This is a genomic window from Chryseobacterium sp. GVT01B (assembly GCF_019970045.1).
Lineage (GTDB): Bacteria > Bacteroidota > Bacteroidia > Flavobacteriales > Weeksellaceae > Chryseobacterium.
Window position 1 is genome coordinate 346,028 of record NZ_JAHXYI010000004.1, and the last position, 115,343, is coordinate 461,370.

The window sequence follows — 115,343 nt, forward strand, 5'->3', positions numbered from 1 at the left end:
GAAGCTGAGTTTTTTGGGTATTGTATTCCATAGTATGCAAATATATGGATTAAAAGAAAAATTGTTTCGAGAATCTGAAAAATTTATGATTTTTTAATGAAATTTTTAAATGATTTTCTTCTTGATTTATTGTTGAAAATTAAAATATTTCCCATTCAATTGAATTTGTTTTCAATAAAATTGTATCTTGTTTAATAGATTGATAATTAATTATTACGATGAAAAAAACATATTTTTTCCTTTCCCTATTGGCTTTAGCATTAGTCAGCTCTTGCCAGAACAGAGATGAATTGATTAATGAAACTTCCAGACAGGAAGAAGTTCATAACAAAACGGTGAATGTCACTCATCATGACGGACGTCCTTTCAGCACCGGAAAGGATTTCGGATCTACAAACGGTAAATTTGTATCCGGGCCGGGTGGAGGAGTTCTGATGCAAGGTTTTTACTGGGATGTTCCTGAAGGGGGCAACTGGTGGAATACTGTTAAAGATAAATTAACCGCATGGTCTGATGCCGGAATTGGTGCCGTATGGCTCCCTCCGGCTTCAAAAGCACAGAACGGAGCTTACTCTATGGGATATGATCCTACGGATTATTATGATTTTGGAAATTTTAATCAGAATGGAAGTGTGGAAACCCGTTTCGGATCAAGAACAGAGCTTGAAGCATTGATTACAAAAGCGCACGCAGAAAGTATGCAGGTGTACGCAGATATAGTGATCAATCATAACAGTGGTGGACAATCCGAAGCGAATCCTTTCACCGGAACCAATACCTGGACTGATTTCTCAGGCGTTGCTTCCGGAAAATTTCAAAGAAACTACAATGATTTTTATAAAAATGCCTACGGAAATAATGACGAAGGGGCTTTTGGTGGATTTCCCGATCTCTCTCATGCGAACCCCCATGTGCAAGACTGGCTTTGGGGAAGAGATGATTCTGTCGCAAAATATTATAAAAATGTGATGAAATTTGACGGCTGGAGATTTGATTACGTTAAAGGGTTCGGCCCTTGGGTAGTCAATACCTGGAATTCTAAAGTAGGTGGATTCTCCGTTGGTGAATTGTGGGATTCCAACGTAAATACTCTGGAATGGTGGGCCAATAATGCAAACAGTTCAGTATTTGATTTTGCGGCTTATTATAAAATGGACGAAGCTTTTGACAACGGAAATTTAAACGTTCTGAATGATGATATGATGTGGAAAAGAAATCCATACAAAGCAGTCACTTTTGTGGCCAATCATGACACAGATATCATTTACAATAAAATGCCGGCCTATGCCTACATCTTGACCCACGAAGGATATCCAACCATTTTTTACAGAGATTATGAAGAATGGCTGAATAAGGAAAGGCTAAACAATCTGATCTGGATTCATAACAATAAAGCTACCGGAACAACCTCTATCCTGTATACCGATAATGATGAATATATCGCAAGAAGAAACGGATACAATGGAAATCCCGGGCTGGTTGTATATATCAATACATCATCAAGCTGGCAGGAAAGATGGATAGAAACCAACTGGAGCAGCCAGCAGATTAAAGATTTTACCGGAAATTCAACTTGGTACCCGACTACTCAAGGTGATAAATGGGTGAAAATCCAGTGTCCGCCGAATTCTTATTCTGTATGGTCGCTTAATTTGTAAGTAATAATTGATAATTGATAATTGATTAAGCTGGTAAAAGACTGTTCTTCAGTTTAACCTCCATTAAACATTAAATAAAAACAACTATACGTCTTATTTGTCATTCCGTAGGAATCTCTACAATGCATTATTTATAGTACATATTGTAGGAAACTCTTACGGAATGATATTTTATAATAATTAGAAAGAAATTTTCTATAAGATAAAATTACACCTGAATAAACTTTTTCTTCTGGTGCTGATCCGGTAAATAACATTTTTGATTAGCCAGTTTCATCCTGTTTCTGGAAATGATATCATATACCTTATCACTCAAAAATGCCGGCAGAATTTTTCCTACAAAAGAAAGTTTATACACTCCTCCCAGTAAGTTGGCGATTTCCAGTACTGCCCGTGATTTAATCTGATAATATTGTCCCGGTTTCCATAGGTACATTGTATTGAAGACATTTGTTTCCAGACCTCTTTCGGATAAAAACTGCTGTCCGAATTCAGATTGAAGAGAAGCAAACATGAATTTGTCTTTCTTATCCCGCTCCAAAATCCACTGCACCCAGAAATTACAGACTCCGCAATCTCCGTCAAAAAACACAATATGTTTATTTTCCCAGTTTTCCACGACTTTATTTATTAAACATGATCCTTCTTTCTGTATCTTCTTTAACCTTTTTGAAGTATTGGCTAAGCTCTGCACGCTGTTCATCCGATAGTTTGGCGTTCTGATGTCCCAAATAATAAGACTCAAGCGGCATTTCTTTTTTCTCAACCATCTCTATACATTCCTCCAGTTTATGAAGTTGCCTTTTAGGCTCATATACTGCAAAGGTAGAAAAATTAAGATGTTTCCTGCCTTCGTTAATATGATTTTTTACCCACCATGAAGCCGGTGAAATATTGGTATACCATGGATATGCTGTTTCATTGGAATGACAGTCGTAGCATGAGGTTCTTATAGTACTGGCAATTTTTTCCGGAGTGTTTTTAATCTTCAGAAAATCCATGCCAGGAGTAGGAGGTGGATTTGTTTTGTCAATCGGAAAAAACTGAATGATAATAAAAGCAACAAGCAGAACAACGATTATTTTTTTCATAGAGATAGTATTCATGTTTGGTAAAGATAAAGGTAGTTAATTTATTTTTAGTGATATAAAGTTGGAAGATGCTATTATACTTCCTTCCCCAAGCTTCTTTCTTCCTTTTTTTATAAATACTTACGTTGAGTAATTCTAAATTGAACGCTATACTGCTGTTTTTAATTAAGTTAATCTGAAAAATGATTAACTTAATACCACAATTTTGCCTTAGTTCTGATGCTGTCAGAAATACATGTTTATAGTTTTTAACTATCATTGAAATAAAAATTAATAGATTGTATTTATCAGTCAAACGTTGTAGGTTTGTCATGTTCTTACAACAAAAAATTGAAACTGTATTAATCAACATAAAAAATAAAATAAACGACAATGGAAAAAGATTTGAATGACATCAGCAAATGCCCGTTTCATAACGGAACAATGAAAAAGAGTGTAGCAGGTGGCGGAACCCAGAATTCTGATTGGTGGCCGGATCAGCTTAGAGTAGATCTACTTCGCCAGCATTCTTCCCTTTCTGATCCTATGGATAAGGATTTTGACTATGCCAAAGCATTTGAAAGCCTGGATCTTGAGGCGGTTAAAAAAGATCTTCATGCATTAATGACAGATTCCCAGGATTGGTGGCCGGCAGATTTTGGTCATTATGGTCCTTTATTTATTCGTATGGCATGGCACAGTGCCGGAACTTATAGAGTAGGAGATGGTAGAGGTGGAGCAGGAGCTGGACAACAACGTTTTGCACCGTTAAACAGCTGGCCGGATAATGTAAGTCTTGATAAAGCCAGAAGATTACTATGGCCAATCAAGCAGAAATATGGCAGAAATATCTCATGGGCAGACCTTTTAATTCTTACCGGAAACATTGCTCTTGAATCTATGGGCTTCAAAACATTTGGATTTGCCGGAGGACGTGCAGACGTTTGGGAACCGGATTCCGATGTATATTGGGGATCAGAAAAAACATGGCTGGGAGGTGACTTACGTTATGCTCATGGTTCAGAAGGAGTAGTAGAAGGACAATCAGCAGTTCTTCCTACCGATGATAATGCAGACGGAGATATTCATTCAAGAAATCTTGAAAATCCATTGGCAGCCGTACAAATGGGACTTATTTATGTAAACCCTGAAGGTCCGGACGGAAATCCAGATCCTATTGCTGCCGCTAAAGATATCCGCGATACTTTCGGCCGTATGGCGATGAATGATGAAGAAACGGTTGCTTTGATTGCCGGAGGACATACTTTCGGTAAAACTCACGGAGCGGGCCCTGCAGATCATGTAGGAAAAGAGCCTGAAGGGGCAGGAATTGAACAACAGGGATTAGGATGGTCGAGCAGCTATAAATCCGGAAGCGGTAGAGATGCTATTTCCAGTGGTCTGGAAGTGACCTGGACAGAAACTCCGACTCAATGGAGTAATTACTTCTTTAAAAATCTTTTTGAAAATGAATGGGAATTAACAAAAAGCCCTGCCGGAGCTCACCAATGGATAGCAAAGGATGGAGCAGATATTATTCCTGATGCATTTGATGCTGACAAAAAGCATAAGCCAACAATGCTTACAACAGACCTTTCATTGAGACTGGATCCTGTTTATGAAAAAATTTCAAGACATTTTTACGAAAATCCTGATGCCTTTGCCGATGCTTTTTCAAGAGCATGGTTTAAACTGACACACAGAGATATGGGACCACGTGCCCGTTATCTGGGACCGGATGTTCCACAGGAAGAATTAATTTGGCAGGATCCTATTCCGGAAGTGAATCATGAATTAGTAGATGGAAATGATGTGGAGGCATTAAAATCAAAAGTTTTAAATTCTGGATTAAGTAATTCTGAGCTTATATCTACTGCCTGGGCATCAGCATCTACTTTCAGAGGAAGTGATAAACGTGGTGGTGCCAATGGAGCGAGAATCAGACTGGAACCTCAAAGAAGCTGGGAAGTAAATAATCCTTCTCAATTGAATAAAGTATTAAACGTGCTGGAAGGAATTCAAAAAGAATTCAACGATTCTCAAAACGGAGGTAAAAAAATATCATTGGCTGACCTGATTGTTTTGGCAGGTAATGCCGCAGTAGAGGTTGCTGCAAGAAATGTCGGACAGGATGTAAAAGTTCCTTTTGCTCCAGGAAGAATGGATGCTTCTCAGGAACAGACTGATGTAGAATCTATGGGATATCTTGAGCCTGTTGCCGATGGATTCCGTAATTACCTGAAAAGAAGATTTACGGTGTCTACAGAATCTTTATTAATTGATAAAGCTCAGCTATTAACGCTTACAGCTCCTGAGTTAACAGTATTAGTAGGTGGAATGCGTGCTTTGGATACGAACTTTGACGGTTCAAAACATGGCGTATTCACCAGCCGTCCGGGAGTTCTTACCAATGATTTCTTCGTAAATCTTTTAGATATGGGAACGCAATGGAAAGCTATGTCAGATGACAAACAACTTTATATGGGAAGTGACCGTTCAACTGGTCAGCCAAAATGGACCGCTACCCGTGCCGATCTTGTTTTCGGTTCCAATTCTGAATTGAGAGCAATCGCTGAGGTATACGGAAGTGCTGATGCACAAGGTAAGTTTGTAAAAGACTTTGTGGCAGCATGGACGAAAGTGATGAATCTGGATAGGTTTGATCTGGTTTAATCTTTTTAATCATATAACAAACAGGCTGTCTTGAAAAGGCAGCCTGTTGTTTTTATATTTATCGTTGACTTTGAAGGTTAGCGAAAGATTTATTTATTTTATTGATCTCTTTTTAATTTAATAATTTCATCTACTAATAGTGGAATTACATTTCTTGCCATAGCAATGAAATCCTGATCCTTAGACTTTATTGAAATGAATTCGATATCATAATCCCTGTTTTCTTCTTCTCCGGTCATTATAAAACCGGATCCGGAATTAAGATCTCTTCCTTCAATATATGATGTCCATGGAGATGGAGTAGCCTTATTACATATTTCCATGATGTTTTTTAATTCTAATTCTGTCATTTTACTTAGTTTTAGCCGGATTCTTTATAGGATTAAATAATTTTTTCGACCTGTTCTGTCGTTATTCCTGAACCAAATTACAATTTAAAGATTTGTCATGAAGATATAAAAACAAAAACCATCCTTAAAAAAGGATGGTTTGTAGACCCACAGGGATTCGAACCCCGACTGACGGTACCAAAAACCGGAGTGCTACCGTTACACTATAGGTCTGTTTCGATGATGCGAAATTATAGAATTTATTTTAAATATGAAAATCAAAATTAAAGATTAATTAACATAATAAGAGTGTAAAACGCTTTACTTGTTGATATCCAAATAATTATTTTTAATAAAAATTTTAAAAAATCTGTTCCTACCCATAAGCAGCAGGTTGGTGAATATTCCCTGCTCAATTTGAAGAGTCGGGTTTATGCTAATTTATCCACTGAATAATAACTTCCAGCCTTCTTCTTCCAGCTTCCATCCTGAAGCATTCTGTTAAATAATAAAACCTTATCTTTGCAAAAAATTGGGCTCCAAAAGTTGGAGTAACCCATTAATAACATATCCTGAGCATAAGCAGAAGGATTATTAAACATTTTTTATGTCAAATATTGTCGCAATCGTTGGACGTCCCAACGTAGGAAAATCCACGCTTTTTAATCGTTTATTAGAAAGAAGAGAAGCTATTGTAGATTCTACAGCTGGTGTTACCAGAGACCGTCACTACGGAAAATCAGACTGGAACGGGGTAGATTTTACTGTAATTGATACCGGAGGTTATGATGTAGGTACAGATGATATCTTTGAAGAAGAAATCCGTAAGCAGGTACAATTAGCTGTAGAAGAGGCTACTTCTATTATCTTTATGATGAACGTGGAAGAAGGACTTACTGATACAGACTACGAAATTTACAGTTTACTAAGAAGATCCAATAAACCAATTTATATCGTTATCAATAAAGTAGATTCTGCCAAAGAAGAACTTCCGGCAACAGAATTCTACCAGCTGGGAATTGATAAATATTACACTCTTTCTTCTGCTACCGGCTCAGGAACAGGAGAAATCTTAGATGATATTGTTAGAGACTTCCCAACAACAGAATATAAAGATCCTTTTGAAGGATTACCTAAAATCACTATTGCAGGCCGTCCAAACGTAGGGAAATCTACAATGACCAATGCTTTATTGGATGTTGAAAGAAATATCGTAACGGATATTGCAGGGACTACAAGAGACAGTATCCAGACTTTATATAACAAATTCGGACATGAGTTTGTATTGGTTGATACAGCGGGGATGAGAAGAAAATCCAAGGTAAATGAAGACCTTGAATTCTACTCTGTAATGAGATCTATCCGTTCTATCGAGTATTCTGACGTAGTGATCATTATGGTGGATGCTACACAGGGATGGGAATCTCAGGATATGAACATCTTCGGATTGGCTCAGAAAAACAGAAAAGGAATTGTAATCCTTGTTAATAAATGGGATTTGATCGAAGACAAGCAGACCAATACAATGCGTGATTTCGAAAAATCAATCAAAGATAAAATCGGTCAGTTCCAGGATATTCCAATCCTATTTGTTTCAGCTTTAACAAAGCAGAGAATCTTAAAAGCTGTAGAAGTGGCAATGCAGGTTTATGAAGACCGTAAGAAGAAGATTAAAACTTCAAAACTGAATGAAGTAATGCTTCCAATCTTCGAAAATACTCCGCCACCGGCATTGAAAGGAAAATATATCAAGATCAAATATTGTGTGCAGCTTCCAACGCCGTCACCACAGTTTGTATTCTTCTGTAACCTTCCACAGTACGTGAAGGAACCTTATAAAAGATTTACTGAAAACCAGCTGAGAAAAGAATTCGGGTTTACCGGAGTTCCGATTGAAGTATATTTCAGACAAAAATAATAGGAACAATTGTTCATAGAAAATCCGGTAAGTTGACTTGCCGGATTTTTAGTTTAAAATCAAAAATACCACGTAATTATCTCTAAAACCAGATTTTTTATCATTGAATAATTATAGTATATAGCATAGGTTTATTTCTATTCATATGCTTTATTTCTCCCCAGGTCCAATCTTTCAATTCGTTTTTTAGTTGTAATTTTGCAGGAATAATTATCTGAAATTAAAAATAAAATTTTCATGCTTACTATTTTATCGCAACACTTTTCTCTTGTCAATGAATGGATTAACGAACTTAGAAACGTTAATATCCAGCATGATCGAATGAGATTCAGAAGAAATATGGAAAGAATTGGAGAGATTGCCGCTTTTGAAATCAGTAAAGGTCTGGAGTACAGAGAAGTTGAAATTCAAACTCCTTTAGATACAATTAAAAGCAGGGAAATTGCTGTACAGCCGGTTATTACAACTATTTTAAGAGCAGGAGTTCCATTGTTTGAAGGAATTCTGAACTATCTCGATAGAGCAGACTGTGGTTTTGTAGCAGCCTATAGAAAACACGATGCCAACGATTATTTCTCAATCAAACAGGATTATCTGACTTGCCCAAGCATTGAAGGCAGGCCTTTGATTGTCGCAGACCCGATGCTGGCAACAGGAGCTTCTTTAATTGAAGCGATCAAAGATTTATTAACCAATGGAAATCCAACCCAGCTCCATATTGTAGCAGCAATTGCTTCAAGACAGGGAGTGGAAACCATTCAGAATGCCTATCCTGAAGCTCATATCTGGGTAGGAGCTATAGATGAAGAGTTAACATCAAAAGGGTATATTACTCCTGGTTTAGGAGATGCCGGAGATCTTAGCTACGGAGAAAAACTTCAAAGATAATTTAAGAAAGATTCCAGAAATCTTTTATTAAGTTCAACAATAGACTTGGTCGTACTTTATCCAGTGGATGTTTTGTATCCGGAAGTACGGCCAGTTTTGCATTCGGGAGACTTCTGTAAACTCTTGAACTCTCTTCGATTGTTACCATATTGTCTTTATCTCCTACCATGATCTGAATAGGAATGTTAATCATCGCAAGATTATTTTCCAAAGGAGGATTTTTACCCAAATCAATCATCAAATCTGCAATAGCAGGTAGAAGCAGCTTCCATTTTAATCCGTGTTGTGACTCTAAAAGTTGGGCATACTGTGGAATTTTCTCAAGAATGATATCAGGATTAAGCATTTTACTTTCTTTCAAAGCCTGCTCTTCAGTCCAGTCAAACTTTGTTCCCAGTGTGATAACAGAATTTACATGTTCAGGACTTTTCATTGCGTAACAAAGCGCTGTGTAACCTCCCATACTGTGCCCGAAAATAAATATATCTGTCAAGTTATTTACTTCGCAATATTCTGATAGTTCCTGAGTGTATTTTTCAATACTAATCCCCTCAGATGGAAGTTCAAGGTTTCCATGTCCTGAAAACAGAGGAGTGTGTACCGTAAAATATTGAGATAAAGTATTCAGATAAGGCGTAAAAATATCGCTGTGACCTAAAGCTCCGTGTAATAAAAGCAGATGTGGCATAGTTGTTTAGTTTCCGGAAAATTAGGAAAAAGAATTGAATGATGAAAATAGATTCGGTAAGTGTGTGCGAGGGTTTGAGAGTTCTAGAGTTTGAGAATATTTTTAAAAATAATTCGCGCTGAAAATCCCTAAACCTCGAATCTCGGCTCTCGTACCCCGCAATCTCTTTCAAACATCCATCGCCATTACCAATACACTCACTTTATTATTTCCGGCATTTAAAATCTCCCATGCAACCGATGAAACGGTATTTCCTGTGGTAAAAACATCATCAATCAGAAGAATGTGCTTTCCTGAAACCGGTTGTGTAATAGAGAATGTATTGAAGGCTTCCAATCTGTGTTTCTTATCTTTTAAAGCCTGTGCTTTTGAATAATGATTTCTTTTGATTAATTGATGGTCAAAAGGGATGTCATAAAATGCTGCTAAAGTTTCTGTGAATAAATGAAGCTGGTTATATCCGCGCTCTTTGAGTTTCTTTGGATGAAGCGGTACACTTGCCAAAAGATCAGGTTTCTCGTTTTTGAAGTCCAGGCGTTCTGTTGTCCAGTTGGCAATGATTTTTCCTGCTTTTTCCCGGCTTTTGTATTTTAATTCATGGATAATCTGCCGGCTTAAGCTTTCCTCTTCAAATTGAAGTAAAGCAAAGGTGTTTTCAACAGGGAAAAACAAACTGCATTTTTCCTTGATCGGATTATTTTCAAAATAAGAATAGTGGGTAAAATAAATCTGGCTGAAACAAAGATCACATACCAAAAGTTCAGGATCAATGATTCTGTTACAGTGGATGCAGCGGTTGGGAAATAATATATCTAATATCATAGTGTGTTTTTACTAAGATATAAAAAATTGTCAATTTCACTTCGAAAGTTAGTTGTTTTCGTATCGTAGACTAAAAATATCAACCCGAATCACGCACCACGAGTCACGCACCCCGCAAAAACATTGACTATTCACCCTTTAATGCTCAAACCTCTTCCTTATCTTCTCCACAGCGTTTTTCATGCTTAGATTAAAATGTTCTTTTTCCAATCTTACCGGTGGTGCTTGTCTCACTTCACAATCTGCAATACTGCAGGATTCACAGGTAACTCCAACATTGATGGTTTTCAGAGAAGGAGATTTTATAAAACTTATCTTTTTGATCGTTTGGGAATTCAATAAAATACCCAGGCAATAACTTCTGTTGCTTCCATCAGAAAAAGGATTCTTTTGTGAAGTGGAAATGACAAGATAACTTATTCCCTGATCTTTATAATGAGAAATTTGAGCATCCGTAAGAGTTTCATTTTCTTTTAAATGGTCAAGATTTTTTACAGCAATCCACCTTCTGCAATAATGTTCATTAGTTGCATTGGCATGAGGAGCCTGCTGATGGTTCAGATGAAGTTCTTTTAAAATCTGAATCTTATCCGAATTTTTCTTTTTTACCAGACACAGATAAAATAAATCTTTAATTCCCATTTCTGCCGAAAGAATATTAGTCAGTCGGTAGTAGAATGTTTCAGGAGAACGGGTAAAACTGTTGATAAGATTCTCGAAATTTTTAGATTCCCAAATATTATTTTGGAAAAATTCCGATGTTTTCTCAATGACCGGCTCTTTTGAAATTAATAAAGCACCTGCAAAATAAGATGCATAAAAATTGTTCAGAATTTCCTCAAAACTTCCAAAGTCAAGCCATGAATACGTATTCGGACGTATTTTTAGTTCCAGAACATTGAATCCGATTTCTTTGGCGAGGATAAATGTTTTCTGATCCTTTTCTAGTTTTTGGTTCAGCAGTAATAGTTTTTTCTCCGGAATAAAAAGCGAACGGAGGTTATCCAGGGTTCCATATTTTTCAAAATCTTCAGATTGAATCGTGTAGCTAAACTTTTCTGTAAGAATTTTTTCAAGAACTTCAGATTTTAAATTTTTTCCGGGTTTTATCTGATTTTCCTGAGTAAACAGAATTACTTTTTCTTCAATTTCCGGAAAATAATTGTCATAAAGTTCCTGGAATGACCTTAATACAGCAAAATAAAATCTTTCCTTACCAAGATTATAATTCTGGGAAATTTCGATCAGTGCGTTGATGAAAGCCGTCACCTTTTTGGGAGCATCACTGATAATGCTGATAAGATTGTTTTTGTTGATCCCGAACAGCTCCAATGGTACTTCTTTGAAAAAATCTGATTGCAGAATTTCATTGAAAGGAGCCAGACTCTTATCGAGTTTGGTAGAAACCAGATCATCAAAAGTACAGCTCAGCGCTTCGGAAAGCTGGATGATTTTATCGTGTTTTGGATATTTTTTTCCGTTTTCAATTTCGTTAAGGTAAGATTTTGATAATCCTGTCTTTACGGCAAGATCCTGCAGAGACCAGTTTTTCTTTTGTCTCTGCTGTTTCAGTTTTAGCCCGAAAACTGTTTTGATAAAGTCGCTTTCTGAATTCATTACTCAAATATAAATAATTAGATGCGATTATTCGCATAATAAATTTTAAATAAAATTAGCGAACGTTCGCTGTTTGTGAAAATTTTTATTTATGTTTGTAATATCAAATCACAAAATCAATATGTTATGGAAACCAAGACTCAATTAGAAATAAAAGCACAGAAGCAGTTTGAAGCAGTTTTTACTCCGGATTTGGCAGATTTTCTGATTGCACTTCATCAGAACTTCAATCATAAAAGGCTTGAACTTTTAAAAGAAAGAAAAAATACACAGCAGAATTTTGATCAGGGTAATCTTCCTGAATTTTTAAAAGAAACAGAAGAAATCCGGAATGGAAATTGGGTATGTGCCTCTTTGCCTGAAGATTTGCTGGACAGAAGAGTAGAAATTACTGGACCTGTAGACCGCAAGATGATTATCAATGCTTTGAATTCCGGGGCTTCTACCTTTATGGCAGATTTTGAAGACAGCAGCTCGCCGGTATGGGAAAACTGCATTCAGGGGCAGATTAATCTTTCTGATGCTATTAACCGTAGTATTGATTTTGTAAACGAAGCAGGAAAAGCTTATACTCTTAACGGAAAAACCGCAGTTTTGCTGGTTCGTCCGCGTGGGCTTCATCTTCCGGAGAAACATATTGAAATCAATGGTGAAAAAGCTTCCGGCTCGCTGATTGATTTTGGAATGTATTTTTTCAGAAATGCAAAATCGCTTTTAGAAAAGGGAAGTGGCTCTTACTTCTACCTTCCGAAACTGGAACATTATAAAGAAGCCCGCTGGTGGAATGAAGTTTTTGTCTTTGCCCAAAATTATCTGGGAATTCAGCAGGGAACAATTAAAGCTACAGTTTTGATAGAAACCATTACTGCTTCATTTCAGATTGACGAAATTTTATTTGAATTAAAAGAACACAGTGCAGGACTGAATTGTGGAAGATGGGATTATATTTTTTCCTATATCAAAAAATTCAGAAACCTTCCGGAGTTTATCGTACCGGACAGAGATCAGGTGACCATGACTTCCCCTTTTATGAGCGCCTACTCCAAAAGAGTTATTGAAATATGTCACAAAAGAAATGTACATGCTATCGGCGGAATGACAGCCCAAATTCCGGTAAAGGACAATGATGAAGCCAATAACCTTGCTTTTGAAAAAGTAAGAAATGATAAGGAAAGAGAGGTGAAAAACGGTCACGACGGAACCTGGGTGGCACATCCTGCATTAGTTTCGGTGGCAAAAGAAATTTTTGACCAGTATATGCCTTCCAAAAATCAAATCGATAAAAAATTTGAATATCATATAACAGAAAGTGATTTATTGGAAATTCCTAAAGGCGATATTACCGAAAAAGGAGTCAGAAAAAATATCAACGTGGGAATTCTTTACCTTGAAAGCTGGCTGATGGGAACTGGTGCTGCGGCTATTTATAACCTGATGGAAGATGCCGCAACTGCAGAGATTTCAAGAACACAGATCTGGCAATGGCTGAAAAACGAAGCCGTGTTAAGTGATGACAGAACGCTTACCCGCCACATGATTTTACAGTGGGAAAGTGAAGAAATGGACAATATTGAAAACTATGTAGGAGAAATCCGTTTTAAAAATGGAAAATTCAATCTTGCGAAAGAACTTTTCAATGAGCTGATCTTCTCTGAAAATTTTGAAGAATTTTTAACGCTTAAAGCATATCCTTTTATTTAGGAAAAATGTTGGTTGCTGGTTTATAGTTGCTGGTTAAAAAACAGATCATGAATTAACAATAGAACCAGCAACTAGCAACAAAATTACTTTTAAATCTAATCAAACAAAATCCAAATATTATGAAAACAAGACAAGAACAAATCCAGGCTATAGAACAAGACTGGCTGACAAATCCACGTTGGAATGGTGTAAAAAGGCCTTATACGGCGGAAGAAGTTTTGAAACTTCGTGGTTCTTATACCATAGAATATACCATCGCGACAGAAATGTCCAAAAAATTCTGGAATAAATTAAATACTCAGGATTATGTGGCAGGACTTGGAGCGCTTACAGGTAATCAGGCAGTACAGGAAGTAGATGCAGGACTGGAAGCTATTTATCTTTCAGGCTGGCAGGTGGCTGCAGATGCTAATTTATCAGGAGAAATGTATCCCGATCAATCGCTGTATCCGGCCAATTCAGTTCCTTCTGTGGTAAAGAAAATTAATAATGCGTTACTGAGAGCAGATCAGGTACAATCTGTGAGTGGAACAGGAGATAAAGAATATCTGGTACCTATCATTGCAGATGCAGAAGCGGGTTTTGGAGGTAATCTGAATGCCTTTGAACTGATGAAGCAAATGATAGAAGCTGGTGCAGCCGGTGTGCACTTTGAAGATCAGCTTTCTTCTGCAAAAAAATGCGGTCACCTGGGCGGAAAAGTATTGGTGCCAACCCAGGAGGCAGTCAACAAACTGATTGCAGCACGTCTGGCAGCCGATGTACTGGGAGTTCCGAGTCTTATTATTGCAAGAACAGACGCAGATGCAGCAGATTTACTGACTTCTGATATTGATGACAGAGATAAAAAATTTGTAACAGGAGAAAGAACTTCCGAAGGATTTTATGTGGTAAGAAACGGAGTAGAGCAGGGCATCGACAGAGGTTTGTCTTATGCACCCTACGCAGATCTGATCTGGATGGAAACCTCGAACCCTGATCTGGAGCAGGCAAGAAGATTTGCGGAAGGAATTCATGCTAAATTCCCCGGGAAGATGCTGGCTTATAACTGTTCACCTTCATTCAATTGGGCGGCAAGACTTAGCGTAGAGGAAATGTCTACTTTTCGTGAAGAGCTGGCAAAAATGGGGTATAAGTTCCAGTTTATTACATTGGCAGGATTCCATGCTTTAAATACAGCAATGTTTGAATTGGCATTAGCCTATAAAGAAAGAGGAATGGCTGGATACTCAGAACTGCAGGAACGTGAATTTGCTTTGCAGCAGAAAGGATTCAGAGCGGTGAAGCATCAGTCTTTTGTAGGGACAGGGTATTTTGATGAAGTACAGAATGTTGTTACCAACGGTTCTTCAGCTACCGTAGCGATGAAAGATTCTACGGAAACAGCACAATTCCATTAGTCATTTTTTCCATATTTTTTGATGTTAAACCTTCCTTTTTGGGGAGGTTTTTCTTTATTTAAAGCTTTAAGTCTGTTTTATTTCTTTCAGTTTTTCAAATAATAAAGGTCATATGATAAGTAATTGAAATTTGAATTATATTTGGGGACGAAAAATATTATTAAAAAAATGAATTTAATTAAAGTACTTTTTATTACATTAGGATTAACCCTTACTGCAGGTGTTGCAAATGCTCAACAGAAAATAGGAAGTGTAAACACAGAAGAAATTTTTGCAAGCTTATCTGAAGTAAAAACTATAGGAACTACGATTGATAATCTAACTAAAACAAAACAGACTGAAATTGAAAAGCTGATCAATGATTATCAGACTAAGCTGAAAGCAGCACAGGATAAAGAAAAAACTTTAAGTGAGGCTAACAAAGAAGCGGTAACTAAAGAACTGATTGCAGCGCAAACAGAATTACAAGGTTTAGGTAAAAAAATAGAAGAAACAAGAGCGCAGGCTGCTAAAGATATTTCTGCCAAGCAAAATGAAATGCTTACTCCACTGCAAAAGAAAGTAAGAGAAGCTATTTTTGCTGTAGCTAAAGAAAAAAATCTGAGCTATGTATTTGATACAGCAGCACAGGAATCCAATAACCTGCTTTATACAGACGGTAGTGAAGATATTACTGCTACTGTAAAAACCAAATTAGGTGCTACAGCAACTGCTGCCAAGCCTGCCGGAAAAACTAAATAAGAATATCAATATATTGAATATAGGAACGGAATCAGAGAATATCTGATTCCGTTTTTCTATTTTCTAAAGTAAAGTTTTTGTTCTGCAGGACTAAGGAAGTTTTGTTTTAAAATGATAAATTTGAGTAAACTTTCATGAGCATGAATTTAATGTACGAAAAACAGATAAAGGTAACGGAAGAGCATATTGATCAGAACAATCATGTAAATAATGTACAATACGTGCACTGGGTGGAAGAAGTGGCAGCAGAACACTGGGACCTTTTAAAACAGAAAACAGAATATGCAAACGATGCCTGGATGCTTCTTGATCATCATATCCGGTACAAAAAGCAAGTCTATTTGAATGACACCATCACGGTAAGAACCTATCCCATGTCACCTGAAGGAGCCAAACAGCCCAGAAAAGTAGAATTTTACTGCAATGACGAGCTTGTAGTAGACTCAAGCACCCTTTGGATCCTGTTTGATCCGGAAACCAAGAAGATCAAACGTCTGGGCAGTGACTGGCTCGAGAAATTTTTCTAATAAAGGAAGAAATAGGCTGATTTTAATTTATTAACATGGAGTTTGAGTGTAAAAAATAATTTTTCTCTCCATGTAATACCATAAAGCCCACAATTGTTTTAATAGAGAAACGAAAAACAGACATTCCCATGAAACTATCTATTTTAACAATACTTTTTTTAAGTTTTTTCTTTACCGGTCATAGTCAGACAGCTGACCAGGCAAAAGCAATTGACAGCTATATAAAAAAGGTCATTCAAATCAATGAGATACCTGGAATGGCCGTAGGAATCGTTAAGGATAATAAAATTACTTTCCAGAAATACTATGGAACGGAAACTTTAGAGAGTGATAAAAAAGTAGATGCCAATTCCATGTTCAGGATCTATTCTACTACAAAACTAATGTCAAATGTCGGGCTCTTTCAGCTTGTAGAACAAGGAAAAGTATCTTTAGAAGATAAAATTTCAAAATATATTGACAATGTACCGGCAGAGTGGCGAAGTATTCAGGTAAAAAACCTTGTATCCCATTCCTCAGGATTACCAGACTGGATTCGTTTCAGCGATATTCCGGTGGATGCTTCCAATGCTGAAGTGATTGATCGTTTGTCAAAAGAAAAAATGGACTTTGGAACAGGAAGTGATTACAGATACAATCAGACCAACTACATGCTGGTCATGATGATCATTGAAAGAGTTACCGGAGAAAAATTTGAAGACTATATCGTGAACAATCAGTTTTCAGATTCCAGAAACCAGGTTGTGTTTTCATCTAATTCTATTGAAAAAATCCCTAACAGAATCGTAAAGTATATTTATAACAAGGACACCCATCAATATGATAAATCTACATTTGTGGAAGGGAGAAGAGCGCATTCTGCCAATGGTCTGGCCATTGCATTGCCTGCTTTTTTACAGTGGAGCATTCATTTGAGCAAGAATGATTTTCTAAAACCTGCCACACAAGAGCTGATGTGGAAACCTTTTGAATATAAAGATAAAAATATCATCTTTACTCATGGTTGGGATATGGGAACTTTTAATAATATAAAGTCTTATCACTTTTCCGGTGGAAATGTAAGTGCCTACAGAATTTTTCCGGATAAAAATATGGCTGTTGTGCTGATGTACAACGGATATAAAGAATCTGCTGTGATGTATCAGATGCTCAATCAGATTGCCGGGATTATGGATAAACGCTTGCTGAATCCTTACACGTTGTCAGAAGAATATACAAAATCTGAACCTCTTGTTCACCCTGATCTTAAAAAAGAAATCTATGGATATCGCATAGAAAAAGACAATCTTGTTTTCTCTTACCAATTTCCTGAAAAGCAAAGCGTAGAATTTATAAAAAATATTTCAGTTACCGGTTCATTTAATGACTGGAATCCTGATGATAAAACCTACTATATGAATCTGAAAAAGAACAATACCTTTGAGCTGGTTTTGCCAAAATCTCAGTTTGAAAAAGGAAAAACCTATCAGTTCAAATTTGTAATGAATAAAAACGGCTGGCTTTCTGTACCTTACAATGCAATCAATGTAGATGGAACTCCGGATAATAATTTGACCTTTAAAATAGATTAAAAAAGATATTTAAATATTGTTGTAATAGAAACAGTCTTTTCTGTGTTAAGCGGTTTTATCATATCTTTGCAGTATGATACGTATTACAAAAATTTTTACATTTGAAACAGCTCACGTGCTTTACAACTACGATGGGAAGTGTAAAAATATGCATGGACATTCCTATAAGCTGTTTGTAACAGTGAAAGGAAAACCGATCAATGATATTGAAAATCCTAAAAATGGAATGGTGGTAGATTTCGGAGATATCAAAAGTATCGTAAATTCCGAAATTGTAGATGTATGGGACCATGCGGTTCTTGTAAATGCTCTGTCTCCACACAAAGAGCTTGGGGATGACCTGGAACAGAAAGGGCATAAAGTAATCTATTGCAGTTTCCAGCCAACCTGTGAAAACATGTTGTATGCTATTGCTGCTAAAATCAAATCAAAACTTCCTGATGGAATTTCTTTAGCCTATCTTAAACTTCATGAGACAGAAAACTCTTATGGAGAATGGTTTGCAGAAGATAATCAATAATTTACCCCAAAACTCAGAAGGTGTTAAAAACAACAATTAATTTAGAACCTGGAAAAAAAGTATATTTCGCTTCAGATCAGCATTTTGGAGCTCCAACTCCAAGTGAGAGTAAAGTGCGTGAAGAAAAATTTATACGCTGGATGAATGAGATCAAAGAAGATGCTCAGGTTTTGTTTTTAATGGGTGATCTTTTTGACTTTTGGCATGAATGGAAACATGTAGTTCCCAAAGGATATATCAGAGTGCTCGGAAAAATTGCAGAACTTAAAGACAGAGGAATTCATATCTATTTCTTTGTCGGAAACCATGATCTGTGGATGAAAGATTATCTGGAAGAGGAAATTGGCTGTACTGTGTTTTATCAGAAACAATATTTTGAAATGGGAGGAAAGCAGTTTTTGCTTGCCCATGGAGACGGACTGGGACCTGGTGATAAAGGATATAAAAGAATGAAAAAATTATTCACAAATCCGGTAGCACAATGGTTCTTCAAATGGCTGCATCCCGATATTGCAATGAAAGTTGCATTATACCTTTCCCAAAAAAATAAAATGATTTCCGGAGAAGAAGACAAAGCATTCCTGGGAGAAGATAAAGAGTTTCTGATTATTTATTCCAAAGAAAAGCTGAAATCTGAGAAGATAGACTATTTCATCTATGGACACAGACACCTGCCAATGGTGCTTGATTTGGGACAGAATTCAAAATATATCAACCTCGGAGACTGGATTTCCTATTTTACCTACGGGGTTTTTGAAAAAGATTTTGAATTGAAAACTTTTGAAAAATAAAGCAAAAAAAATTACCCCTAAAAAGAGGTAACTTTCGAACGGGCCGAAACCCACTCTTGTTTTTAATCCATATTCCATTTAAGTATGTGCAAGAAGCTTACCAAAATAGGTTTTGTAGATTAAAAAATTATTAAATATCAATATTTTATCTTTATAATTACTTTATCCTGAGGTGATAAGATGCTCAAAGGTTATGGAATTAAAAAATATATTCAATATACAAACTGAACAGGATTTCCTGAATGCATCATTGAAAACGTTCCGTTATCAATATGAAAATGTTGAAATATACAGGAAATTCGTCGACTTTCTGAATGTTAATCCTGATGAGGTGGATGGCTTGGTGAAGATTCCGTTTTTGCCGATCGAAATGTTTAAAAATCACAAGATTCTGGATAAAAATATGACAACTGATCTGTTTTTTCAAAGCTCAGGAACAACGCAGATGAATCTGTCAAAGCATTTCATTGCAGATCCTGAACTTTATGAAGAAAGTATTTATAAAAGTTTTGAACAGTTTATCGGGAAGCCGGAGGATTTTATCTTTTTGGGGCTGCTTCCAAGTTATCTGGAAAAACAGAATTCATCGTTGATCTATATGGTAGATTATCTGATGAAAAAATCTGCCAAACCGGAAAACGGGTATTTCCTTTATAACCATTCTGAACTTTTTGAGCTATTGAACAACCTGCAGGGCAAAAAAGTAATTCTTTTCGGAGTTTCCTTTGCTCTTCTTGATTTTCTTGATTACTGTCATGCTGAGCAAAGCGAAGAATCCCTAAATTTTCCTGAAAATTTAATAGTGATTGAAACCGGAGGAATGAAAGGACGAAAAGAAGAAATGACCAAGGATGAATTGTTGAAAATCTTACAGGAAGGTCTTAAAACAAACAAAATATATTCAGAATATTCCATGACAGAGCTTCTTTCGCAGGCTTATTCCCTTGGAAATAATGAATATGAATGTCCCAACTGGATGAAAATTATGGTTCGGAATGCAGAAGATCCTCTGGCTTACGAAAAAGAAGGACGAACCGGAGCTATTAATATCATTGATCTTGCCAATACCCATTCCTGCTCGTTTATAGCAACGCAGGATTTAGGTAAAATTGTAGGCAATAAATTTCAGGTATTGGGAAGAATAGACCACTCTGATATCAGAGGATGCAGCCTCTTAGTAAGTTAGAAAGCTTAATTTGAAAGATGAATTGTAAATAGGCAATTCGCTTCGCTTGTCAATTTCTTCTAATCGTAATAAACAAAGAAAAGATAACCCGCAACTTTTGCTGAGTGAAACGCCTTTGCGAACATTTAACAGCAGTAAATAGATACTTTGTGAACATTGCGTTTATAATATTGACTATTAGGAGAGCGCATTATCATTAATACTTTTTACATTGTACATTTTACAGTTATAACCAATGATCAAAATAGAAGAACTCATACACGCCTACATCCATTCCCATTGTGATTTTGAAAAAGAAATTGTACTGACCAATTATTTTCAGGCCGATTGGGAAGCAGATATTCTGATTATTGATTCAGAAGGGGGAAGTCATGAAATTGAGATCAAGTTTTCGAAAAGTGATTTTAAAAATGATTTCAAAAAATCATATCTCAATAAAGATACCGGAGAAAAATTTCTGAAACATGATAAAATTTCCTGTGGTGATTATATCTGTAATTCTTTTAGCTTTTTGCTCCCGATGGGAATGGTAGATGCTGCTCTTATCCCTGAACACTGCGGAATCATTGAGTTTTACCATAATGCAGATACCTGGGAAACCGAATTTTATCTGATCCGGCCGCCTAAAAAACTTCATGAAGATTCCTACTGGAAACTGAATGATAAAGACTTTTTTATCAGAAAAATGGCTTTAAATCTTCTCCAGCGCAAAATGGAAATTAAAGGAAAACACGAAGAACTTATTTTCAAGAACCCTTTTGATATCAAAAAACTGAAATAATGCTAAAAGATTTCTGGTAAGCTTATCAGTATGATTTAAACGTAAAGTTTAGTTTACTCTTTTTAATATTTTAAGGAAGCAAAGAAGAAATCAATGAAATTGATTCTGATTAAGCTAAGGCTATCATATCGCTCAATCAACGACGCAGTTGTTATCACTTTGCTCCCTTTAAATAAAAACATTTTCATATAAAAACTTTGCGTTTACAAAAAATTCAAGAACAATTTATTCAAATCAGAAAAATAAAAAAATCCTGCCGCCTGACAGGATTTTATCATTGAATTTTATTTAAAAAAATTAATCTGCAATTTCTGCAGTGTCTCTCTGAAGTAAGAACTTGTAGATCAACCCACCTACAACTCCTCCCAAAATAGGTGCTACCCAGAACAGCCAAAGCTGCGACATAGCAATTCCTCCCATGAAGACAGCCTGTGAAAGTGATCTTGCAGGGTTTACAGAAGTATTCGTAATAGGAATAGAAATCAGGTGAATCAAAGTAAGCGCAAGACCGATAGCAAGCCCGGCAAATTTACCGTTGGCCCATTTATCTGTAGCTCCCATGATCACAATAAGGAAAAAGGCAGTTAATAAAAACTCAGCCAGGAACGCGGCTCCCATGCTGAAAGCTTTTCCGTTATAAACGGCCTCTCCGTAAAAGTTCGTGGCAAAATCTCCGGGCTTTGAGAATTCTACCGCTCCTGCACCGTTTAGAATTGTATACAGACATCCTGCTGCTACAATAGCTCCCAGACACTGGGCCACGATGTAAGGAATAAGATCTTTGGCAGGAAATCTTCCTCCTGCTAAAAGTCCAAAAGAAACTGCCGGATTAAAGTGTCCTCCTGAAATGTGTCCTACAGCGTAAGCCATCGTAAGAACAGTAAGACCAAAGGCCAAAGCAACTCCTAAAAGTCCGATGCCAATGTCGGGAACGCCGGCTGCGAAAACAGCGCTTCCACACCCTCCGAAAACAAGCCAAAATGTGCCGAAAAATTCAGCGAAAAGTTTTTTTATCATGTTGTTTATTATTTATGTATCTCAAATGTAAAATTTAAATCTTAAAGTAAAAAGTTAAAACTGAAAAAAAAATTCAAAAAAGAGTGAACAAAAATTACAAAATCTGTAATTTGGTGTAAAGTTTGTTTGGGATTTATTTATAGAGTATTATAGTAGGTTTTGAAAGATATAACATAAATGTTTTATTTTTCATTTGTAATTTAAAAGGAGGTGAATGAGAAAGTTTTTCTGTGTGGTCTTTGTACCCTTTATTTATAGTTTACATTATTCGCAGGCAGCAAAAAAAGCTTTTCCCTGCTATGATCTTACTACTGTATTGAAGGTTGAACCTACACCGCTTTACAAACCTCATCTTGATGCTTCAAAGAGTTTTGGAATACAGCTTCTGAAAGATTCCAAAACAGTACAGAAGTATATTAACAAAGGTAAATTCCACAAAATAAAAAAATCAGGGAAAGGATATCAGGTTCAGAGACTGGATTACAGCAGGGCTTATATGGTATCCAAGGCTAAAACCACCCTTGAGAAAATAGCTTCCAAGTTCAGTAAAGATACAAAAGGAGGTACTTTTACCGTTTCATCCATTACCCGTACTCTTGAAGACCAATGTAGGTTGAGAAGAGTGAATTCTAACGCCTCGCTAGGGATCAGTTCTCACAATTATGGCAACTCTTTTGACATTTCTTATGTAAGATTCAACAACGTTCTGAAGTACAATCCGAAAATGGAAATAGCACTGGAGAAAGTTTTAAAGCACTATCAGAATGCCGGTAGAATATATTACATTAAAGAAAGACAACAGAGCTGTTATCATATTACTGTGAAAAATTATTAATTAAAATCTTACTTGCATAGCATGTTTAGTTTATATATTTTTATAGGACTAAAAACTATGCTTATGTCAACATTAAACATTGTAGACTACATGCTGCCTGTAGAAGAATGCAGAGCAGCATCAAACGAATGGAAAGCGTATTTCTCTGACTTTTCCAAAATTCAAAAGCTGATTCCTACCAACTATGTTTTTAATATTTCCAGTGAGCACCTTGAGTGGATGAAGGGCTTTAAGGATTATAAAGACTTTTGTGCAGCAGTAGGAGTTTATAGAGATCGTATGATCCTTATTTTTTATCCTATGAATAATGAAGGGGTAAAAATAGACGTTAAAGAATATCCGTACAGTTTCCTTACAGAGCTTGATAAAGACTTGAGACTCCAGGAAGTTCAGGAATATACTGTTATTAGAAACGCCGTTCTTTCTAAAAATCTTGAGAGTACAGAGAAGAATGCTAATATGGGATTCCCGGTTTCCAATGCACCAATTCTTGAGCAGGATATAGCTGTATCAGCTATTGAACGTTGGAGAACCGAAGGTATGGAGTGGTTTTATAAAGAATGCAGAGAAAATGAAGGCATTGGGATTTTCAGAAAATTCTATGTTCCTACCGCAGACCTTTGCCTTGAGGATGATGGTTTACTAGGTATTACCTGTTCTTTTGGCCTTAGATACAATGATATCTATGGAAAAATGTTGGTAACTCTTATTTTTATTTCTTCCAGAGCAAATCTTAGAAATTCGGAACTGGGAGCAGAGACTATTTCCAATACTTATGACTGGGCAAAACCATGTCCTCCTATCTGCCGTATTCCGGATGTAGATGTAGGAAGTGGATTTTAAAAACGATAAACTGAGGAATGGCTGGACTTTATAAAGCAATTTTATTCCTGAATTATGCACTGCTTCTATCTGTTATACTGCTGGGAGCAGTAAAATACCGCATATTAAACCAAAAAGAAAAGCAGTATTTTTATTGTATTGCTTTTCTTTTTTTTATTGAACTGCTGAATCTGGCGCTGCCCTATATCTTCAGACTCAATGATACATCATTTCTTTATCCCTTTTATATTGCAGGCGAGTTTTTTTTGCTGACAGGTTTATTTATCAGAAAACTGGATTGGCCAAAATATGCTCTGGGGCTTACAGGCGTGCTGGCGGGAGGTTTTATGATTTCAAAATATGGGTTTGATTATCCGTCCAATGCAGATATTGCAAAAGTGGTTTCCAATATTGTTATCATATGCCTTTCCGGGTTTACATTGATCCGTGAGATTAAAAATACATCTGTACAGAATCAGAATCGTTTTATTCTGGTAGATGCCAGTATTTTTTTCTACTATTCTGTTTCTGTATTTATTTTTATCATCCAGCACCAGATTGCAGAACTGTCAGAAAACGATTATTATATTATTCTCAGTGCCAATAATATTCTTTCGAGTATTTTGTACTGTTCATTTTTATATACTTTTATCAGATTAAAGAAGTAACTTTAAATATCAATCTGCTGATCCTTATAATTGTTACCATAACAGTTATAGTATCTTTTATTCTGCTAGCCTACAGAGCTTTTATAACCAGAATTATCAAAGAGAAAAACGTACAGCACGAAGCTGAAGTTCTTCATCAGAAAAAATTAGTACTGGAAAATATCAAAGCTCAGGAAGAAGAAAGGAAGAGAATTGCAGTGATGATTCATGATGATATCGGAAACCGCCTCAATATTCTTTCTTTATGGTTGAATAATCTCGATACCCAGGGTGATGAGCTGATTAAAAAAAATATCTACGGCCAGATGTCTTCCCTGATTGATGCTGCCAGAAGTATTTCCCATTCATTGTACCCTGTAAATCTTGAATCGGTAGGGTTGGTGTTATATGTTGAAGAATTAATAGCCAACCTTTCCCATAAAATTAATATTTCCCTGCAGGTGATGCCGGGATATGAAAAGAAAGATCTTTTCGCAGAAGTACAGCTGTACCGGATTATCCAGGAGTTTACTACCAATGTAATCAAGCATTCTGAGGCAGAAGATCTTTGGATCTATATTAAAGATTATCCTGAAAATACGGCTGTTATTATTTCTGATAACGGACAGGGTTTTGAATATGAAGAAGTAAAAAAAGGAATGGGAATAAAAAACATAGAATCCCGTATCAAATCTATGAACGCAACACACAAATGGAAAAAAACTTTTTCGAATAAAGGAAGTCGTTTAATCATAAAAATTCCAAAATATCATGAGTTCCCAAATCAAACTAGCACTGATTGATGATGAACAGCTGATCCTCGAAGGGGTAAAAATGTTGCTGTCCAATGAAAAAAATATATCGGTATGCCTTACCGCAGATAACGGCCCCGATTTTATAGATGACCTCGGAAAACTTTCAAAAAATGAATTTCCTGATATTGCCCTTGTAGATGTTCAGATGAAACCGATGAACGGTTTTGAACTTGTAGAAATTCTGAAAGAAAAATATCCTGATCTCAAAATTATTATCCTTTCGTCCCATTATAAAACCTCTATTCTCGGATATATGGTCAAGTTGGGAGTATCAGCATTTCTTCCTAAAAACTCCAATAAAAAAACATTTATTGATGCCATTACAATGGTAGATAAAAATGGAGTTTTCTTCACGGCAGAAGACCATCAGATGTTGTTTACCTACATGAATGGTTCTGCAAAGAAAAATTCTCTTTTTGAAATGGAAGATGAGCTTTCTGAAAGAGAAAAAGATGTGGTTAAGCTGATCTGTCAGGAGTTTACCAATAACGAAATAGGAGAAAAACTCTTTATCAGCCCCAGAACCGTAGAAAGCCACAGGCAGCGAATTTTGGAGAAGATAGGAGCAAAAAATACCGTGGGAATAGTGATTTATGCTATTATTAACAATATTTATTCCCTTGAAAAAATGTAATCTGATTCCGTAGAAATACGGAATTTTTTATTTGGTACTTTTCACTCTACCTAACCTTGTTTTTCTTCTGTTATTTTGAAATGTCTCTTTTAGGGATTTTATTTGAAAAAAACACAAACAGGATCTGTAATAAAAAATTAAAGTAAAAACATGAATGGCAGTAGAGTGATTTCCGTCGGGATTTTCTTTGACGGTACAGGAAATAATGGAGTAAATATTCTTTCACCGGATAAGCCGCTGAGCAACAATGAAAGTTATTATGGTACATTCACCAATATCTATAAATTATACAGTTTATTTATTGGAGATGAAAAAATATATATCGAAGGAATTGGAACCGTAACGGGCAGTGAAGATAATAATTTTGCTATGGCAACATGTGCAAATCCACCCTATGACAACGGATATTCTTCTGATGACAAACTTCAGAAAGCAGGAGATTTTGTGCAGCAGATGATCCATGATCAGACAAAAGAATACCATTTTTATATATACGGATTCGGGAGAGGAGGAATGCTTGCAAGGACTTTTTGCAATCAGCTTTTAACGCATTATTCTCTGGGAAATTGCAGAATAAAATTTTTAGGAGCTTTTGATACAGTAGAATCCAAACCTTTTAATACTTATAATTTGAATATCCCTGCTCAGGTAGAGAATGCATTACATGTCTGCGCAGTGAATGAGAGCCGTTTTTTCTTTCCGCTTACCGGATTTTTTGAGAACTCAAAAATAATGGAAGATCAGAAATCGGAAAATACATCTTCCGTTTGGAAAGAGATCTTTGTACCGGGTGATCATGCGGATATCGGAGGAGGATATCTTGAAGGGCCGCAGTCTGTTTATATTTCTACAGACTTCATTAATAGTGATGATCTGCATCATTATGTTTCAGATATCAGGAATGAAAAAACCAATGCTGAAGGTATTAAAATCTGGAATGCTCTGCTTTCCGGATATGAAGTGGAGACCGCTAATGGTCTTTCACAGGCATATGTGTGCCGGGATAAAGTATATAATGACCTTTCAAAAGTATATGGGAAACTGATGTTGGAAGAAACCAATACTAAAGTATCCGTTTTCAGTACAGAAAGCGATGCATATTTTGGAATAGATTATAATAAACATCCTTTTCTCAGTCGGTTTTACATCAAAATAAAAGAATATGTAAAAGATCTTGCTGCGGGTAAAAAGCCAATCTATGATTTTTGGAAATTTGCGGATTATACCCATATTTCAGCAAATTTCGGATTACACAGCAACAGCTTTCTGAAAAGATCCCAGCGGGAAATTAATATTGAATTGATTAATAATGGATTAAATGTTTCCAGCAGTACATCTGTTGACCAAACCAGCCAGACACGGCTTTCCGCTGAGCTTCATCTGCCGGAAGACAGTTTTGTTGCAGATTTTCTTTACGGAACCAGTGTTCCCAATAATGATGTATGGGATCGTTCTATTTTAAAAACACCGGCAGTCATTACATTAAATGGAATTAAGAATTAGTGCCTACACTTCTCAGTTTTAAATTTAGGTTAGGGGACATCATTAAAGGTGTTCCCTTTTAATTATAACAGATTGAATTCCATTGAGTATAAGTACTGAATTTTATATTTGGTATATTATACTGTAGTTTTTAGATTTTAATTCTCGTTATTTTGAATTGTTCATTTCACGAAGCTTCAATAGTATAACATGAACAAAGGCGTTTTCTGAAAAGCCTGATATCAAAAGAGTAAGAACACCAAAGATTTAAAACAATGGAAAAGACACTCATTCAACAATCGGAGACTACATTATTCACAATTAATTTTGATTTTACCTCAAATGATCAGCAAGAGATTCTAAGAGATTTGCAGGCAAATAATTATAAGCTTGTAGGATATAAGGGTGCATCGGGACCCAATCAGGTTTCCTCAGGTGTACCAACGTGGTTTTCAATTTATTATTATGAAATGTTTGGATGTGAAGATATTTATTGTGAACCAAAATATAAAGTATATGTTTACAATAAAGGAGTTATAGATATCAATACAACCATTCAAATGCATGCCATATCGGATGAAATTCCGTTAGGTACAGCAGTAACTTTCCACCAGGATGGTTCTTTTTCTGCTACTTCAGGAGCCCCGGCAGAAGCCATCACAGTAAAAAATGAAAGAGGGGTTAATACGTCAGATATTACAATAGGCTTAGCTGCAGAAGTAGAAGGAAGATTCCAGCCTTTCTGTGCATTTACATGTGCCCCGCAAGGAGAAGTGATCATGGAACCTAATGAAAATATAGTTCTGTTTGCTGCCCAGACAGGTGCTACTCCAGGATCTGTTACTAAGTGTACAACAGGATCTGGATGTAACTTTGCGTTCAGTGCACAGAATGTAAAATATGAGTTAGAGATGATTCACAGAAATTACGGTATTAGAAATGTGCCAGGAAAAGTACCAGTGAAATCTATACCTCGGGGGACCTCATTGGCAGAGCTTCTCAATATCAAATAAAAACCTCCGGAAAATTTTTTAAATTAACTAAAAAAATAACAATATGACCGTTTCAGAATGGCTGGATAAAGCCAAAAGACTTTTAGATATTTGTAATTACGAGATCAGTATTAGAAATGGGAAGAAAGCTTTAACAGTGAGTCAATCTGATACTTTGCACGAGCTGCAGGATGAAATAGGGTATCGCCACGGAATCGCACCGGTTAGCTATAATGATGCTTCAGATATTCTAATAGAAATGATCGGAATGGTAAAAGCAGGATGGAAAACACCACCACTTATCCCTGGATAACAATTCTTATAAATCAATTGTATTATAAATCAAAAGCTGTCCGTTTTGGGCAGTTTTTTTATTTCTGGGCTATTCATTTCTTTTTCCGTATTTTTGCACCCGAAAATTCATTATTCATTACTAATTATTAATTAAGATGCTTTCGGTTCAAAGTTTAGGGTTACACCATTCAGGAAATTATTTATTTCAAAATGTCAATTTCACCATTAAAAAGGATGATAAAGTAGGTCTCGTTGGTAAAAACGGAGCGGGAAAATCCACTTTATTGAAAATGCTTTCCGGAGAGATTAATTTCTACGAAGGAGAAGTGGTGACTGAAGGGAGTGTTACCATTGGTTTCTTAAAACAGGATCTTGATTTTGTAAAAGGAAGAACGGTGTGGGCTGAAACCATGCAGGCTTTTGAGCAGATCAACGCCTGGAAAAATGAGCTTGAAGAAGTGAATCACCAAATGACGGTCAGAACGGACTATGAAAGTGATTCCTATACAGATCTGATTAATAAAATGACCGAACTGAATGACCTTTTGATGAACCATGATGCCTACAATCTTGAGGGTGACATGGAAAAAGTGTTATTTGGTTTAGGATTTAAAGCAGATGATTTCCAGAAAATTACCGATGAATTTTCCGGAGGATGGAGAATGAGAATCGAATTGGCAAAATTACTTCTTCAGAAGAATGATATCATGCTTCTCGATGAGCCTACCAACCACCTGGATATGGAATCTATCATTTGGCTGGAGAACTTCCTGAAAGACTATCCGGGAGCAATTGTTCTGGTAAGTCACGATAAACAGTTTATGACTGCGGTGTGTAACCGTACTTTTGATATCAACAACAGAAAAGTTGATGATTATAAAGCCAACTATTCCAAATATCTTGTCATGAGAGAAGATCGCCGTGAAAAACTGATTCAGGCTAAAAAGAATCAGGATGCGGAGATCAAGCAGATGGAAGATAACATTAATAAGTTCCGTGCAAGTGCTACAAAAGCATCTTTTGCGCAGTCACTTATTAAAAAATTAGATAAAATAGAACGTATTGAAGTTGATAACGAAGACGTTTCAAAATTCAATATCCGTTTCGTACAGTCTATGGTTCCCGGAAAGATCATCTTTGAAGCAGAACATCTGGGAAAAGCTTACGGACAAAAACAAATCTTTGATGATGTAGATTTTATCGTTCAGAGAGGAGACAGAATTGCTCTTTTAGGGCAAAACGGACAGGGAAAAACAACTTTAGCTAAAATTTTAGCAGGAGATATTAAAGATTATTCAGGAACATGGAATCTTGGACATAATGTTAATATCGGATACTTCGCACAGAATCAGGAAGAGGTTTTAACTCCTAATAAAACGGTTCTTGAAGAAGCGGAAGATGCTGCAACGGAAGAGACAAGACCTAGAGTAAGAGACTTATTAGGATCTTTCCTTTTCCAGGGAGATGCGGTTACTAAGAAAACCAAAGTGCTTTCCGGAGGAGAGAGAAACCGTCTGGCACTTTGTAAACTGTTACTTCGTCCTTTCAACACGTTGATCATGGACGAACCTACCAACCACCTTGATATTCAATCTAAGGAAATTATCAAGCTTGCACTGCAAAACTTTGAAGGTACCTTAATTGTCATCTCGCACGACAGGGAATTTCTTCAGGGACTTTGTGATAAGATCTATGAGTTCCGTGACGGGAAAATGAAAGAATTCCTTGGAGATATCAACGAATATCTTGAATACAGACAAAAGGAAACGATCAGGGAGATTTCTGCTGAAAAAGCCAAACTTCATCAGGAAGTAAAGGTAGAACCTAAGAAAGTAGAAGAAAAACCAGCTGCCAGCAGTCAATCTTCAAATATCGTTAGTAAAGAACAGAAAAATATTCAGAATAAAATCAAAAAGGTAGAAGAAAAAATTTCTGAGCTTGAAACAAAAGTAGAAGAGATGGAAGCTTCCTTTGCCAAAGAAAATCCATCTGATGAAACCTTGGAAAAATATAATAAAACTAAGGAAGAGCTGGATACAGCTCTGCAGGAGTGGGAATACCTTGGTACACAGCTAGATTAAATAAAATAGAAATGCTTCATAAACTAAAAATTATGAAGCATTTTTTTGTAACAAAATCATTTTCATTTCTACCAATTATCAATAGTTACAAGTAATTTAATAAAAGTTTAAGGAAACAATTAAATTATTTTCATAATTTTGAACCATGATTTTTAAAGAAAGCAGAAACCTAAAGAGTTTTATCTCCAAGCTATTGTTTGGGGTATATTTTCTCGCGCTGCTTTCTCAAAGCTTTCACCATCATGATTCGGTAGACTATTTTAAGGCTTTTAATCTTAAAAAAGTTGAGAACACGGTGACGAAAGCAGTTACTAAAGAGAAAGCTGGCGACTGTCTGGCCTGCCACTTTTTGGTGACCGGACATACATTAGCTCCTGAAGAATTCAGTTTTACTTTTGAGCATTACAGCCACGAGGTAAAACAAATCATTGCCATCCAGGAGAAAATCTGGTCTCAGACCAAATTCACTTTTCAGCTTCGGGGACCTCCCGCACTTTCATAATTCATAGATTCTATAGGGTTTAAAGTTTAATACTTTAAAGTTCAATGTTTAAGGTTTAAAGTTGTTGGAAAACAACTGATAGTTTGTAATTGATATTTAATTACAGCTTCTGATTTCTAACCTTTAATTTCTCATTAGACATTATACTTTTTACATTGTACAATGTACATTTTACAATTAAATTAGCCCTTCCCACAAATTTTAACGAAAAATGTACCCTATTGAAAAGGGTGCGCAATCAATCTATTTACAATGAAATTGATATATTGCCTGCTGCTGATCTTTTGCGGATCAGTATTTATAAGTGCACAAAAAACCTATACTGTAGAAGGAACCGTTCAGGATTTTCACGATAAAAGCTTATTGGAAAATGCTGTTATTAAAATCGGAAACTTTACAGCTAAAACCAATAAGAAAGGTAAATTTTCTTTTGACAGGATTCCTGCAGGGAAGTATACACTCATTGCGCAGCATCCTGATTGTGATGATTATACTGAAAATATAGGAGTTGGTCAGGATGTTCAGCTGGTTATTACGCTGGAACACCATGTTAAAGATATCGAAACAGTTACCATTCATGGAAATCATAAAAATAATGGTTCTCTGGTGGTCAAAACAGTCAATAAATCTGATATTGAGAAAAATTCTACAGACAATCTGGGGAATTTATTATCTAAAATTTCAGGGGTGACGGCTTTGAAAACGGGAAATAATATTTCAAAACCCGTTATTCATGGTCTTTATGGAAGTCGTATCAGCATTCTGAACAATGGGGTACGTCTTGCTGAACAGGAATGGGGTGTAGAACATGCACCGAATGTTGATATCAATAATTTTCAGCATATTGATGTAATAAAAGGGGCTTCTGCTTTGAAATATGGAAGCGATGCCATTGGTGGAGTCGTGGTAATGGAGCCGGAAGTTTTCCCTAAAAAAGATACTATCAAAGGCTCAGTAGGGCTTACCGGAATTTCCAATGGAAGAGGTCTTGGCCTTGACGTGGATGTTGCCAAAGTCTGGAAAAACGGATGGGCAGTGAAGTCTGGTGGAAGTATCAAGAAACTGGGCGACCAGAGTGCTCCGAACTATAATCTGAAAAATACGGGGATGGACTTTTCTTCCTTCAATTTTACAGTTCAGAATAATACCTATGAAAGAGGAATTTCTTTTGATTATTATCTGACCAATCAGAATATTGGGATTTTAAGAGACTCACACGTTTCAACTTCTGAAGATTATGACAGGGCAATGACTGCTAATCCTCCTATTTATTCAGGTAAGTTCAGTTATGATATTGATAATCCAAGACAGGTTATTGAACATCATATTGCAAAAGTTTCCGCTTTTAAAAGGTTTGAAAATATAGGAAAACTATCTGCAACATACAGCTATCAGTATAACCACAGACAGGAATATGATATCAGAAGAGGTGAGCTGAGTGATACTCCTTCACTGGACCTGGAACTGATGACACATCAGTTTAATCTTAATGATTTATTAGAAAGAGAAAAATGGTCTTTAGAAACCGGAATTGATGCAGGTTTTCAAAACAATTATTCAGATCCGGCAACCAAGGCAAGACGTCTGATCCCGAATTATGATAAATATTCTGCAGGCGCATATTCTGTTTTTAAATATAAGATTTCTCCTGAATTCAATTTTGAAGCAGGAGCGAGATATGATTTTACCCGTTATGATGTTACCAAATGGTATGATAAAAGTGATTGGGAGAAATCATATGCAGATACTTATCCACAATTTTATGTGAAAACCGATCAGAACAGAGTGCTGACACGTCCTCAGCTTAATTACAACAATGTTTCTTTCAATGCAGGTTTGGAATATCGTCCTAATGCTAATTTTGATCTGAAATTTAATTATGCAAAGGTGGGACGATCTCCGAATGTTGCTGAATTATTTTCAGACGGGCTGCATCACTCTGCAGGAGTGATCGAAACGGGAGATATGCGATTGAAAAATGAGCAGGGGCATCAGTTTAATTTAAATATAGATTCAAGGTTTAATGTTCTGAAAGGCTTGAATATTTCTGTGAATCCTTATTTCTTCATCACTAAAAACTTCATTAATGAAATTCCGGTGGGGATTAAAGGAACTATCAGAGGAGTATTCCCTGAATGGGTGTATCAGCAGATTGATGCGAAAATGTACGGAGTAGATCTGGATATCAACTGGAAACTTGCGGATGATCTTACCTATGTAGGAAAAGGAAGTTATGTATATGGACAGGATGATACCCACAACGAACCGTTGATCTTAATGATGCCACCTAATTTTTCCAATGCATTGCAGTTCAAAAAACAGAAATGGAATAATTTCTATTTCACTGTTGAAAATCAAACTTTTGTAAAGCAGACCAGATTTCCGATTCGAAATGCACCATTGGAACTCTATGTGAATGGCGAATTGGTAGATAAAGAAATCGATTTCAGTACGCCACCCAATGGATACTCACTTTGGAATATACAAACCGGAATCAACATCAGCAAAAATCTTTCTGCAGGACTTATCGTAAATAATCTTTTCAATACTTCGTACAGAGAATATCTGAACCGTTTGAGATTCTTTGCAGATGAGGCAGGAAGAAACTTTATTTTAAATTTTAGATACAAATTCTAAAAATTTCAAAAACAATTCAATCAAAATTTTACAATTTTAAAATTCTTAAAAAATGAAAAATCTATTCAATACTAAAAATATCATCAAATTATTAGCTGTTTTATTTATTACTGTTACTGCTGTGACCTCGTGTCAGAGGAATGGATCTGCAGAAGAAGATGACCTTCCTCAGGAAGAACTTACCAACATCCTTTTGTTGGTGACAGACGATGCTGCAGGAACTACCCAGACTTATGATTACAGTATCGGGGCAGGAGGAACACCTACCATTCCGCTTACAAATGGTAAGACCTATACTGTTCAGGCAAAATTTAAAAACGGAAATGAAGATGCTACTCAGGAAATTATTGATGCTAAAAACGAACACTTTTTAATTTTTGATTTTCCAAAATCTAATATTACAGTAGAAAGAGTAGATGGAAGTGATCTTAGAAGCGATGGAAAGAGAGTAGGATTAAGAACAAAATGGACCGTAGTAAAAGCTGTTGACGGAACTGCGCCATTCTTAAAATTAACGCTTATTCACTCTCCTCAAAGCGTAAATGATGCTAAATCAGGAACTGCCTGGGGAAGTGTAGTAGGAGGAGAAACTGATGCTGAGGCAAAATATAACCTAAGTAATTAGGATAATTAATCTTGTTTGGACCACCGGAATTCTCCGGTGGTTTTTTATTTAACAATATTTGGCGTTATAAGTTGATTTTAAATGGGTGATTTTCATAAAAAATTCATATTTTTGCAACCTAAAATTTTAATCAATAATGAAGGTTACCGCACAAAACCATGATGACGTAAGTGCATTGCTTACAGTAACATTGGAAAAATCTGACTACAAAGAAAAAGTAGAGAAGCAGTTGATTAATTATGCTAAAAATGCGCAAGTTCCTGGATTCAGAAAAGGGAAAGTGCCTTTGAGTATGGTTAAAAAACAATATGAAGCAGGTATTGCATTTGAAGAAATCAACAGACAGGTTTCTGATGCTTTAAACAACTATGTTAATGAAAACAAATTAAGATTAGTTGGTCAGCCTGTTCCTCAGCCAGTAAACGAATTAGATTACAATGCTGATCAATTAGAAGTTGCTTTCGAAGTAGGATATGAGCCTGAATTCACTATAGATTTAGCTAAATATGAAGCACCTCACTACAAAGTAGAAGCTTCTGACAAAGAAATCAGCAAGAGTATTGAAAACATGCAGAAGCGTTTCGCTGAGCAGGTTCCTCAAGATAAAATCACTAAAGATTCTTACATTGCTTTAGAAGTTTCTCAGGTTGTGGAAGAAGATGCTGAAGGAGAGCACCACCACCACCCAAAAAACCTTACCGTAACAGCTGAAAATAAAGAAGCTTTCAAATTGGTAAAAGGTTTGAAAATGGAAGGTTCTGTAAAAGTAACGAAAGAAACTCTTGCAGGTGACGAAGAATTAGCTAAAGAATTAGGATTCAGCAAAGAAGAAGTAGAGCACCTACACCACAATGAAGTAGAAGTAAAAGTAAAAGACTTCTATACATTAAACTTAGCTGAACTTAACCAGGACTTATTCGATAAAGTATACGGAGAAGGAAATATCAAGACTGAAGAAGAACTTAAAGATAAAGTGAAAACTGAATTGGACGAGTACTTCCAGCAAAATGCTGATGTTCACTTTGTGAATAAAGTATTAGAGCAGGTAACTGATAAAGAAGAAGTAAAACTTCCTGAATCATTCCTTGTGAAGTGGTTATTATTCTCTAACCAGAACATCCAGTCTGAAGATCAGGCTAAAGAAATTCTTGAAGCTGAGAAAAACCAATTGAGATATCAGATCATCGAAGGTAAATTGATGACTGAAAACGAAATCAACCTTGACTATGCTGATGTATTAGCTCAGGCTGAACAGTTAGTTAAAAATCAATTGGCAATCTACGGAATCCACCACTTAGGTGATGAAGAAATCCAGAAATATGCTGTTGAAATGTTGAAAGACCAGGAGCAGGTAAGACAAATTTCTTCTGAAGTAGCTATGGCTAAATTGAAAGATGTAATTCTTGAAAAAGCCAGCAAAAAAGAAACTAAAATTTCTCACGACGAATTTTTAGAAGAACTTAAGAAATAATTATAGTCCGATATAAATATTTGAAAACCGTCAATTCTTTGGCGGTTTTTTGTATTATATATTCATCCTAAAGGTTAATCAGCTATTACTCATCATCAATCATTCATCAATTATCATTCATTACTAATTGCTCATTACTCATTACTTATCCGTATGTCCGCCAATATTCCTATATTTACCCTTTAAACTTTATTATAAATATGAAAAAGATCATCATTCCGTTTTTCTGTGCTGTACTTTTTTCAGTACCGGCAGCCGCTCAGAAGAAAGGAGCTGCATCTGCTAAAACAGAAGCTGTAAAATCCAAACTTACCTCTAAAGAAGTTATTGATAATTATTTCAAGGCATTAGGAGGAAAAGATAAACTGGAAGCTGTAAAATCTACCATTACTGACAACACAGTAGCTGTACAGGGAATGGAAATCCAAATGACAACTAAGAAATTAGGAAATAAATTCAAATCCGTACAAGCTTTTATGGGGAAGGAAATGATTCAGTTGTTTGACGGTGAGAAAGGATACTTTGATCAGATGGGAACTAAAACAGATATTCCTGCTGATAAGATCGCTGACCTGAAAAAAGGAAAACCCATTGATGCTCTGGCCTTTGATGCTTCAAACTTCCAGACTGTATCTACAGAGAAATTAGACGGAAAAGACTATAATGTATTGTCTTCGGATAAAGGAAAGTTTTATTTCGATGCAGGAACTGGACTTTTATATAAGACGGATGCAGGAGAAGGAAATGCAACCATTAAAAGTTATATGACTGTAGATGGAATACAGTTCCCTGCTGAACTGGATGCTGAAGGTGGAGGTCAGAAAATGACAATTAAAACGAACAAAGTTGTAATCAACTCCGGAGTTACGGATGCTGATTTTAAATAGAAAATCGCTTTTAAAGATATTAAACCGGGTATTTCCCGGTTTTTTTGGTATATGGAGAAGTTTAACTCAAATTTAACTATAAAATGAATTCTGTAATTTCTTCACATTGTGGATAATTGTTAGTTTTAAGCCGTAAATAAAATCAAATACCATGAAAAAAGTCTTATCTTCATTTGCGGTCATCTTTTTGATGTCAGCAAACGCCTTTGGACAGAATATTCCAGTGGATCCTTCTGTACGAATTGGTACCCTTTCCAACGGAATGAAGTACTATATCAAAAAAAATACTTTACCGGAGAAAAAAGTAGATTTCCGTCTGGCCATCAATGCCGGATCAATTCTTGAAGATGAAAATCAAAGAGGATTGGCTCACTTTATGGAGCATATGAACTTCAATGGAACCAAAAACTTTCCAGATAATAAATTAGTAGACTTTTTACAGTCTATCGGAGTGAAATTCGGACAGCACCTTAACGCTTATACCAGCTTTGACGAGACGGTTTATATGCTTCCCGTTCCATTGGATAAACCAGGAAACCTGGATGCCGGATTGAAAGTAATGGAAGACTGGGCCTTCAATGCAACCCTTTCTGATGAACAGATCAATAAAGAAAGAGGAGTAGTATTGGAAGAGCTAAGATTGGGTCTTGGAGCTGATAAGAGAATGATGGATAAATATCTTCCGAAGTTTTTATATAAATCTCAATATGCAGACCGACTTCCGATTGGCAAAAAAGAAGTGTTGGAAAACTTCAAACCTGATGTGATCAGAAAATTTCACCAAGATTGGTACAGACCGGATCTGATGGCCATCATTGTTGTAGGAGATATCAACGTGGATGAAATTGAAAAAAAGATAAAAGATAACTTCAGCAAATATAAAAACCCTTCAAAACCCAGAGAAAGAAAATCTTTCGATCTTCCGAACCACAAAGAAACTCTGGTAGCTATTGAAACAGATCCTGATGCTACCAATTCTATGGTACAGTTTATCATGAAAGATACTGATGCCTATAAACCGGATGTAACGGTAGAGCAGTACAATCAGAGTCTTGTTGAAAATCTTTCAACAACGATGCTTAACAATAGATTGAGAGAACTGATCAATTCTACAAACCCGCCTTTTACTTTCGGATCAGTATATCACGGAGGAACTTATGCAAGAAGCAAAGAAGCTTTCCAGGGATTTGCCATGGTGAAAGAAGGAAACCAGCTGAATGCACTGAAAGTTTTACTGGAAGAGGTTGAAAGAGCAAAAAGATTCGGATTTACCCAATCTGAACTTGACAGAGCGAAATCTCAGGTATTATCCAACCTTGAAAGATCTTATAACAATAAAGATAAGACAGAAAGCGATATGCTGGTAGGTGAGTATGTAAGAAACTTCCTGGAGCAGGAACCAATACCTGGAATTGCATGGGAATATGAAGATACCAAGTCTTTCTTACCATCGGTTACCCTTGCACAGACCAACGAAATCATCAAAAAAATGGTGAAAGATGACAGCAGGGTGATTGTGATTACAGGTCCTAAAAAAGATAATATTACCATGCCTACAGAAGCAATGGTTCTGAATACATTCGATGCTGTAAAAATGGCTGATCTGAAACCTTATGAAGAAAAGGCTACCATCAAAAATTTAGTAAAACCTTTCAAATCTGAAGGAAAAATTGCTAAAACAGAAACGGATACCAAGCTGGGAACAACAACCTGGACATTAAGTAATGGTGCTAAAGTAACTTTCAAGAAAACTGATTTTAAAGATGACGAAATTGTATTTACTGCAAGAAGCTTAGGAGGAAGTTCTCTTATTCCGGATGCAGATTACAATAAGACACAATTTGCTTTCTCTGCATTAACAGAAGCTGGAGTAGGCGGATTCTCAAAAGCGGATCTTACCAACTATCTTGCCGGTAAGCAGGTGAATGTAAATCCTATGGTAACCTCACTTTTTGAGGGGGTTTCCGGAAGAACAACCCAAAAAGATTTAGGAACAGCCATGGAGCTGATGTATGCTTATTTTACAAACTTAAATTACAACCCGGCTTCATTCAATGCATACAAAGAAAAGCAGTCTGCAATGCTGAATAACCTGTTGTCTAACCCTCAGGCTTATTTCTCTAACGAGCATGCTAAATTCATGAATCAAAAGAACCCTAGATTTATTGGTGTATTCCCAATGGAAAAAGACTGGGCCAATACCGACTATAAAAAAGCATACGATATCTATAAAGATAAATTCGCCAATGCCGGAAACTTCCAGTTTTATTTCGTAGGAAATATTGACGAAGCGAAGTTTAAAAATGAAGTCCTTCAGTATATTGCAAGCTTACCATCATCAGGGAAAGCTACAATGTTCAAAGATACCGGATACAGAACAATGACCGGAGATTATACAAAAGTGTATAAAAAAGGAAAAGATCCTAAGAGTATGGTATCTATCTCGTATAGTGGAGAAGCTCCGTACAATGAAAAAGAAGCTTTAGCATTATCAGCTCTTGGAGAAGTGGCTACCATAAAAGTTATCGAAAAACTTAGAGAAGACGAAAGCGGTATCTACGGTGGAGGTGCAAGAGGAGGTATGAACAAAATTCCTTATGGTACTTACAGCTTTGGAATTAACTTCCCTTGTGGTCCGGAAAATGCAGATAAACTGACAAAGAGTGCTATTACTGAGCTTCAGAAGCTGATTGATAATGGCCCGGAGCAAAAAGATCTGGATAAGTACAAAGAAGGAGAATACAATGACAATAAAACAGAATTGAAAGACAATATGTTCTGGATGAATGCTATTGCTAAAAACCAGCTAGACGGAAGTGATAAATATGACATCCTGAATTATCAGGAAAAAGTAAAAGCGCTTACCGTAAAGGATCTTCAGGATGTCGCTAAAAAATATCTTACAAAAGGTAGAATTGTAGCGACTTTGATGCCGGAAGACGGTTGGGAAAAAGCTAAAAAAGAGGAAACTAAAAAAGCAGAAGTTACTACTGTAAAAGCAGGAGCTGTTAACTAGTCATACTTTTTTATTACAATAAGAAAACCGCAGAGAAATCTGCGGTTTTTGTTATTTAATTCAAATCCTGATCGGTTAAGAACCATATTCTTTTTTCCATTCATCAGCAGCCCCGCTCAGAACATTGTAAAATTCTTCGCCATATTTTCTGATCAATGGAGTCTTTAAAAACTTATAGACAGGAACCTGAAGTTCTTTTCCAAGCGTACACGCATCGCTGCATACATTCCATTCATGATAATTCAAAGCAGTGAATGCAGAATATTCTGTAACACGAATAGGATAGAGGTGGCAGGAAATTGGCTTCTGCCAGTCTACAGCCCCATCTTCATAGGCTTTTTCAATACCACATTTGGTAATCCCTTTTTCGTCGAATGTTACATAAGCACATTCGCGGTTTTCCACCATAGGAGTAACATACATTCCGTCGTGCGGGTCAGTAGTCCATGTTCCTTGCTCTTCAAGGGCTTTGATGCCTTCCTGAGTAAGGTAAGGTTTTATTTTATCAAAAATACTGTCCAATATTTCAAGCTCGTTTTTATCCAACGGAGCTCCTACATCTCCTTCCACACAACATGCACCTTTACATTTTGTAAGGTTGCAAACAAATTCTTCGGAAAAAATTTCCTCAGAAATCAATTTATCGTCTATCTGAATCATAATTTTCTAAAATAAATCAAAAACTGTACCTGCTTTAAAGGTCAGTAAACTAATAATAATAAGCCATACACTGGCTTCACGCATCCAGTATTTAGGTAAGAATCTCATCATTCTGCTCAGAATAATACTTGAAGGAAATGCCAGAAGCAGCAGATATTCATAGCTCTTATTCATATACAGGATGATGGAAACAAGCTGTGCCATCGAAAAGACCAACAGGAAAGTATATTTATACCTGCTTATCGGGCTTTTTTTATTATAATTTTTAAAATGGTCATATACTGCATAAATAAGCATCAGAACCACAGGGATCAGTGGCAGAAGCTCCGTATAATCCGTTACCGGTTTCATCTTTCCAAACGGAAAATAATCTATATTCCAGAAAGTAAACTGAACAAAATACATCACAGAGAAATAACTGAAGGTAATCAGAACAATTCCCAGCAGGAATCTGAAAAGGTTCAATGTGATTTTAGCAGAGGTCGCAATCACATGAATGATCACAAAAACAGCCATCGGCCACGTGGTAGGAAGGAAAATAAAGTTTAATGCCACAATAGATCCTACCAATACATACGACTTCTTTCTGATATCTTCATCCGCACTGGTCAGAAGAAGGATAAGAAAGGAGTTTGTAAGCAGCGAAACCGCAATTCCTATATCCAGATTTCCGGGATACAGCCCGAAAATGAAAAAAGTATATAAAAATAATGGGAGATGCGTCTGATAATTAAGGGCAATACTGTGAAAACAAAAATATCCCAAAGCAATTCCCAGAAAAGTTATTCCGGCAACAATGGCTTCATAAGTGTTGAAATTCAGTATGTTAAATATTATGACTACTAAAAGAAGAAAACCAATATAAACAGGAATTGAAAAAATATTGCTTTCTTTTGAAAGTAATTTAAACATTTTTTATAAATTTGTACAAAGTTAATTTAAAAAAGGAAAATAATGACGTCTTTCTTTCTATTCTTAAGTAAAGTTTTCAAATGGACTTTCGGTTTCTTTGATACTTTCGGTAATGTTTTAAACTGGATCTTATTTGCAGTTTGCTGTGTATTATTTACTTATTGGTGCTATGTACTTGTAGTAACATTAGGTGGAGACAAAGACAAAGACTATTATTCTCCAACGGAAGGTAAGCACCCTTACTACGATCCGAATATCTACAAAAAAGAAGGTTAATTAATTGGTTATATAGTAAAAAACCGATCAGACAATATGCTCTGATCGGTTTTTTTATTACTAACGATTAAAATTTCTTTTTCTTAGTCGTGAATTGGAAGTACCAAAACAGGAATACTTGAACTTTTAGTAATTCCTTTGGTTAAGCTTCCCACGAATACATCATAAATTCCGCTTCTGCCATGCGATCCCATCACAATATAATCTGCATTTTTTGCCTTTGCATGTTCCAGAATGATGTCTTTGGCAAGCCCTTGTTTTAAAAGGTGTTCGCAATCAATATCATGAGCAATGATTCTCTGCTCAATTTTATTAAGCTGTACCAGCTCTTCTCTGATTTCATTGGCTTCTACTTCAGGAAAATATTGAAATCCCATATCGCCAATGGCAAAGCCGATATCTGATGGCGCTACATGAATCAGGTAAATTCTGCCGTTAAGCTGTTTTGCAAATTTTATGGCACCGTCTACCAATTGGTCTGTCTTGTCCCCAAAATCTACGGGTACTACAATATTTATCATAACCTCTAATTTTGTTACCTAAAGATAGGGAAAATTTGTCAGACTCTGATGTTAAATACTTATAATATTCGGATATCAAGGATTTTTTCTTCTTCAAGATAAGCCTCCAGAATATCATTTTCATCTACTTTTCCAACTCCTTTTGGAGTTCCTGTGAAGATAAGGTCACCAACTCTTAACGTAAAATACTGAGAAGCGAAGGCAATGATTTCATCAAAATTGAACATCATATCCTTTGTATTACCATCCTGTACTTTCTCTTTGTTCTTTAACAATGAAAACTGAAGGGTCTCAAGGCTGAAGTTATCTTTTTTAAAGAAACTGCTTACTACTGCAGAACCGTCAAAACCTTTAGCAAGCTCCCATGGAAGCCCTTTTGATTTTAGTTCACTCTGGAGATCTCTCGCTGTGAAATCTATTCCCAGAGCTATTTCTTCATAATGCTTATTAGCTGTTTCTTTTTGAACATATTTCCCCCCTTTGGAAATTTTTAATACCACTTCAAGTTCGTAGTGAATGTCATTTGAAAATTCAGGGATGTAAAAATCATTTCCTTTCAGAACCGCTGTATCCGGTTTCATAAAAATAACGGGATTTTCAGGAATTTCATTTCCTAATTCTTTCGCGTGTTCACTGTAGTTTCTTCCTATGCAGATTATTTTCATAACTTAATTAATTTACTTTACCTTACCTTTAAAATATCCTTTACCTTCTTCTATATATTTTTCAGGACCATATCTTCTTTGAACTTTGAGTTCAGTGTATCCGAAGATGCTATCTCCTTTTTGATAAGATTCTTTATCCAGAATAAGTTTACTGTCCAAAACTTTATAATATTCTCCCGTGTCCAAAAAATCAAAAAGTTTTATATCGTCAGTATAAGAATAGGGAGAGATTTTATATCTGTTTTGAAAAATATCTATCTGAAAACCACCACCGCTGAAACCATCTCCAACAGAAAATGTAACGTTTAGCATTGGATTTTCATTAATAGAGCACATATAATATGCTGGACTTATACTGTCTGATTTTGTTTTAAAATCATTGGTTTTAATATCTTCACTTTCTGAACCCCAGATATTTGTTTGTTTTTGCTGATCAAAAGATTTAAAAAGAGGTTTCTGGCTTAAACTACGATCAACTTCTACACTGTTCCATACCAATAAGAATTTTCCTATTATGAAAACAAGAAAGCCAAGAATAACAATGAGAAAAATCTTTCCAATTTTTTTGACCATATTAAACCTTAATGGAACTCATTTCCGCAATAGTAACATTTGAATTTATGACTCGTCAGAAAAGAAATTCCAAAGAAACTTGTTGCGCTGTCATCTCTGTAAATATGATTGGAACCGCATTTCGGACAGACAAAATCAAACTCAGGATCTTCAATGGTGTGTTCTACTTCCAGCGAATACTGTTCATTGTCCTTATAATCCTGCAATACCTGCTTGGCCTTTTCCAGATCTTCTTCAAAAACCTGAAGTTGTATTCCGCCTACCGCTTGTGACAAAAGCCAATCCGACTGGATAAGCTGTTCATTCGCAATGAAGCTGTTGATATCGTTTTCAGCCAATATCTGTTTGTCCCTGTTAGCTTCAAGGGCAGTTTCATAAAATTTAAAACGAACCAGATCAGACATATTTAAAATCTGCTTGAGAGTTGAATTTTTGTAAAAACTTTCTTCGTATACAACGGAAAGTCAGCATTCTGAAGCCATCCGAAATATCCTAAATCTTTTTGGAATACCGCTTTCACGCCCTGGCCTTTATATTTTCCAAAGTTGAAAACTTCTTCCATTTTTTCGTTATATCCGATAAATCCGGCAAGATCTGCATTCTTATTATGGAATGTAAACTCACTTAGCGGAGCTATTTCATTCGGAATATCATCATATTTTCCTACTTGTGCATCCAGAACTTCAAACGTTGCCATGACATCAGCTTCTGCAGAATGGGCATTTTCCAGTGTTTTTCCACAGTAAAACTGATAAGCAGCTCCTAAATTTCTAGGTTCTTTTTTATGGAAAATAGTCTGCGCATCTACTAATCTGAATTTACTCAGATCAAAATCCATTCCTACTCTTAAAAGCTCTTCAGCTAAAAGCGGAACATCAAACCTGTTGGAATTAAACCCTCCCAAGTCACTTCCGGTAATCATTTCCATAATTTTAGAAGCAATATCTCTGAAGGTGGGTGCATCTTTTACATCTTCATCATAAATTCCGTGGATCTCACTGCTTTCTTTAGGAATAAGCATTTCCGGGTTGACGCGCAATGTTTTGCTTTCTCTGGAAGCATCAGGATTTACTTTTAAGATACAGATTTCAACAATTCTGTCTTTTCCGATGTTGGTTCCTGTTGTTTCAAGGTCAAAAATACAAAGTGGTTTATGGAGTTTTAAATTCATGTTGATGATTAATAATTTGAAAATGTGTTTTACTTAAAATAAGGTGATAAAAACCTTATGTAAATTCTTTAATTTCTATTTTAACTGTCCCTGAAAAACAAGAGACACCAATATATAATAAATAACAAGCATCGGAATTCCTACCACCTGAAACAGGGCAAGAATAGCAATACCTCCTACCAGTAATACAACTTTAGGGTAATTATCTTTTAGTTGTTTTGATTTGAATTTCATCGCCATCATCTTAATCGGGCTGATCAGAAGCCATGAGGTAAGAAGAGTCAGAAGAATCAGCAGCAGCTCATTATTGAACAAAAAGCTGAAAGTTCCGGTTTCTTTAAAAGCATAATAAAGACCAAACAATAAAACAGTATTGGTTGGCGTATTCAATCCTTTGAAATAATAACGCTGCTCTTCATCAAGGTTGAAGATGGCAAGTCTCAGGCAGGAAAATACCGTAACGATCAATCCGAGATATTTGATTTCAAACGGAAAGTGAATCCCAAGAAGCTCTGCACCAAACGGTTCAAGAGCTTTATACATAGTAAGTCCCGGAATGACCCCAAAGCTTACCATATCCGCAAGAGAATCCAGCTGAAGTCCCAGATTGGAATTTGATTTTAAAGCTCTGGCTACAAAGCCGTCGAAAAAATCGAAAATAGAAGAGAGAATAAGACAGATCGCAGTCGTCTGATAATCTCCTAAAATTAGATGTATTGCTCCTATACAGCCTGCAAATAAGTTAGCCAGGGTTAAGGCATTGGCCAGATTATTTTTTATAAAATCCATAACTACAAAATTACAGTTTTTAAAAATTCTAACTCAAAATAATCTGCACTAAAAAATGCATTAAAGTGTTTTTGGTGTAAATTTGCCCCATGAAATTTTTAAAAGGATTTAGAAAACAGGAAGTTCTGGCATTAGTTTACAGGATTTTTTTAGCCTATGTTTTTTATCAGATTGCCAGACTTTTATTCTGGTATTTTAATAAAGATCTGATTAAAGTTGACTCTGTTTCAGAATACATAAAGCTGGCCTTCCATGGTACGGCTTTCGATACCACTGCTATTTTATATGTCAATGCATTGTTTATACTCCTTAGTTTATTGCCTTTGGTGATCAATACAAAAAAGGTCTTTCAGAAAATTCTTTTCTGGCTGTATTTTATCACGAACGGGATTGCTTATGCGATGAATTTCGGGGATTTTATTTACTATAAATTTGCACAGGCAAGGCTTACCTCTGCCGTATTCCAAGTGGCAGAACATGAATCCAATGTCTCCCAAACGCTGATGATCTCTGTGGGAGAGCATCCTTTTGTGCTGATTTGGTTTATTGTTTTAATGGGATTGTGGGTTTTCCTTTACAAAAGAGTAAAAGTGGAGGAAGCGAAACCTTTAAAATTAGTTCCTTATTTTATTACTTCCATTATTACGCTGTGTCTCACTGCGGTATTGGTGGTAGGAGGAATCAGAGGAGATTTCAAACACAGTACAAGACCTATTAATATGGTGGATGCTACCCGTTTTGTAACAAATCCACTGCAGGGAAATATGGTGCTCAACAGTACATTCTCCTTTTTCAGAACTTTAAATACCAATAATTTTAAGGAAGTTCATTTCGTAGATGAAAAATATATCGAAGAAAATGTACAGCCTTATAAAGTATATGACAGAAAAGTTGAAAACCGACCTAATATCGTTATTTTCATTGTAGAGTCTTTTGGAAGAGAATATTCCGGAGCGTTCAATAAAGATAAAAATATTAAAGATTACGTTTCTTACACCCCGTTTATGGACAGTCTGGCTGGACAGAGTCTGATTTTCCCCAATACTTTTGCGAATGGAAGACAGTCAATTCATGGAATGAGCAGCGTATTGGCCGGAATTCCGAGTCTTACGGATGCCTTTACCGGATCACCTTATTCCAATCAGAAAATTCAGTCTATTGTGTCTGTTTGTAATGATCTTGGATATGATACTTCTTTTTATCACGGAGCGCCGAATGGCTCTATGGGATTCTTGGGATTTGGAAATATTTTAGGATTCAAACACTATTTCGGAAAGACAGAATACAATCATGATGAAGATTTCGATGGAATGTGGGCTATATGGGATGAGCCCTTCCTTCAGTATTTTGCTAAAAATGTCGGGAAGAAGCAACCTTTTATGACGACTGTTTTTACTGCTTCATCACATCATCCTTTTAAAGTACCTGAAAAATATAACGGTAAATTTAAAAAAGGAAAGATTGAAATCCATGAGCCGATGCAGTATACGGATTATGCCATCAAACAATATTTTGAAACCGCTAAAAAGCAGCCTTGGTATAACAATACCATCTTCGTTTTCACCGGAGATCATACCAATCAGGTGTATTACCCGGAATACGAAAGAGCGATGAACCGTTATGCCGTTCCATTGGTTTTTTATTCTCCGAATCCCGCCTATCAGCTGAAAGGAGTAAATCAGGAAATAGCACAGCAGGCGGACATATATCCTACATTGGCTGATCTTATCGGGTATAACAAACCTATCAGAAGCTGGGGTAGAAGTTTGGTAAGTGATAAAAAGTACCCTTTTATCGTTGTAAATTCAGATGGAAGTACAGATCAGTTTATGATCGGGAATTACATTTATCGCTTTGACGGAAAAGAAATTATCGGTGTGTATGATAAATCTGACCTGAGTCTTGAGAAAAATATACTCAATGAGGTTAAAAATGCTGAAGTGGAGCAGGGGAAGAAAACCGCAAAAGCATGGTACCAGGACTATATGGATAGAGTGATTAACAGGAAACTGTATTAAAAACGGTTAGCTGGGAACAGGTTTTTCTGCTTTTCTTTATCTCTTTATGCTTTGTATAATAAAAGTTTTTGTTCGTTGAAAATTAATTTATATTTTTAACAATACGTAGATAAGAATATTGTATTAAAATTAAAACTATAAGAAATATGAAAAAAATATTGTTAACGTTCGCGCTTTCTCTATGTGGTGTACTTACATTTGCACAGATAGAAGGCAAGTGGAAAACAATAGATGATGAGACAAAACAGGCAAAATCTATTGTTGAAGTATTCAAAAAGTCAGACGGGAAATATTATGGGAAAGTTTCTCAGTTATTAATAAAACCAGCTGAACCCAACTGTACACTTTGTAAAGATGACAGAAAGGGAAAACCAATTGTAGGATTGGAGATCATCAGAGGATTGAAAAAAGACGGTGATGAGTTTACCGGAGGAACAATTACGGACCCTAAAACAGGGAAAACCTACAAGTGTACTATTACAAGAAGCGGAGATAAGCTGAATGTAAGAGGTTACTTAGGATTATCTTTATTAGGAAGAACCCAGGTTTGGGAGAAAGCTAATTAATATAAGTTTAAATAGAATTTTAAAACGGCATTTCAGCAATGAAATGCCGTTTTTGTATAGGAAAGATTTAAAAGAAATTCTTTTCCATACTTTAGAAAAAACAAGAAAGAATAGTACAGCCATGAAGAAAAATCATTTTTAAATAAAATTAATAAAAAGACTTCTCGCTCAAATGAGGAGTCTTTTTATGATGTGTATAATAAAAAATCACTATTTTTGTAGTCTAAATTTTTCGAATAAATATGGCAGAATATACTTTTCGTGAGGTAATTGCACAGGCAATGAGCGAGGAAATGCGTAAAGACGAATCCATCTTTTTAATGGGGGAGGAAGTTGCAGAATACAATGGTGCTTATAAAGCTTCAAAAGGAATGCTGGATGAGTTTGGTCCTAAAAGAGTAATTGATACTCCAATTGCAGAACTTGGGTTTACAGGAATTGCTGTTGGTGCTGCAATGAATGGTAACAGACCAATTGTAGAGTATATGACATTCAATTTCTCATTGGTAGGAATTGATCAGATTATCAATAATGCTGCAAAAATCCGTCAGATGAGTGGTGGACAATGGAACTGTCCAATCGTTTTCCGTGGGCCTACGGCTTCTGCAGGACAATTGGGAGCTACCCACTCTCAGGCCTTTGAAAACTGGTTTGCAAACATTCCTGGCCTTAAAGTAGTGGTTCCTTCAAATCCTTACGATGCGAAAGGATTGTTGAAAACAGCAATTCAGGATAATGATCCGGTTATTTTCATGGAGTCTGAGCAGATGTATGGAGATAAAATGGAAATTCCTGAAGAAGAATACTACTTACCATTAGGAAAAGCAGATATCAAGAGAGAAGGTACAGATGTTACTTTGGTTTCTTTCGGTAAAATCATGAAGCTGGCTTTACAGGCTGCTGAAGATATGGCTAAAGAAGGAATCTCTGTAGAGGTTATTGACCTTAGAACAGTTCGTCCTCTTGATTTTGATACTATTCTGGCATCAGTGAAGAAAACAAATAGATTGGTTATTTTAGAAGAAGCTTGGCCATTTGCGTCTATATCTTCTGAAATTACTTATATGGTACAGCAAAAAGCATTTGACTATTTAGATGCTCCTATCAAGAGAATTACTACTCCTGATGCACCTGCGCCTTACTCTGCTGCATTATTTGCAGAATGGTTCCCTAAACTTGAAAAAGTAAAAGAGGAAATCAAAAAAGCGATGTACGTAAAATAGTTATAGAGAAAAACTTCCGAAAGGAAGTTTTTTCATTTATTATATTCATGAAGAAAAATTCTTGACGTCATAAAATTAGTATAAATTTGCGCCTTTAAAATAAATTAAGCTGATATGGCAGAAGTTACAGAAGATGGTTACCACTTCGATATAAAGAAGCTTTCCTTTATGGGAGTTTTAGTGTCTCTAGGAATTGTTTTTGGAGATATTGGTACCTCTCCGCTTTACGTAATGAAAGCAATTGTGAATGCAAGATTCCAAGGGAGTAATATGCCTTTCAATGAATACATAGAAGGTGCTCTTTCCTGTATTATTTGGACACTTACCCTGCAGACCACAATAAAATATGTGATCATCGCTTTAAGAGCAGATAACAAGGGTGAAGGAGGTATTCTTGCTTTGTTTTCACTAGTTAAAAATCTTAAGAAAGGATGGTTGTATCTGATTGCCATTGTAGGAGCAGCCGCTCTTATTGCAGACGGGGTAATTACGCCATCGCTTACCGTAATGTCGGCTATTGAAGGTCTGGAAATTTATAACCCTCATACCCCTGTTGTACCAATCACCATTGGAATTCTGATTGTTATTTTTGTGGTACAGCAATTCGGAACCAGCTTTATCGGGAAGTTTTTTGGCCCTGTAATGGTTGTTTGGTTCTTAGTATTAGGAGGTTTGGGAGTGATGCATTTAAGTGAGAATTTTGAGATATTAAGATCTTTCAATCCTTACTATGCTTATAAACTTATTGTCAACTCACCAAGTGCCATTGTTATTTTAGGTGCTGTTTTCCTTTGTACAACGGGAGCGGAAGCCCTTTATTCAGACTTAGGACACTGTGGTGCAAAAAATATCAGAGTAAGTTGGGGATTTGTTAAAATCATGCTTATTCTAAACTATCTTGGACAGGGAGCTTGGCTTTTGACTAATTACAATAAACCTGGATTCTCCGTAGTAAACCCGTTCTTTGGAATTATGGAAGAATGGATGATCATCCCGGGAGTAATTTTGGCAACAGCCGCTGCAATTATTGCCAGCCAGGCATTGATTACAGGTTCTTTTACCATCTTCTCAGAAGCAATGTCTCTTAACCTGTGGCCAAATCAAAAAATTGATTATCCTTCAGGGGTGAAAGGACAAATGTATATCCCAAGAATCAACTGGGGACTTCTTATTCTGTGTATTATTGTCGTTCTGCATTTCAGGGAATCCGGAAAAATGGAAGCCGCGTATGGACTTTCCATTACAGTTACGATGCTGATGACAACAATCCTGCTTGTGTTCTGGTTATTGAAACAAAGAGTAAGCAAAATATTGATTTTATTTTTTGCATTTGTTTATATGGCTATTGAATTAGGTTTCTTCAGTGCCAATATTATCAAATTCATGGAAGGAGGTTGGATTACCGTTGTATTGGCTGGTTCTATCGGACTTTCTATGTATGCATGGTATAACGGACGACTGATTAAAACAAGATTTATCCAGTTTGTGAAAATTGAAAAATACGTGTCCATCCTTAAAGATATGAAACTGGATGAAACCATACCGAAATATGCTACAAACCTTGCTTATCTGAGCAGAGCAAAAAGAAATGATGAAGTGGAATCAAAAATCATCTATTCCATCATCAAAAAACAGCCGAAAAGAGCAGATCATTATTTTATCCTGAGCATCGTAAACCAGGAAGATCCCTATACTTTCAAATATACAGTGGACGAAATTCTTCCCGGAACAGTATATAAAATCAACTTCCTTTTAGGATTTAAAGTAGACAGAAGAATCAATGACTATTTCAATATGGTTCTTAAAGATTTAATGGCTGACGGAACCATTCCTTCAAGAAGCAGCCACCCTTCATTAAGATCTCATGAAATACCGCCGGATCTTAAATATGTAATCATAGATAATACTTATATCAACGATATCCTTTTAACTGTTAAACAAAAGATTATTCTTAACATTTATAACTTTGTGAAGTATATCGGAAGTGATGACTTTAAGGCTTGGGGAGTATCTTCTCATAACGTTGAAGTAGAATCTGCACCTATTACAGAACTTACGGTTTATGATAATAAGATTGAGCAGTCGGGGTACTTCCGACACAACTCTTAGCCTTATGGCATCTAACCATACTATCTATTTAAATAAAATTCAATAAATTTGTAGATAATTTTTTTAATGGATACAGTACAAAAAGAAAAAAATATAGCTTTGATCAAGGATGTTTTGAGAAACTACTTATTAGAAAAAGGGTTCAGAAACACACCTGAAAGATATACGATATTAGAAGAGATTTATAATATGGATCATCACTTCAACGTTGATGATCTGTATCTTCTGATGATGCAGAAGAAATATCATGTTTCCAAAGCAACGATTTACAACACTATTGAAATTTTCCTTGATGCAGGTTTGATCCGTAAGCATCAGTTCGGAGAAAAGACATTGACCTCTTCATCTTATGAGAAGTCTTATTTTGACAAACAGCATGACCACCTGGTGATCTACAAAAAAGACTCTGATAAAGAGATTGAAGAAATTATTGAATTCTGTGACCCAAGGATCCAAGGAATCAAAGAAGCCATCGAAGAAGCGTTTGGCGTAAGAATTGATTCTCATTCGCTATATTTCTATGGCACTAAGAATGACTAATTAATGAGAATAATCCTTTTTCTGCTAATCTTTATTTCTACGCTCAACTTTGCGCAGGATAAAACTCCTGTGAAGAGAGATCCCTATTTGCAGGCTCCTTCACCGGCTCAGCCCAAACAGGTGAGACCCGAAGATAAAGTAAAGATCATCCATGCGGACGAAATCAAGAAAGACCCTGAAAAATACGACGGAAACCAATATTTTACCGGTCATGTTCAGATTGAACATCAGGGATCCATTCTTACTGCGGATGAAGTAGTCCTGTATAATGAAGAAAATTTTGTAAAAGCAATAGGTAATACAAGACTTCAAAATACAGATGGCTCCGTAATTACAGCAGGAGAAATGGAATACGATGCCAATACCCAAAAAGGTGTTGCCAGAAAAAACGTGGTCTTAACCGATCCTAAACAAACAATAAAAACAGATATTCTGTATTATGACAGACTGGCTAATCAGGCTTATTTTAATACAGGAGGAACGATCTCAGATGGCCAGAATGTAACCTATGCCAAAGTAGGAACGTATTTCCTCAATACAAGAGTTGTAGACCTTACTGGTAATGTGAAAATAGAAACGCCTCAATATACCATAGAAGGCCCTAATATCAAGCAGAATCAGAATACTAAAATAGCAGATTTTAATGGCCCAACAACCATTACCAGCAAAACCAATCCAAGAAACAGAATCTACACTGAAAAAGGAACTTATAAAATGGATTCCAAGGAGGCTTATTTAACCAAAAACTCCAGAATCTTTTATAATGAGAAAATTCTTACCGGTGATGATATGTACTACAATCAGATCTCAGGATTTGGTAAAGCAACCGGGAATGTAACCCTTGATGATCCAAAAGAAAGAAGATATATAAAAGGAGGGTACGGAGAGATTTTTGAGAAAAAAGACTCTGCGATGATGACGAAAAACCCTTATGCCGTAAAAGTGATGGAAAAAGATTCCATTTATTTTGCAGCAGAAAAAATTATCTCTTACCAAAGACCGGATTCTCTTGATATTAAAGTGAAGAAAAGCTATCTCAGAGCTTTTAAAAAAGCCCGTATTTATAAATCCAACGCACAGGGAAGAGCAGACTCTATTGCTTTCAATGAAACAGATGGAGTAATGCATATGTACACAAGTCCCATTCTGTGGAGCGGTGAAAAACAGGTGACCGGCGATAAAGTAGAAGCTTATTTTAATACCAAAACAGAAGATATAGACTCATTAAAAGTAATCGGAAATGCCTTTGCCATCAGTAAAGTTGATTCACTCAATCTAAAAGATGAATTCAACCAGGTAAAAGGAAAATTCATGACGGTTTACTATGAGAAAAATGATATTAAAGAAGCCAGAGTCGTTGGAAATGCCCAGTCTATTGTCTATGTAGATGATACCGATCAGGAAACCAAAAAACCGGAAAGAATCGGAATTACCCTTTCTACCTGTGGAATTATCGGAGCATTGTTTGAAGAAAGAGCCCTGCAGATTATTTCATGCAGTATCGGAGCAAATTCAGACACCTATCCGATGAGTAAAATAGAACCTGCACGAAGGAAGTTCCCCGATTTTAACTGGAATACGAAAGACCGGATCCGAAAATGGCAGGATATTCTTGTAGACACCCCGAACAACGAAGAAATACAATATACCGCCGATAGCGAACTCTTCGATAAAGCGCAGAAAGCAATTGATGACGAAAAAGCGAAAGAAGAAGCTAAAAAGCCGAAACGAACCAGAAAATAATATAAAAGACCAGTACTCACTGGTCTTTTTTTGTGGATTAATTTTAACCTTTAATGAATCTTTTATAGCTTTGCTGAAATTTTGGAGACAATGGAAATGCATAAAGATTTTTTTATATATCAGGCTCAAACCACAAAATTTGCGGCAGGTTTTGAAGTTGAAAAAGCAGAAGGAAGCTATATTTACGGTACAGATGGAAAAAGATATCTTGACTTTGTAGCAGGAGTTTCTGCCAATACGCTGGGACATTCACATCCTAAGATTGTAAATGCAATCAAAGAACAGGCAGATAAATACCTTCACGTAATGGTATATGGCGAATATGCGCAGGAAAAGCCTATTGCTTTATGCAGACTGCTTGCAGAAGCTACTCCGGATCCTTTGGAAGTTACCTATCTTGTAAACAGTGGTGCCGAAGCTATTGACGGAAGTCTGAAGCTGGCAAAACGATATACCGGAAGAGAAGAAATTGTTTCCTTTAAAGACTCTTATCACGGAAATACCCATGGTGCTTTAAGTGTTTCAGGAAATGAAACCCATAAAAGAGAATTCCGTCCCTTACTGCCAATGGTCTCTTTCATTGAATTTAATAATGAAAAAGATTTCGATAAAATCACTGAGAAAACGGCTTGTGTTATCCTTGAAACCATTCAGGGAGCAGCAGGGTTTCTGGTTCCCGATAAAGACTATCTGATCAAACTAAAAAGAAGATGTGAAGAAGTAGGAGCACTTTTGATTTTAGATGAAATTCAGCCCGGATTTGGAAGAACAGGAAAGTTATTTTCTTTTGAACACTTTGGAATCGTTCCGGATATCCTGGTGATGGGTAAAGGAATGGGAGGAGGAGTTCCTGTAGGAGCTTTTATGAGTTCCAGAGAAATTATGGAAAGCTTATCACACTCACCAAAGCTTGGTCATATTACTACTTTTGGTGGAAATCCATTGATTGCTGCGGCAAGTTATGCTACTTTAAAAGAAGTGCTGGACAGCGGATTGATGAATGAAGTGGAAGAAAAAGAAAAACTGTTCAGAGAACTTTTAGTTCATCCTAAAATTAAAAATATCAATGGCAAAGGTTTAATGCTTGCCGTGAATCTCGGAACACCGGAATATACACTGGAAGTAGCGAAAAAATGTATGGAGAAAGGGCTTGTTGTCTTCTGGCAGCTATACAGAAATGAATACCTGAGAATCTCTCCGCCTCTTACATTATCCAAAGATGAAATCAGAGAAGGATGTCAGATTATTCTTGATATACTGAACGAAAATTAAAGATACAATCTCTCCGGAAAGGAGAGATTTTTTTATGCTTTACATGACAGTTTTAACCATTAAAAATTAATGAAATAAGGATTTAAATCCCGTGATAAATATCATACTGATTCTTTAAAAAAGTAATTGTTTTTTTGCGTAATAAAAAAATTAATTTATATATTGCGGGACGATAAAACAAAGATTATATGGCGAAACATAAAGTCCATTACGAATTTCCAATGCACTGTTTATCAGAGATTTTATATGAATATCTGGCGACTGCAGAGGGATTGTCTGAATGGTTTGCGGATGAGGTAACAGAGAAAGGCGATGATTTCTTTTTTAGCTGGGGTGGAGGACCTGCTGAGAAGGCCACTTTGATCAGATATAAGCCTGAAGGTTTCGTGCGTTTCAGATGGGAAGAAGATGAAGGAACAAAAAATTTCTTTGAAATGACTATCACAATTGATGATATTACAGAAGATCTGGCTTTAAATATTACAGATTTCTGTGAAGAAGGTGATGAAGAGGAAAATGCAATGTATTGGGAAAATCTTATTGAAAACCTGAGAATAAAACTAGGTGCGGCATAATACCGGGCTATATTAAATGATAAAACTGATGAACGATTTATCGTTCATTATTTTTTTGTAAATAAATCACATCAAAAATTGGAAAATCAATATTTTACATCAGACGAGTTAAATGTAAAGAACAGAGCCTTCCTTTGGGGCGACTCAGTGAAAGTTTCTTTCTTTGTAAGAAATGGTGGATTGATCATGGACGAAGAATGCTATTTTTTCCTGATGGCTTCCATGAGAAAAATGAGAATGAATATTCCTTTAACTTACACCCTGGAGTTTTTCCAGACACTTTTTCAAAAAGAAATTATTGAAGATAAAGGGGTAAAGAACGGGATTATCAATTTCCAGGTGTTCAGGAATAATGACGGTGTAACATTGGCAAAATCTTCTGTTTCCTATTTTTACGAAGTTTCAGAGTTAGCAGATGTACTGTCAGTTCATCAAAGATCTTTAGAATTGGATTTGATTAAAGAAATTAACGTTAATAACAACCTTCTGAGCAATATCAGAGTTCACTGCCCGGAAAATATCTACGGAGCGATCTATGCCCAGGAAAATGACCTTGATGACGTTATTCTTCTGAACCCAAACAAAAGAATAGCACGTACCACTGCCGGAAATCTTCTTTTTTTAGAAGGCGATGTTATTAAAGTACCCAAGCAGACTGAAGGAGCTTACATTTCTCCTTTGATGGAAAACTTTGTGACTTTTTTACATAAAAATAACCTTGCTGATATTCAGGAACACGAAATTATCGCATTTGAATCTCAGAAAGCTGAAGAGATTTTAATGATTTCTGAAGAAAAAGGTATATTTTCTGTAGGTAAGATTAGAAATAAGACTTTTGAAAATTCCCGTTTCTCAGAATTAGTGGAAAGCTGGAAGAAAAGTTTTAATCAATAAAAATTGACAAACCCGGTAAACAACAAAGTTCCAGAAGTCCTTTACCGGGTTTTATTCTGATTAAATCAGAAATTGTTTATTTTATTTAGTATTCGTTGATGATTTCAACAAATTTCTGTGCGATTTCTTTCTGCCCTTTTTCACTCGTTATATAATTTCTGTTTTCAGAATTATTGATGAATCCAAGCTCTACCAATACGGCAGGTGCTTTAGTTTCTCTTAAAATATGAAGATTACTCTCCGATATTTTGCGGGCATTGAATTTCTTGTAAATTTTTCCGGCTAACTCCTTTGAAACATCAGAATTCTGAGTGTAAACTTCAAAACCGTTATCAGATCTCTCTTGTTCAGGAGAGGTGTTGACATGGAGTGAAATCACCATTTCAGGATTAAGTTTATTGATCTGAGCTGTCCTTTCGGAAAGAGAAGGATACGTGTCAGAATCCCTTGTCAGAATGATTTCATATTTATCCTGGCTTTCATTAATCTTCTGGATTTCCTTAGCAACACTTAATGATATATTCTTTTCACGAATTTCACCATGCGTAGCCCCAAAATCATTTCCGCCATGACCGGCATCTATGACAATATATTTTTTGTTAATGGGAGTAAATGATAAAAATGCGGTAGAAAATATTGATAAAGCAAGTAATGTAATACCTTTCATATCAGTGATTTTAGTTTTTCAAAGAACGGAAAAACTTTCTTTAAAATTGGTTAAAGGAATCTTAAAGTTTGTTAATTGTCTGATTGATATGAAAATACTACATTAATTCAGCGAAATGTCTTCAGGTGAATTCGCCCAGAGAAGAAACTCACCACCAAGATTCTGCATAATAGACTTCCAAAGGGTCTGATCGTTTGGAAGAGTATAATCCAGATTATAAACATCCACAACTGTCCACATTTTTCTTTGAACTTCAGTGTCAAGCTGGCCTGGAGACCATCCTGAATAACCTGAAAATATTTTGATGTGCTCAATATCCAGTTCGCTGCTCAAAACAGCATTAATGATACGTTCAATATCTTCTGTAAGATAATATTCATCTGTGATGTCTGTATAGATTTCAGTAACCCTTTTACCTTTTACAATAAAAAATACTTTATCATTCTCCACAGGACCTCCGTCATACACCTCAATTTTAAAGTCAAAAAAATCTTTGAACTTGCTGCTCATTTGGCTGTTCTTTTTATTCAGTATCAAACCAAATGCACCACTTTCATTATGTTCAATAACCAACACTACCGATCTTGAAAAAATATCGCCGGAAATGTCAGGTGTCGAGATTAATATTTTACCTTTGTATGAGTGATTCATACTCAAATTTAATAAAAAATATTTATGGAAAACCTGCACGACAAAAGAAAAGTGTACGAGAAATCCCAACTTATTGAAAGTGAGATAAAACAAAATCCAATTGAGCAGTTCAGAGACTGGTTTTTGGAGGCCAGTGAGAGCCCAATGATCTCAGAATCCAATGCTATGGCTGTTTCTACTGTAGAGGAAGACGGGTGTCCGAGAACAAGAATGGTTCTTCTTAAAGCATATACCCATGAAGGATTTATTTTTTATACCAACTACAACAGCCGAAAGGGAAAAGCAATAGAAAACAATCATAAAGCATGTCTGCATTTCTTCTGGCCTAATCTTGAAAGACAGATCATTATCAAAGCAGATCTTGAGAAGCTGGCAGAAAACTTAAGTGATGGTTATTTCCATTCAAGACCTAAAGGAAGCCAGTTGGGAGCTGTAGTTTCTCCACAGAGCCAGGTGATTCCGAACAGAGAGTTTTTGGAAGGTAAATTAAAAGAACTGGAAAAAGAATATGAAAATACTGAAGTTCCAAGACCTTCTAATTGGGGCGGATATCTGGCAAGACCTTATGAGATTGAATTCTGGCAGGGCAGACCCAACCGTCTTCACGACAGAATTATTTACCAGCTGGAAGATCTGGATTGGAAAATTTCAAGACTAGCTCCTTAAATAAGGAATTAGATGTTAGAAGCTAGAAATTAGTGGTGTTCGTTTTTACTATAAACGAATACTGAAAAAATAAACTTTGTACTATCAATAGAAGCGGGCTTTAGCCCGCTTATTTATTTGTATCAATGATAAAAGCTTTAGCTGAAGTTTGATATTGTACAGCTTATTTTGAAAAGTAATGAAATCAGGCAGATTATAACCTTTTTAGGTTTTGGCTGCCATCGGAATTGGTGATGTTTTTTAATGGCTCCCTTCGACCACGCTCAGGATGATTGCCCGTTCCTATTGAATGATTAGATAATTATAAATATTGTCATTTGATTATCAGTTGTTTGCTGATCTTGATTAAATTATGAAAATGTATATCAATAGAGGTGGGCTTTAGCCCGCTTATTTATTTGCGACAATAATAACGGCTTTAGCCAAAACTTAATAATTCTTAACCGCTTAAACCTTCTTAATGGTTTAATTTATTCTATTATTTGAACACAAAAAAAAGGCTATTTCTAAGAAACAGCCCTTGAATTTTTTTAATCTGAATGATTATTTTTTCTTAGCACCTGAAACTGCATTTGACAAATCAGCTCCAGCTTTAAATTTAGCAACTTTTTTAGCAGCGATCTTGATCGGTTTTTTAGTTGCAGGGTTAATCCCTTGTCTAGCAGCTCTCTCAGCTACTGAGAAAGTACCGAAACCTACTAAAGACACTTTTCCGTCTTTTTTCTTTAATGTAGTAGTTACGTTACCAATGAAAGATTCTAAAGCAGCTTTTGCTGCAACTTTAGTGATACCTGCATCTTTAGCGATTGCGTCGATTAATTCAGACTTGTTCATAATTTTTAATATTAAAGTTAGTTCGTAATTATAGCAAATATAATACTATTTTCTAATTGTGCAATTTTTTTATTAAAACTTGTAAAATTTTTTTGCTTTTCGGTGAAATTGGTTAAAATATGATAATTCCACTTTTTACAGAAAATCTACGTTACAGGTTACTAAAATCATGCCAAATGCTTATGTTTATTGACTTTAGCAAAAAGTTAATATTATTTTTCGTATTTATTAAATCCTAAATTCTGTATAAACAATTAATTTTTTTGACCATATGATTATTAAATCTATAAGTAATTTTCAGAATCTTTGTGTTCTGTGAAATTAAACGCCTGTGTTTGTGGGAGTTTTTAAATGATACTAAAGACCTGATTTATTAATTTTTATTAATAAATTTGCAACATGCTAATAGAAGTTTTCAAGTCTAAGATTCATAGGGTGAGAGTAACTGCCTCTGACCTTAATTATATAGGAAGTATAACAATAGATGAAGATCTTATTGAAGCTGCCGGTCTGGTAGTGGGGGAAAGGGTCTATATTGTGAATGTGAACAACGGAGAACGTTTTGACACGTACGTTATCAAAGGAAAAAGAAAATCCGGAGAAGTATGTCTGAATGGGCCTGCAGCAAGAAAAGTACAGAAAGATGATATTATCATCGTTATTGCTTATGCGCAGATGACCCCGGAAGAGGCTAAAGACTTCCAGCCAAAGATCGTTTTCCCGGATGAAAAAACAAATCTTCTTACCTAGTACATGGAGAAAACATCAAAAAGTCCAGTAAAATCAATATTAACAATAGTAATATCGCTTGCTTTTGCAGGCTTTTTTTTATGGCTTGCCTTAAGAGGTCTTGATTTTAAAGTCATCCAGAAGTCATTGGCAAAAGCAAATTATCTGTGGGTATTGTTTGCGTCTGTATTTGGTCTTCTTGCGTATTGGTTTAGGGCCATTCGCTGGAACCTGATGCTTGAACCCATGGGATACAGAATTTCAAATTCTAATGCCCTTTGGTCCATATCATTTGGATATCTGATGAACCTTACCATTCCAAGAAGTGGTGAAGTGGCAAGAGCTACGGCTTTGTATGGAGTAGAAAAAGTACCTGTGGACAAATCTTTTGGAACGATTATTTTGGAACGAGTGGTAGATTTGATATGTATGCTTGGTTTCTTAGGATTGACATTGTTGTTTAAATACGATGCAATTCTGTCCTTCTATAAAAATTCAGGAATCAGTATGAATCCTAATAAGATTGTATTGGTCCTTTCAATTCTGATTGTGGGAACCGTTTTGTTTTTTGTATTCAAAAAGAAACTTTCAGGAATTCCTTTTTTAGGAAAAATTGTCAACTTTATTGATGGAATTTTCCAGGGGATAATGTCTATTTTTAAATTAAAAGAAAAGGGAAAATTCATCCTTTATACATTAGGAATCTGGATTTGTTATTATTTAGCTGCTTATCTGGTTTGCTTTGCACTTCCTGAAACCTCCGCATTTACTTTTGCAGACGGTTTCTTTATTATCGTAGTAGGAACATTGGGAATGATTATTCCTGCCAGTGGAGGTATTGGGGCTTATAACCTTGCGATGAAGTATGGCTTTATGGCGCTTTTTATATCCGTAGGAAAAAGTGCTGATTTCGGAGGGGAAATGGGATTGACATATTCTTTTATTTCTTTACCGCTGCAGATTGTGATCATGCTGGTGATGGGACTGGTTTCCATTCCTATGCTGGCCAAAGCAAGAAATGCTGCCGTTTCAGATAAGGATTTTGAAAATTAATTTAATACTCTTTTATACAATACAAGGTTCAATTTTTTAATTGGACCTTTTTTTATGGTGATGGGTGACTTAAATAGCTTTAATTGCGCTCTGTAGATCATTTTTTCCTAAATAAATTTGGTCAGGTCATAAATCACTTCTATCTTAATGCGAAAAATAATCATAATATAAAACACTATGGCAATTAATCTACAGAAAGGGCAAAAGATCGACATAGGATTGACGAAAATGACGATTGGATTAGGCTGGGATCCCAATGAAGGAACCGGCTACGATTTTGACCTGGATGCTTCTGCAATCATGATTGATTCTGACAGAAAATTAGTAAGCGAAGAATATTTTGTTTTTTACAATAACCTGAATTCTCCGGACGGAGCTCTTACTCATACAGGTGATGATCCTAATGGTAAAAACAGTGATGGTGACGATGATGAAGCCATCGTAATAGATCTAGATAAAGTAGATTCAAGAGTGGAAGAAATTCTTTTCGTAGTCACTATAGAAGATTTTGAAAGAAGAAGACAGAATTTCGGACAGGTAAGAAACTCTTATATCCGGGTTGTTGATAATCATTCAAACCAGGAAATTGCAAAATATGAGCTGGATGAAGATTTCTCCATTGAAACCGGTGTAGAGTTCGGAAGGCTGTACAAAAGAAACGGAAGCTGGAAATTTGAAGCTTCAGGAATAGGATACAGAGCAGATCTTGGTTTCTTTTTAGAGAAATACTACAAAGGACAAATTATCAAATAAAATCATCAAATACACAAAACTATAACTATGGCAATTAATTTACAGAAAGGACAAACGATAGATTTAAGAAAGAATGACCGCGGAGAAAGCGTTTATGATCTTTCAAAAGTAACCATTGGCTTAGGATGGGATGTAAGAAAGCAAGGCGGAGGATTCTTTGGAAAACTGTTCAGTAAAGAAGCTGAGTATGACCTTGATGCTGTGGCTTTTCTTTTAGATGGTAATGGCAAAGTCGCCAATCTTGGAAGAACGGTACAAACCAATGACGGAAGACAGATGGGGCTTTACCAGGGAGATGTGGTTTTCTTTAATTCTATGCAGCACCCAAGCGGGAATGTGTGGCTTACAGGAGACAACAGAACCGGAGCGGGAGATGGGGATGATGAGCAGATCATTGTAAGGCTGGATCAGTTGGACCAGAGTTATCAGAAAATAGTATTCATTGTTACCATTTATCAGGGAAGAACGAATAACCAACACTTCGGAATGATCGAAAATGCATTTATCCGTGCGGTGGATGCTACAGGAAAAGAAATTACGAAATACAGCCTTTCAGGAGATTCAAGTATGAATGGTAAGTGTGCAATGGTTTTTGCAGAAGCATACCGTCACAATGGCGACTGGAAATTCCGCGCTGTAGGAGAGCCGCATCATACAGATAACTTTATAGACATTCTGAGACAGCAGTACGCTTATTCCAACTAGATTCTAAATTTTTATCAAACCAAAATAAAAGCCGGCTTGGAAGTCTCCGACTCCCTCCGCCGGCTTCAGACTTAATATTTGTCATATAATGAGCAGGAGATTATTAGCTTATTTTTTATTAGATACCTCAGGTTCTATGAACGGTGAGCCTATTCAGGCACTGAATAACGGATTTAACGGATTGATCAGTATGCTTCGTGCAGATCCACAGGCAATGGACAGTCTGCATCTAAGCGTTATCACTTTCGATAGAGAAGTGAAAAATATTATTCCTTTGACAGATCTGGCGAGTTTTTATCCCATGGAAATTACCTGTCCGGACAGCGGGCCAACCCACACGGGAGCTGCATTGGAAATGGTTTCAGAATTGGTGAAGAAAGAGATTGTAAAAGAATCAGCGGATACAAAAGGAGACTGGCAGCCGTTACTTTTTATATTTACAGATGGAAAACCTTCGGATATTCAGAAATACAGACAGATGATTCCTGTGATCAGAGGACTAGAATTTGGTGCCATCGTAGGCTGTGCTGCCGGCCCGAAAGCTGATGAACAGTTTTTGAAGGAACTGACTGATCATGTGGTAAAACTGGATACCACAGACGCTATCACACTTTCTTCGTTTTTCAGATGGGTAAGTTCTTCCATTACACAGGGAGGACATTCGCAGAATACAGGAGAAAATATCACACTGCCTCCTCCACCATCGGAGCTTAATATTATTATTTAAAAAATTGTCTTTACAACATGAGAAGACTGCCTATTTATTTTTTAGTAGACATCTCCGAATCTATGGTAGGAGAACCTATTGAGCAGGTACAGGAAGGTATCGCCAATATCATCAGAGAATTAAAGAAAGATCCGTATTCACTTGAAACCGTTTACATTTCCGTGATAGGTTTTGCAGGAGAAGCAGAAGTGATTACTCCTATGCAGGATATTATCAGCTTTTATCCACCTAAAATTCCAATCGGGAGTGGCACATCACTTTCCCAGGGTTTGATTAAAGTAATGGATTGTATTGACAGAGATATTGTGAAAACCACCTACGAAAGAAAAGGCGACTGGAAACCCATCGTTTTCCTTTTTACAGACGGAGTTCCCACTGATGATGCTACCAAAGCTATTGAGAGGTGGAATAACAAGTACAGCGGAAAATCCAATACAATTGCCGTATCTATTGGAGAAAATACAAATTACAAACTTTTAGGTTCATTAGCAGATAATGTACTGCTGTTTAATAACTCTGATGAGAATTCCTATAAAGAATTTTTCAAATGGGTAACCGATTCTATTAAAACAACCAGCCAGAGTGTTACAGAAGCCAAAAAAGAAGGAATTAATTTGTCTAAAATTGATTCCCTTATTCTCGAGAAAGTAGATCCTGAAATGGAACAGCGATTTCCGGATAACAATTTTGTAGTATTAAACGGGAAATGTCAGGAAACTGAAAAGCTTTACCTGATGAAATTTAAAAAAGCATTTGCCGAATCAAGCATTCCCGGAATGGCAACAAGATATTACAGACTGGACGGAGCTTATAAAATTGATGAAAAAGCCTACTACAGACTTTCTTCCAATCAGAAAACTCACCTTAAAATCAATATAGAAGAACTGGATGGAGGAACTTCATGTCCTCATTGTGCCAATCCTATTGCGTTGGCAACCTGCTCCTGTGGCGGTATTCACTGTTTGAGAGGAGAAGGATACAGCAAATGTCCATGGTGCGGAACTTCGGATTATTACGGATTTTCCGGCGGAGGATTTGATATTAACAGAACCTTAGGATAATGATGGGTAAGTTCTTCAGGAAATCAGCCTCTGACTCTAAACCAAAGACGATGGAACAAGCTGCCGTTTATAAAGAAAAAGAAGAGTTCAAAGATGCGCATTGGGTATTAAAGAATGCCAGTGCAAAGCAGTTCTATGAATTCCATCTTGACATGGAAGATTTTCCGAATATAAAAATTCAGAATATCAGCGGTATTGAAGAAACGGGCCTTACTTTTGAAAACGATACAATTTCAGGAATTCCGGTTACCAACAATATGTATCATCTGGATGTTCAGTTTTATCACATTCATGATCAGAAGCAGATTGAGACAAAAAAAATACAGCTCTTTGTGAACGCAGATCCGAAAGATTTGTGGAAAAATATTCCAAGCGATACAAATGCAGCTTTTTATAAATCTGAGGAAGATTCTTTCAAAGGTTCCTTTTCAGACAAAAAAATTGTTGTGGCTTCCAAAAGAGGACGTTCCCATGCCCATGAAGGAAAATTCCGTGAAGATGATTTTTCGGTGAATAACCTTCCTGAAGATTGGAATATTGTTTCTGTTTCAGATGGAGCGGGCTCGGCAGCTGCTGCAAGAGAAGGTTCGAGATTGGCAACGGCAACGATAAGTCAGTTTTTCAATTCGAGGGAGATTGTAGGCGAAATCGAAAATAATATCAACCAGATGTATGCTTCAGGTTCTTCAGATAAAGAACAAACGGATGCTGAGCGAAATATCAAAAATATTTTATCGGAAAGTGTTTTACATGTCTATCAAACATTAGAAAAAACGGCAGCAGAAAATGCTCTGTCTGTAAGTGATCTGCATGCTACGCTGATTTTTACTTTACTTAAAAAGTTTAGTTTCGGGTATGTCATTCTTAGCTTTGGAGTAGGAGATTGCCCGATTAATCTCATCAATCCTGATTTTTCTGAAGTGAAACTTTTAAATCAGATGGATGTGGGAGAATTTAGTGGAGGTACCCGTTTTATTACCATGAAAGAAATTTTCAACGATCATGTGGCTTCCCGTTTCCGGATCACCTGTGTGGATGATTTTTCCTATCTCGTGCTGATGACGGATGGTATTTATGATCCGAAATTTCTCACAGAAAATAAACTGGAAGATACAGAAAGCTGGAAATCACTTTTTGAAGACTTTGCCGGAAATAATGATGACCGGACGAAAGCAGATTTTATCAACGATGAAAAAATTGATGAGCAGCTTTTAATATGGAGCGATTTCTGGAGCAGAGGAAATCACGATGACCGAACATTGGCAATAATCTATTAATACCATGAAAAAGACCATTAAGGTTGTTTCTGTCCTGGACACAGCCAAATCCTATGAATATGTAGATGAAAACCCTATCCGGGGCGGCGTGAAAGATGTTTATTTTTCTCCTGATAAAGACTATGTGGTTGCTTTTTACCGGAATCCGCTGGATGAAGGACAAAAAGAAAGAATCATGAGAATTGTTTCCACCTATCTGCAGAGTATACAAAACGGGAATGCTTCAGAGTATTTTCTAAACGAAATATTCAGGTGGCCATACGATATTGTTGAAAAAAATAAACTCACAGGAATTGTAGTTCCTGTTTATCATAATAAATTCTATTTTGCGAAAGGATATATCGGTTCAGAAAATATCCAGGGGCAGGATAAAGTAGGAAAATGGTTTACTGCGCCCATGTTCAGGAATCAGCAGTATCCGTTGAGACTGGATCCGTCGGAACTGGGAGACTGGCTGAGTTATTTTCAGATTGCGGTCAATATCAGCAGAGGAGTTAAAAAACTGCATCAGATGGGGCTGGCACATTCCGACTTGTCTTATAATAATATTCTGGTAGATCCGGTAACGAAATCTGCCTGTATCATTGATATAGATGGACTTGTTGTCCCCAAACTGTTTCCTCCGGAAGTAATAGGAACTGCAGACTTTATTGCTCCTGAAGTGTTGAAAACGAAACATTTAAGCCTTCAGGATCCTGGAAGACATCTGCCTAATCAAAAAACAGATCTGCACGCCCTTGCTGTTCTGATTTATATGTACCTTTTAAGAAGACATCCTTTGCGTGGAGGGAAAATATGGGATCTGGACTCCGAAAAAGACGAAATTATATCCATGGGAGAAAAAGCCCTGTTTGTAGAACATCCGGAAAACCCTTCCAATCAGGTAAAAGCAGATCATCTCCGGAAGTGGGATGCATTCTGGGGTGATCCTCAAAAAATTCCTTATACCGTAACCGGACCTTATATTTCAGAGCTTTTCAGAAAAACTTTTATAGACGGTTTGCATGACCCCATCAGACGCCCCACAGCCAATGAATGGGAAACTGCTTTACTGAAAACTGTAGATCTGATACAGCCTTGCCACAATTCCGGCTGTACCGAAAAATGGTATGTCTTTGATAATACGAGCAGCCCTAAATGTCCATTCTGTGGAACCCCACATCAGGGAACATTACCTGTTTTAGATTTATATTTCAAATTTGATGATGAGGTATGGAAACCGGAAAACCACAGACTGATGGTCTATCACAATCAATATTTATTCAAATGGCATGTTTCCAGGAAAGTGATACGCAATGAAAACCTGACGATGCAGGATAAAATGCCTGTAGGATATTTTACTTTCCATCAAGGAAGATGGGTATTGGTAAACCAAAGTTTATCAGGAATGAAAGATATCACAGAACAAAAAGAAATTCCAACAGGTTCTATGGTTGAACTGACTGATGGTAAAAAAATTCTGTTATCTGCAGAAGAAGGCGGAAGGTTGATCTATGTAACGATAGCAAATCAGTAACCCGTCATTGCGAACGTAGTGAAGCAATCTCATATTTTCAGATCTCGCAAATAATTGTGGCCATTTGCGCTCATTTATTTGTGAGATTTGTGTTTAAATCAAAAAAAATAGAATGATAAAATTGATTTTAGCAGTCCACATTCAATAGGAACGGGCTTTAGCCCGTTTTAAAATTAAAAATAAATTCCAACGGCTTTAGCCAAAACTTACATGATTTTCAATTCATTGTTTTTCAGTTTCCATGAAATAGGAATACTGATCTTCACCCACAATTCTAAAACCAAGACTTGTATAAAGATGTTGTGCCTTATTGGTTTTCAAAACACTTAATGACACCGTTTTTCCTGCTAACGAAGCTTCCTCAAGAATATCAGACAAAATCTTTTTTCCAAGTCCTTTACCTTGCTGGCTGGGATCAATCTGAAGTTGCAGGACATCAATGTTTGTAAATGTTCGGTCTACTTTTAACAGTCCAATGGGTTGATTGTTTAAAAGAATAATATTGGCTTTTTCAAACTGGTACAGAACTCTTTGCAAAGTTGTTTCTCTGTCAGTAGATAACCCTGAATTTTCATAATGAGGGTTCATGGTTTTCATTCTGAGGTTGAGTAGAAAATCAATATCGGTATCATCAGCTTCTTTGTAACGCAGGTCAAGATTCATATTCAAAAATAAAAATTAGATTCTATTTTAATGCAATTTTCAGTCCCATTTCTTCTTTCATATACAATAAAACTTCTGCATTTCCCCGGGCATCATCTACCGGATTGTGGGTGTGCTCAGTCTTACGAAGATGTTTCCACTGGGCAAAAGTATCCTTTTCCAATCCGCAGTAAAGATCAGACAGTCTTCTGGAAGAAAAACCAAAAGGATTCCGTCCGAGAAAATGATGAAAATACCAGCAGATAAACATCCAATCGAAGCCATTATTATCACTGATGAAAATAGGCCTTCCTTTGGAGTTCGTTTTAATCCAGTCTTCAAAGGCAAGCATGACAGTCTCAGGATCATCAAAATTCATTGTTTCTTCCCTGCTGAAGCCGGAAACCACTAAAGCATCAGGATTGAATTTATCAGAAATCGGTTTAAGCTTTCCATAAAAAGTGGTGTCCAGTTCCTCTGTAACGAGTACAGCTCCGAAACAGGCCATTGAAAAATCACCGGGAATCGGCCCATCCGATTCTATGTCAACCATGATGTAGCTCATTGGAAATAGTTTTAAGAAAACGAAGATATTGAAATAAGCTGGATAATGTAATGGTTAAGGCTGGGAGCTGGGAGAAGGAGGATGGAAGTTATTTTGATTGCTAAGATATACTTTTCTCTTTTTAATAAAAGTTATCTCAAAGATTTCAATCAAATAGCTTCAGATGTTACACGTCATCCAGAAACTTTCTTCTCCCAGCTTCCCTCTTCCAGCCTTATATTAACTCAAAAAAGCCTCTTCTCCCGATCTTTATTTTAGTTTGAGGGATCAGTTCCATTTCTTCATTAGCATCTGTTATTTTATTGTTATTGACCTGAATTCCTCCATTCTCAATTAACCTTCGGACTGCCGATTTACTTAGCTCATTTTTAAGCTGATGGCAAAGTTCCACAAGAGATACCTTGTTTTGAATACTCTTCAAATTATGTATAAAAACAGACTCATACACTTTCTCTTCAAAATTTTTATTCTGAAACTGATTGATAAAGAATTGTTCCGCATTTTCTGCTGAAGCATTATCATGGTATTGGCTGATGATATTTTTAGCAATGAGCTTTTTAATATTCATAGGATTTTCGCCTTCCGTTATTCTCGAAACAAGAGTCTTTTTTTCTTCCACCGAAAAATCCGTAGTCAGGTTGATAAATTCCTCTATCAATGCATCGGGAATAGACATTGTCTTTCCAAACATTTCATTAGGCTCGTCTGTCAGCCCAATAATATTGTTCAGTGACTTACTCATTTTTTCCTTTCCGTCAAGACCCTTGAGCAGAGGCATACACATAACGATCTGTGCAGACATTCCATGTACCTCCTGAAGCTGCCTTCCCATTGTACAGTTGAAAAGCTGATCTGTGCCACCCATTTCGATGTCGCACTCAATTTTTACAGAATCAAAGCCCTGAAGAATTGGGTATACCAGTTCATGCATGGCAATAGGAGTATTTTCCGCAAATCTTTTATTAAAATCATTACGGTGCATCAGTTGGGCAACAGTAACTTTTGACAGCAATTGAATAACCTCTGAAAAGTCAAGCGCATCCAGCCAGTCAGAATTGAAAAGAATCTTTGTCTTCTGAACATCAATTACTTTGGAAAGTTGATTGATATAAGTCTGGGCATTATGCTGTACATCTTCAGCACTTAAAGGTTTTCGGGCTTTATTTTTCCCTGTAGGATCACCAATTCTTGCTGTAAAGCTTCCTACCACGATAATGATCTGATGTCCCAGATCCTGAAATTGTTTCAGTTTTTTCAGTACTACCGCATGCCCCAGATGCAGATCCGGTGCAGTAGGGTCAAATCCCAGTTTGATGGATAGTTTTCTGTTTTCCTTTTGGGCTTGTGTAAGTTTTTCTTCCAAACCGTTTTCAGGAAGGATAATAGCCACATTTTCTTGTAGTAAATGAATCATGTTGAATAGTTTTAAAAATGAAAAGCCCGGACAGGTACTGTCCGGGCTCTATAATATTTTAGATTATTTTATTGAATTACAGATATAGAAAGTCTTCCCGAACGATAGCTCGGAACGTAATATTCACTGAAGAATGGAAGACGTAGTATACTGTTTAAATGTTTCATGATGTTGTAAATGTACAGAATTTCTGCGGATCCAATATTTAAACCATTAAGACGTATTGCAGGGTTATAACAAGATTTGTTTTAAAAAAAACTTAACCATCCATCTATCTTAATGGCTTAAAATAATGGTTCAAAACAATTTTACTTGCGATTTTTGAAGCTAATTTCATGCCATAAATCCCTTAAAAGTAAAATACAGGATAAAGATGTAAAAACTGTATTTTATTATTTTCTTTGTCAGCTTATAAGTGTTGATTAATAAAGGATTAACGGTTTGTTTATCAGTATTTGTTTTCATGAATTGTTATTTAATAATTAAGGACATGTTCAGAATATAAGTTTTTAATCTGATCCTTCCAGATTTCAATATCTTCGGAAGTTGCTTTATCTGCCTTATCAAAAAATAAATGTTGAATAATTTCCAGTCCGGAGTAGATGAAAATTCCATTATCCGAGGTTAAAGTGAGAGCTTTATCCATTCCGGTTTGTTCATATTCTTCATGAGATTTTCCGTGGGTATTGATAATGACGGCTTTTTTACCCGTCAGAAGTCCTTTTTGTATACCATGGTCATAGCGGTAAGCAAATCCGTAACTAAACACCCGGTCTATATAACCTTTCATCATCGCAGGAAGACCTGTCCACCAGATAGGATAAATAAAAGTAATCTGTTCTGCCCAGAAAATATAATCCTGTTCAACTTGTATATCATCAGCTACTTTTCCCATGCGCTGCCCCTGCATATCAGCCAAAGAAAGTACAGGATCAAAACCTGTCGCATAAAGATCTCTCACTACAATTTCCTGATTACTGGATTCAAGTGTTTCAATAACGGTGTTTAAAAGTTGATGATTTAAACTGTTCTCATTCGGATGGGCGTAAATTATTAAATGTCTCATTGCTTTTTTTGTTAAGATTAATGAGACAAAAGTAGCGTGATGTACTGTGCGAAAATTGTAAGAAAACGAAACGGACTATTTCGATTTTGGATTACAGATCTCTTGCTGAAATTTTAAATACTGAGCTGGCGAAATGTTCATAAAATGGTTGAAATCATGAATAAGCTGGCTTTGATCATAATAACCACATTCATCAATAATGGTAAACCATTTCACTTTATTCTGCTTAGCGATTTCCTCTTCAATGACTTTTACAGCTTTTAAAAAACGGTTATAGCGGTTAAGTTCTTTTAAAGAATATCCAAATTGCTCTTTCTGCTTGCGCTGAATATTTCTTTCCGTCTGCTGAGTCTGTTCTGCAATTACTTTGACCGGATTTAAAAGATCATTTTCAAAACTGCTCAAAAGCTTACTGGTAGTGTCCTGATGCTGAAGATAAGGTCGGCAAAATTCAAGGATGTGATTTACTTGTTCTTGTGTTGAAGCTAAATTTTTCAACTGATGCCACAAATCTGTAAAACAATTTTCTTCCAGCAGTTCGTCAGGATGTCTTACCGACTGTTCAATGGGTACTTTTCCAAAAAATCTGAAGAAAGCATCATCTTTAAAATTGGCTACCAGAATAGAACAACCTGCAGGAAGCGTATATTCAAAAGATTGCCTCACCGGACCAAATACCATACATTTATCAACACCAATGATCGTCTTTTCCCGGGTAGACATTGTAGCACTTTCTCCAAAACAGAATAACAGAATTGTCTGATACGTGGGCAAAAGAGTTTTGGTAACAGATAGATCAGAAGTATTTTCAGCAAAATAAAAATGAGTAAATACATTTTCAAATTCCAGAGGAACTGAAATTCTAAACTCATTGTATTGCAGTGGTAATTCCATAATTCAGAAATCAACAAATGTTTTTTGTCATTTTATAATTGGTAAGGGCAATTTCCTTTACATAAACAGTCTGCTCTTCAATCAAATGAAAACCCATCTTTTCAAAAAATGGTCTGGCGGTTTTGCTCACATCTGCTGTAATTTGTTTCGTATCATGCTTCAGAGCTTCCTTTTCAATTTCATGGTAAAGCATCACTGCTATCCCTTTTTTCTGATGATCTTTGTGTACAAAAAGAAGGTCAATATAGTTTCCTTTATCAAGAGTACAGAATCCTATGATCTGATTTCTATTTTCAGCAACTAAAACATACTGTCTGCTGATCACATTTATCCATCTTTTCTCGTTTTCTGCACCGGATTTCCATGCTTCAAGTTGGTGGGGATTGTAGTCTTTTTTGCATACCTCATCTATTGTGGATGTGAAAAGCTCCAGCATTTCCGGAAGATCTTTCCTGAGCCCTTTTCTGATGGTGATACTGTGACTATTGGATGTATTGCTGCTCATAAAGTTTTTGCTGTTCTTTATTAAGAAGTGGATAGAAAAGATTCATCTGCAGAAGCGTATAATGCTGTATTGCTTCTTGGGGACTGAGTTTTAAGATAAGCCTGTTGTGAGTAAGCCAGTTATCTGCAATAATGAATATCTGTTCAGTAAGACAATCTACGATAAAATGAGGAACATCTTTCTGAAAAATATTACTCTTTTGAAGATCTGAAAAGATGAGCTGAAATTCCTCTTTTCTGCTGAAATTGATCCCTTCATATCTGGATTCTATTTCAGGAATCTGGTTGAGTATATCTATAAAATTAATAAATATAAAACGGTAAAAATAAAAGATTTCACAGGTAGAATAAGTAAACTGATAAAGATCTTCCAGGCTTTTATTCTCCAGCTTTTTCATTTGGTTCAGTAGTTCATCCATTTTCAGGGTAAGCTCTGAGAAAAGAATTTTAATAATGTCTTCCGAGTGCCTGAAATGATAATGCAGATTGCCCGCACTGATGTTAAGTTCAGCCGCAATATGCCTTGTGGTGATATTGTTATACCCCTTGTCATTAAATAATTCCAGCGCTTTAGACAGAATTTTATCCTTGGTCTTCATAGCTCAAAGATAAGAATATAAGAGTGGATATAAATCATATTTTTAAAATTAGAACAATTGTTCTAATTTGATATATTTGCAGTAATAAATTATAAGGCAATGGAAGGCAAACCAAAATTTGATTACGAATCAGCAGATAAAAATGAAAATGAAAGTAAAAGAGACCCTCAGGAAGTTATATCCAAAATACTGCAGGTGATTCTTGGGATAATAATGGCAGTGCTCCACATGTGATGAAAAGAAGAATTTCATATTGGTTTCTGCTGGGACTGGCAGCTTGGGGGACTATTGCTGTACTGAGACGAAACGGAATTTATATTCCCGTTATCAATGATTATTTTACAGACGGTATTACTGTTCCTATGTATTGTTATCTCATAGAATATATAATGAATTCAATCCTGGGGTATCCATGGAAACCGGATCTGAGATTTATACTGACTTCAGTGTTCTATCTGTCTTTTTTGTTTGAAGTGCTTTGCCCGAAACTATCTGTCCGGTTTACCGGAGATGTTTTTGATGTACTTGCTTATTTTACCGGAGGACTGGTATACTACTTTTTTTCAGTGAAGAATTTGGCTATAAATAAAAAAGCCAACAGATCTACATCGTAAAGGAGACTGCTGGCTGTGGTATAGTTTTTATCCTGGTTCAATTATTATTATAATCTCAGTTGTACTTTTTTATCAGCAGTGTTCTTTCGATTATGTATACAAGACAATCATTGAGTCCGGAATGTTACATGAGAAGGCGAATATTTTTTTAACTGATAAATTTTGAAGCTTTCTTTTGGTAGCTTTGCAAAAGACTTAAAATATTCACTTCGATGCACGACAAGCTTTTACAATATATCCGGTCAGCTCATGATTTTACCTGTGAAGAAACAGAAGCTGTCAAACAATATTTTGAGCCGGTTATGTTTTCAAAAAATACTGTGATAGAAGAAGCAGGAAAGGTTCCTTATTATCTTTACTATATTATTTCAGGCTATCTCAGGCTTTTTTACAATGACCAGAATGGTAATGAAATTACTACTCATGTCAATTGTCCACCCGGATTTTTCACTTCTTATTCAGATTTTATCAATGGTACTGTTTCTGAAAATAATGTGGAATGCATCACAGATGCTGAACTTTTGAGAATTTCAAAACAAAACCTGGATTATCTGACTGCTAAGAGTCAGGCAATGAAAGATTTCAGTATTTCGGTTTTTCAACAATCAATTGCTTATAATGAGAACCGTTCCAGAGAATTATCTGTTTTGAATGCCGAACAGCGTTACCTGAAACTCATGCAAGACTATCCGGAAATTATTCAGAATGTTCCCATCCAGCACATTGCTTCGTTTTTAGGGATGAAACCCGAAAGTCTGAGCAGAATCCGGAGAAAAATAATTAACTAACAAAAGTCAAGTGGTTCCGGTTCTGGGAAGATGAACTTTGCAGCATTAAAATCAATGCAATGACAAAGAATCATTTAAGTCTTGTTTCCGGAGCAAATGGACATCTGGGAAATAATTTAGTCCGATTTTTACTGAAACAGGGATTGCCGGTGCGCGCGGCAGTAAGAAATATACATAATAGAAAACCTTTTGAAGGACTGAATTGTGAGCTGGTGCAGGCTGATATTACGGATAAGGCTTCTTTTGTAAAAGCCCTTCAGGGTGTTGAAACTTTTTATGCAGTAGGTGCTGCTTTTAAATTATGGGCAAAAGATCCCAAAAGAGAAATCTATGATGTGAATATCGCGGGAACCAGAAACACCATCGAAGCAGCAGCAGAAGCTGGTGTGAAGAAAATAATCTATGTAAGTTCTGTTGCTGCACTGGATTATACTACATTACCTGCGAAAGAAAGTAACGGCTATAATCCGGACCGGAGAGATATGTATTATAATTCTAAGAATGATGGTGAAAAACTGGCTTTTGATCTGGCCGAAAAATTGGGAATAGAGCTGGTTTCTGTGATGCCTTCTGCGATGATAGGCAGTGAAGCGTTTTCTCCGTTGAATGTTTCCTTCGGAGTATTGAAACTTATCCTGAACAAGAAAATTCCGGTAGATACCAAAATTACTTTGAACTGGATAGATGTGAAAGATGTGGCCGAAGGATGTTATCTCGCAGCTGAAAAAGGCCGTTCTGGGGAACGTTATATTTTGGCCAATGAAAAATGTTTGACGATTACAGATACCACCATTTTAGCCAGCGAACTTTATCCTGAATTGAAACTGGAGATTCCCCGTTCAGTGCCTAAAGGAATCCTATTCAGTATTGCTGCCATTATGGAATTTACCGCAAAGCTCAGTGGCAAAGCTCCTGTACTCACAAGAAAAGATATTGCCATGTTTTCCGGATTACAGCAGGATTTTGATATTTCCAAATCAAGAAATGAACTTGGTTTTAATCCCAAAAGTCCTGAACAGATAGTGAAGGAAGCATTAGATTATCTGATGAAAAACCCTGGAATTTTAAAAGAGGCATAAAAATGTCTCTTTATTTATTCCTGTTCAAGTTTGATAATAGGTCCTTTGTAAAACTTAGTCAGATCATACAGATCAGCAAAATGATGTTGAAGCTCCGGAATGATTTTTCCGTCAAATTCTTTTGAAGCACATTGGTTTTCTGCCAAAACGTATAAAGATTGATTGTCCGGCTTCAGATACTCACAAAGTATATTATCGTGATGCTGGTCTCTGTTGATAATTTCTGTGAGAAATATTCCATAGATCAGGAATTGATTGAAGTTTTTGGAGTCTACAATATAATTCATGTCCTGTTTCAGGAGCTTTTCATAGTCTGAAAGAATCTGAAGAAAGTTTTCGGCATGAACGGTTGTCGGTATTTCATAAAAAAGATCAATACCATTGATGAAAAGCTGTGTTTTTGCTTCCTCATGATCTGAAGAATACACTTTACTAAACCATTGAAAAATAAGGAGGAGTTCCTCCTGAGTAAGTTCTTCAACAGAATCCTTTACCTTGTTTTTGATGTTTTCAAGCGTGTCTTTTGCATCAGATGGCAGGAATTGTAGAATATTTTCCTCTTCACGGTCGAGCTTATTGTACAAATTAATTTTGGCAATAGTAGGGTTGGTTTTGATGAAATAAAGTTCTTCCGCCATAGGTATTTACCAAATAATCTTTAAAAATGGTTATTGAAAGATACAAAATATGCTTCAATTTTATTTAAAAAAATAATATGTAGCGAATGGTATAACTATTTTACCGTTTCATGTAATGCAATTCTGTTTCCTTCTGAATCTTCAAATTCTGCTACGGCAAAACCATACTTTTCATCTGTTTTCTTAGGATAAAGAACAGTTCCTCCATGTTCTACAGCCTTTTCCAGGGTATGGTCAATATTCTCTGTTTTAAAATAAATAATAACACCGTTTTTGGAAGGTTTGTAGACATCACCTTTGGCCAGAGCTCCTGTAATCCCACTGTTTTTTTCTTCAAAAGGAAACAGAGCCATCTCATAACGATCTATGATTTCTTTCTCAAAACTAAAGTTGAAAACAGCAGAATAGAACTTTTCTGCACGCTCCAGATCATGCACAGGGATTTCAAAATATACTACAGGGTTGGTCGATTTCATATTTTTTCCAAGGTTAGGTTTCTGTGATTGACTGCAAGATACAGCTATTAGTAGTAAAAACAGGAAAAGGAAAAACGGGGATTTCATGACAGGGATTATTTCTTTGATCTAAAATAGAATATTTATCTGTATTTTAAAAATAGATAGACTTATCTATTTTTTGTTTAGATTTGTAAAAATTTTCACGATGAAAAAAGAAAAAGTACGCGAGAGGATTATCAGGGTTGCTTCAGATTTATTTTATAAACAGGGATACAATTCTACAGGAATCAACCAGATTATAGCAGAAGCTGATATAGCCATCGGTTCACTGTACAACCACTTTTCATCTAAAAACGATCTTCTTCAGGCATATCTCATCAAAGAAGAGCTTGGTTGGTTTGAGGGATATGAAAACAGTACATCCAAGATTGCAGAACCCAGAGAAAAACTTCTGGCACTTATTGACTACAGGAAGAAATTACAGCAGACCTCCAAGTTTGCAGGATGTCATTTCATAAAAATAGTTTCTGAATTAGGGGAAGGAAATCCTTCTGTCTCCGGTTTTGCCAAACAGCATAAAGAAAAACAGAAAGATCTGATTAAAACACTCGTAACAGAATATGGGGTACAAGGACAAGTTTCTGATGTTGATTTAATAACCGGGAATATTTTCCTTTTAATAGAAGGAGCGGTTATAACATCAACAATCAGCAAACAGAATGATTCTTTTGATCAGGTTAAAAAAATTGTTCAGGGTTTATTACCCTAATTTTTTTTGAATGTTATAAAATAGATATATCTATATAAAAATGAAATATAAGTATTTGAAATTATTGGTTATACTCTTTGGACAGTTGTTGACAATTATAGATATTTTTATCATTAATGTGTCTATACCTTCCATACAGCGTGATCTTCATGCTTCCAACGGAGAAATGCAGTTTATGATCGCGGCTTACCTTATCGGATTTGCTTCTTTTCTGATTACCGGAGGGCGATTGGGTGATTTATACGGAAGAAAAAAGATCTATATCATCGGATTAATATCTTTTATGGTAAGTTCTATGGCTTGCGGAATTTCTGCAGGAGCTGAGCAACTTGTTATTTCGAGATTTGTACAAGGGATAAGCGCTGCAATGATGGCTCCGCAGGTGCTTTCCATGATTCAGATTTTATTTACTGCTCATCATGAACGTACAAAAGCCATGGGTTGGTATGGGATCACTATTGGAATAGGGACTATTTTAGGTCAGTTTCTCGGCGGATATTTTTCATCACTTACGATGATGGAAGAACCCTGGAGACTTATTTTTCTAATGAATATTCCTATATGCCTGCCCGCAATTTTTCTTAGTCTGAAATTATTGAATGAATCTAAAACTTCGATAAGGCAGTCTTTTGATATGGGTGGCGTTGTAATGCTTTCTGCAGGATTGTTCTCTGCTACTTATGCCCTTACGATGTCTGAACATGAAGGTTTTCATTTCAAAAATATCATACTGATTATCATTTCAGCCGGAATTATTTTAGGTTTTATCAAAAATCAGAAGAGAAGAATAGAAAATAAAAGATCTTATCTGATTGATTTTGAATTGTTCCGTTATAAGAATTTCAATCTGGGAATTCTGGCCGTTTCCTTCTTCTTCATTATGCTGGATTCCTATTTTTATATTTTGTCGATTTTTTTTCAGGATGGATTAAAGATCACTCCGTTAGCAGCCGGAGAAATTATTGTCTTTCAGGGATTGGGATTTATACTGGCATCCGCGGTTTCTGTAAAACTGATTTTGAGATATGGAAAAAAAGCTCTGATTGCAGGGCTCAGCTTTATTATTGTTATTCTTATTCTTCAGCTGTTTTTATTCAGAATACAGATCGGTTTTCCCATGTTCTGCCTGCTGTTGTTTTTGCATGGGTTGGGAGTAGGTTCAATCATTCCTTCACTGGCCAATATTGCCCTGTCGGGAATGTCTGAAAAGTTGATTGGAAATGCATCCGGGATTTACAATACATTTCAACAGATTGCTGCCATCATTGGAATTGTCGCTGTAGGAAGTGTTTTTTACTATTTTCTGGGAACGAAACCTTTGGTAAAGCATTATCACAATGCGTTTTCAGTGACAGTATTAATCAATATTCTCTGTCTGATTTTTGTAATAGCTTCAGTTTTTAAAGTTCCTAACCATGTTCTCCCTGAAATGAGGTGTAGAAAATAATCAGGATTATTTGTATGTTTTTTTAGATGAGGTCTTGACTTCACTTAACGTCGCTTTCGCAATATTTCTGGTGACTTCAGTAGGAGAGTGGCAATCACAGTTGCTGAATCCTATCACATAGATATCTTCACTGGGAATATAAACGCCCATGCTTTTAAATCCAAATACACTTCCCCCATGTTCCCGGTCTGGAGTTCCATTAATATCTTTCAAATGCCATCCGTATCCGTAGGTAAATTCTTCACCATTATTCAGCTTATATTTCTGAAATGCTTTTTGGGTTTCTGTTGAATTCAACAGAGTATTCTGAAGCAAAGCCTGCTGCCACTTCAACATATCATTTACAGTAGACATCAATGAACCGGAAGAAAAAGGAACACTGAAACTGATGACTGTTTTATTGACAAATCCCTGTTCCTTTTTGTGATAGCCATAAGCTCTTTGAAGGATCACTTTTCTGTCTGAAGCGTAATAAGAATGGGACATTCCTGCTGTATCAAAAATATTTTTCTTGATAAAATCTTCATAAGAAGTTCCGGAAACCAGTTCAATGATATACCCTAAAATCACATATCCGGAATTGTTATAATCAAACTTTTCTCCCGGAGCAAAATCTATAGGTTCATTTTTGAAAAAATCAACCATTTCTTCAGGTTTCATCTCTTTTTGTGCAATAGAGGAAATGGATTTCATTTTGGTAAAATCTTTAATTCCCGAGGTGTGGGTCAGAAGAAGATGAATAGTAATTTTGTTTCCGTTAGGATAATCTTTAACGTAATTGGAAATGGGATCGCTGACAGTAAGTTTGCCTTGTTGTTCCAGCATCAGAATAGCTACAGCGGTAAACTGTTTGGTCATTGATCCGATCTGGAAAACATTCTCCGGGGTCATATCAACGTTGAGTTCAAGATTGGCTTTTCCAAATGCTTTCCGGTAGAGATTCTTTCCATTCCGGGTAATCAGGAAAACACCACCAGGCTCATTTTCATTCCCAAATTCTGTCTGAATTATACTGTCAATTTTCTTTTCATATCCTTTAGTATGGATTTGAGCATCAATTATATTGCTGAAAAGCAGAAGCAATATCAAAAAGGAAGTTAGTTTTTTTATAACCATATTTCTGTAATTTGTTATACAAAGATATGATTAATTATTATTACTATGTTATACAATATAGTGATTTATGTTTTTTCCTAAAAAATAGAATGAGTTTTTATAAGAAACTATTTTTCAACAGAGATTAACAACATCATTGGTCTGCGGAGTTCTTCTTTCATCTCAGGGATTTCTTTCAACATTTCCTGACCTGGTTCTGGTTCAATAATTTCTTTGATTTTGAAACCGTGTTTTAATAAAGTATTTAAATAAGAAGTTAAAGTACGGTGGTATTTGATTACATTCTCTCCTAAAAAAGTCGTGTTTCTTTTTCCTTCCATAAAATAACGGTCTACAGGCCAACAGGTTTTTTCGCCATTTTTATCATATACCCAGTCCTGGCCGCCTTCAGCAGTGAAAACAGGATGTTCCACTGAAAAGACAAAAGATCCTCCGGGGCTCAGCCAATTGTAAATATTCTGAGCAATACTATCGAATGATTCTACATAATGTAATGTAAGCGAACTCAATATGATATCAAATTTTTCAGCAGGATATTCCACATCTTCCAAAGCTTTCCTTTCATATTGAATTCCTTCCAGATTATTGATTTCCTGAGCTTTTGCAAGCATTTTTTCCGAAAGATCAATTCCGATCACGGATTCTGCACCATTTTCAATAGCATAACGGCAGTGCCACCCAAAACCACAGCCGAGGTCAAGAATATCTTTTCCATGAAAATCAGGCAGCATATTTTTCAAGGTGTGCCATTCTCCAGCTCCTTCCAATCCTATCTGTGAGCGGAGCATTTTTTCGTACTGGTCAAAAAATGACGGATTGTCGTATTTATTTTCTTTCATAGCTTCAAAAATTGTGGTTCTTTAATTAAAGTCATTTTGACTTTTCTTACCTGACTTATCATTTATCCATGTCAAGGTTTTAAACCTTGACATGGATAAACATACTTAGATAGTTGAGACTTTGAAAATTTTCAGCTCATTAAAGAAGTATCATTCCTGCAAATTCTTTAATGAAGATGGACTTACGTAAATTTACGACAATAATATCAGAACTCAAATGCTGTTATGTATTATCAAATATTGCTTTGTGTTGGGAATTGAGACGTTACTTTTGATTTTTTCGCATTGCTTTAATCAGTTTGTCATTACGTTTATCTGTTCTTTCATTATTTAAAGAAAGTACAGCCCATATGGCGGCAGGAAGCCATCCGATCAAAGTAATCTGTAAAATCAGGCAGATAATTCCGGTGAGAACTTTGCCACGGACGATGAAGGATAAGAAGGGAAGTAATATGGCTAGTAACATAATTTTAAATTTTTAATTGAACAGAATTTAGCGGGATTGAGGATCAAAATAAGCTTTAAAAGTAAGCGGATCTGCAGTTTTGTCTTCCGCTTCTTCAAGATATTCTAAATATTCTTCCTGATGCTTTTCCATATAAACAAGCACAATAGCGAGGTTTACAAACAGGTTTTTATCTTTGGAACCTAAATTTAAAGCCATCTTTAAATACTCCAGAGCCTTTTCGTTTTCTCCCATATCGGAATAAACAGCGCCAATATTAATTAAAGCTGAAGTGTTTTCAGGCTCAATGAGTAAAATTTCATCTAGTTCTTTAATTAGCAGATCATTCAAAGTATCCCAATGATCTTCATTTTCCCATCTTCTAGCCTGAAGTTTTTTTACGTTTTCTAATCTTTGAGGTATCGTACTCATTATTTAAAATTACAGAATGTATGTTTGCTTTGTTTACTGTACAAATTTAGCTTTCTTAAAATTGATTTGCTGTTTTTTTAAGGTTAAAAGAATTTTATTCTTTAAGACCATCCAGTATGGCCGCTTTGAGGATTTCAATGTTAATATCTTTCAACGCTTTGAATTTAATGCAATATCCGGTTACGTTGGCTTTCCCTATTTTATCTCCATAGGTTGTGCTCAGATAGGTCTTATCAGCGATGTTGAGAACATAAATTGAGATTCCAGAGGTATTGGCACTCATTCCGATCTGATAAAAATCTCTGGTTTTTCCGTCGGTATACTGTATGGTATAGAATCCATATCCGATATTGGGATTGGAAACAGTCTTATTTTCACTGTTTTTTCCATCCAGAAACCATAACTGGCATTCTTGCATAAGGTCCAGAATGATGTAATGGAGTTCCTGCATATCATTGCGTTTCTTCTCAGGCTGACTGTCGATATAGTCTTTGATTTGTTCTTGGATGGTCATGTGAAATTTGAGATTATTGAGCGACTAATTTACAAAATTTCATAAAGCACAATATGCATAATGATGAAACAAAAAGAACAGCAATTGCTGTTCTTTTATATTGTATTTTTCCTGATCCGTTGAATCTGTTTATGGGTTATCCAAATGCTCTTTTCAGCAAACTCTCTACTTTTGGCTCGCTGCCTCTGAAGCTTTTATAAAGTTCCATTGGATCTTTCGTTCCACCTGAAGAAAGCAATATTTTATACTTGGCTGCAATCTCAGGGTTGAAGATTCCGTTTTCTTTGAAATACTGAAAAGCATCTGCATCCAGAACTTCCGCCCATTTGTAAGAATAATATCCGGCAGAATACCCGCCCTGGAAAATATGGGAGAAACTTGGGCTCATTGCCGTTTCAGAATTGGAAGGATAAAGCGTTGTTGCTTTGGTATATTTATCTTCAAAATCCTTTACACTTTCATTTTCTAATTCTTCAACTTTAGTATGATAGTTCATATCAAGAAGTCCAAAACCTAGCTGTCTTAAAGTCTGGTAACCCTCCATGAAATTTTTAGACTGTTCTATCTTTTCAATTTTCTCGTCAGGAAGTACTTCCCCGGTTTTATAATGTTTGGCGAATGTTTTTAAGAACTCAGGTTCATAACAGAAGTTCTCCAGAAACTGAGAGGGAAGTTCCACAAAATCCCATTTTACAGAAGTTCCTGACAGCGTAGGATATTGGGTATCTGCCATCATTCCGTGAAGGGCGTGCCCGAATTCATGGAATAAAGTAGTCACTTCCTGGAATGTTAGTAAACTAGGAGTATCTTTTGTCGGTTTACTGAAGTTACAAACGATTGAAATATGCGGACGGGAATTTTCACCATTTTGCTTATACTGATTTTTGTAGCTGGTCATCCATGCACCGGCTCTTTTCCCTTTTCTTGGGAAATAATCAACATATAACAGAGATTTGTAAATTCCATTCTCTTTTACTTCATATACTTTTACATCTTCGTGGTATTTTGGAATATCATTTCTTTCCTCAAAAGTCAGTCCGAAAAGTTTTCCTGCCAATCCGAATACCGCTTCCTGCACCTGATCTAACGGGAAGTAAGGTTTTAATTCTTCATCATTAAGATCAAATTTCTGTTTACGAAGTTTTTCAGCATAGAATGCGTGGTCGTAACCCTGCATTTCTTCAATTCCGTCAGCTTTGGCTAAAGATTTTAATTCTTCAATTTCTTTATCAGCATATGGTTTTGCTTTGGTTAAAAGTTCGTTTAAGAAATCAAAAACTTTTACCGGAGACTTCGCCATTCTTTCTTCCAGAACAAAATCTGCATAGTTTTTATACCCGATAAGTTCAGCTTTCTGCTGTTTTAGATTAAGAAGTTCTTTAATCAGATTCTGATTGTCAAATTCTCCGCCATCAAAGGATTTTTTACCGTTTGCCAGCGCCAGTTCCTTTCTCAGTTCGCGGTTTTCAGCATACGTCATGAACGGAATATAGCTTGGGTATTGTAAAGTCACTACCCAGCCTTCAAGGTTTCTTTCCTTAGCCTCTTCTGCATACTGATCGATAATAGCCTCAGGAATTCCTGCAAGATCTTCCTTATTCGTAATATGTTTAAAATAAGCATTAGTAGAAGCCAAAACATTCTGTCCGAACTGTAAAGACTTCAAAGAAAGATCCATGCTGATTTTCTTTAATTTTTCTTTGTCTTCCTCATTCAATAGAGCTCCGCTTCTTACAAAACCTTTGTAGGTCTCATTCAGAAGCATTCCCTGTTCTTCGTTGAGATTATATTTGTCCTTTTCATCATATACTTTCTTGATTTTGTTGAAAAGGGCTTCGTTTTGAGATATTTTTGAAGAATATTCCGTTAAGATCGGAGAAACCTCCTGGGCAATTTGCTGGATCTCATCGCTGGTCTCAGCAGAATTTAAGTTGAAAAAAATATTTGAAACCACATCCAGCTGTTCCCCTGAATATGCCAATGCTTCAATAACATTTTCAAAAGTGGGTGCTTCCGTATTGTTGACAATAGCATCAATTTCTGCCTCTGATTTTTGAATCAGTTCTTTAAATGCCGGCAGATAATCTTCATTTTTAATGTCATTGAATGGCGCTGAATGATATGGAGTAGTAAATTTTTCTGTTAAAATATTCATTTTTCGATTTTTTATAAAAGGTAAATGTAATGATTCATTGGGAATCACAGCTGAAACGCTCAAAAATAATGCCTTACTCACAAGTTATGACAAAAATACTTATCTTTAAATAATCTTGTCATATGGAAAGTGGGAGTGATGTGGGAATATTTAATTTTGAAACAGATTTAAAATAAATAACCTTAAAATATATAGACTATGAAAACACTCTTAAAAATCATTGGTGCCATCATTGTGCTGGCTATCATCTATGCTGTAATTGCAATGCTGGCTTTCAGTAAAGATTATCATTATGAAAAATCTGTTGTCATCAATGCACCACAGGAAAAAGTATGGCCTTATGTAGGTACTTTAAAAGGCTACAATCAATGGGATCCTTTTTCCAAGGCTGATAAAAATATTGTGATTACCTATTCAGGGGACGGTGATAAAGTAGGAGATTCCTATCACTGGAAAGGTGATAAAAATGTAGGAGAAGGAGAGCAGGCAATTAGTGAGCTGGTTCCTAATCAAAAAATGGCTACAAAACTTCACTTTATAAAACCTTTTGAGGGAGATATGAAGGCTAATTTTGTTATGGTTCCTGAAGGAAGCGGAACCAAAGTGACCTGGATGATTGATAATGAATTGACTCCTATGATGAAAATTATGAAACCACTGATGAACGGGAACATGGATAAAATGTTTAGCCAGGGTCTGGGTGATCTGAAAAAACTTGCTGAAAAATAAAATGAAAGCCTTGTAAATTTTACAAGGCTTTTTTATTACAATTCTTTTTTCCTGATTTCGTTTATCAAGTTATTTTAGATTAGCAAAGAAATATTATTCAAAAATATTATCTTTATATAAAGAATCGATTGTATGGAGAAGATTGTATTTGAAAAAAGTGATATCAGAGACTTTGTGAAAACTACTATCGCAGAGAAAATTGAGAAGCTTAAAAACTTTATTGAATTTACCCTGGAGGCCAGCCGTGACATCAAAAAAACTCCGAAATATGACAGTATGAGAGAAGAAATGCAGGAGGAGATTTATCAGATGCAGAGACAGCTGGGGGCTTTGAATGATCTTAAAAGAAATATGGCAAAAGTCCTGAATACCGCTACAGAAAGAGTACAGCTTGGCTCACTGGTCATCACCAATAAGGCCCGGTTTTATATATCAGTGTCATTAGGGGAATTCTTTTTTGAAGGAGACCGGTTCTATGCAATCTCTCCCGAAAGTCCCATGGCCAAAAAAATGATGGGTATGAAATCCGGCGATGAGTTTACTTTAAACAAAATCCATCAGAAGGTTATAGAGGTTTTGTAAAAGTAAAATTGATAAGTTTCCGGTACCTATCAGCCAATCAAACATTAAACTTCCTTCATCCGGCTTCCTGCTTCCATCTTTTTCGTAATTTTGTTACATGAATAAAGCATCCATTTTAAAAGAAATCATAGAGCAAAGGAGAAGTATTTTCCCAAAAGATTATGCGGATACAGAAATATCTCAGGAAGTTTTGGAGGAAATTTTAAATGCTGCTACACTTGCTCCCAATCATAAACGCACAAAACCCTGGCGTTTTAAAATATTCAAAGGTGAAGAGAAAGCACAGCTAGCCTCAGAAATGCAGGCTATCTATAAAGCAATTACACCCGAACAGCTTTTCTTAGAAAAAAAATACAATGATATCGGTTTTAAAATCAATAAAGCCAATGTTGTAGTTTCTATCGTAGTTAACTTCAGCGGAATGGTTCCTGAATGGGAAGAAATAGCTGCTGTTTCAATGGCGGTTCAGAACATGTATCTTACCTGTACAGCGAATAATATCGGATGCTATTGGAGTTCTCCCAAAATTGTAGATGAGTTGAAAGATTCTCTGACTATTGAAGAAAACCAAAAATGTCTGGGATTGTTTTACATGGGTAATTTGGAATAAATAGCCCTGATCGAGCGGTTTGTTTAAGCTCTTTATCTTTGTAAAAAGAAAAAAGCGAGTAGCGAGAGCAGGTTCCCGGCTTCTGGAAAAATGAATTTTATAAAACTTTTTATCTGAAGCTTTTTACTTTAAACTTTTTTACTATCTTTGCACTCTTAAATATTTAACTGGGACGAGTTCCCGTAAAATTCAAACATTATGTCAGTAAAAATCAGATTACAAAGACACGGTAAAAAAGGAAAACCTTTTTTCCACATCGTGGTTGCAGATTCTAGAGCTAGAAGAGATGGTAGATTCATCGAAAAACTAGGAACTTACAACCCAATTACTAATCCAGCAACTATCGAATTGAACGTTGATTCCGCTGTACAGTGGTTAAACAACGGTGCTCAGCCTACTGATACTGCTAGAGCTATTTTATCTTACAAAGGTGCTCTTTACAAAAAACACTTACAAGGTGGTGTAGCTAAAGGTGCTTTTGACGAAGCTGAAGCTGAAAAAAGATTCAATGCTTGGGTAGAAGCTAAAGACTCTAAAGTACAAGGTAAAGTAGAAGGTTTAGCAACTGCTAAAGCTGATGCTAAGAAAGCTGCTTTAGAAGCTGAAGTAAAAGTAAACGAAGCTAGAGTTGCTGCTGCTGCACAAGCTGAGGCTGATGCTAAAGCTGCTGAAGAAGCTGCTAACGCACCTGCTGAAGAAGTTGTTGCTGAAGCTACAGAAGGAGAAGCTCCTGCTGCTGAAACTGAAGAAAACACTGAAGCTTAAGAACAAACCCTGTTATGCGTAAAGAAGATTGCTATTTTTTAGGAAAAATCACACGCAGACATGGACTTGCGGGTAACGTAATCCTTAAATTGGATACCGATCAACCCGAGCTTTACAATAAATTGGAATCAATATTCGTTGAAATCAACGGATTATTGGTTCCATTTTTTATTGAAAGATCATCATGGAGCAAACTTGATGCTCTGAATCTTGCATTCAAAAACTCTTCTGAGGCTATGGTAGACCAGGTGTTGGGTAAAAATGTTTACCTTCCGCTTGCTTCACTGCCTAAACTTTCGGGAAAACAATTCTACTATCACGAGATCATCGGGTTTGAAATCTTTGATCAAAATGATAACAACTGTGGAGTGATCAGATCTGTAAACGATCAGACGGCACAGGTGTATTTCATTACCAATCTGGATGGAAAAGAAGTGGTTATTCCTATGATCAAAGACTGGATTCTTGAAGTTGACCGAGAAGAAAGAATAATCAAAATGGAACTTCCTGAAGGGCTTATTGACGTATTTCTGGTTCCATCCAAGAAAGACGAATAGTTTTGCAATAAGCTATTCTTCCTCACTTTTCTACTTACTATTACTTCATTACTCATTACCCATTTTTAAGGCGGGTAAAAGATATTCCTGTACCATTTTTTCAACTTGTGAATGGGCATAAGGTTTATTGTAAGCTTGTGCGGTAATTACCATTACAACGGGTATTTTGGTGAAGATGATGATTTTGTTTCCACCATTTCCGCTGGATTGGTAAGCCTCATAACTGCTGTTTCCCACTGTATAAACTTTTCTCCAGAATAAATATCCATACCCTTCAAAATCGTGACGATCCGGAAAATAATTGGTAAAAGATTTCTCAACCCATTCTTTGCTCAGAATAGTTTTTCCTTCCCAAATTCCATTATTGCTGTACAGCTGCCCGAATTTTGCAAAATCAAGAGCTTTCATACGAAGTCCTCCCGCCAGAGAAGGTTTTTGCTGCGGAGTAAACTGCCATTTATAATTTGTGATTCCAAGGGGTTGAAATAACTTTTTATCAGCATAGTTTTTTAAGCCTTGTGGAACCGATTTATCCAAAATATCTCCGGTTACCACAACTCCGGCAGTGAAATAATTCCAGTTTTTTCCTGGTGTATTCTCTGTCATTGGCAGATCTAATGTGAAATTTACCCAATTTTCGGTAGGATACATATTTTCTTCATTTCCGGCAGATTCCGGGTTTTCATCGTTTCCTTCAAATCCGGAACTCATTGTCAACAAACTTTTTATAGTAACATTTTCTTTTTGAGAAGAATAATTTTTAAATTGTTTCAGATCATAAAATTCTTTCAGGTATTGATTTTCACTTTTTAAATATCCTTCTTTGACAGCAATTCCCGTCAAGGCTGAAGAAAATGATTTCCCTACAGAACGGGTATCCTGCAAAGAATCTCTTCCGGATCCGTTGAAATATTCTTCCAGAAGCAATTTTCCGCTTTTTATGATTACAATTCCGGTTATATTTTTAAACCTGTTTTCTGCAATTTTCTTATTCAGATTTCTGATAGCTTGTGTATTGATTTTTTTCTGAGAAACCTTCCATCCACTGTTGGATTGAATGGGTTGAATGGCAATCTGCTGCTCTTGAATGTTTTGGGAAGGAACACTGAGATTGATCTGACCTTCTGCAATAACAGGCCCTGTTTTGAGTGTAGAAGCGTTGAGATACGGACGTATTTCAATTTTTAAGGTATGATTTCCTTCCGCCAGAGCATCAATTCCGTTATGAGACATATAAAAGCGCATCCATAAATACCTTCCCCATGAATCTTCGTTTTTACTGCTGAGAAGAGGAATTCGCAATGAGGTCTTGACTTTTTTATGATCTGCCGTACCTGCACCTGTATTGAGATTTTCTTTATAGATCAGTTTTCCATCTACATAAAATGAGAATTGATAATTTCCGTTTTTGAGCAGTTCATCAACCGTCCAATTGGGTTCAAGCTGATGCAGATAATTAACTAGAGAGTTATCAAAAAAAGCATGAATACCAAGATCTCCGTTTTCCTGGAATAAAGGAGAACTGAGAAAATCCGAATCTTTCAGGTTTTCAAGAGAAATAGTTTTATTAACGAAAACAATTTTACCGAGATGATTTTTTTGAATCGGATTTTCAATTTTTTCAGGATTGACTATGTTTTTATTTTGTCCCTGATAAAGATAAAATGTGAAAATAAAGATCAATAATAGAACTGGTTTCATTGCTAGAAGTATTTAAGCAAAAGTAGCAAACTTCTTCATGGTAAAATAGAATGAAATTAACATTGCGATTTTATTATTCACCATATATTCTAATTGAACAGCTTTCTGAATTCTCCGGGAGACTGATTCGTCTTTTGTTTAAAGAGTTTACTGAAAGACTGCGGGTGTTCAAATCCCAATTCATAAGCAATTTCACTTACAGATAAACTTGTGGTACTCAAACGTTCTTTAGCAGAATCAATCAATTTATTCTGGATATGCTGCTGCGTATTTTGTTGAGTGTGTAATCGGAGTAAGGTTCCGAGATAATTAGGTGAAATATTCATTTGCTCGGCTATCGTTTTTACCGAAGGAATTCCACTTTCAAGAAGATTTCCGCTTTCAAAATATTGGGATAGGAGATCTTCAAACTTGTATAATAATTCGTGGCTTGATTTTTTTCTGGTGAAAAACTGCCGTTCATAAAAGCGTTCAGAATAGATCAGTAACAATTCAATCTGTGAAATAATCAGCTCCTGTGTAAATTTATCGGTATTTGCCTGATATTCACGTTCAATATTTTTAAGGATATCAACAATAATTATCTCTTCTTTATCGGAAAGGAAAAGAGCTTCTTTTACCTGATAACTGAAGAAATCATAAGACTTTATTTTCCTGGTTAATGAAGTATTCCACAGAAAATCGGGATGAATCAGCAATAAAAATCCGGTAGGCTCTACTTCAACATCCTGTCTTATTTCCAGACTTAAAAATTGTTGTGGAGAAACAAAGCACAATACACCAGAATCAAAATCATATTGCTGCTGACCGTAATTGAATTTTGGAGTGACATTTTTTTTCAAACCAATAGAATAAAAATTCTGGATCCACTTCAGTTCTTCATTTTCTACAACATAACGAACCTTGCTGTAATCTATCAAACTGATCAGTGGATGCTCAGGATTCGGAAGACTACAGAAAGCATGAAAATCTGAAATCGAATTAAAACGAACAGGCTGTTTCATAATAGCGAAGTTAAGTGTTTTTGTAAAAATTATAATACATGATATCATAAAACCTTGGACTACAGTCAGGCTGACTTCTAAAGTTTTATATTTAATTCATCCGATTAAATTAAAATATTAAGTATTAGGAATGTCATCCTAAGCGAAGTCGAAGGATAGTATCAAATTAAATCGCAGTAGAAACAGTAAGGCTTTCCCATTTCTCAGCATCTTTCTTTAAGATATCAATCTTATTATTCAGAAACTCCATCGTTCCTACTCCCAATAATAAATGTACCGGCGGATTTTTCTCTTTACTGATCTGAATCAGTACATCAGCTGCCTTCTCCGGATCATTAGGCTGATTTCCGTTGATGTCATTAAGATGAGCCTGTTCGGAATTCCTTGCAGCTTCATACGCTTGAATAGGATTGGAAGGTGTTTTCACAGAATCTTTAGTTAAAAAATCTGTACGGAAATATCCGGGATACACTACAGTAGCGTGAATTCCGAAATCTTTTACTTCTTCAGCCAAAGCTTCAGTAAATCCGGCAACAGCAAATTTTGTTGAGCAGTAAATTCCCCAACCCGGAAAATTAGCGGAATATCCACCAACGGAAGAAATATTGAAGATGTTTCCAGACCTTTGCTCACGAAGATAAGGCATGGCATTTCTGATCACATTTAAGGTTCCGAAAACATTTACTGCATAATTTTCTCTCGCCTCTTCATCTGTAAGTTCTTCCAATGTTCCGATTTGTCCATAACCTGCATTATTCACAACTACATCAATTTTTCCGAAATGTTCAACCGTTTTGGCAATGGCAGATTTAATATCGTTATTGTCTGTAATGTTTACGCTTAGCGGAAGGAAGTTTTCAGAAGTTTCTCCGAGGGTTGAGATCAGGGATTCAACGGTACGGCTTGTTGCAGCAACCTGAAATCCTTCGGATAATAATTTTTTTACCAACTCGAATCCTAAGCCTTTTGAAGCTCCTGTCACGAACCATACTTTTTTTGTTTCCATTTTTAAATATTTTTTTGTTTAAATGATGGTACAAAGATGGAAACTTACGAAAAGGGAAATGTATCCAAATCGGGGAATGATGTATCCAAATCGTGAATGGTAATTTTATTCGAGATGATTTCAATGATTTTTCAGAAGGTTTCTGTATTTCAGAGGTGTAATTCCTATATTTTCTTTAAAACATCGGGTAAAATGACTCTGATCTGAAAAGCCACATTCTATAGCAATATCCGTCAAAGAATGGGGTAAAGTCAGCAATTCAAGTGATTTATTAAGTTTTAATTTTCTGAGATATTCACCCAGATTACAGTGGAAATATTTATGAAAATCCCTGCTGAGATGAATAGGGTGAATGTTCAATGTTTTAGAAAGTTCCGTAAGATTCAGGCTTTCTGTAAAGCTTTCATGTAAAATTTCATTGATCTGGCCTACCCAGACTGGTTTTCTATCAGTGGTTTCCTTCTGATGGGTCAATTGACTGAAAAGGTGCAGTAATAACTGATTGACGGCCAGTTCAAAGGATAAATCATTGATTTTCGTTTCTTTGAACATTTGATAAACCAATAGTTTTAAAGCCGGATCTTTTATATTAAAGCTGCCTTCCACTTTATTTTTCTGAATGTCAAAACGATCAAACCAGCTTTGCGTGAGCTCGATATGAAAACCTCTTGTAAAAACATCCGGCTTAATATTGTAATGCGGATCTTCCCAATGATGGTACAATAATGTTCCTGCAGAACAGCCATAGGTCTCTTTTCTGTTTCCTTCTGTCATATTGCCCTGAAGCAAAAAAGTGAAATAAGCATTTTCATGATAATGCCAGTCTACGTAAGGATGTGTATATTCCGTATCTGTAATCGTCAATCCTTCTAAATTGACCAACTGATTGGTTTCCCCAAAATATTCGCCTTTACGAAGGGTATTCATGATAAATTTTGTTTTAATCGGTCAATCTGTTCATACATTTTATTAAAGAACATTTTCCTTTCCCGGTTTCCGGATTCGTTCAGTGATCGGGAGTTTTTGATCTGATGTTCAAAATAGCTCAGAGAATCTTCACAGGTGATTTTATCATTGGTCATCATATATCCAAACATGCTGAAAGGAACGAAAAAGGAACATTGCTGCTCATTTTTGAATAAAATACTGTTGTTTAAAATTACTAAATCATTGACATATATCTGGAAATTAGTTTTTTCCAGTGTTTTAATTTCCAGGCCTTCCAGTAATTTCCTCAGGTCATCAAGAATAAGATCCACATCATTTTTCTTCAATAGTCCCATTTCATAGTAGAAAGAAATTTGTCTCAAAGCACTCATAATCGTAGTGTCATTCCAGATTTCCGTTACGTTTTGTTTATCGTAAAGATCTTTAAGCAGATCATTCTTTACAGAATGGTATTCCATATTAAATTCATGAAACGGACTTAAGAATTTATCCTGATTCAATAGATTCATCCAGACATAAAACTTGAAACGGGACAGAATGGAATCTGAAATGGTATAAAAAAACGGGATGTCTTTTGCTGAATAAAATACTTTGGAATTGTTGATATTCTGAAAAACATTTAAAATTTTCAATGAGTTTTCGAAATAATTTAAAAGATCTTCGGTGGTTCTTACCGGCTGTGTTCTTTTGACGACCAATTGATTTTCTGTTCCCAGAAATTGATCCAATGAGATCTGATAGTACCTGGCAAGCTCCAGCGCTTCCTCAAAGCTGAACTTAGCTTTCAAAGAAGTTCTTCTGTGGGCCGCATCATAACTGATGTTAAGAATGTTGGCAATCTCATCATTTAAAGATTTTTCCCCGATTTTTCTTCGGATTTCCTTCAATAGAGCTTCCTGGTGCATAGTTTTGTGATTTTCACAAATGTAGTATTTTTTTTAATTTTTTTTCACATTCGGAACTGTGCTTTCTGCTGATAATTTTGAAATGTAATTTTAAGATAATGCGTTATGAAAACACGAATTTTATTTGCAGCAGTTCTTTTATTCAATAGTCTGGCTTATGCATCAGACAGTTTAAAAGCAGATTCTTTGAAACCGAGATTTATCGCAGCTTCTCCTTCAAAGAATGTTAGAAATGTCAACGGGATTTTATTTAAATACTATGATGAGGAAGATCATTTTAAGCCTAAAAAAGTAAACGGATTGGGAATGGGATTCAACTTCCTGGGTATTTTTCTTCCTCCGTTGATGCTTTTCAACTTACAATTACCAGGCAATGATGATTATGTAATGGTTCCCCGTGAAAAGATGAATACAATCAATGGACTTCAATTGTCTCTGATCAATATGGAGCCTACCGTTACCAATGGCCTGGAGGTTAATGTTTCGAGTAATATCAACACATATGCTGTGACTAACGGAGTATCTGTTTCTCCATTTTTTAATCTCCATCATGAGATGAAAGGTGTTTCTGCAGCACCGTTGGCCAATATTGGACATAAATGTCGTGGGCTGCAGATTGGTTTGTACAACAAATGTGAAGATTTCAGAGGAATCCAGATCGGCGGATGGAATGAAAACGGAAAAAGAAAACTTCCTCTCATCAACTGGAATTTTAAAAAACAGAAAACAAATTAGACATGAAAAATTATAAACTCATATTATTTTTATTCCTGTTTTCAGCACGTATTTTTTCACAAAATGCCACTCATGATACAGTGAATACCTCTACAGAAGAACCTTTTGATTATAAAAAATATTATGATTGTGATTTTGGAGAAGGAAATGTTTTGATTGTGATCAAAAAAGGGAAAGAGTTTACAGATTTAAAAGATTTAAGAAAATCAGGGAAAGGTTTTGCCATTAAAATGGAAGCCATCTATAGTATGGAATTCACGGACGGAAAAAGATATGAATCAAACGTGGTGAAAAATATTACACAGGATAGTCTTTCGATCACGAATTTTTTCAATGAGAATGCAGCTAAGTTGGCAGGACAGCCTTTTAAACTTATTCATTATCCTCTTTCAGCTTTGAAGTATGTGCGTTTTATTGATGACAGGATGCTGTCTCTGTACAGCAAAAAGAACATTCAGAAAAATTTTGACCTGATTGTGAAAAAAATGGATCATGCTAAAATGTGTCCTGCTGTTATCAATTTTAAAGATAGAAGTGGAGAAACAAAGGTTTGCCATTTTTATCTGACATCCCAGGGATATGATCTTCTTTACGAGAGTGATGGAAGAGTATATTATCTTGAGGGTAGAGTAGAATGGAAATAATTTTTTGAAGAGAGTGCAGCCATCAGTCTGTACTCTCTTTTTAGAGACTTATCACTATTAAATTTAATGAAAATATTGATTAATACATGAAAAAAGCAAAAGCAGTGATGCATCTACTGAAGAAAAATAATATTTTTGTAATATAGCTCGGATGAATGATGAAAATAAAATATTTATTGCTGTTTTTGATTATAGGGAATGTGCTTTTTAAGGCACAGATCAATAATGTAGAAAAAAATATTCTGGAAAGACTGACTTATAAGGAATTGGAACATGAATTCTATAAGGCCCTTCCGGGAGATACAAACAGCACAAAAAGTATTGCCAGTTCTTATCTTAAAAAGGCAAAATTTGAAAAAAATACAACTCAGATTGCTGAAGGGTATGTTTTGCTTCATTATGACGAAGATTTACCCAATGCATTAAAATACCTTGACAGCTTACAACACATCACCAAAAATTCAAAAGGAAATGCCTATCCGGCAAGAATCTACCTGTTAAAAGGAAACCTGTATTTCAAGACTGATAATCTCCAGGCTGCATTAAATAATTATATCCTGGGATTGAAATATGCAAAAGAAAAAGGAAATAAAAGGCAGATTGCCATGGCCCATACCAGTATTGCCTATCTCAACAATTATATAGGGAAACATGCGGAGACCGCAAAAGTACTGAGACATTATGCCTATCATGCCGATTATTTGACTGTAGATGAAAGAAATTCTCTCAAATTGAATCTCGCAGATGCTTATATAGAGATCAATAAAATGGATTCTGCTTATATATTGATACAGGAAGGTTTACAGGGGGGCAAAAAAAATAATGATGTTTACCGTTATTATCAGAATCTTGGGTTGCTGGGATATTATCATCTTCATTCAAAAAATTATCAGAAAGCGATTGACGGCTTATCGGAATGTGAAAAATATTTCTTTACCAGGAATAATGGTTCTAAGAGAGATCATAATTATACCCTTTTGTATTTAGGGAAATCCTATGCCGGGCTTCAGAAAAAAGAAAAAGCAGCAGACTTTTTCAGGAAGATTGATTCTATGGTTCTTAAAATAAATTATATTTATCCCGAGCTGAGGGACGTATACACTTACCTGATTGATTATTATAAAGAAAATAATGATAAAGAAAAGCAACTGTATTATGTAGACCGTTTTCTAAAAGTTGATCAGGTCCTGGATACACAGTTCAGGTATATTTCCAGAGAGCTTCCGAGAAGATATGATACGCCGGAACTACAGCAGGAGAAGGAAGATATTACTAATGAGCTTACAAAAAGAAAGAGTTTGTTTTATATTGTACTGAGTCTTTTATTGATATCGCACCTCCTGTTTATCAATGTTTATTTTAAATATAAAAAATCTGAAAAGAACTATAAAAAGATTGCCCAGGATCTGATTCAATCCGTAAATGAAAATAGAGTAGGGAAAAATAAAGAACCGGAAATCGAACAAGAAATTCATTCTGAAATTCATCCGGTAGAAAATACGGAAAATTCTGAAGACAAAACATCCAGAACTGTTTCTGAAGATATTGCTCAGACCATTTTAAAGGAACTTGAAATATTTGAAAACAAAGATCAGTTTTTGAATAAAGGGATTACCTTGGGAAGTCTTGCTAAAAAAATAAAAACAAACTCTAAATATCTGTCAGAAATTATCAATACTTACAAAGGGAAAAACTTCGCAACCTATCTCAACGATCTCCGTATTGACTATGCCATCAGCAGACTGGCCACTGACAGAAAATTCAGGTCCTACAAAATTCCTTTTATCGCAGAAGAATTAGGATATAATAACGAACAGGCTTTCACTTTAGCCTTCAAAAAAAGAACCGGAACTCCTCTTTCTATCTATCTGAAAGAAATTGAAAACATGTCTTCGGATTAGATTTAATTTACTGGTATTCATTTGGTTAATGTTTATAGATTCATGATTTTATGTATATAAATTTATGAATCTATAAACCATTCCCTTGTGTCATTCTTCCACTTCCTGCATCTTTGCTTCAGGTAAAAACACAACCATTTATTTTGTATGTGCACAATACAAGATATCAGTTCTAAGCTGTTGAATATTTAAATATCAAGTCAGGAACTGTATCAAAAAAATTAATAATGAAGAGGATAAAAACAGAATAATAATCAGAAAACTAAAATGCAACTAATGATGTAATTGTTCAGAATTTTAGAGATGTAAAGTGTAGTAATCATTTAAAATCATTAAACAGTAAATCCGGTGAATCCTCCACAGTTTAAAAGTATAGTTATAGTCTAAAAATGGATGTATGACCCGGTAATTTACCATGAACGTATCACTTAAAAACTAATAACCATTTCAATAAACTAATTCCATGAAAACCCAGAGTAAAATAAAATTTTATTCTTTTTAAAAGTGATAGTGTAAGTGTGTTCATTCCGGGTGTATCCGGATTTTATTGAAGTTCAGGATGATATTGAGTGGAAATGTACCTGAAAATGAAGAAGAGTCTGCAGAAGAAAAAAGGTGAATTTCCTGAACTGAAAGTTTAAATACCTGTTAAATGATTTTTAAAGACAGCGCAATCATCAAGTTGCGCTGTTTTTTTGTAACTTTGCAGACATTAATTTTTATATAAAAAATTTATCATCAACAAATGAAAAAGCAAACGATCAAAGAAATCCTAAAGGATTACAAGAAAGTATTACATCATGACATTACAGTTTACGGATGGGTAAGAGCATTCCGTTCTAATCGCTTTATTGCGCTTAATGATGGTTCTACGATTAATAATTTGCAGATAGTTGTTGATTTCGAAAATTTTGATGAAGAGATCATCAAGAAAATTAATACGGCTTCTTCTCTGAAAGTAGTAGGTGAGGTGGTAGAAAGCCAGGGAGCTGGACAGACTGTGGAAATTATCGCTAAAAAAATCATTGTTTTAGGAGATAACTTTACGGAAGAACTTCAGAATACAATTCTTCAGCCTAAAAAACACAGCCTTGAGAAACTTCGTGAGCAGGCACACTTAAGATTCAGAACAAACCTTTTCGGAGCGGTGTTCAGAGTGCGTCATGCAGTAAGTTTTGCGGTTCACTCGTTCTTCAACCAAAATCAGTTCTTCTACATCAACACACCGGTTATTACGGGAGCAGATGCAGAAGGAGCAGGTGAAATGTTTGGAGTGACGAACTTTGACCTGAACAACATGCCGAGAACTGAAGAAGGAGATATTGATTTTGCACAGGATTTCTTCGGTAAAAAAACCAACCTTACCGTTTCAGGACAGCTTGAAGGAGAAACTGCAGCTATGGGATTGGGAAGAATTTATACTTTCGGACCTACTTTCCGTGCTGAAAATTCTAACACTACAAGACACCTTGCTGAGTTCTGGATGATTGAGCCGGAAGTAGCTTTCAACAACCTTGAAGACAATATCGACCTTGCGGAAGATTTCTTAAAATATGTGATCCAGTATGTATTGGATAACTGCAAAGATGATCTTGAGTTCTTAGACAACCGTTTTGCAGAAGAACAAAAGACAAAGCCGGAAAAAGAAAGAGCAAAAGAAGGTCTTATCGAAAAACTTCAGAATGTAGTGGCTAAGCGTTTCAAGCGTGTAAGCTATACAGAAGCAATCGAAATCCTATTGAACTCGAAAGAAAACAAAAAAGGAAAATTTGCTTACCCGGTTGAAAAATGGGGAACAGACCTTCAGTCTGAGCATGAAAGATATCTTGTTGAAAAACATTTTGAAAGCCCGGTAGTATTATTTGACTATCCGAAAGAAATCAAAGCTTTCTATATGAAACTGAACGATGACAACAAAACTGTTGCAGCGATGGATGTTCTTTTCCCTGGTATCGGTGAGATTATCGGTGGATCTGAAAGAGAAGCAAGATTAGATGTTTTAAAACAGAAAATGGCAGATATGCATGTAGATGAACATGAACTTTGGTGGTATCTTGATACCAGAAAATTCGGTTCTGTGCCGCATGCAGGCTTTGGTTTAGGACTGGAAAGATTAGTTCTTTTCGTAACAGGAATGACGAACATCAGAGACGTAATTCCTTTCCCAAGAACGCCGAAAAGCGCTGAATTCTAGAACAATAAAAAAAAGCCTTAATCACAAGTTAAGGCTTTTTTTATTTTTCAATAGTTTATTAAGATGGGATGTATACTGCAAAAATCATGCTAAATACATTTTTTATCAAATAAATTTATTAAATTCGTAGAATATGTTATGTTAAAACGCAAATAAGAATATGCTTAAACAACACTTACAACTCAAATTAGGACAAAAGCTGGCCCCTCAGCAAATCCAGTTGATGAAGCTTATTCAACTTCATACTCTGGAATTTGAAGAGGAGTTGGAGAGAGAGTTAGAAGAAAACCCGGCTTTGGAAATTGCGAAAGAAGATTCTAAGGAGGATGAATATTCTTCCCTGGAAGATGCTTATAAGGATGAGGGTACAGAAAGCATTGAAACAGATTTCGACGTCAATGAATATATCTATGACGATGAACCAAGCTATAAAACCGCATCCAGCAACTATTCTCCGGATGATGAAGAATTTGACAATGAAAGTCTTCTCACGGAGGGACAGTCCTTGTACGACTATCTTACAGAGCAGATTCATCTGGTGAATATCAGTGATGAAGATCTTAAGATTGCAGAATACCTTATCGGGAACTTAGATACAGACGGATATCTTAGAAGAGAAATCAAGTCTATTGTTGATGATCTGGCTTTCTCACAAGGAATTTATACAACTAAAGAAAAAGTTGAGGATATTCTGGAGAACTATGTTCAGAAGCTGGACCCTTCCGGAGTAGGAGCAAGAGGCCTGCAGGAATGTTTATTGCTGCAAATTGAAAAGAAAGTAAGCTCAGATAAAGCAGTTTCTTTAGCTGCCAATATTTTGAGACATCAGTTTGAAGCCTTGACGAATAAACACTATAACAAGATCATTCAGAAATATGATATTGAAGAAGAAGATCTTAAAGATGCACTGGAAGAAATCTCAAAATTATCCCCGAAAGTAGGTGGGAATTTCGACACACAGACCATTACAATCAATCAGGAAATTATTCCGGATTTTGTGATTCAGGTAAAAGACGGATTAGTAATTCCTATGCTTAACAGCAAAAATGCACCTACGTTAAGAGTTTCTGAAGAATATAAAGATATTCTGACTACTTATTCCCATGATAAAAATTCATCGGAGCATAAGCAGGCTGCATTATTTATCAAACAGAAACTGGATGCAGCAAAATGGTATATAGATGCTATTAATCAGCGTCAGAATACCTTATTACAGACGATTACGGCGATTGTGAAATTCCAGAAGGATTATTTCATTACCGGAGACGAAAAGTCTCTGAAACCAATGATCTTAAAGGATGTTGCAGATATTACAGGATTTGATATTTCTACCATTTCAAGAGTCGTAAAAAGTAAATATGCAGATACTCCTAACGGTATTGTATATCTTAAAGACCTGTTTTCAGACAGCTTAACGAATGATGATGGAGAAGAAGTTTCTACCAAAGAGATTAAAACCCATCTTCAGGAAGTAATCAACAAAGAAAATAAAAGAAAGCCACTTACAGATGATGCATTAGTGGTAATCCTAAAAGAACAGGGTTATAATATTGCCAGAAGAACGATTGCAAAATATCGTGAACAGCTCAATATTCCTGTCGCAAGATTAAGAAAAGAACTTTAAAATATAAAAAAGCATTTCAATTTGAAATGCTTTTTTTATTATTGAACTTGTACTTATTTAAAGTTTTCACTCCTCCGTTTTAGCAAGTTGTTATCAATAATTTCAGTACCGTATTTCTACTGAATAAAATTCAATCCTTTATCCCGACATTTGGTTGATTAATCTTTAACTGAACCAATTAACCATTTTGCTTATGTCAACAAAAAACGTTCAATTTAGTGTTGAAGTGAAAAACATGACCATCACTTCAGGAAGTTTTCAAGTTTTTGGAATTGTTGAAAATTTCATTGGCGCTGTTAATAGCAAAACTTCATTTGAAAACAATACTTTCAATGTTGAAATTAAAAATGTAGAATCGGAATATTACGCTGTAACCGTTTGGGTACATGAATATATAATTCAAGATACTCTATACAAAATTGAAGGCGAACCCTTAAGTTTATTGGCAACATTCTATCTTCCTGATGTTATTGCTCCTGTCATTGTAAATCCCGAATCCTCTATCGCTTCAATCTATACATTTGCACGTATGGCGAAAGTAGATGATAATGGGACAGTTCATATTGCAGGTACCGAACGAAATATGAAAATCGCTTACGGGATGAAGAAGAATCTATACAAAACAGAAGGAGCCATCGGAGACATGATAAGCACATCACCGAATGGCTTTGAAACGAATAGTTATCCCATGTTCAATTCTTTATGTAATTTGTACTATTATTCTTTAACAAATCCAATCCTCACTACAGGAAAGCCTTTTTACAGACAGTTTTTAGATTTTGCCTGGCATGGGCCTTCTGAATCAAATAAAAATTTTCTTCAGGCTGTACGAAATGTATTACATGATCCCTGTAATAATGCCGTCAATATTTATAAAATGCTTATTGGTTTGAAAGAAATTTACCCGGATTCATTAGTCTCGATGAAAAATATGACTGATGATCAAAAAATTCCTAATAACTGGACACTTACACTAAAAAGCAATTCTTCAGGAGCTAAAAACTTTATCCCGAGTGGTGCTGCATTTGTTGTTTTTGATGCGGATGATAATGCATGGATCGCCAATAATTTCCGGGCCGGTTCTCCAGATTCGGGAACGCATTGTCCTGTGTATAAGTACGATGCTACACCTGCGGATTTTTCTCCGGTTCAGGGCGGTGGACTACTTGGTGTAGCTTTTGGAGCTGCAGTAAGCCCGGATAAAAAATATATTTCTTTCGGTAACTTCGGCTGGGGTTCGGAATATAACAATCCACAAGAGGGAAGTATCTCCCGTTTTTATTATAAAGACGGAAAACCGGTAAGTCCTTCCAATGGTTTTACATTAGGGCTTTCCCGTGTTCAGGGAATGGAATATGATAATCAAGGGAATTTATGGATGGCTTCAGTGGGCTGCCAGAAACCTTTTGCACCTGCCAATCCGGGAGTTTATCCTTTTGAAAACGAACCGAGTGCAGTAGTTGTTTATCTAAAACCGGAAGATGGTGACTTCGGGAAGGGTCCCACAGAAGCATTAACTCTTATCTGTAATGAATTTCCTGTAAAAAGATCACCAGACATGACTCCGTTACCTACCCAAACCCCTTACTTGAAAATATTTGATGTAATTCCTGATCATAAAGGGAGTGCATATGTGTCCTGTATTGGAAATTATGATAAAGATATTCCTGAAAACTGTGCTTTTTCAGCAGTTTATAAAGTTGCAATTGAAGGAAATCAATTGGTGGTAACAAATAGCTGGTTTAGCAATTACTCTGAAAGTGCCAATAAGCAGGAAGGTTACGAATCACTTCGTCAGATTGCAATAACTGGTAATGGCGATGTTGTTGTGGTAGGGGTGAGCAGCAGCCGTGCCACAGTTCTTAGCAAAGACCTTTCAGCCGTTTTGGGGTATTACGATGTCAATACTTATGCTCCCTGGGGAGTTAAAATAGATAAAAAGGAAACTGTTTTTCTAGCCAATTTTGGTCATGAAACAGATTTTAAGAATAATCCTGCGCTGGATATGCAGGGGCCTTTTGGAGTAACGATGCTTCGTAACCCGTCAAAACCGGAAACCGCCATGCTGCTTACTCTTCCTACGGGTGGTTCTGAAGTCACTTTGGCTAATGGATATCCTTTATATGGTACTCAGCGTAAACCAAAATTGCACGAAACAAAACATGAAGGGGTACAAATGCAGTGTTATCAGCCAATCATGAGACTGACTTCAACAAATATTGACGGTGCCGGAAATCTTTGGTGTATGAACAACTGGAAGCCGTCAACCCTTGTAGATGTTTTTGATAATCCCGGTGGTGATGGAGTAGTCATTTTTCTGGGAATTGCAGAACCTGAATAAGCCGATTAATTTATTTTGAACAATAAAGAATAAGCGATTATTCAAAAGCAAATTCATATAAAATTACATAACCATAAAAGGCACAAAAGTATTCATTTTAAGTATTTTCGTCTAATTAGTAATCCTAAAATGCTTCCGTTGAAAAGTTCATATAAGGTGAAAAATCAAACATTTTTATAAAACTAATTTGTACTTATTATGCATAAAGTTTGGCTCTGAAAAAACTTAAGTATTTTAAAACTTTTGTGCGTTTTGTGGTTAAAATTAAAATTTAGACAGGATCAATCTTTAAAACTGCCTAATTCAAGCTCTTTCATTGAGATTTCCCGCATTTCTACTTTTCTTATTTTGCCAGAAATAGTCATTGGGAACTCATCTACAAACTTCCAGTATTTCGGGACTTTATAGTGGGCAATTCTTCCTTTGCAGTATTCCTGAAGTTCCTCTGCTGTGATAGTGAATCCTTTCCTTACTTTTACCCAGGCCATCACTTCTTCTCCGAATTTTTCACTCGGAACTCCAATAATCTGAACATCAAGGATGTTGGTATAAGTATATAAAAAATCTTCAATTTCCTTAGGTGAAATATTTTCTCCGCCACGGATGATAAGGTCTTTTATTCTTCCTGAAATGGTAATATAACCGTCTTTATCCATTACTGCCATATCTCCGGTATGCATCCAGCGGGCATCATCCAGTACTTTTTTAGTATTTTCAGGATCATTCCAGTATTTCAGCATGACAGAATATCCTCTTGTACAAAGTTCACCATGTTCGCCACGTTTCAGGATTCTGCCATTTTCATCCACAATTTTTATTTCAAGATGATCCTGAACAGTTCCCACAGTACTGACCTGTTTCTCCAGCGGCGTTCCTATTAAAGTCTGGGTAGATACGGGTGAAGTTTCCGTCATTCCGTAGCAGATGCTCATTTCTTTAATATTCATCAGACTTTCTACCTTTTTCATAATTTCCGGAGGACATACTGATCCTGCCATGACACCCGTTCTTAAGCTTGAAAAATCATACTTATCAAAATCTTTTACTGCCAGTTCCGCAATAAACATAGTAGGAACACCATACAAAGAAGTACATTTTTCATCAGAAACGGCTTTTAAAGTAATTTCCGGATCAAAGCTGTCGTTGGGAATTACCATACAGGCTCCGTGGGCTGTGCAGCATATGTTTCCGATCACCATTCCAAAACAATGATAAAAAGGGACAGGAATACAGACACGGTCTTTCTCAGTATATTTTAACCGTATTCCGATAAAATATCCGTTGTTCAGGATATTATGATGAGAAAGTGTAACGCCTTTCGGGAAACCTGTAGTTCCGGAAGTATATTGAATATTAACAGGATCATCAAACTGTACATGTTCTTCAAAGCTGTGGAGAACTTCATCTGAAATATCCTGACCGTTATTGACAAATGCTTCCCAGTTTTCATCAAAGAATATTTCATGCTCAAGGGTTGGACATACTTCTTTGGCATATTCAACCATTTCTTTGTAGTTGCTGCTTTTAAAACTTAAAGAAGAGAAAATGAAACGGACTTCAGACTGATTAAGAACATAGGTGAGTTCATGAGTCCTGTAGGCCGGATTGATATTGACTAAAATAGTTCCTATTCTCGCAGTGGCATACTGCAAAAGAACCCATTCATAACGGTTGGAGGACCAGATTCCGATTCTGTCACCGGATTTTGCTCCCAAAAGCAGTAAAGCTTTTGCAACGGCGGTTGTCTGATTGTAAAATTCCTGGTATGTAGCTCTGTAATTCTGATGAACACAGACTAAGGCTTCCTGATGGGGATATTTTTCGACAGTACTTTTAAGATTGGCTCCGATGGTCTGTCCTAATAATGGAACCTCAGAAGTTCCATACACATAAGATAAGGGCATAGTTTAAGATTTGGTGGGCTAAAATTAATAATTATATCCCGAAATATGCCTATGTATATTAACTTTCCTGAGAATCTATTTCTTTAAGCTGCTTTAAATTTTTATCAAGCTTTTTAATAATTGTACCATATACCAGTCTGTAATAAAGCCAGATCATGGATATACCTAATAACGTACTGACAATAATTCCTACGATAATAATAGTAAGATTCGAGCCGCTAGGCTGTATATTCTGAGAGTTTAAAGTGTAAAATATGAAAGCGGTTAATACAAACGTAAATATCAACAATAATACAATACTGATCAGAATAAAAGCATTTACTGTTGTTTTGAATTTAATAATTCTGGTGATAAGCCCCTTTAGATTTTCCTCAATCTTGATTCTTCTGTAATTCTGGTAAAATTTCAATACAAAATAGGCTGTAATCAATAGACTTAAGACCTTTATAGCTAAATAAGCATGACCGAAGTTGTTTTCTACTTCAGGAGCTTCCTGGGCACCTAGTCTTTCCAGCATTTTACGGAAACTGTCAGATTCTTCTTCAGGAAAAAGATAAAAAAGACCTAATACGGAAAAGAATAAAAATTCTACAACGCTGATCCAGAAAATATATTTGATGTAATTACGTGACTTTCTATTCAACATCTGGAGAATCTCCTTGTCGTCATATTTAGGCTGTACAGGTTGTTCCTGCCATGTTTTTTTTAAACTATCTAGATCAAATTCAGGCATATTTTTCCATCTGTTCTTTAAGGGTTTTCTTTAATCTGTTCATTTTCACACGTGCATTGACTTCAGTGATACCGAGGTTTTCTGCAATATCCTTGTAAGGCAGATCGTCAAGATACATCATGACAATGGCTCTTTCTACATTAGGAAGAGTCTTGATTACAGTATACAAAAGTGATACCTGCTGCTGTTTTTCATCGTCATCTTCCACAAAATCCTTGTGGTTGATGTCCAGTTCATTCGTAGGAAGACTTTTGCTTTTTTTTCTAAAGAGGGTAATGGCTGTATTGAGCGCTACGCGATACATCCATGTGGAAATCTTGGAATTTCCTTTAAAGGAATCATAACTTCTCCACAGCTGTAAGACAATTTCCTGGAAAAGATCCTCTTCATCTTCCAGAGAATTGGTATACAGGCGCGATACTTTGATAATCAGACCCTGATTATCCTTGATAAGCTTCGCAAATTCTTTTTCTCTGGAATCCATAGATGTATAATGGCACGAAGATAATAATAAAGTGGTAATTGGTGAAAATTATAATGTAAAATCGTAAAAATGCAAAAAAAGAGAATTAATAATTTAGATTTCCCTCTCTGTTCTGGCTTTCTCCGCTTTCTTTGCGAAATTTATGTATCTTTGCATCCGCGAGAAAATCGGCTTGTTGATTTCCCGTTTTACGGGAGGTAGGAAAGTCCGGACACCATAGAGCAGCAAAGCGGATAACATCCGTCACCCGTGAGGGTAGGACAAGTGCAACAGAAAGCAAGTACAGTTCGGCTGTAGTGAAACCAGGTAAACTCTTTGCGGTGCAATGGTAAGTATATCGGTTCTTTTCAGTAATGGAAATAGGGGCGGCTCGTCCTGAAAACCGAGGGGTAATCAGCTCAAGTGCTGCAGCAATGTATCACGTAGATAAATAACAGGCACTTCTTCGGAAGTACAAAATCCGGCTTATAGATTTTCTCGTTTTTTTAATATAATCTTCCTCAAATTTTATTCTTACAATCAAATCTGTTTTCATAATTAATTGTGAAATAGATTTATATAAGTCTAATATAAGACTTGTGTAAAACCAAATAAGACGAATAGAGGATTTTTATATTTTTCTGTTATCACACATTTGTATAAACAAATAAAAATGAAAACAGAAATCACATTACATTCAGTTCCTGAGGAAAAACCTGGTTATATTCTTATTCTACTCTATATTGCCTTTGTATATGGACTATTTTGGGCAATTGACCAATGTCTGACTTATTTTTTTAGTGATATTACCCATGTTGTCCTGATAAAGATTCTTAATAAAATAATATGGATCGGATTGATGTTTTTAAATTATCTGATCGTAAAACATTTCCTTTATCTGATAAGAAAACAAACAAAACGTCCGGTTATTTATCCTGCTTTAAACATCTCAAAAGAAGGAATAACTTATTACCCGGAAAATAGGAAAGCCGAATGGGGAACTATTTCAGAAATACAGATTATAGATTCTATATTGTCTGTAACCGTAGATTTTGATTCTAAAAAAGATTTTAAACTTAATCTTTTTAATACAGATCTTCAGAAGCAAATGAAGCAGGAAGATTTTGAAAAACTATTGGAATATCATTATAAAAAAGAAATTTATACTTATATTACTCCTGTGTCTTGTGGTTGTGGTTGTTGATTTTAATATAGAAACTTACAAAATGAAAACAGAAATCACTTTATATAAATCCAGACAAAGAAAACCGGGATATGTGACGATTATTTTCTTTATGTTTATATCACTTGCCTTATTAGCTGCTCTTTGTGCACTAATCTATCTTTTGCTGACAAGTAGTGATTCCTTTAAGTTTTTAATCTCAATTATTGTACTTGTATTGCTATCAGCTCTCTTTTATGGTTCAGTAAAAATCTTAATCAGATGCATTACAGAACAGAGAACCCCGAAAGAAGAAGCTGTAGAAATACTATCCATCACCCAAACAGGAATTTTTAACCATAAAGCAAAACAGCAATTGATATGGGATGAAATTTCTGAAATTCAGATTGTTGATGCTGTTATTTCGGTGACAGTAGATTTGTATCCCGAAAAAGATTTTCAATTACATTTAGGAGATACAGATGTTTATACGGATATGACCAGGGATGATTTTGCAGAATTACTTCAAGGTCATTACAAAAAAGAAATTTATACCTATAATAGTCCTTTATCCTGTGGATGCGGAGGTTGATAGAGTTTATATTAATTACCAGAATTACCAATTAAAATGTGACATTATGAAACCCGAATTTACTTCCGTTTTATTGGATAACAAACAGTTAGATTATGACCGGAATCCTTTGTGGGGGAGGATTTCAGCGTATCAGATTGATCAGGCTGATGTCATCATTCCATTTTCCAGAAAATTGGCTCAGACTGAAGGGTGGACGAGGAGATTCTGCCTGCTTGCTATTGAAGAATATAAAAAGTTTGTTTATTTGTGCTGTATCTCAAAAAACGGAGCTTCCCCGTCGATCGTAGTAGATAAAGTATGGCATATGCATTTGCTTTATACCACCGAATACTGGAAAGAATTCTGTCCTAACATCCTTGAAAGAGAGCTGCATCATTTCCCAAATGTAGGTGGAATTAATGATTATCATAAGCATCAGGACTGGTATCTGGAAACATTAAAGCTTTACATCAATATCTTCAGGCAGAATCCACCCGAAGTTTTCTGGCGAATTCCAAAGGAAATCATACCATTCCTGCTACCGGAAAATGGGAATAAGATAAAAATTACCGGACAATTTACATGGAAAAAAACCTTTGAAAAATTACATTCAAAGGTCTTTAATTATATTCATAACAGATCAGATTTGAAATAAATCATAACTGATTATTCTGCCATTAATTGCTTTTTAGCCTTTTGAAGATCTTCCGTGTCTTTATCAGAAAGTGTAGGATATTTGAGATTCATTTTTTCAAGGGTATCGATAATGATCTGGATAGCAGCCACTCTTGCAAACCATTTGTTGTCGGCAGGAAGTACATACCATGGAGAATGATCTTTTGATGTTTCATTGATGGCTGTTTCATAAGCTTCCATATACTGGTCGAATAATGCTCTTTCCGGAAGATCTCCTGCAGAGAATTTCCAGTTTTTTTCCTGCTCATCAATTCTGTCCAGAAGCCTTTTTTTCTGCTCATCCTTAGAAACATGTAAAAAGATCTTTACAACCGTTGTTCCGTTCTGTGAAAGATGTTTTTCAAAATTCCTTATACTTTCATATCTGTTTTCCCAGAATTTATTGTCGAAATCTTTTACCGAAGACCATGTTTTTTCACTTAAATTATATTCTGGATGTACTTTGCAAACCAGAACACTTTCATAATGAGAGCGGTTGAAAATCCCTATCATTCCTTTCTGTGGTAATGCAAGATAATGCCTCCATAAAAAGTCATGAGAATATTCTTTAGAACTTGGTGTTTTAAAACTGGTCACATTACAGCCCTGCGGATTTACCCCTCCGAAAACATGTTCTATCATACTGTCTTTTCCTGCTGCATCCATAGCCTGTAATATAACCAGAAGAGACTGGCTTCCGTCAGCATATAATTTTTCCTGCAGCTCACGAAGCTTTTCTTTCTCCTGAATCAGCATTTGCTCTCCGTCTTCTTTGGTGAGCTTTCCTTCATAAGATGTTGAAGTTTTTTTTATTGAAAATTTTCCACTTACCTTAAAGTCATCTGAGAAATTGGTGTCCATATATTTTTAAGATTAAAAGATTAAAAGATTAAAAGATTAAAAGATTAAAAGATTAAAAGATTAAAAGATTAAAAGATTAAAAGATTAAAAGATTAAAAGATTAAAAGATTAAAAGATTAAAAGATTAAAAGATTAAAAGATTAAAAGATTAAAAGATTAAAAGATTAAAAGATGTTGTTATTAAAATTCAATAGGGGGGCTTTAGCCCACCTTTAAAATATAATAAATCCAAAAGGCTTCAGCCAAAACCTAAATAATATATTAGATAAATATCAACGCCATTCCCTACCACCTGTTATCCGCTATCTGCCACCTAAACAAACATAAATGTAATAAAAAAACCGCCTCTATGGAGACGGTTTCTTTATTTTTTTGAGTAGAGATTACTTCGCAGCAGCCTTTTTAGCTAGTTTAGCAGCTTTTTTCTCAGCTTTAGCAGCTTCTTTCTGCTCTGCAGGAGTCAATACTTTTGCTTCAGCAACAGGAGCAGGAGCATTAGCGTCTACATTACCTTTAATGTAGATTACACTTCTACTGTTTACAGGGTCGTTAGAGAAAACCTCAATCATTTTGTTGAAACCTCCAGGAATAGCAGTGTTGTATCCAACTTTGATCTTAGCGGATTTACCCGGCATAATAGGATCTTGGCTGAACTCAGGAGTTGTACATCCACAAGAAGGCTTTACGTTTGAAAGAATCAAAGGCTTATCACCTGAATTCGTTACAGTAAAGAATCTCGTACCATCAGCGTTAGGCTTAATAGTACCGTAATCGAAAGTTGTTTTATCAAATGTAATCGTTTGTGCAGATGCAATTGCAAATGTCCCGAATAATGCAATTCCTGCAATTAGTTTTTTCATATTCTTGAATGTTAATACGTTTGTTAGATAAATTTTGTGAAACAAAGTTAAAAATTATTTTAATTCATGCTTAAAAATTTTTTTCTTTAGACTATTTTTGCAAATTGCAAGCCAAAGAAATAGAATTTATGCAGATTTCAGAAAAGTACAATCCACAGGAAACAGAACAGAAATGGTACAATTACTGGTTGGAAAATAAATATTTCCACTCAGAACCTAATGACAAACCACCATATACCATAGTCATTCCTCCTCCAAATGTGACGGGGATATTACACATGGGACATATGTTGAACAATACCATTCAAGATGTTCTGGTCCGTCGTGCAAGAATGCGCGGATTTAATGCTTGTTGGATTCCGGGAACAGATCACGCTTCAATTGCTACCGAAGCTAAAGTTGTTGCTAAATTGAAGTCTGAAGGAATCAATAAGTCAGATATTACCCGTGAAGAATTTCTAAAACATGCCTGGGACTGGACTCACAAATATGGAGGAACCATCCTTGAGCAGCTGAAAAAACTGGGATGTTCTTGTGATTGGGACAGAACCCGTTTTACCATGGAAGATAATCTTTCAAAGCAGGTTATTATAAGCTTTGTAGATCTGTATAATAAAGGAAAGATCTACAGAGGATACAGAATGGTCAACTGGGATCCTGAAGCAAAGACCAATATTTCTGATGAAGAAGTAATATTCAAAGAACAGAACGGAAAACTTTATTTCCTTAAATATAAAATTGAAGGTTCAGAAGAGTTCCTTTCAGTGGCTACTACACGTCCTGAAACTATTTTTGGGGATACTGCGGTATGTATCAATCCTAATGACGAAAGATACGCCCACTTAAAAGGTAAAAACGTAATTGTACCGATTGTAAACAGAGTAGTTCCTATCATTGAAGACGAATATGTTGATATTGAATTCGGAACCGGAGCTTTGAAAATTACACCGGCACATGATGTGAATGACTACGAAATCGGACAGAAACATCAGCTGAAAATGATTGATGCGCTGGATGATGACGGAAACCTTAATGAGCACGGATTGCATTATGCCGGAAAGAACAGATTTGATGTAAGAAAGCAGATTGCAAAAGAACTTGAAGAAAAAGATCTTTTACTGAAAGCTGAAGACTATGTAAATAAAGTAGGAACTTCAGAAAGAACAGGTGCCGTAATTGAACCTAAAATTTCTGTACAGTGGTTTCTTAAAATGTCTGAACTGGCTAAGCCTGCTTTAGATGTGGTAATGGATGATGACGTAAAATTCTATCCTGAGAAATTTAAAAATACCTACAAACACTGGATGGAAAACATCCGTGACTGGAATATTTCCCGTCAGCTATGGTGGGGACAGCAGATTCCTGCTTTTTACTACGGAACAGGAGATGAAGATTTTGTTGTAGCTGAAACAGCTGAAGAAGCTTTAGAATTAGCAAAACAAAAATCAGGAAATTCAGAACTAACTCTGGAAAATTTAAGACAGGATCAGGATACATTAGATACATGGTTCTCTGCCTGGCTATGGCCAATGTCTGTATTTGAAGGGCTTTTAGATCCTGAAAATAAAGATATCAAGTATTATTATCCTACTTCTGATCTGGTAACTGCCCCCGATATTATTTTCTTCTGGGTGGCAAGAATGATCATGTCCGGATTAGAATACAAAAAAGAGGTTCCATTCAAGAATGTTTACTTTACAGGAATTGTAAGAGATAAGCAAAGAAGAAAAATGTCCAAATCTTTAGGGAACTCTCCGGATCCTATTGAATTAATGGAAAAATATGGTGCTGATGGTGTACGTGTAGGAATTCTATTGAGTTCAGCAGCAGGAAATGACCTTCTTTTTGATGAAGACTTAATGCTTCAGGGAAGAAACTTTATGACCAAAATCTGGAATGCATTCCGTTTGGTCAATATGTGGAATCATGAGGATAAACCGGCAATTGCTACAGATAACCAGGCTATTGAATGGTTTGAAAATAAACTGAACAAAACAATCGTTGAAATTAATGATCAGTTTGAGAAGTTCAGAATTTCTGATGCGCTGCATTTGATCTATAAATTAATTTGGGATGATTTTTGTGGTTGGTATCTTGAAGCAGTCAAGCCTAACTATGGAGAGGGAATTTCTAAAGAAGTATATAATAAAACAATCTATTTCTTTGAAGAATTGATGAAGCTGCTTCATCCGTTCATGCCATTCCAGTCTGAAGAAATCTGGCAGTTGATTTCTGAAAGAAGTATTGATGAAGCGCTTGTTATTGCTCAGCAGAAGGATGCAGATAGCTTTAGTGAAGAAGTTATTAAAAACTTTGAAATCACAGCTGAATTGATTTCAGGAGTTAGAAATTACCGTCAGACAAAAGGAATTTCGCCAAGAGAAGCTGTTGAGGTTTATACCAATGCATCTGAATTTGTCAATGAAGCAGTAGTAAGAAAACTGGCTAATATTTCTGAAATCCATTTTGGACAGAAAACAGATAAGCCTAGCTTTACTTTCCTGGTAGGAGCGACTGAGGTTTCTATTCCTTTAAGTGAAAACTTAGATTTAGGAGAAGAAAAAGCAAAAACTGAAGAAGAATTGAAATACTTAAAAGGGTTCTTAATTTCAGTAGAAAAGAAGCTTTCTAATGAGAAATTTGTTGCCAATGCTAAACCTGAAGTTGTAGAGGGTGAGCGTAAGAAGCAGAAAGATGCTCAGGATAAAATTGCGATCCTTGAAGAGAAACTGAAAAGTTTGTAAAATATAGACAATAATTTTGTCAGAAATCTCAGGCTGGATACAGATGAAAATTGTATCCAGCCTGATGGTTTAAAGAATAAATAAAATGACACATATAGAAAACATAAAAAAACTATTCTCGAAGGATTTTGTAGAAAATCCGTTGTTAGAAAGTTTTGAAGCAGGAAAGATTTACCTTTCCAGTGGAAAGTTGGTTGCCTGCGATCCATTGATCACCAATGATATGCTTCCTTTCACTACAGAATTTCCGAAGGGAGATTTTTCTGTGATCGTGCACAAAGAAAGAAACAGTAACTGTGTGGCTTATGCTGAAATCATATTCAATAATTCTGAAATTAAAGAATGGAAACTGGCAACCACAGCAGGACAGAATATAAAAGATCTGGCCAAAGAAGAAATCTTTGGTTATCCTGTAGAAAGCGGGATGGGATGTTTTATGGATGTTGATACTCAAAACAGTCTCAATGAACTTGAACAGAGATTATTCCAGAATAAAGGCGGAGATTTTATGGGAATCTACGAAGAATTTTTCCATGAGTATTTCTTTGATGAAAACGGAGCTATTGACCAATATGCTTTTCTGAAACCTGCAAAGGAACATCCCGGAACTATATTTGCTTTTGAAACCGGATATGGTGAAGGATTTTATGCCAGCTATATAGCCTATGATCAAAATCAACTGCCTGTGAAAATAATTACTGAATTTATAGAAATAAGTTAATTTAAAATTAGTTATTTTTGGAACACGATTTTGTCAGTTATAAATTTTAAAGCTAATACAAAACACAATGAATTTCTCATCAGAACAACCCCGAATTATTGTTGTGGGCAGCTCATCCATAGATTTGGTTCTTGAAACCGAAAAACTTCCTTCACCCAACGAAACGGTTTTGGCCGTTAAGTCAGATAGCTATTTTGGGGGTAAAGGAGCTAATCAGTCGGTAGGTACTGCCAGGCTGGGTGCCAGTGTGTACTTTATAGGATGTGTGGGGATGGATCCCCTTGGACAGCAGATTATGAGAAATCTGGTAAGTGAAAATGTAAATGTAGGTTTTGTACATGAAACAGATAAAGATGCTACAGGAACAGCTTATGTAACTACTTCTCATGGCAATGCAGCTATTGTTGTTGTACCGGCAGCCAATAAATATCTCAGCAAATCACATATAGACGAAGCAGATAAGTATTTTAATACTGCAGACCTTGTATTGGTACAGCTTGAAGTTTCTATGGAGGTGGTAGAGCATACCGTTAAAAAAGCCAAGAAATATGGTAAAAAAGTTGGCCTATATGCTTCTCCTGCAATGAGAGTCAGTGAAGAAATTTTAGAAAAGGTTGATTTTATTGTAGCTAAGAGCAACGAGTTATATACCATTTTCGGAGAAGAAAAAAGGGAAGAGGTCCTTAAGAAATATTTCAATAAAGTTTTTGTAAGAGATGATACCAACTCAACCATTTATTTCGATGGCACAGAAATGAAATATTACAGAAACGATAAAGATGAGAAAGTTTATAAAATGGGAATGGGTGATGCATTTACGTCAGGATTTGCTATTGCGCTTTGCCATGGAAACTCTATTGAAGAATGTGTGAAATTTGGAAATGAAGTTTCCTCAAGAGTTTCCGGAGGTAAAGGTTCTCAGACAGGGCTGCCAAGAATGTCAGATTTCTTTTCTTAAAGCTATTTACGACATATCAAAAGTCTGAAACTTAACATAAAAATATAAGTAAAAATGTCCACTTTTATAGTGGATTTTTTCTTTTTATACTATGGAAAAACTAATATTGACCACAGAAGACCATATTTCTCTGGCTGTCCATCTCTTTAAACCGGAAAAAAGTAATGGGAAACTATTGCTGATCAATTCGGCAACAGGTGTAAAACAGCAGGTGTATTTTTCTTTTGCCAGTTATTTTTCTGAACAGGGATTTACAGTGATTACCTATGATTACAGGGGAATAGGACTTTCCAAGCCGAAAGATATGAGAGGATTTCATGGTTCTATGAGATTGTGGGGCTCAAAGGATTATAAAGCATTAACCCAATATATCAAAACAGATTTTAAAGACTATAAAAAGTTTTGCTTAGGCCATTCTGTAGGTGCTTTAATTCTGGGAATGAACGAAGACTCTGAAATTTTTGAAGAATTTGTTTTTGTGGGAACACAAAATGCTTTTGTGGGTAATCTGAAATGGAGAACAAAAATTGAGGCATACTTTGGCTTTGGAATCGTTCAGCCATTAACCACTTCATTATTAGGGTATTTTCCGGCACATTGGTTTGGACTGGGAGAAAGTCTTCCAAAAAATTGCGCATATGACTGGAGAACCTTAATTTTAAACAAGAAATCAACCAACCGACTGTTGGAGAAAATTGATGACTTTTCTAAAAAATTGACACAAAAAGTATTTGTAATCCGTGCAGAAGATGATGTCTGGCTGACAGAAAAAGGAGTTTTAAGCTTATTAAATAATACCTATCCTAATCTTAAACCAATTTACAGATTGGTCGCTGTTTCAGAATCTGATAAAAAGAAAATCGGACATGTCAATTTTTTTAGAAGTTACAACAGTAAACTCTGGGATATTATTTTAAATGAACTGATAGATAAATGAAAAGTACGATTGACAATACAATAGCATTTGTAAAAGAAAAATTAGAAGGAGCAGAAGCGGGACATGACTGGTTCCACATCGAAAGAGTCTGGAAACTGGCTGCACAAATAGCAAAAACCGAAGATTGTGATAAAGAGGTGGTAGAATTATCTGCTCTTCTTCATGATATCGCAGATCCTAAATTTCATAATGGTGATGAGACTATTGCTCCCAAAATATCCAGAGCATTTCTTGAAGAACAGAATGTTCCCGAAGAAACAATCCTTAAGGTTTTATTTGTGATTGAAAATATTTCATTTAAAAACAGAGATCAGGCACCGACAAATCCACCTATTGAACTTAAAATTGTGCAGGATGCCGACCGTATTGATGCAATTGGAGCTATCGGAATTGCCAGAACATTTAATTTCGGAGGCTTTAAGAATAACCTGATGTACCATCCGGATATGAAGCCTAAATTGGGAATGTCGAAAGAAGAATATAAAAAGTCTGATGGCACAACCATCAATCATTTCTATGAAAAACTATTGCTTCTGAAAGATATGATGAACACCGAAAAAGGGAAAAAAATGGCCGAAGAAAGACATGATTATATGCTGAATTTCCTCGACCAATTTTATAAAGAATGGAATGTAGATTAGAAAATATTATACCCCAGAATTAAAGAAAAAGATTTAAGATCTGCATGAGGAAGATCCTTATACAGAATGTTAGTACGATTATTAAATCTTGCTTCTATACTA

118 protein-coding genes, 1 tRNA gene and 1 other RNA gene (2 of these 120 running past the window's edge) are annotated in these 115,343 nt (G+C 35.9%); 73 read left to right on the forward strand and 47 right to left on the reverse strand.

Annotation, left to right across the window (positions count from 1 at the left end):
* A protein-coding gene (locus LC457_RS11425; RefSeq protein ID WP_149833446.1) for a DUF4290 domain-containing protein crosses the window boundary here: on the reverse strand, positions 1–31 show its 5' portion. 641 nt of this gene lie to the left of the window's left edge; only the first 31 of its 672 coding nucleotides appear in the window; it begins with the start codon at positions 29–31; its stop codon lies beyond the left edge, outside the window.
* Positions 32–218: 187 nt separating this feature from the next.
* Between LC457_RS11425 and LC457_RS11430 the strand changes: the two genes are divergently transcribed.
* Complete coding sequence (locus LC457_RS11430; protein ID WP_223599945.1) at positions 219–1,658, forward strand: alpha-amylase; 1,440 nt, start codon at positions 219–221, stop codon at positions 1,656–1,658.
* Positions 1,659–1,866: 208 nt separating this feature from the next.
* Here LC457_RS11430 and LC457_RS11435 read toward each other — a convergent pair whose 3' ends face one another.
* Together LC457_RS11435 and LC457_RS11440 are read right to left on the reverse strand one after the other, a co-directional pair.
* A complete protein-coding gene (locus LC457_RS11435; protein ID WP_223599946.1) occupies positions 1,867–2,277 on the reverse strand; it encodes a DCC1-like thiol-disulfide oxidoreductase family protein in 411 nt (136 codons plus the stop codon).
* Between the two features lie 4 nt (positions 2,278–2,281).
* Positions 2,282–2,749 (reverse strand): heme-binding domain-containing protein, encoded by a 468-nt coding sequence (locus LC457_RS11440; protein ID WP_223599947.1) that lies wholly within the window; start codon positions 2,747–2,749, stop codon positions 2,282–2,284.
* Positions 2,750–3,121: 372 nt separating this feature from the next.
* Between LC457_RS11440 and katG the strand changes: the two genes are divergently transcribed.
* On the forward strand, positions 3,122–5,401 hold the full coding sequence (katG, locus tag LC457_RS11445; protein ID WP_223599948.1) for a catalase/peroxidase HPI: 2,280 nt from the start codon (positions 3,122–3,124) through the stop codon (positions 5,399–5,401).
* Positions 5,402–5,499: 98 nt separating this feature from the next.
* Here katG and LC457_RS11450 read toward each other — a convergent pair whose 3' ends face one another.
* The 3 genes from LC457_RS11450 to LC457_RS11460 form a co-directional block, all read right to left on the reverse strand.
* Complete coding sequence (locus tag LC457_RS11450; protein ID WP_223599949.1) at positions 5,500–5,751, reverse strand: hypothetical protein; 252 nt, start codon at positions 5,749–5,751, stop codon at positions 5,500–5,502.
* A 142-nt stretch (positions 5,752–5,893) separates the two neighbouring features.
* Positions 5,894–5,964, reverse strand: a tRNA-Gln gene (locus LC457_RS11455).
* 197 nt (positions 5,965–6,161) lie between these two features.
* The gene (locus LC457_RS11460; protein ID WP_223599950.1) at positions 6,162–6,332 is read right to left on the reverse strand and encodes a hypothetical protein; all 171 of its coding nucleotides are present in this window, start codon (positions 6,330–6,332) and stop codon (positions 6,162–6,164) included.
* 5 nt (positions 6,333–6,337) lie between these two features.
* Here LC457_RS11460 and der point away from each other — a divergent pair, with 5 nt between their 5' ends.
* Both der and upp read left to right on the forward strand, forming a co-directional pair.
* Positions 6,338–7,648: a ribosome biogenesis GTPase Der gene (der, locus tag LC457_RS11465; protein ID WP_149386964.1), complete on the forward strand. Its 1,311-nt coding sequence runs from the start codon at positions 6,338–6,340 to the stop codon at positions 7,646–7,648.
* Between the two features lie 237 nt (positions 7,649–7,885).
* Positions 7,886–8,536, forward strand: a complete 651-nt coding sequence (gene upp, locus LC457_RS11470; protein ID WP_047420720.1) for a uracil phosphoribosyltransferase — start codon at positions 7,886–7,888, stop codon at positions 8,534–8,536.
* Between the two features lies 1 nt (position 8,537).
* On the opposite strand, the gene LC457_RS11475 is transcribed toward upp, so the two are convergent.
* The 3 genes from LC457_RS11475 to LC457_RS11485 form a co-directional block, all read right to left on the reverse strand.
* Entirely contained in the window at positions 8,538–9,224 is a 687-nt protein-coding gene (locus LC457_RS11475; RefSeq protein ID WP_223599951.1) for an alpha/beta fold hydrolase, read from the reverse strand.
* A gap of 168 nt (positions 9,225–9,392) precedes the next feature.
* Entirely contained in the window at positions 9,393–10,046 is a 654-nt protein-coding gene (locus LC457_RS11480) for a ComF family protein (RefSeq protein WP_223599952.1), read from the reverse strand.
* Positions 10,047–10,184: 138 nt separating this feature from the next.
* On the reverse strand, positions 10,185–11,663 hold the full coding sequence (locus LC457_RS11485) for a helix-turn-helix domain-containing protein (RefSeq protein ID WP_223599953.1): 1,479 nt from the start codon (positions 11,661–11,663) through the stop codon (positions 10,185–10,187).
* A gap of 126 nt (positions 11,664–11,789) precedes the next feature.
* Here LC457_RS11485 and aceB point away from each other — a divergent pair, with 126 nt between their 5' ends.
* The 9 genes from aceB (at position 11,790) to LC457_RS11530 (ending at position 20,881) form a co-directional block, all read left to right on the forward strand.
* On the forward strand, positions 11,790–13,364 hold the full coding sequence (gene aceB / locus LC457_RS11490; protein WP_223599954.1) for a malate synthase A: 1,575 nt from the start codon (positions 11,790–11,792) through the stop codon (positions 13,362–13,364).
* A 119-nt stretch (positions 13,365–13,483) separates the two neighbouring features.
* Complete coding sequence (aceA, locus tag LC457_RS11495; RefSeq protein WP_223599955.1) at positions 13,484–14,764, forward strand: isocitrate lyase; 1,281 nt, start codon at positions 13,484–13,486, stop codon at positions 14,762–14,764.
* A 168-nt stretch (positions 14,765–14,932) separates the two neighbouring features.
* Complete coding sequence (locus tag LC457_RS11500) at positions 14,933–15,505, forward strand: OmpH family outer membrane protein (RefSeq protein ID WP_223599956.1); 573 nt, start codon at positions 14,933–14,935, stop codon at positions 15,503–15,505.
* 140 nt (positions 15,506–15,645) lie between these two features.
* Positions 15,646–16,032, forward strand: coding sequence for a thioesterase family protein (locus LC457_RS11505; protein WP_223599957.1), 387 nt, complete (start codon positions 15,646–15,648; stop codon positions 16,030–16,032).
* A 128-nt stretch (positions 16,033–16,160) separates the two neighbouring features.
* A complete protein-coding gene (locus LC457_RS11510) occupies positions 16,161–17,603 on the forward strand; it encodes a serine hydrolase (protein WP_223599958.1) in 1,443 nt (480 codons plus the stop codon).
* A 73-nt stretch (positions 17,604–17,676) separates the two neighbouring features.
* Positions 17,677–18,123, forward strand: coding sequence for a 6-carboxytetrahydropterin synthase (locus LC457_RS11515; RefSeq protein ID WP_142717749.1), 447 nt, complete (start codon positions 17,677–17,679; stop codon positions 18,121–18,123).
* Positions 18,124–18,143: 20 nt separating this feature from the next.
* Positions 18,144–18,914, forward strand: coding sequence for a UDP-2,3-diacylglucosamine diphosphatase (locus LC457_RS11520; protein ID WP_223599959.1), 771 nt, complete (start codon positions 18,144–18,146; stop codon positions 18,912–18,914).
* Between the two features lie 193 nt (positions 18,915–19,107).
* Positions 19,108–20,100, forward strand: coding sequence for an acyl transferase (locus tag LC457_RS11525; protein WP_223599960.1), 993 nt, complete (start codon positions 19,108–19,110; stop codon positions 20,098–20,100).
* A 235-nt stretch (positions 20,101–20,335) separates the two neighbouring features.
* A complete protein-coding gene (locus LC457_RS11530) occupies positions 20,336–20,881 on the forward strand; it encodes a hypothetical protein (RefSeq protein WP_213280507.1) in 546 nt (181 codons plus the stop codon).
* A 297-nt stretch (positions 20,882–21,178) separates the two neighbouring features.
* On the opposite strand, the gene aqpZ is transcribed toward LC457_RS11530, so the two are convergent.
* A complete protein-coding gene (aqpZ, locus tag LC457_RS11535) occupies positions 21,179–21,895 on the reverse strand; it encodes an aquaporin Z (RefSeq protein WP_034696881.1) in 717 nt (238 codons plus the stop codon).
* Positions 21,896–22,112: 217 nt separating this feature from the next.
* On the opposite strand from aqpZ, the gene LC457_RS11540 reads away from it, so the two are divergent.
* The 15 genes from LC457_RS11540 (at position 22,113) to LC457_RS11610 (ending at position 39,638) form a co-directional block, all read left to right on the forward strand.
* Positions 22,113–22,733: a DUF5715 family protein gene (locus tag LC457_RS11540; protein ID WP_213280506.1), complete on the forward strand. Its 621-nt coding sequence runs from the start codon at positions 22,113–22,115 to the stop codon at positions 22,731–22,733.
* Between the two features lie 63 nt (positions 22,734–22,796).
* Complete coding sequence (locus LC457_RS11545) at positions 22,797–23,576, forward strand: hypothetical protein (protein WP_223599961.1); 780 nt, start codon at positions 22,797–22,799, stop codon at positions 23,574–23,576.
* A 17-nt stretch (positions 23,577–23,593) separates the two neighbouring features.
* Positions 23,594–24,223, forward strand: coding sequence for a hypothetical protein (locus tag LC457_RS11550; RefSeq protein WP_223599962.1), 630 nt, complete (start codon positions 23,594–23,596; stop codon positions 24,221–24,223).
* Between the two features lie 200 nt (positions 24,224–24,423).
* On the forward strand, positions 24,424–25,005 hold the full coding sequence (locus LC457_RS11555) for a sensor histidine kinase (RefSeq protein ID WP_223599963.1): 582 nt from the start codon (positions 24,424–24,426) through the stop codon (positions 25,003–25,005).
* Positions 24,974–25,651 carry a response regulator gene (locus LC457_RS11560; RefSeq protein ID WP_223599964.1) on the forward strand — a complete coding sequence of 226 codons (678 nt, stop codon included), beginning with the start codon at positions 24,974–24,976 and terminating at the stop codon, positions 25,649–25,651. Before LC457_RS11555 ends, LC457_RS11560 begins: the two co-directional genes overlap by 32 nt.
* Before the next feature lie 150 nt (positions 25,652–25,801).
* Positions 25,802–27,154: a DUF2235 domain-containing protein gene (locus tag LC457_RS11565; protein ID WP_223599965.1), complete on the forward strand. Its 1,353-nt coding sequence runs from the start codon at positions 25,802–25,804 to the stop codon at positions 27,152–27,154.
* 254 nt (positions 27,155–27,408) lie between these two features.
* Entirely contained in the window at positions 27,409–28,146 is a 738-nt protein-coding gene (locus tag LC457_RS11570; RefSeq protein ID WP_223599966.1) for a hypothetical protein, read from the forward strand.
* Between the two features lie 43 nt (positions 28,147–28,189).
* On the forward strand, positions 28,190–28,438 hold the full coding sequence (locus tag LC457_RS11575) for a hypothetical protein (RefSeq protein WP_223599967.1): 249 nt from the start codon (positions 28,190–28,192) through the stop codon (positions 28,436–28,438).
* A 136-nt stretch (positions 28,439–28,574) separates the two neighbouring features.
* On the forward strand, positions 28,575–30,500 hold the full coding sequence (locus LC457_RS11580) for an ABC-F family ATP-binding cassette domain-containing protein (protein WP_223599968.1): 1,926 nt from the start codon (positions 28,575–28,577) through the stop codon (positions 30,498–30,500).
* 145 nt (positions 30,501–30,645) lie between these two features.
* The gene (locus LC457_RS11585; RefSeq protein ID WP_167498839.1) at positions 30,646–31,002 is read left to right on the forward strand and encodes a hypothetical protein; all 357 of its coding nucleotides are present in this window, start codon (positions 30,646–30,648) and stop codon (positions 31,000–31,002) included.
* A gap of 252 nt (positions 31,003–31,254) precedes the next feature.
* Entirely contained in the window at positions 31,255–33,639 is a 2,385-nt protein-coding gene (locus LC457_RS11590; RefSeq protein WP_223599969.1) for a TonB-dependent receptor, read from the forward strand.
* A gap of 52 nt (positions 33,640–33,691) precedes the next feature.
* A complete protein-coding gene (locus LC457_RS11595) occupies positions 33,692–34,264 on the forward strand; it encodes a hypothetical protein (RefSeq protein ID WP_223599970.1) in 573 nt (190 codons plus the stop codon).
* A gap of 136 nt (positions 34,265–34,400) precedes the next feature.
* On the forward strand, positions 34,401–35,735 hold the full coding sequence (locus LC457_RS11600; RefSeq protein ID WP_223599971.1) for a trigger factor: 1,335 nt from the start codon (positions 34,401–34,403) through the stop codon (positions 35,733–35,735).
* Positions 35,736–35,935: 200 nt separating this feature from the next.
* Positions 35,936–36,622, forward strand: a complete 687-nt coding sequence (locus LC457_RS11605) for a hypothetical protein (protein WP_223599972.1) — start codon at positions 35,936–35,938, stop codon at positions 36,620–36,622.
* Between the two features lie 151 nt (positions 36,623–36,773).
* Complete coding sequence (locus tag LC457_RS11610; RefSeq protein WP_223599973.1) at positions 36,774–39,638, forward strand: pitrilysin family protein; 2,865 nt, start codon at positions 36,774–36,776, stop codon at positions 39,636–39,638.
* A 75-nt stretch (positions 39,639–39,713) separates the two neighbouring features.
* Here LC457_RS11610 and LC457_RS11615 read toward each other — a convergent pair whose 3' ends face one another.
* Positions 39,714–40,298: a DUF3109 family protein gene (locus LC457_RS11615; RefSeq protein WP_047378893.1), complete on the reverse strand. Its 585-nt coding sequence runs from the start codon at positions 40,296–40,298 to the stop codon at positions 39,714–39,716.
* A gap of 6 nt (positions 40,299–40,304) precedes the next feature.
* Entirely contained in the window at positions 40,305–41,210 is a 906-nt protein-coding gene (locus LC457_RS11620; RefSeq protein WP_223599974.1) for a DUF6427 family protein, read from the reverse strand.
* A gap of 42 nt (positions 41,211–41,252) precedes the next feature.
* Here LC457_RS11620 and LC457_RS11625 point away from each other — a divergent pair, with 42 nt between their 5' ends.
* Entirely contained in the window at positions 41,253–41,486 is a 234-nt protein-coding gene (locus tag LC457_RS11625) for a hypothetical protein (RefSeq protein WP_149833408.1), read from the forward strand.
* Between the two features lie 83 nt (positions 41,487–41,569).
* On the opposite strand, the gene LC457_RS11630 is transcribed toward LC457_RS11625, so the two are convergent.
* The 6 genes from LC457_RS11630 to LC457_RS11655 form a co-directional block, all read right to left on the reverse strand.
* Positions 41,570–42,007 (reverse strand): universal stress protein, encoded by a 438-nt coding sequence (locus tag LC457_RS11630; RefSeq protein ID WP_142717734.1) that lies wholly within the window; start codon positions 42,005–42,007, stop codon positions 41,570–41,572.
* 59 nt (positions 42,008–42,066) lie between these two features.
* Positions 42,067–42,672, reverse strand: a complete 606-nt coding sequence (locus LC457_RS11635) for a fumarylacetoacetate hydrolase family protein (protein ID WP_223599975.1) — start codon at positions 42,670–42,672, stop codon at positions 42,067–42,069.
* A gap of 12 nt (positions 42,673–42,684) precedes the next feature.
* On the reverse strand, positions 42,685–43,245 hold the full coding sequence (locus tag LC457_RS11640; RefSeq protein WP_223599976.1) for a hypothetical protein: 561 nt from the start codon (positions 43,243–43,245) through the stop codon (positions 42,685–42,687).
* A gap of 8 nt (positions 43,246–43,253) precedes the next feature.
* Positions 43,254–43,649, reverse strand: a complete 396-nt coding sequence (locus tag LC457_RS11645) for a putative signal transducing protein (protein WP_223599977.1) — start codon at positions 43,647–43,649, stop codon at positions 43,254–43,256.
* A 2-nt stretch (positions 43,650–43,651) separates the two neighbouring features.
* Positions 43,652–44,416, reverse strand: coding sequence for a 3'-5' exonuclease (locus LC457_RS11650; protein WP_223599978.1), 765 nt, complete (start codon positions 44,414–44,416; stop codon positions 43,652–43,654).
* A 75-nt stretch (positions 44,417–44,491) separates the two neighbouring features.
* Positions 44,492–45,205, reverse strand: a complete 714-nt coding sequence (locus tag LC457_RS11655; protein ID WP_223599979.1) for a phosphatidylcholine/phosphatidylserine synthase — start codon at positions 45,203–45,205, stop codon at positions 44,492–44,494.
* Positions 45,206–45,294: 89 nt separating this feature from the next.
* Here LC457_RS11655 and LC457_RS11660 point away from each other — a divergent pair, with 89 nt between their 5' ends.
* The 9 genes from LC457_RS11660 (at position 45,295) to LC457_RS11700 (ending at position 56,145) form a co-directional block, all read left to right on the forward strand.
* A complete protein-coding gene (locus LC457_RS11660; RefSeq protein WP_223599980.1) occupies positions 45,295–47,223 on the forward strand; it encodes an LTA synthase family protein in 1,929 nt (642 codons plus the stop codon).
* 146 nt (positions 47,224–47,369) lie between these two features.
* Positions 47,370–47,789 (forward strand): DUF2147 domain-containing protein, encoded by a 420-nt coding sequence (locus tag LC457_RS11665; RefSeq protein WP_223599981.1) that lies wholly within the window; start codon positions 47,370–47,372, stop codon positions 47,787–47,789.
* A 242-nt stretch (positions 47,790–48,031) separates the two neighbouring features.
* The gene (locus LC457_RS11670; protein ID WP_047378880.1) at positions 48,032–49,012 is read left to right on the forward strand and encodes a pyruvate dehydrogenase complex E1 component subunit beta; all 981 of its coding nucleotides are present in this window, start codon (positions 48,032–48,034) and stop codon (positions 49,010–49,012) included.
* A gap of 114 nt (positions 49,013–49,126) precedes the next feature.
* The gene (locus tag LC457_RS11675; RefSeq protein ID WP_223599982.1) at positions 49,127–51,121 is read left to right on the forward strand and encodes a KUP/HAK/KT family potassium transporter; all 1,995 of its coding nucleotides are present in this window, start codon (positions 49,127–49,129) and stop codon (positions 51,119–51,121) included.
* Between the two features lie 66 nt (positions 51,122–51,187).
* On the forward strand, positions 51,188–51,661 hold the full coding sequence (locus LC457_RS11680; protein WP_047386665.1) for a Fur family transcriptional regulator: 474 nt from the start codon (positions 51,188–51,190) through the stop codon (positions 51,659–51,661).
* A 3-nt stretch (positions 51,662–51,664) separates the two neighbouring features.
* Positions 51,665–53,404, forward strand: a complete 1,740-nt coding sequence (locus tag LC457_RS11685; protein ID WP_223599983.1) for an OstA-like protein — start codon at positions 51,665–51,667, stop codon at positions 53,402–53,404.
* A gap of 96 nt (positions 53,405–53,500) precedes the next feature.
* Positions 53,501–54,676 (forward strand): aspartate aminotransferase family protein, encoded by a 1,176-nt coding sequence (locus LC457_RS11690; RefSeq protein ID WP_223600110.1) that lies wholly within the window; start codon positions 53,501–53,503, stop codon positions 54,674–54,676.
* 188 nt (positions 54,677–54,864) lie between these two features.
* Positions 54,865–55,251, forward strand: coding sequence for an START-like domain-containing protein (locus LC457_RS11695; RefSeq protein ID WP_034696870.1), 387 nt, complete (start codon positions 54,865–54,867; stop codon positions 55,249–55,251).
* 78 nt (positions 55,252–55,329) lie between these two features.
* Positions 55,330–56,145 carry an aminotransferase class IV gene (locus tag LC457_RS11700; RefSeq protein WP_223599984.1) on the forward strand — a complete coding sequence of 272 codons (816 nt, stop codon included), beginning with the start codon at positions 55,330–55,332 and terminating at the stop codon, positions 56,143–56,145.
* A gap of 85 nt (positions 56,146–56,230) precedes the next feature.
* Here the strand turns inward: LC457_RS11700 and LC457_RS11705 are convergent, their stop codons facing one another.
* Both LC457_RS11705 and LC457_RS11710 read right to left on the reverse strand, forming a co-directional pair.
* A complete protein-coding gene (locus tag LC457_RS11705; protein ID WP_223599985.1) occupies positions 56,231–56,812 on the reverse strand; it encodes an N-acetylmuramoyl-L-alanine amidase in 582 nt (193 codons plus the stop codon).
* Positions 56,813–56,914: 102 nt separating this feature from the next.
* Positions 56,915–57,463: a YqgE/AlgH family protein gene (locus LC457_RS11710; protein ID WP_047420684.1), complete on the reverse strand. Its 549-nt coding sequence runs from the start codon at positions 57,461–57,463 to the stop codon at positions 56,915–56,917.
* A 24-nt stretch (positions 57,464–57,487) separates the two neighbouring features.
* Between LC457_RS11710 and pdxH the strand changes: the two genes are divergently transcribed.
* A complete protein-coding gene (gene pdxH / locus LC457_RS11715; protein WP_223599986.1) occupies positions 57,488–58,129 on the forward strand; it encodes a pyridoxamine 5'-phosphate oxidase in 642 nt (213 codons plus the stop codon).
* Between the two features lie 543 nt (positions 58,130–58,672).
* Here the strand turns inward: pdxH and LC457_RS11720 are convergent.
* The gene (locus LC457_RS11720; protein WP_002976900.1) at positions 58,673–58,963 is read right to left on the reverse strand and encodes an HU family DNA-binding protein; all 291 of its coding nucleotides are present in this window, start codon (positions 58,961–58,963) and stop codon (positions 58,673–58,675) included.
* A 399-nt stretch (positions 58,964–59,362) separates the two neighbouring features.
* Here LC457_RS11720 and panD point away from each other — a divergent pair, with 399 nt between their 5' ends.
* The 8 genes from panD to LC457_RS11760 all read left to right on the forward strand — a co-directional run bounded on the left by panD (position 59,363) and on the right by LC457_RS11760 (position 66,784).
* Positions 59,363–59,713 (forward strand): aspartate 1-decarboxylase, encoded by a 351-nt coding sequence (panD, locus tag LC457_RS11725; protein ID WP_047386679.1) that lies wholly within the window; start codon positions 59,363–59,365, stop codon positions 59,711–59,713.
* A 3-nt stretch (positions 59,714–59,716) separates the two neighbouring features.
* Positions 59,717–60,745: a lysylphosphatidylglycerol synthase transmembrane domain-containing protein gene (locus LC457_RS11730; protein WP_223599987.1), complete on the forward strand. Its 1,029-nt coding sequence runs from the start codon at positions 59,717–59,719 to the stop codon at positions 60,743–60,745.
* A 177-nt stretch (positions 60,746–60,922) separates the two neighbouring features.
* Positions 60,923–61,498 (forward strand): TerD family protein, encoded by a 576-nt coding sequence (locus LC457_RS11735; RefSeq protein WP_047378867.1) that lies wholly within the window; start codon positions 60,923–60,925, stop codon positions 61,496–61,498.
* Positions 61,499–61,525: 27 nt separating this feature from the next.
* Positions 61,526–62,203 (forward strand): TerD family protein, encoded by a 678-nt coding sequence (locus tag LC457_RS11740; RefSeq protein ID WP_223599988.1) that lies wholly within the window; start codon positions 61,526–61,528, stop codon positions 62,201–62,203.
* Positions 62,204–62,291: 88 nt separating this feature from the next.
* Positions 62,292–62,930, forward strand: coding sequence for a VWA domain-containing protein (locus LC457_RS11745; RefSeq protein ID WP_223599989.1), 639 nt, complete (start codon positions 62,292–62,294; stop codon positions 62,928–62,930).
* A 17-nt stretch (positions 62,931–62,947) separates the two neighbouring features.
* Complete coding sequence (locus tag LC457_RS11750) at positions 62,948–63,991, forward strand: TerY-C metal binding domain-containing protein (RefSeq protein WP_213280481.1); 1,044 nt, start codon at positions 62,948–62,950, stop codon at positions 63,989–63,991.
* Complete coding sequence (locus tag LC457_RS11755; protein ID WP_223599990.1) at positions 63,991–65,268, forward strand: protein phosphatase 2C domain-containing protein; 1,278 nt, start codon at positions 63,991–63,993, stop codon at positions 65,266–65,268. The genes LC457_RS11750 and LC457_RS11755 overlap by 1 nt, the downstream gene beginning before the upstream one ends.
* A 4-nt stretch (positions 65,269–65,272) precedes the next feature.
* Positions 65,273–66,784 (forward strand): helix-hairpin-helix domain-containing protein, encoded by a 1,512-nt coding sequence (locus tag LC457_RS11760; RefSeq protein ID WP_223599991.1) that lies wholly within the window; start codon positions 65,273–65,275, stop codon positions 66,782–66,784.
* A 222-nt stretch (positions 66,785–67,006) separates the two neighbouring features.
* On the opposite strand, the gene LC457_RS11765 is transcribed toward LC457_RS11760, so the two are convergent.
* The 7 genes from LC457_RS11765 to LC457_RS11795 form a co-directional block, all read right to left on the reverse strand.
* A complete protein-coding gene (locus LC457_RS11765; RefSeq protein WP_223599992.1) occupies positions 67,007–67,447 on the reverse strand; it encodes a GNAT family N-acetyltransferase in 441 nt (146 codons plus the stop codon).
* Positions 67,448–67,469: 22 nt separating this feature from the next.
* Positions 67,470–67,991: a 3'-5' exoribonuclease gene (locus LC457_RS11770; RefSeq protein ID WP_223599993.1), complete on the reverse strand. Its 522-nt coding sequence runs from the start codon at positions 67,989–67,991 to the stop codon at positions 67,470–67,472.
* Positions 67,992–68,205: 214 nt separating this feature from the next.
* Positions 68,206–69,405 (reverse strand): tyrosine--tRNA ligase, encoded by a 1,200-nt coding sequence (tyrS, locus tag LC457_RS11775; protein WP_223599994.1) that lies wholly within the window; start codon positions 69,403–69,405, stop codon positions 68,206–68,208.
* A gap of 475 nt (positions 69,406–69,880) precedes the next feature.
* Complete coding sequence (locus LC457_RS11780) at positions 69,881–70,471, reverse strand: NAD(P)H-dependent oxidoreductase (RefSeq protein WP_223599995.1); 591 nt, start codon at positions 70,469–70,471, stop codon at positions 69,881–69,883.
* 75 nt (positions 70,472–70,546) lie between these two features.
* The gene (locus LC457_RS11785) at positions 70,547–71,365 is read right to left on the reverse strand and encodes an AraC family transcriptional regulator (protein WP_223599996.1); all 819 of its coding nucleotides are present in this window, start codon (positions 71,363–71,365) and stop codon (positions 70,547–70,549) included.
* Positions 71,366–71,375: 10 nt separating this feature from the next.
* A complete protein-coding gene (locus LC457_RS11790; protein ID WP_223599997.1) occupies positions 71,376–71,870 on the reverse strand; it encodes a GNAT family N-acetyltransferase in 495 nt (164 codons plus the stop codon).
* Entirely contained in the window at positions 71,848–72,468 is a 621-nt protein-coding gene (locus LC457_RS11795; protein WP_223599998.1) for a TetR/AcrR family transcriptional regulator, read from the reverse strand. Before LC457_RS11795 ends, LC457_RS11790 begins: the two co-directional genes overlap by 23 nt.
* Positions 72,469–72,567: 99 nt before the next feature.
* Between LC457_RS11795 and LC457_RS23390 the strand changes: the two genes are divergently transcribed.
* The 4 genes from LC457_RS23390 to LC457_RS11810 all read left to right on the forward strand — a co-directional run bounded on the left by LC457_RS23390 (position 72,568) and on the right by LC457_RS11810 (position 74,949).
* A complete protein-coding gene (locus LC457_RS23390; protein WP_262904067.1) occupies positions 72,568–72,702 on the forward strand; it encodes a hypothetical protein in 135 nt (44 codons plus the stop codon).
* Entirely contained in the window at positions 72,702–73,082 is a 381-nt protein-coding gene (locus tag LC457_RS11800; protein WP_223599999.1) for a hypothetical protein, read from the forward strand. Before LC457_RS23390 ends, LC457_RS11800 begins: the two co-directional genes overlap by 1 nt.
* Before the next feature lie 212 nt (positions 73,083–73,294).
* Positions 73,295–73,870 (forward strand): Crp/Fnr family transcriptional regulator, encoded by a 576-nt coding sequence (locus LC457_RS11805; RefSeq protein ID WP_223600000.1) that lies wholly within the window; start codon positions 73,295–73,297, stop codon positions 73,868–73,870.
* Between the two features lie 59 nt (positions 73,871–73,929).
* Positions 73,930–74,949, forward strand: coding sequence for an NAD-dependent epimerase/dehydratase family protein (locus LC457_RS11810; RefSeq protein ID WP_223600001.1), 1,020 nt, complete (start codon positions 73,930–73,932; stop codon positions 74,947–74,949).
* Between the two features lie 14 nt (positions 74,950–74,963).
* Here LC457_RS11810 and LC457_RS11815 read toward each other — a convergent pair whose 3' ends face one another.
* Positions 74,964–75,587 carry a hypothetical protein gene (locus LC457_RS11815; RefSeq protein ID WP_223600002.1) on the reverse strand — a complete coding sequence of 208 codons (624 nt, stop codon included), beginning with the start codon at positions 75,585–75,587 and terminating at the stop codon, positions 74,964–74,966.
* A 95-nt stretch (positions 75,588–75,682) separates the two neighbouring features.
* Positions 75,683–76,063, reverse strand: coding sequence for a VOC family protein (locus LC457_RS11820; protein ID WP_223600003.1), 381 nt, complete (start codon positions 76,061–76,063; stop codon positions 75,683–75,685).
* A 187-nt stretch (positions 76,064–76,250) separates the two neighbouring features.
* On the opposite strand from LC457_RS11820, the gene LC457_RS11825 reads away from it, so the two are divergent.
* Together LC457_RS11825 and LC457_RS11830 are read left to right on the forward strand one after the other, a co-directional pair.
* Positions 76,251–76,814 (forward strand): TetR/AcrR family transcriptional regulator, encoded by a 564-nt coding sequence (locus LC457_RS11825; RefSeq protein WP_223600004.1) that lies wholly within the window; start codon positions 76,251–76,253, stop codon positions 76,812–76,814.
* Between the two features lie 40 nt (positions 76,815–76,854).
* Positions 76,855–78,261 (forward strand): MFS transporter, encoded by a 1,407-nt coding sequence (locus LC457_RS11830; protein ID WP_223600005.1) that lies wholly within the window; start codon positions 76,855–76,857, stop codon positions 78,259–78,261.
* Between the two features lie 6 nt (positions 78,262–78,267).
* Here LC457_RS11830 and LC457_RS11835 read toward each other — a convergent pair whose 3' ends face one another.
* The 6 genes from LC457_RS11835 to LC457_RS11860 all read right to left on the reverse strand — a co-directional run bounded on the left by LC457_RS11835 (position 78,268) and on the right by LC457_RS11860 (position 83,762).
* Positions 78,268–79,377 carry a serine hydrolase gene (locus LC457_RS11835; RefSeq protein WP_223600006.1) on the reverse strand — a complete coding sequence of 370 codons (1,110 nt, stop codon included), beginning with the start codon at positions 79,375–79,377 and terminating at the stop codon, positions 78,268–78,270.
* 107 nt (positions 79,378–79,484) lie between these two features.
* Complete coding sequence (locus LC457_RS11840) at positions 79,485–80,216, reverse strand: class I SAM-dependent methyltransferase (protein WP_223600007.1); 732 nt, start codon at positions 80,214–80,216, stop codon at positions 79,485–79,487.
* 265 nt (positions 80,217–80,481) lie between these two features.
* Positions 80,482–80,682, reverse strand: coding sequence for a YqaE/Pmp3 family membrane protein (locus LC457_RS11845; protein ID WP_223600008.1), 201 nt, complete (start codon positions 80,680–80,682; stop codon positions 80,482–80,484).
* A gap of 27 nt (positions 80,683–80,709) precedes the next feature.
* Positions 80,710–81,093 (reverse strand): tetratricopeptide repeat protein, encoded by a 384-nt coding sequence (locus LC457_RS11850; RefSeq protein ID WP_223600009.1) that lies wholly within the window; start codon positions 81,091–81,093, stop codon positions 80,710–80,712.
* 94 nt (positions 81,094–81,187) lie between these two features.
* On the reverse strand, positions 81,188–81,607 hold the full coding sequence (locus LC457_RS11855; protein WP_223600010.1) for a DUF1801 domain-containing protein: 420 nt from the start codon (positions 81,605–81,607) through the stop codon (positions 81,188–81,190).
* Between the two features lie 136 nt (positions 81,608–81,743).
* Entirely contained in the window at positions 81,744–83,762 is a 2,019-nt protein-coding gene (locus LC457_RS11860) for a M3 family metallopeptidase (RefSeq protein ID WP_223600011.1), read from the reverse strand.
* Between the two features lie 198 nt (positions 83,763–83,960).
* On the opposite strand from LC457_RS11860, the gene LC457_RS11865 reads away from it, so the two are divergent.
* From LC457_RS11865 to rimM, 5 genes are all read left to right on the forward strand, one after another.
* Positions 83,961–84,491 carry an SRPBCC family protein gene (locus LC457_RS11865; RefSeq protein WP_223600012.1) on the forward strand — a complete coding sequence of 177 codons (531 nt, stop codon included), beginning with the start codon at positions 83,961–83,963 and terminating at the stop codon, positions 84,489–84,491.
* A gap of 132 nt (positions 84,492–84,623) precedes the next feature.
* Complete coding sequence (locus tag LC457_RS11870) at positions 84,624–85,073, forward strand: hypothetical protein (protein ID WP_047420780.1); 450 nt, start codon at positions 84,624–84,626, stop codon at positions 85,071–85,073.
* Between the two features lie 97 nt (positions 85,074–85,170).
* Positions 85,171–85,683: a nitroreductase gene (locus LC457_RS11875; RefSeq protein WP_223600013.1), complete on the forward strand. Its 513-nt coding sequence runs from the start codon at positions 85,171–85,173 to the stop codon at positions 85,681–85,683.
* Between the two features lie 198 nt (positions 85,684–85,881).
* Complete coding sequence (locus LC457_RS11880; RefSeq protein ID WP_034698991.1) at positions 85,882–86,448, forward strand: 30S ribosomal protein S16; 567 nt, start codon at positions 85,882–85,884, stop codon at positions 86,446–86,448.
* Positions 86,449–86,462: 14 nt separating this feature from the next.
* A complete protein-coding gene (gene rimM, locus LC457_RS11885; protein WP_223600014.1) occupies positions 86,463–87,005 on the forward strand; it encodes a ribosome maturation factor RimM in 543 nt (180 codons plus the stop codon).
* Between the two features lie 48 nt (positions 87,006–87,053).
* On the opposite strand, the gene LC457_RS11890 is transcribed toward rimM, so the two are convergent.
* The 5 genes from LC457_RS11890 to LC457_RS11910 all read right to left on the reverse strand — a co-directional run bounded on the left by LC457_RS11890 (position 87,054) and on the right by LC457_RS11910 (position 92,569).
* Entirely contained in the window at positions 87,054–88,706 is a 1,653-nt protein-coding gene (locus LC457_RS11890; protein WP_223600015.1) for a serine hydrolase, read from the reverse strand.
* 89 nt (positions 88,707–88,795) lie between these two features.
* Complete coding sequence (locus LC457_RS11895) at positions 88,796–89,710, reverse strand: AraC family transcriptional regulator (protein WP_223600016.1); 915 nt, start codon at positions 89,708–89,710, stop codon at positions 88,796–88,798.
* Positions 89,711–89,876: 166 nt separating this feature from the next.
* The gene (locus tag LC457_RS11900; protein ID WP_223600017.1) at positions 89,877–90,716 is read right to left on the reverse strand and encodes an SDR family NAD(P)-dependent oxidoreductase; all 840 of its coding nucleotides are present in this window, start codon (positions 90,714–90,716) and stop codon (positions 89,877–89,879) included.
* A 120-nt stretch (positions 90,717–90,836) separates the two neighbouring features.
* Positions 90,837–91,643, reverse strand: a complete 807-nt coding sequence (locus LC457_RS11905) for an AraC family transcriptional regulator (RefSeq protein ID WP_223600018.1) — start codon at positions 91,641–91,643, stop codon at positions 90,837–90,839.
* The gene (locus LC457_RS11910) at positions 91,640–92,569 is read right to left on the reverse strand and encodes an XRE family transcriptional regulator (RefSeq protein WP_223600019.1); all 930 of its coding nucleotides are present in this window, start codon (positions 92,567–92,569) and stop codon (positions 91,640–91,642) included. The genes LC457_RS11905 and LC457_RS11910 overlap by 4 nt, the downstream gene beginning before the upstream one ends.
* A gap of 105 nt (positions 92,570–92,674) precedes the next feature.
* On the opposite strand from LC457_RS11910, the gene LC457_RS11915 reads away from it, so the two are divergent.
* From LC457_RS11915 to LC457_RS11940, 6 genes are all read left to right on the forward strand, one after another.
* Entirely contained in the window at positions 92,675–93,304 is a 630-nt protein-coding gene (locus LC457_RS11915) for an LA_2272 family surface repeat-containing protein (protein ID WP_223600020.1), read from the forward strand.
* A gap of 2 nt (positions 93,305–93,306) precedes the next feature.
* Positions 93,307–93,948 (forward strand): hypothetical protein, encoded by a 642-nt coding sequence (locus LC457_RS11920; protein ID WP_223600021.1) that lies wholly within the window; start codon positions 93,307–93,309, stop codon positions 93,946–93,948.
* A 155-nt stretch (positions 93,949–94,103) separates the two neighbouring features.
* Entirely contained in the window at positions 94,104–95,849 is a 1,746-nt protein-coding gene (locus tag LC457_RS11925; RefSeq protein WP_223600022.1) for a helix-turn-helix domain-containing protein, read from the forward strand.
* Positions 95,850–96,594: 745 nt separating this feature from the next.
* Positions 96,595–98,043, forward strand: a complete 1,449-nt coding sequence (asnS, locus tag LC457_RS11930) for an asparagine--tRNA ligase (protein WP_223600023.1) — start codon at positions 96,595–96,597, stop codon at positions 98,041–98,043.
* A 160-nt stretch (positions 98,044–98,203) separates the two neighbouring features.
* Positions 98,204–99,667, forward strand: a complete 1,464-nt coding sequence (gene rpoN / locus LC457_RS11935; protein ID WP_184556878.1) for an RNA polymerase factor sigma-54 — start codon at positions 98,204–98,206, stop codon at positions 99,665–99,667.
* A 193-nt stretch (positions 99,668–99,860) separates the two neighbouring features.
* On the forward strand, positions 99,861–102,008 hold the full coding sequence (locus LC457_RS11940; RefSeq protein WP_223600024.1) for a hypothetical protein: 2,148 nt from the start codon (positions 99,861–99,863) through the stop codon (positions 102,006–102,008).
* Positions 102,009–102,289: 281 nt separating this feature from the next.
* Here the strand turns inward: LC457_RS11940 and LC457_RS11945 are convergent, their stop codons facing one another.
* Genes LC457_RS11945 through LC457_RS11955 form a run of 3 tightly spaced genes read right to left on the reverse strand, consistent with a single transcriptional unit; the run spans position 102,290 to position 105,129 of the window.
* A complete protein-coding gene (locus tag LC457_RS11945; protein ID WP_223600025.1) occupies positions 102,290–103,912 on the reverse strand; it encodes an AMP-binding protein in 1,623 nt (540 codons plus the stop codon).
* 58 nt (positions 103,913–103,970) lie between these two features.
* Positions 103,971–104,645 (reverse strand): hypothetical protein, encoded by a 675-nt coding sequence (locus tag LC457_RS11950; protein WP_047420793.1) that lies wholly within the window; start codon positions 104,643–104,645, stop codon positions 103,971–103,973.
* Complete coding sequence (locus LC457_RS11955) at positions 104,638–105,129, reverse strand: RNA polymerase sigma factor (RefSeq protein WP_047386784.1); 492 nt, start codon at positions 105,127–105,129, stop codon at positions 104,638–104,640. Before LC457_RS11955 ends, LC457_RS11950 begins: the two co-directional genes overlap by 8 nt.
* Before the next feature lie 159 nt (positions 105,130–105,288).
* Here LC457_RS11955 and rnpB point away from each other — a divergent pair.
* From rnpB to LC457_RS11975, 4 genes are all read left to right on the forward strand, one after another.
* Positions 105,289–105,613: RNase P RNA component class A (rnpB, locus tag LC457_RS11960), an RNA gene on the forward strand.
* 168 nt (positions 105,614–105,781) lie between these two features.
* Positions 105,782–106,312, forward strand: a complete 531-nt coding sequence (locus tag LC457_RS11965; protein WP_223600026.1) for a hypothetical protein — start codon at positions 105,782–105,784, stop codon at positions 106,310–106,312.
* Between the two features lie 22 nt (positions 106,313–106,334).
* Entirely contained in the window at positions 106,335–106,862 is a 528-nt protein-coding gene (locus LC457_RS11970; protein WP_223600027.1) for a hypothetical protein, read from the forward strand.
* A gap of 46 nt (positions 106,863–106,908) precedes the next feature.
* On the forward strand, positions 106,909–107,499 hold the full coding sequence (locus LC457_RS11975) for a hypothetical protein (protein ID WP_223600028.1): 591 nt from the start codon (positions 106,909–106,911) through the stop codon (positions 107,497–107,499).
* Between the two features lie 11 nt (positions 107,500–107,510).
* On the opposite strand, the gene LC457_RS11980 is transcribed toward LC457_RS11975, so the two are convergent.
* A complete protein-coding gene (locus LC457_RS11980) occupies positions 107,511–108,380 on the reverse strand; it encodes a polyphosphate kinase 2 family protein (RefSeq protein WP_223600029.1) in 870 nt (289 codons plus the stop codon).
* Positions 108,381–108,763: 383 nt separating this feature from the next.
* The gene (locus tag LC457_RS11985) at positions 108,764–109,240 is read right to left on the reverse strand and encodes a DUF1573 domain-containing protein (protein WP_047386795.1); all 477 of its coding nucleotides are present in this window, start codon (positions 109,238–109,240) and stop codon (positions 108,764–108,766) included.
* A gap of 128 nt (positions 109,241–109,368) precedes the next feature.
* On the opposite strand from LC457_RS11985, the gene LC457_RS11990 reads away from it, so the two are divergent.
* The 5 genes from LC457_RS11990 to LC457_RS12010 all read left to right on the forward strand — a co-directional run bounded on the left by LC457_RS11990 (position 109,369) and on the right by LC457_RS12010 (position 115,241).
* Positions 109,369–111,984, forward strand: coding sequence for a valine--tRNA ligase (locus tag LC457_RS11990; protein WP_223600030.1), 2,616 nt, complete (start codon positions 109,369–109,371; stop codon positions 111,982–111,984).
* An 85-nt stretch (positions 111,985–112,069) separates the two neighbouring features.
* On the forward strand, positions 112,070–112,705 hold the full coding sequence (locus LC457_RS11995) for a DUF4241 domain-containing protein (RefSeq protein ID WP_223600031.1): 636 nt from the start codon (positions 112,070–112,072) through the stop codon (positions 112,703–112,705).
* Between the two features lie 67 nt (positions 112,706–112,772).
* Positions 112,773–113,663, forward strand: a complete 891-nt coding sequence (locus LC457_RS12000; RefSeq protein ID WP_223600032.1) for a ribokinase — start codon at positions 112,773–112,775, stop codon at positions 113,661–113,663.
* A gap of 91 nt (positions 113,664–113,754) precedes the next feature.
* Positions 113,755–114,600, forward strand: a complete 846-nt coding sequence (locus LC457_RS12005) for a serine aminopeptidase domain-containing protein (protein WP_223600033.1) — start codon at positions 113,755–113,757, stop codon at positions 114,598–114,600.
* Positions 114,597–115,241, forward strand: coding sequence for an HD domain-containing protein (locus LC457_RS12010; RefSeq protein WP_223600034.1), 645 nt, complete (start codon positions 114,597–114,599; stop codon positions 115,239–115,241). Before LC457_RS12005 ends, LC457_RS12010 begins: the two co-directional genes overlap by 4 nt.
* On the opposite strand, the gene LC457_RS12015 is transcribed toward LC457_RS12010, so the two are convergent.
* Positions 115,238–115,343, reverse strand: partial view of an outer membrane beta-barrel protein gene (locus LC457_RS12015; protein WP_223600035.1) — the 3' end only. It continues 1,142 nt past the right edge of the window; 106 of the gene's 1,248 nt are visible here — the last part of the coding sequence; its start codon lies beyond the right edge, outside the window; its stop codon occupies positions 115,238–115,240. The two genes, LC457_RS12010 and LC457_RS12015, sit on opposite strands and share 4 nt — an antisense overlap.

Bases quoted from the DNA above. Each gene is read 5' to 3' on its own strand.
- LC457_RS11430 (WP_223599945.1), top strand. From the start codon at position 219: ATGAAAAAAACATATTTTTTCCTTTCCCTATTGGCTTTAGCATTAGTC.
- LC457_RS11440 (WP_223599947.1), bottom strand. From the start codon at position 2,749: ATGAAAAAAATAATCGTTGTTCTGCTTGTTGCTTTTATTATCATTCAG.
- katG (WP_223599948.1), top strand. From the start codon at position 3,122: ATGGAAAAAGATTTGAATGACATCAGCAAATGCCCGTTTCATAACGGA.
- LC457_RS11450 (WP_223599949.1), bottom strand. From the start codon at position 5,751: ATGACAGAATTAGAATTAAAAAACATCATGGAAATATGTAATAAGGCT.
- LC457_RS11460 (WP_223599950.1), bottom strand. From the start codon at position 6,332: ATGTTTAATAATCCTTCTGCTTATGCTCAGGATATGTTATTAATGGGT.
- der (WP_149386964.1), top strand. From the start codon at position 6,338: ATGTCAAATATTGTCGCAATCGTTGGACGTCCCAACGTAGGAAAATCC.
- upp (WP_047420720.1), top strand. From the start codon at position 7,886: ATGCTTACTATTTTATCGCAACACTTTTCTCTTGTCAATGAATGGATT.
- LC457_RS11475 (WP_223599951.1), bottom strand. From the start codon at position 9,224: ATGCCACATCTGCTTTTATTACACGGAGCTTTAGGTCACAGCGATATT.
- LC457_RS11480 (WP_223599952.1), bottom strand. From the start codon at position 10,046: ATGATATTAGATATATTATTTCCCAACCGCTGCATCCACTGTAACAGA.
- LC457_RS11485 (WP_223599953.1), bottom strand. From the start codon at position 11,663: ATGAATTCAGAAAGCGACTTTATCAAAACAGTTTTCGGGCTAAAACTG.
- aceB (WP_223599954.1), top strand. From the start codon at position 11,790: ATGGAAACCAAGACTCAATTAGAAATAAAAGCACAGAAGCAGTTTGAA.
- aceA (WP_223599955.1), top strand. From the start codon at position 13,484: ATGAAAACAAGACAAGAACAAATCCAGGCTATAGAACAAGACTGGCTG.
- LC457_RS11500 (WP_223599956.1), top strand. From the start codon at position 14,933: ATGAATTTAATTAAAGTACTTTTTATTACATTAGGATTAACCCTTACT.
- LC457_RS11505 (WP_223599957.1), top strand. From the start codon at position 15,646: ATGAATTTAATGTACGAAAAACAGATAAAGGTAACGGAAGAGCATATT.
- LC457_RS11510 (WP_223599958.1), top strand. From the start codon at position 16,161: ATGAAACTATCTATTTTAACAATACTTTTTTTAAGTTTTTTCTTTACC.
- LC457_RS11515 (WP_142717749.1), top strand. From the start codon at position 17,677: ATGATACGTATTACAAAAATTTTTACATTTGAAACAGCTCACGTGCTT.
- LC457_RS11525 (WP_223599960.1), top strand. From the start codon at position 19,108: ATGGAATTAAAAAATATATTCAATATACAAACTGAACAGGATTTCCTG.
- LC457_RS11530 (WP_213280507.1), top strand. From the start codon at position 20,336: ATGATCAAAATAGAAGAACTCATACACGCCTACATCCATTCCCATTGT.
- LC457_RS11540 (WP_213280506.1), top strand. From the start codon at position 22,113: ATGAGAAAGTTTTTCTGTGTGGTCTTTGTACCCTTTATTTATAGTTTA.
- LC457_RS11545 (WP_223599961.1), top strand. From the start codon at position 22,797: ATGTCAACATTAAACATTGTAGACTACATGCTGCCTGTAGAAGAATGC.
- LC457_RS11550 (WP_223599962.1), top strand. From the start codon at position 23,594: ATGGCTGGACTTTATAAAGCAATTTTATTCCTGAATTATGCACTGCTT.
- LC457_RS11555 (WP_223599963.1), top strand. From the start codon at position 24,424: ATGATTCATGATGATATCGGAAACCGCCTCAATATTCTTTCTTTATGG.
- LC457_RS11560 (WP_223599964.1), top strand. From the start codon at position 24,974: ATGAGTTCCCAAATCAAACTAGCACTGATTGATGATGAACAGCTGATC.
- LC457_RS11565 (WP_223599965.1), top strand. From the start codon at position 25,802: ATGAATGGCAGTAGAGTGATTTCCGTCGGGATTTTCTTTGACGGTACA.
- LC457_RS11570 (WP_223599966.1), top strand. From the start codon at position 27,409: ATGGAAAAGACACTCATTCAACAATCGGAGACTACATTATTCACAATT.
- LC457_RS11575 (WP_223599967.1), top strand. From the start codon at position 28,190: ATGACCGTTTCAGAATGGCTGGATAAAGCCAAAAGACTTTTAGATATT.
- LC457_RS11580 (WP_223599968.1), top strand. From the start codon at position 28,575: ATGCTTTCGGTTCAAAGTTTAGGGTTACACCATTCAGGAAATTATTTA.
- LC457_RS11585 (WP_167498839.1), top strand. From the start codon at position 30,646: ATGATTTTTAAAGAAAGCAGAAACCTAAAGAGTTTTATCTCCAAGCTA.
- LC457_RS11590 (WP_223599969.1), top strand. From the start codon at position 31,255: ATGAAATTGATATATTGCCTGCTGCTGATCTTTTGCGGATCAGTATTT.
- LC457_RS11595 (WP_223599970.1), top strand. From the start codon at position 33,692: ATGAAAAATCTATTCAATACTAAAAATATCATCAAATTATTAGCTGTT.
- LC457_RS11600 (WP_223599971.1), top strand. From the start codon at position 34,401: ATGAAGGTTACCGCACAAAACCATGATGACGTAAGTGCATTGCTTACA.
- LC457_RS11605 (WP_223599972.1), top strand. From the start codon at position 35,936: ATGAAAAAGATCATCATTCCGTTTTTCTGTGCTGTACTTTTTTCAGTA.
- LC457_RS11610 (WP_223599973.1), top strand. From the start codon at position 36,774: ATGAAAAAAGTCTTATCTTCATTTGCGGTCATCTTTTTGATGTCAGCA.
- LC457_RS11615 (WP_047378893.1), bottom strand. From the start codon at position 40,298: ATGATTCAGATAGACGATAAATTGATTTCTGAGGAAATTTTTTCCGAA.
- LC457_RS11620 (WP_223599974.1), bottom strand. From the start codon at position 41,210: ATGTTTAAATTACTTTCAAAAGAAAGCAATATTTTTTCAATTCCTGTT.
- LC457_RS11625 (WP_149833408.1), top strand. From the start codon at position 41,253: ATGACGTCTTTCTTTCTATTCTTAAGTAAAGTTTTCAAATGGACTTTC.
- LC457_RS11630 (WP_142717734.1), bottom strand. From the start codon at position 42,007: ATGATAAATATTGTAGTACCCGTAGATTTTGGGGACAAGACAGACCAA.
- LC457_RS11635 (WP_223599975.1), bottom strand. From the start codon at position 42,672: ATGAAAATAATCTGCATAGGAAGAAACTACAGTGAACACGCGAAAGAA.
- LC457_RS11640 (WP_223599976.1), bottom strand. From the start codon at position 43,245: ATGGTCAAAAAAATTGGAAAGATTTTTCTCATTGTTATTCTTGGCTTT.
- LC457_RS11645 (WP_223599977.1), bottom strand. From the start codon at position 43,649: ATGTCTGATCTGGTTCGTTTTAAATTTTATGAAACTGCCCTTGAAGCT.
- LC457_RS11650 (WP_223599978.1), bottom strand. From the start codon at position 44,416: ATGAATTTAAAACTCCATAAACCACTTTGTATTTTTGACCTTGAAACA.
- LC457_RS11655 (WP_223599979.1), bottom strand. From the start codon at position 45,205: ATGGATTTTATAAAAAATAATCTGGCCAATGCCTTAACCCTGGCTAAC.
- LC457_RS11660 (WP_223599980.1), top strand. From the start codon at position 45,295: ATGAAATTTTTAAAAGGATTTAGAAAACAGGAAGTTCTGGCATTAGTT.
- LC457_RS11665 (WP_223599981.1), top strand. From the start codon at position 47,370: ATGAAAAAAATATTGTTAACGTTCGCGCTTTCTCTATGTGGTGTACTT.
- LC457_RS11670 (WP_047378880.1), top strand. From the start codon at position 48,032: ATGGCAGAATATACTTTTCGTGAGGTAATTGCACAGGCAATGAGCGAG.
- LC457_RS11675 (WP_223599982.1), top strand. From the start codon at position 49,127: ATGGCAGAAGTTACAGAAGATGGTTACCACTTCGATATAAAGAAGCTT.
- LC457_RS11680 (WP_047386665.1), top strand. From the start codon at position 51,188: ATGGATACAGTACAAAAAGAAAAAAATATAGCTTTGATCAAGGATGTT.
- LC457_RS11685 (WP_223599983.1), top strand. From the start codon at position 51,665: ATGAGAATAATCCTTTTTCTGCTAATCTTTATTTCTACGCTCAACTTT.
- LC457_RS11690 (WP_223600110.1), top strand. From the start codon at position 53,501: ATGCATAAAGATTTTTTTATATATCAGGCTCAAACCACAAAATTTGCG.
- LC457_RS11695 (WP_034696870.1), top strand. From the start codon at position 54,865: ATGGCGAAACATAAAGTCCATTACGAATTTCCAATGCACTGTTTATCA.
- LC457_RS11705 (WP_223599985.1), bottom strand. From the start codon at position 56,812: ATGAAAGGTATTACATTACTTGCTTTATCAATATTTTCTACCGCATTT.
- LC457_RS11710 (WP_047420684.1), bottom strand. From the start codon at position 57,463: ATGAATCACTCATACAAAGGTAAAATATTAATCTCGACACCTGACATT.
- pdxH (WP_223599986.1), top strand. From the start codon at position 57,488: ATGGAAAACCTGCACGACAAAAGAAAAGTGTACGAGAAATCCCAACTT.
- LC457_RS11720 (WP_002976900.1), bottom strand. From the start codon at position 58,963: ATGAACAAGTCTGAATTAATCGACGCAATCGCTAAAGATGCAGGTATC.
- panD (WP_047386679.1), top strand. From the start codon at position 59,363: ATGCTAATAGAAGTTTTCAAGTCTAAGATTCATAGGGTGAGAGTAACT.
- LC457_RS11730 (WP_223599987.1), top strand. From the start codon at position 59,717: ATGGAGAAAACATCAAAAAGTCCAGTAAAATCAATATTAACAATAGTA.
- LC457_RS11735 (WP_047378867.1), top strand. From the start codon at position 60,923: ATGGCAATTAATCTACAGAAAGGGCAAAAGATCGACATAGGATTGACG.
- LC457_RS11740 (WP_223599988.1), top strand. From the start codon at position 61,526: ATGGCAATTAATTTACAGAAAGGACAAACGATAGATTTAAGAAAGAAT.
- LC457_RS11745 (WP_223599989.1), top strand. From the start codon at position 62,292: ATGAGCAGGAGATTATTAGCTTATTTTTTATTAGATACCTCAGGTTCT.
- LC457_RS11750 (WP_213280481.1), top strand. From the start codon at position 62,948: ATGAGAAGACTGCCTATTTATTTTTTAGTAGACATCTCCGAATCTATG.
- LC457_RS11755 (WP_223599990.1), top strand. From the start codon at position 63,991: ATGATGGGTAAGTTCTTCAGGAAATCAGCCTCTGACTCTAAACCAAAG.
- LC457_RS11760 (WP_223599991.1), top strand. From the start codon at position 65,273: ATGAAAAAGACCATTAAGGTTGTTTCTGTCCTGGACACAGCCAAATCC.
- LC457_RS11765 (WP_223599992.1), bottom strand. From the start codon at position 67,447: ATGAATCTTGACCTGCGTTACAAAGAAGCTGATGATACCGATATTGAT.
- LC457_RS11770 (WP_223599993.1), bottom strand. From the start codon at position 67,991: ATGAGCTACATCATGGTTGACATAGAATCGGATGGGCCGATTCCCGGT.
- tyrS (WP_223599994.1), bottom strand. From the start codon at position 69,405: ATGATTCATTTACTACAAGAAAATGTGGCTATTATCCTTCCTGAAAAC.
- LC457_RS11780 (WP_223599995.1), bottom strand. From the start codon at position 70,471: ATGAGACATTTAATAATTTACGCCCATCCGAATGAGAACAGTTTAAAT.
- LC457_RS11785 (WP_223599996.1), bottom strand. From the start codon at position 71,365: ATGGAATTACCACTGCAATACAATGAGTTTAGAATTTCAGTTCCTCTG.
- LC457_RS11790 (WP_223599997.1), bottom strand. From the start codon at position 71,870: ATGAGCAGCAATACATCCAATAGTCACAGTATCACCATCAGAAAAGGG.
- LC457_RS11795 (WP_223599998.1), bottom strand. From the start codon at position 72,468: ATGAAGACCAAGGATAAAATTCTGTCTAAAGCGCTGGAATTATTTAAT.
- LC457_RS23390 (WP_262904067.1), top strand. From the start codon at position 72,568: ATGGAAGGCAAACCAAAATTTGATTACGAATCAGCAGATAAAAATGAA.
- LC457_RS11800 (WP_223599999.1), top strand. From the start codon at position 72,702: ATGAAAAGAAGAATTTCATATTGGTTTCTGCTGGGACTGGCAGCTTGG.
- LC457_RS11805 (WP_223600000.1), top strand. From the start codon at position 73,295: ATGCACGACAAGCTTTTACAATATATCCGGTCAGCTCATGATTTTACC.
- LC457_RS11810 (WP_223600001.1), top strand. From the start codon at position 73,930: ATGACAAAGAATCATTTAAGTCTTGTTTCCGGAGCAAATGGACATCTG.
- LC457_RS11815 (WP_223600002.1), bottom strand. From the start codon at position 75,587: ATGGCGGAAGAACTTTATTTCATCAAAACCAACCCTACTATTGCCAAA.
- LC457_RS11820 (WP_223600003.1), bottom strand. From the start codon at position 76,063: ATGAAATCGACCAACCCTGTAGTATATTTTGAAATCCCTGTGCATGAT.
- LC457_RS11825 (WP_223600004.1), top strand. From the start codon at position 76,251: ATGAAAAAAGAAAAAGTACGCGAGAGGATTATCAGGGTTGCTTCAGAT.
- LC457_RS11830 (WP_223600005.1), top strand. From the start codon at position 76,855: ATGAAATATAAGTATTTGAAATTATTGGTTATACTCTTTGGACAGTTG.
- LC457_RS11835 (WP_223600006.1), bottom strand. From the start codon at position 79,377: ATGGTTATAAAAAAACTAACTTCCTTTTTGATATTGCTTCTGCTTTTC.
- LC457_RS11840 (WP_223600007.1), bottom strand. From the start codon at position 80,216: ATGAAAGAAAATAAATACGACAATCCGTCATTTTTTGACCAGTACGAA.
- LC457_RS11845 (WP_223600008.1), bottom strand. From the start codon at position 80,682: ATGTTACTAGCCATATTACTTCCCTTCTTATCCTTCATCGTCCGTGGC.
- LC457_RS11850 (WP_223600009.1), bottom strand. From the start codon at position 81,093: ATGAGTACGATACCTCAAAGATTAGAAAACGTAAAAAAACTTCAGGCT.
- LC457_RS11855 (WP_223600010.1), bottom strand. From the start codon at position 81,607: ATGACCATCCAAGAACAAATCAAAGACTATATCGACAGTCAGCCTGAG.
- LC457_RS11860 (WP_223600011.1), bottom strand. From the start codon at position 83,762: ATGAATATTTTAACAGAAAAATTTACTACTCCATATCATTCAGCGCCA.
- LC457_RS11865 (WP_223600012.1), top strand. From the start codon at position 83,961: ATGAAAACACTCTTAAAAATCATTGGTGCCATCATTGTGCTGGCTATC.
- LC457_RS11870 (WP_047420780.1), top strand. From the start codon at position 84,624: ATGGAGAAGATTGTATTTGAAAAAAGTGATATCAGAGACTTTGTGAAA.
- LC457_RS11875 (WP_223600013.1), top strand. From the start codon at position 85,171: ATGAATAAAGCATCCATTTTAAAAGAAATCATAGAGCAAAGGAGAAGT.
- LC457_RS11880 (WP_034698991.1), top strand. From the start codon at position 85,882: ATGTCAGTAAAAATCAGATTACAAAGACACGGTAAAAAAGGAAAACCT.
- rimM (WP_223600014.1), top strand. From the start codon at position 86,463: ATGCGTAAAGAAGATTGCTATTTTTTAGGAAAAATCACACGCAGACAT.
- LC457_RS11890 (WP_223600015.1), bottom strand. From the start codon at position 88,706: ATGAAACCAGTTCTATTATTGATCTTTATTTTCACATTTTATCTTTAT.
- LC457_RS11895 (WP_223600016.1), bottom strand. From the start codon at position 89,710: ATGAAACAGCCTGTTCGTTTTAATTCGATTTCAGATTTTCATGCTTTC.
- LC457_RS11900 (WP_223600017.1), bottom strand. From the start codon at position 90,716: ATGGAAACAAAAAAAGTATGGTTCGTGACAGGAGCTTCAAAAGGCTTA.
- LC457_RS11905 (WP_223600018.1), bottom strand. From the start codon at position 91,643: ATGAATACCCTTCGTAAAGGCGAATATTTTGGGGAAACCAATCAGTTG.
- LC457_RS11910 (WP_223600019.1), bottom strand. From the start codon at position 92,569: ATGCACCAGGAAGCTCTATTGAAGGAAATCCGAAGAAAAATCGGGGAA.
- LC457_RS11915 (WP_223600020.1), top strand. From the start codon at position 92,675: ATGAAAACACGAATTTTATTTGCAGCAGTTCTTTTATTCAATAGTCTG.
- LC457_RS11920 (WP_223600021.1), top strand. From the start codon at position 93,307: ATGAAAAATTATAAACTCATATTATTTTTATTCCTGTTTTCAGCACGT.
- LC457_RS11925 (WP_223600022.1), top strand. From the start codon at position 94,104: ATGATGAAAATAAAATATTTATTGCTGTTTTTGATTATAGGGAATGTG.
- asnS (WP_223600023.1), top strand. From the start codon at position 96,595: ATGAAAAAGCAAACGATCAAAGAAATCCTAAAGGATTACAAGAAAGTA.
- rpoN (WP_184556878.1), top strand. From the start codon at position 98,204: ATGCTTAAACAACACTTACAACTCAAATTAGGACAAAAGCTGGCCCCT.
- LC457_RS11940 (WP_223600024.1), top strand. From the start codon at position 99,861: ATGTCAACAAAAAACGTTCAATTTAGTGTTGAAGTGAAAAACATGACC.
- LC457_RS11945 (WP_223600025.1), bottom strand. From the start codon at position 103,912: ATGCCCTTATCTTATGTGTATGGAACTTCTGAGGTTCCATTATTAGGA.
- LC457_RS11950 (WP_047420793.1), bottom strand. From the start codon at position 104,645: ATGCCTGAATTTGATCTAGATAGTTTAAAAAAAACATGGCAGGAACAA.
- LC457_RS11955 (WP_047386784.1), bottom strand. From the start codon at position 105,129: ATGGATTCCAGAGAAAAAGAATTTGCGAAGCTTATCAAGGATAATCAG.
- LC457_RS11965 (WP_223600026.1), top strand. From the start codon at position 105,782: ATGAAAACAGAAATCACATTACATTCAGTTCCTGAGGAAAAACCTGGT.
- LC457_RS11970 (WP_223600027.1), top strand. From the start codon at position 106,335: ATGAAAACAGAAATCACTTTATATAAATCCAGACAAAGAAAACCGGGA.
- LC457_RS11975 (WP_223600028.1), top strand. From the start codon at position 106,909: ATGAAACCCGAATTTACTTCCGTTTTATTGGATAACAAACAGTTAGAT.
- LC457_RS11980 (WP_223600029.1), bottom strand. From the start codon at position 108,380: ATGGACACCAATTTCTCAGATGACTTTAAGGTAAGTGGAAAATTTTCA.
- LC457_RS11985 (WP_047386795.1), bottom strand. From the start codon at position 109,240: ATGAAAAAACTAATTGCAGGAATTGCATTATTCGGGACATTTGCAATT.
- LC457_RS11990 (WP_223600030.1), top strand. From the start codon at position 109,369: ATGCAGATTTCAGAAAAGTACAATCCACAGGAAACAGAACAGAAATGG.
- LC457_RS11995 (WP_223600031.1), top strand. From the start codon at position 112,070: ATGACACATATAGAAAACATAAAAAAACTATTCTCGAAGGATTTTGTA.
- LC457_RS12000 (WP_223600032.1), top strand. From the start codon at position 112,773: ATGAATTTCTCATCAGAACAACCCCGAATTATTGTTGTGGGCAGCTCA.
- LC457_RS12005 (WP_223600033.1), top strand. From the start codon at position 113,755: ATGGAAAAACTAATATTGACCACAGAAGACCATATTTCTCTGGCTGTC.
- LC457_RS12010 (WP_223600034.1), top strand. From the start codon at position 114,597: ATGAAAAGTACGATTGACAATACAATAGCATTTGTAAAAGAAAAATTA.